We start from the raw sequence: 115343 nt of genomic DNA, 5'->3' as shown, positions 1-115343 counted from the left end.
TGTAACTTGTGCAACTTGTTCAACGGTTACTCCTTTTTTTATTAATTCTAATAATCTATCCGAAGCAACTTCCAATCCGCCAGAAACGGCTATACAACCGGATTCTTTTAGTAAAATACATAAATCGCGAGTGAAACTTTTTTCAAAACGAATATTTGTCCACCAAGTAACTATTAATTTTCGACGCAAAATTTCTAATGCAACTTCTCGCATTAAAGCTGGTGGCGCAGCTTCGTCCACAAAATGAAATCCATTTTCTCCAGTTTGAAAAATTAATTCTTCCATTCTATCCACCAAAATTTTGGCAGCAATCGGTTCATATAATTTTATATAATCTAACGAAATATCACAAAACGTACATTTTCCCCAATAACATCCATGCGCCATGGTGAGTTTGTTCCATCGTCCATCACTCCAAAGACTGTGCATTGGATTTGCAATTTCAATTACTGAAATATATTTATCCAATAACAAATCTGAATAATCAGGCGTTCCAACTTCGCTTTGTTTATAGTCTTTTCTTTGAGAATTATTTTTATAAATTACTAGGTTGTCTTCCAACAAAAATGTTCTTTTAAATTCATTTAAACTTAAATTATTAACATTTTCAAATAATAACTCTACAGGAAGTTCGCCATCATCTAATGTAATGAAATCAAAAAAATCGAAAACTCTTTCATCTTTCAAATCTCTTAATTCGGTATTTGGAAAACCTCCGCCCATTGCAATTTTTATCTCAGGATAATTTTCTTTAATCCATTTTGCGCTGCGAAAAGCACTGTATAAATTACCTGGAAAAGGAACTGAAATCAACACTAATTTAGGTTGGATATCTTCTACCCTATTCTTTAATATCTTTAAAGTAATATGGTCTATGAAAGTAGGTTTGGCAGTAAGTTTAGCATACAATTCATCAAAAGAATTGGCGCTTCTACCTAAACGCTCCGCATAACGACTAAATCCAAAATTTTCATCAACATTTTCAACTATAAAATCGGATAAATCTTCAATATACAACGTTGTAAAATGTTTGGCTTTGTCTTGCATTCCCATAGAGCCAAATGCCCATTCCATATCGTCTAATTGGTCAAATCTTGAAGCTTCAGGAAGAAAATTTCTGCTGCAAATTTGTCTTGCCAATGATGGTGTTTTTCCTTGAAGAAATGCAATGGAAGCATCAATTGTATTGATATAATCTTCATGCAAAGAAAAAATTCTTTGGGAGTTTTCAGAGCTTGAATCGAACCTAAAATTTGAGGTTTTAAATAAATTTTCTAATCCATTTCTCGAAAATAATTCTAATATAACCTCAATTCCTAAATCCATTTGAAATGAATCAATAGATTTAGTATTTAGAAAACCTTTTAAATAAGCCGTTGCTGGATATGGCGTATTAAGTTGTGTAAAAGGTGGCGTTATGAGTAGAATGTCTTTCATTGTCTATGATGAAAAACAAATGTAAGTTATTTAAAAAGGTAAAAAAATGAAACTATTATTATTTCTCTATTTTTTGACGCTCAGCGTAATATTCCATAAATTTTTTACCGTATAACGTTTTAGAAACTCTTGGTGACATATATTTTTTGATGGTATCAAGATATTTAAATTTAATATCTGAAATCTCTGCTAATGCTATATAAGGTGAAATTTCAGCATCAGGATTATTTTTAGCAAAATTAACCGAATACAAGTACTTTCTTTTCTTTAATGCATCTTGCTCTTCTTGAATTTTAGCTATTTCAGCATTGTCTTTTCTTTTGTAAGCTTCAAATCTCTTAGTGATTAAATCTAAATCTCTGTCAACATAACGAGAGACAACTTTTTTATATTCTTCATAAAGTTCTTGATTTTTTGAACCAGTAATTTTGGCATCTGAAGTGAAAAAATCTAATGAAGTTTCAATATTCATTTTTCCAGGTTCAGCAAAAAAAGGAATGTTATTGTCCAATGAATTAGTAACTCCACGATCTAGAAATAAATACAGCATTTCAGCAGATTCTAAATCAAATTCGCTTTTAAAATTAGAATCACCACTAATTATTATTGAATCAATTGGCACCAAAAGTGTATCATTAACTCTTTGAATATAAAGTTTACCTTCTTTCAAACCTTTAATATTTCCAGTCAAGACAAAGTTTTTAGTAGATTGCTCTTCTTTTTTACAAGAAACAATTGAAATTACTAATAGTAGTGATAAAATTAATTTGCGCATTTTAATAAATTTTGTGCAATAGTACTAAAAAAAATCCTCAATCAGGAATTCCTAATTGAGGATTTTAGATTTAATAATGAAGCTGATTAACCTTTTAACCAAGCATTATTTAATTTTTGTTTAGACTCATCTAATAATTTATAAGTTTCAACTTCTTCCATGGTTAGTTTCACTTTTCCATTAATAGTTTCTACATTTCCATCACGTTTCATTTTGATTGAAATAGCATCACCTTGATTCCAATTTTGGCTTTCCATAACCATATCATAAATATTATCAAGATTATAATCTACATTGTTTATCGCCAAAATAATATCGCCAGCTTTCATGTTCAGGTTTTTGAAAAAGTCATTCAACTCCATGTTTGAAACTAATGCAATTTCTTTAGTCGATGGATTTACCGTAATATATGGTGTTTGGTCTTTTAAAAATGGATTGGCTGGAACGCTAGATTTTCCTTTTCCAACTCCCATTTTTTCAAAATAATCATCATAATTTATTGGTGTTGTTCCTGCTACATGAGTATTTAAAAACGCTCCAACTTCAGGATAAGTAAGCGATGTAATTTTGGCAAAAAGTTCATCATCATTAAATGGTTTACTAACACCATATTCTTTTGATAATTTTTTCATCAAATCAAGAATTCCTCTTTCGCCATTACTTTTTTCACGGATAATAACATCAATACACATTCCAATCAAAGCGCCTTTTTCGTAAACATTTAAATATTGGTCTTTATATGGTTTTACCAAAACATTTTGACTCATTTCAGTAAAAGACATTGTATCATTCATTCTTGAAGCATTACTTATTTTACCCAACATTCTTTGATAAAACTCGTCTTCATCAATTAATCCTTGATTGATTTGGAATAAATTAGCAAAATATTCAGTTACACCTTCATACATCCATAAATGTTTAGACATTTTAGGATCATTGTAATCAAAATATTGAATTTCTTTTGAATGAATACTTAATGGCGTTACAATATGAAAAAACTCATGGGAAACCACGTCAATAATTTGTTTTCCTAACATATCACTTGGCATAGCTTCAGGAAAAACAACTGTTGTACAAGTGTGATGTTCTAAAGCACCAAATCCTTTTGCATCGCGTTTATTCGATTCTGAAAGGTATAATAAAACTGTATACTTTTTATTGTCATTGATTGAACCTAAAAAAGCTTTTTGAGCACGCATCATTTTTTCTAAATCTGGCAAAAGTGATTTAGCAGTATGAACTCCGTTTGGAGAATAAACACTAAATAAAATCTCCATTCCATCTACAGTAAACGTTTCAAAATTAGGTTTACAATACATAATTGGATTATCAGTCAAATCAAAATAGCGGTCAACATTAAATACATCAACGGTGTTACTTTTATCTGCATCAGTTAAAGAAGTTGTTCCAACCAAGTCTGCAGGATGATTTATTGTTACGCTATATTTTACATCAGGATTTCCATCAAAATAACCAATAAAACAGTGGTTATTCAGCATAAAATTTTTCCCTTTTAAAATATTTGAACCCGCAGGAGAAAACACTTCTTCTTTACCAAAACCTCTACCCGTTTCAGTATCATAAGTATCATTTACAAAATAAACAATTTGAGATAATGTTTTAGCATTGCTTATTTTCCATGTGTTTTCGTCTGTTTTTTCAACTTTCAACTCTTTTTTGTTTGAATCAAAAGCTTTTAGTTCGTCAATATATTTGCCATAATTATCGGCTGAATAAGTTCCTGGAACTGTTTTTGGGATTTGAAAAACAACTTCATCTTTGTTGATTTTTGTTGGCGACATAATCACTTTAACTCTATCATCTTCAATTGTATTTAAATCAATAGTTGCTTTTACAACTGATGCTGTCGTTTTATTTTGTGCGAAAACAATTGTATTCCAATTAACAACTACTAATAAAGCAGTTATAAAAAGTTTTTTCATTATTTAAAATTTTAATAATAAGTAGACAAATGTAATTATTAGTTACAACTGAAATAGATTTTAAGAAAGGATTAACTAAAAATTTATCGCTTTGAAATTTTATTGTGTGTGATTTGTCTTTGCAGATTGCATTTAAATCGGTTGATGCCATCAATTCGAAGTTTAGTATGTTTTGTAGTTCTACCTTGAACTCGTTTACGCCACAATTTGAAACTTGAAGATTTCATTTCACGGCGCATCATAGCAATAATTTCTTGCTCAGAAATTCCAAATTGAAACGTTATGGCTTCAAAAGGAGTTCTGTCTTCCCAAGCCATTTCAATTATTCTATCGATTTGAATTTCGCTAAAAACTTTGTCTTGCATGAAACAAAAATCGTTAATAAATAAAAAAACTCTTGTTGAACAAGAGTTAAATTTTTAATCGAATTTATTTTTAATATAATATTTGCTGTCTAAATCGTCATCATCAAAATCATTAGTAAGTGGTTTCGGTTTTGGTTTGCTGCCTTGTGCTTTTCTTTTCCAAGCTTCAAACTTGTCTTTCGGCAAGCGTTTTCTCATTATTTCGGTAACCTCATTTTCAGACAAACCGAACTCTTCTTTAATTACTTCATAAGGCTTTCTTTCCTCTTGAGCCATACTGACAACTCTTTCTATTTGTTCGTTGTCCAATTCTACACGTCTACTTTTTTTCATTTCTGTAAAAGCGATTTATATTTTAATGGTTGAATAATAATTCAATATTAAGAAAAAAATTAATTAGTTGAAAAAATCCTAAAGTATTTTTTTTACTCGGAATTTGTTGAATTTCTATATTTCTGAAATGGAATTAATAATAAATTTGATAGCCTATTATTTTCTTCTGGTTTCATGTGAGTATCAACGCCATATTTTAATTTTTCTCTGTCCAATGTCATAAAAGTGCCGAATAATCTATCCCAAACAGAAAAAATATTACCATAATTACTGTCTGTATAAGGTAAAACATAATGGTGATGAACTTTATGCATATCAGGTGAAACTATAAAATAACTCAGGAAAACATCTAACTTTTTTGGTAAAATAATATTAGCATGATTGAATTGAGTTGCAACTACAGATAAGGTTTGATATAAAAATACCATCCACATTGGTGCACCAACAATCAAAACACCTAGAGTAGTAAAAATAAAACGCAAAACACTTTCACCTGGATGATGACGATTAGCTGAAGTAGTATCAATCCAAGTATCGGTATGGTGAATCAAATGAAATCGCCATAGGAACTTAACTTTATGTTCGATTAAATGAACCAAATATGCTCCAATCAAATCTAAAAGTAGCAAGCCAAAAATTGCATAAAGCCAAATATTCATTTCTGGCAACCAATTCAGAATTCCAAAATGAGCATCAGTTGTCCAACTAGCAGCTTTTAATAGAAGTAATGCCAAGCTGAAATTGACAATTATAGTAGTAAGTGTAAAAAATATATTAATTCCAGCATGTTGCCACTTGTCATATTTGAATTTTATAAACGGAACAATTGATTCTATTAACCAAAAAAAAGTAATTCCGCCTGCTAGAATTAAAGCACGATGAGACGAAGGAATGGATGAAAAATAATTAATAATGTTTTCCATTTGAAATGTTTATTTCAAATATACTAATTTCGAATTATTTTAATATTCTAAAAGTTAAGTTAATCCTTGGACCAATAGGTTTATTAGTTTTAGGAATTTGATGTTTCCAAAAATGCTGAGTTTCTCCTTTCATAATAAGTAAACTTCCATGTTCTAGATTAATTTTCAGTTTCTGATCTTCTATGGAGTTGTGTTTTAAATGAAACATTCTTTCAGCTCCAAAACTTGCTGATGCAATTACTGGATTTTTGCCCAATTCTTTTTCATTATCAGCATGCCAACCGTTACTATCTTTACCATCTCGATAAAAATTAAGAAGAACTGTAGTGAAATTTTCTTGACAAACTGTTTCAATTTCATTTTTGATAAACATCAACAAAGGGTTCCAAGGATTTGGCTGCATAATTATATTAGAATAGGAATAAGGTTTTCCCTCATTTCCAAAAAGGGAAGTCAATCTGGGTTGCGGATATGTTTTTCCAAAAACTGTGATATCCTCATGTTGCCAAGGAATTTCAGCTTTTAGTTTTTCAAAAAGTTCATTTGCTTTTGATTTTTCAAAAAAATCAGCATAGTATTCTATGCTTGCATTTGGCAAATCAAACAGTAACTTTTCTTTAGCAAATAATGAATCCATTACACAAAAATAAAGAGAAAAAAAATGAAAACTACATTCTTTTCTCTTTATTAAAAAACACTTATTAATAATTTATTCTTCCTTTTGAAGTAAATTTTTATAAATCAATCCACCAACAATTGCACCTAAAATTGGAGCTAACCAAAATAACCAAAGTTGAGAAAGTGATTCACCTTGCGCAAAAATAGCTTGAGATGTAGAACGCGCAGGATTTACAGATGTATTAGTAATTGGAATACTAATCAAATGAATTAAGGTTAAAGCTAAACCTATTGCAACTCCAGCAAACTTTCCATTAGCCAGCTTATCTGTTGCGCCAAGAATAACCAACAAAAAAAACAATGTCAAAACAAATTCAGCTGTAAATGCCGCAATCATTGAATAACCATCTGGAGAAAATGCATCATAACCATTAGTGGCAAAAGCTCCAGCTTTGGTATTATCAATCGCAAAACCTTCTTTTCCAGAAAGAATAAAAAACAATGTTCCTGCTGCCGCTATAGCTCCAAGACATTGAGAAACAATGTAGGATAATAATTCTTTTGCTGAAAATCTTCCACCAGCCCAAAGCCCAAAAGAAACTGCTGGATTAAAATGTCCACCAGAAATGTGTCCAACAGCGTATGCCATTGTTAAAACCGTAAGTCCAAATGCTAATGCTACACCAGCAAATCCAATTCCTAAATCAGGAAATCCTGCTGCAAAAAGTGCACTACCACAACCTCCAAATACTAACCAGTAGGTTCCAAAAAATTCTGCAAATAGTTTTTTCATAAATATTGATTTTTAGTTGATTATCAAATTTAAGAAAATAACAATACAAATCTTAATATTTCTTGAATTTTAGATTCATCATTATGATAGCCAATATAATTAATGAAATACCAATCCATTGTGAAAATACTACTGACTCGTTCAAGAACACAAAAGCCATCATAACAGAAACGGGCAACTCTAATGCAGAAACTATGCTACCAAGACCAATTCCTGTAAGTGGAAAACCTGCATTAAGTAAAATTGGCGGAATAACTGTCCCGAAAAGTGCTATGATTATTCCCCATTTATAGAAAATATCGAAGTTAAATGGTGTTTTTTGGGTAATTATTGCAAAAATAAAAACAACCACTATTCCTCCCAAAAGCATGTACAGACTTCGCTGTGCTGAGGAAATATTTAATGCAACTTTATTTGCAGCAAACATGGTTGTCGTAAAAGAAGCTGCTGCCAAAAGTCCCAAAACAATTCCTCTCCAGTCTAACTCAATGGTATTGTTAAATAAATTTGTGGCTAAAGCTGTTCCAAAAAGAACAATCAAAACTGCAATAATTTTAATCTTTGATGGATATTTTTTTTCTAAAATCATTTCTAAAACTACTCCCATCCAAACGGTTTGCATCAACAAAACTATTCCAATTGAAACCGGAATGAATTTTACAGCTAAGTAATAAAATATACTTGTTAACCCAGTTGATGTTCCAACCAACATCAATTTCTTAATATCCATTGATGAAGCCTTAACTATATTCTTTGCTCCTTTTCTATTTTTCTGAAATGCATTAATCCCTAAAACAATCATAATCCCAATGACAAATTGAGCTGTAATTACTTCAGCAGGTGTATAATGAAGTCCTTGCGAACTTACATCGCTATAAGCAAGTTTTACAAAAGTGGCCAACATACCGTAGCTTGTAGCGCCAAGACCAACCAAGAAAACTCCTTTTAATACATTATTATTTGACATATGATTATTTTAAAAAAGCCGACAAAGATAATTATTAAAACGGTTTACAAATGTTATAAAACAAAAAACCACCACATTTCTGTGATGGTTTTATAATTGAGCCGATAGAGGGACTCGAACCCACGACCTGCTGATTACAAATCAGCTGCTCTAGCCAGCTGAGCTACACCGGCGTCTCAATTCGTTTGCAAATATATTTTTAGAAAATCAATTTCCAAAATATTTTTGCACTTTTTTGTTCTTTTTTTGCTTTATAAAGCGTTTATCTTTTCAACCAATTGATTAGCAACTTGTTCTAATTCTACATTGATTTGTTTGAAGTGTGCTTTTTTATTTTCAACATTTTTTGCGTTTACCTTAGTAATTAAAGCATCAAACGAAGAAATAGCCTCATCAATAATAGCGTTTGATTTGTCTGAAGGCTTTCCGTCAGTTGTCATTTCATGAATGTAAACTGCTTCAATAATATCTCCTAAAACAAAATTAATATCTTTTTTTAAATTCTTTACACTTGGCATTTTCTGTTGTTTTTAAATTTGGTGCAAAATTACACTAAAACTTTAGAATTCAAACTAAGAAATGTAAATTTCTAATAATGAAGCTTTACCACTAAAAGAATAATCATTAATAGAAGCTGGAATTAAAATTGAATCTCCTTTTTTATAATAATCCTTTTGATTTTCAAATTCTAACTCAAATTCTCCTTCTACGCACATGTAAACATAAAATGAATCCTTATTTTTTTTAACAGAATAATTTCCATTTAAAGGAACAAAATGAGTAGTAAAGTAATCACAATTCACAATTTCATTGGAAACATTAACTTCCTTTGAATATTCTTTTTCAGAAGCAACAACATCATAATTAATAGCATCTAAAGCTAAATCTATATGCAATTCTCTTTTATTTCCATTGGCATCTACTCTATCAAAATCATATAAACGATAGGTAATATCAGAAGTTTGCTGAATTTCAGCAATTAAAGTTCCTGCTCCAATAGCATGAACAGTACCTGTTGCTAAAAAGAAAACATCGCCTTTCTTTACTTCCTTAGTATCTAAAATTGTAACTAAAGTGTTTTCATTTAAATGTTTTAAATATTCTTCTCTGGATGATTTTTCTTTAAACCCAACAATCAGTTTTGCGCTATCATCAGCTTGCATTACATACCACATTTCGGTTTTACCAAAGGAATTATGACGTTTATTTGCTAATTTATCATTTGGATGTACTTGAATGGATAAATCTTCACGAGCATCAAGAAATTTAAAAAGTAATGGAAATTGCTTACCGAATTTAGAAATGACTTTTTCTCCTAAAATATCAAGAGGAAATTTATCAATAAGTTCATTTAGTGATTTTCCTTTAAAAATTCCATTAGAAACAATACTTACATCATTCTGAACTGTCGATATTTCCCAACTTTCACCAGTTATATCGGAAGTAATAGGTTTATTTAAAACATCTCTGAGTTTTGTTCCACCCCAAATTCTTTCTTTCAAAATGGGTTCAAATTGCAATGGATATAAAGAATTATTCATAGTGCAAACTTACATTCTTTTGATAATTTCAAGTGCTTTTTCGATATGAATTTCACCAGACATACTATTGAAAACCAATTGAACAATTCCATTTTTATCAATAATATAAGTAACTCTTCCCGGAATTAACCCCAATAAATCATTTGGAACTCCAAAAAGTTTTCAGAGCTTTTTATCTGAATCTGACAATAGAATAAAAGGTAAATTGTGTTTTTCAGCAAACCTTTGATGTGACTTTACAGAATCGCTGCTTACACCTATAACTTCTGCATCATGTTCTTTAAAGATTTCATAAAAATCCCTGAAACTACATGCTTGCTGAGTGCAAACTCTGGTGTCATCTTTTGGATAAAAGTAAATTACTAATGCTTTTTTTCCAACATAATCATCAGAATTAAAAGGCTTTCCATCATTATCAGTTGATGTAAAACTTGGAACTTTATCACCTTTTTGCAATGCCATTTAATTTCCTTTATAGCTTACAAAATTTCGTGGCGTTTCATATAAAGTAACCTCTAACTCTTTACGATTATCTATAAAACCTCTTAATTTATTCCAAATTACGACTGCAATATTTTCGGCAGTAGGATTCAAATCATGGAATTCTGGAACATCCAGATTCAAGTTTTTATGGTCAAATTCTTTTTCAATAAGTTCATAAATCAAGTGTGATAAAATCTTAACATCGATTACAAAACCCGTTTCCTGATCAATTTCACCAGTAACAGAGACGATTAATTCATAATTATGCCCGTGATAATTTGGATTATTACATTTACCAAAAACATCATCATTTTGCTCCATAGACCACTCTTTTCGATACAATCGATGGGCAGCATTGAAATGCGCTTTTCTTGAAACTGTTACTTTCATTTTTAGGTTTTGTTAAAATTTGTGATCTTCTAAATAATGATAAAACTCATCAAAAATAATCTTAAACCAAACTGTATAAATAGCCGGATTTTGAATCATATCTTCTTTGACATCTTCAATTTTCATCCATTTCCAACTTTCCACTTCTTCAGGATTTATTTGTGGCTCATCATTGTAATATCCAATCATCACATGGTCTAACTCATGTTCTGTCAATCCATTATCAAAAGGTGCTTTGTAAATAAAATGAAACAATTCTTTGAGTTCTGTTTTAAAACCCATTTCTTCAAATAATCTTCTGGTTCCTGCCTGAATATTAGTTTCACCATCGCGTTGATGACTGCAACAAGTATTAGTCCACAACAAAGGCGAATGATATTTATGATGAGCACGTTGCTGAAGCATTATCTCATTATTTTTATTCAAAATAAAAACAGAAAAAGCACGATGTAACACTGCTTTTTCATGCGCTTCAAGCTTATTCATTAACCCAATTGGCTCATCATTTTTATTAACCAATATAACTTGTTCTTCTTTCATAGACTTTATTGATGCTCAAAAATACGAAAAAAATCAAGCCTTACTAATTAGAGCGATTTAACAAGCGTTAAACTTTCCTTAAATCCCAATATTTTGTAAACTAGAAGACAATAATTCTAGTATATGAATAGTAAATTTGTATATAAATAAACGGCTATGAAAAAAATATTCAAAATAAAATACGCACTTTTACTTCTGATTATGTTCACCTTAAATGCATGTGGACAATCAACAAACAAAAAATCTACAAAGGAAAAATCTATGCAAAACGTAATCAACAAACCCGAAAACCCATACTACTCAAACACGGATACTAAAAAACTAAACGTATCAAACGAAGAATGGAAAAAAATTCTTCCTCCAAATTTATACGCAGTAGCTCGAGAAGCTGATACCGAAAGAGCTTTCACCGGAACCATGTGGAACGATGAAACCAAAGGGACTTATTATTGTTCCGTTTGTGGTTATAAGTTGTTCGAGTCCAACCAAAAGTTTACAAGTTCTTGTGGTTGGCCAAGCTTTTTTGAACAAGACAATAAAGAAAGTATCATTTTCAAACCTGATAATTCCTATGGTATGCGTCGAACAGAAGCACTTTGTGGAAGATGCAACAGTCATTTAGGTCATTTGTTTGACGATGGTCCAGAACCAACAGGAAAACGTTACTGTATGAATGCAGTTTCGCTAGATTTTGTTCCTTACAAAGTTTCAACTACTAACAATTCCAACCTTGACTCGAGCGATAGCGAACAGGCGAAGCAAAAGATTGTTTTGGCTGGTGGTTGTTTTTGGTGTGTGGAAGCAGTTTATGAAAACCTGCAAGGTGTAGAAAAAGTAGTTTCTGGTTATGCTGGCGGCAACGCCATAAACCCAAGTTATGAGGAAGTTTGCTCAGGAAGAACCGGTGCAGCCGAAGTAGTTGAGATTACTTATGATAAAACAAAAACCAACTTAGACGAAATCTTTCAAGTCTTTTTCACCGTTCATGATCCAACAACTTTAAACCGTCAAGGTGCCGATGTTGGCACACAATACCGGTCGGCAATATTTTATAAAAATGCTGAAGAGAAAAAAGCAGCCGAAAGCATCATCAAAGAATTAAATGAAAAGGTTTTTGATGGCAAAATTGTTACCTCTATTGAAAAGTTAGACGAATTTTATCCTGCCGAAAGCTATCATCAAAACTATTATGCGCAAAATCAAAACAAACCATATTGTCAAATGGTTATTCAACCTAAGGTTGAAAAGTTTGAAAAGGTTTTTAAAGATAGATTGAAAAAGAATTAATAGGATGTCCCAAGAAATTGGGACGTTTTATTTTAACACCTCAGCAATTTTCAAAGCACATTTTTCGCCATCGATGGCTGCTGAAATAATTCCTCCGGCAAAACCAGCGCCTTCGCCACATGGATACAATCCTTTGATTTGTGGATGTTCTAAAGTATAGTTATCCCTTGGAATTCTAACTGGTGACGATGTTCTGCTTTCGGGTGCGTGCAATATGGCTTCATTAGTGAAATAACCTTTCATTGATTTACCAAATTCCTGAAAACCTTCACGCATGATTTGGGTTAAAAACCCTGGAAATACTTCGCCTAGCTCTACTGAAGTTGTTCCTGGAACATAAGAAGTTTTAGGTATAGAGGTTGAAAGTTGCTTCTTTGAAAAATCAACCATGCGTTGGGCTGGTACTCTTTGGGTTTCCCCTGCTAAGTGCCATGCTTTTTGTTCTATTGCCTTTTGAAATTTCATTCCTGCTAAAGCGCCAAACTTGGCAAACGGTTTAAAATCTTCTACTTTCAGCTCTACTACTATTCCGGAGTTGGCTGTAACTTGGTCGCGCTTGGATGGCGACCAACCGTTGGTCACTACTTCGCCGGGACTTGTAGCACACGGTGCAATAACGCCGCCGGGACACATGCAGAACGAATACATACCGCGACCATTGACTTGTTTTACTATCGAGTATGGCGCTGGTGGTAAATAGTCTCCGCGAAAATCACAACTGTATTGTATCTTATCGATTAATTCCTGAGGATGCTCTGCACGAACGCCTAATGCAAAAGGTTTGGCTTCTATTAATATTTTCTTTCGGTCTAATAATTCAAAAATATCTCGTGCCGAATGTCCTGTTGCTAGAATTACTTTGTTGGCAGTTATAGTATCACCATTTTGAAGCACTACGCCATGAATCTCATTGGCTTTAATAATAAAATCAGTGACACGAGTTTCAAACATTACTTGTCCTCCACATTCAATGATTTTCTCTCTGATGTCTTGAATGATTTGCGGTAACTTATTAGTCCCAATATGTGGATGCGCTTCTACCAATATTTCTGGTGTTGCTCCGAAGGCTACTAACAACTGAAGGATTCTATCCACATCACCACGTTTTTTAGAACGTGTATAAAGCTTTCCATCCGAATACGTTCCGGCTCCGCCTTCGCCAAAACAATAATTAGAATCTTCATTTACAATATGATCAATATTGATTGCTTTTAAATCGCGTCTTCTGCCTCGAACATCTTTCCCGCGTTCAATAACTATTGGTTTTAATCCTAGTTCTATTAATTGTAAGGCTGCGAAAAGTCCTGCTGGTCCTGCGCCAATGATGATAACTTCTTGGGCATTAGACACGTTTGGATATTCGGGTAATGCTATTGGAGCTTCAGTGAAATCTTCTCCAGTAAAATAAACTTTAGCTTTGATGTTTATTTTAACTGCCTTTTGTCGGGCATCAATAGAGCGTTTTAAAACAATGGTCTTTTGAATCTCTTTGAGAGAAATTTGGAATTGTTTTGCCACGTGTTGGTTGAGCAAATGTTCACTGGCTGCAACTTCGGGTGAAACTTGAAACTGGTATTCGCGTGGCATAGTATATTTTTTTCTTCGAACTGTTCGACCTAAAGGTCTCGAGTGGCAAAAATAGTTATTTGAATTTACTTTTTCTCCTCAAAAGCACGCAAAGCAAACGAAGCCAACCAATGTTCGCCTTCATAGTTTCCATCAACTACGGATGCCAAAGAGAATTGTAAATGATAATCGGCAACTTTCTTTAGATGCGCAAACTCTTTTGGATATTGATTAGCAAGGTGATAAAAATTCCAGGCGCGGCTGAAATTCAAGCCATCAAGATGCACTAAATGTCCATCACTTCTATCAGATACTTTGGCTACTTCCCAATAGAATTTTTTAGAAAACAACTTCGGCGCAAAGTCTTTTAGCCATTTGATGAATTCTTTTTTAGGAAGTACGCGTTCCATGATGGCCATTTCTTCCAAACAAGGCGAAAGAAAATCGGTGCCGCTTGGCTCCCAGTTTAACGGGCAATCTTTATCAGTAAGAAACAATCGTTTTGCATTTACTTCAATGCTTTTTTGAAAAAGAGTGTTGTTAGAATACACCGCATAATCCCACGCCATGGTTAGCCCAAACGCAGTGCTCGAATGTGTTCCAACACGGATTGGATACAACAACTTGGGTAAAAACTCGATGTATCTTTCAATTAATAAGTTCGATAATGGTTTCAGGTTTTGCGCCAATTCCTTCGCGAAAGGTTCTTTTGAAGTTTCAAGTTCCAATTGCAGTTTTAGCAACCAGTTCCAACCGTAGGTTCTTTCGAATGACTTTTCGTGAGCTTTGTTGAGATAATCTATTTCGGCTTGAATGTTTGCTTTAGACAGGTTGATTTGAAGTTTTTTAATGATTTCCTCTTTGTTTTTCAAATTGGGGAAATGGTTTAAGAGGAAAACCAAACTCCAATGTCCGTGAACCGATGAATGCCAATCAAAACAACCATAAAAGGCAGGATGCAACACTTTTGGCGCTTGTATTTCGGTGCTGTCTATCAGCAGTTGGCTTAGTTTATTGGGATATTCTTGTTGCAAACATTTGATGGGCAAAGTAGCCAAGTGATTGGCTTGTTCTAAGGTTAGCTCTTGAGCAGAGAGTTCTAGTGAAAAAAACAATAAAAAGGCAACAACTATTTTCATAAAGTGGTTTTTACAAATTTAGTAAAACTTATCTTTGGAAAATAATTCAAAATTATGTCACGAAAAATAAAACTCATTTGGGATTTTAGAGGAGAAACGGCCGCCAAGATTGCCGAACATCACGAGAAACACCTGAAAGAATATATTGCAATGGAAAACTTTGAGGAAAAAACAACTGGTTTTGAGGTAGTCTCTGAGTTGTATGCCATAGCTTTTATGGTGGTTGATGAAAAAAACATGATACTGGTTCGCGATGCTTTGAAACCTCACAGAGGGGAGGTTTATTAGTTTCAAGTTTCAAGTTTCAGGTTTGCTTCGCCAGTCGCTACGCTCGTGTCAAGTTTATGGTTGTTTGTTGTTATTATTTTGATGTATGTTTGAGTTACTGTGATTTACGTTAGGATTACTAGCCTACAAGTTGGAATTACTGTGCTACAACATGGAATTACTAGAGAAGAAGTTGGAATTACGACGATTCAAGTTGCCATTACTAGCGTTTAAGTTTGCATTACGACGATGCAAGTTGCGATTACTAGCGTTTAACTTGCAATTACTACGGTTTAAATTGCGATTACTAGCGTTTAAGTTTGCATTACGACGATTCAACTTGCAATTACTGCACTTTAAATTGCCATTACTCGCGTTTAAGTTTGCATTACGACGATTCAACTTGCCATTACTGCACTTTAACTTGCAATTACTAGCGTTTAACTTGCAATTACTACGGTTTAAATTGCCATAACTCGTGTTTAAGTTTGCATTACGACGATGCAAGTTGCCATAACTCGTGTTGAAGTTTGCATTACGACGATGCAAGTTGCCATAACTCGCGTTTAAGTTTGCATTACGACGATTCAAGTTGCCATAACTCGCGTTTAAGTTTTGGTATCTGTACAAAAATATCTTACACTTTTTGATATTTTTTTGGTTTTTGAATTGCTTTATTTTTTATATTCGTGATTGTAGTTCTCTTTTTGTTAAGAAACTTTAAGTATTGATTTAAAAAAATTCATCAAATAAATAATGATTAACATACCTATTTCAAAAACTGATCCTTTTACCAAAGAGTTTAATCTTGAATGGGAAACCATAGCTGGAAATAAATTTTTTGAAAAAATTCTAAATGGAACAATTAACATGGTTTCAACAAAACCAGATACTAATCGACTTTTTCTAACCATAAATCATTTAGAAGGAAAAGACTACCTCATATTAAGACATCCAAGTAAAGACTACATGCTTGATATTGGTGATAAATTTTATATTTTATTTGAGGATGATGAAGTTTTAGAATTTGAGATAGAAAAAAAATCTTTTCACCTATATAATAGCTTGAGTGATACATACAAACAAGTTTTTGAAAATCGGATTATACTATTCAAAGAAGATTTGAATTATTTGGCAAATAGATTGATAAAAGATTGGTGTATTCATACATCTGGAAATAGAAAAATTGAAGGAATGAAGTCTTTTGGTAATAATAGATTTCATAATTATGAAAGCAAAGAAAATTTACAAATTGCTCTAAAAAATTTGTTTATTGATTATATCAAAATAGTCGGAAAAATTGAATCATATAAACCGTTATCTAAAAATGATTTAAAAGACAAAGTATATTTAACAGAGATTTGCTACTTATATTTAATGAAAGACCTTGCTAATGAGTATTACAAAATTGGGATATCCAATAGCCCAGAATATCGTGAAAAGACATTACAGAGTGAAAAACCAACTATAGAACTAATTATTTCAAAAGGTTTTTCAAGTAGAAAAATAGCTTTAGCTTTTGAAAATTCTTTGCACAAATCTTATAGTGAGAAAAGATTAAGAGGAGAATGGTTTCAATTAAGTGAAAAAGAAGTAATAGAGATTAGAGAAATACTAAAATAAGCAAAAGAATAAATGAATAAATATAAATTTCATCACAAACTATTAACGTTCTTAAAAGAAAAATATGAAACATACAATATGGAAGATGTTTCCAAATATTGTTTTACATCTGAGCAACTAGGAAAACAACTTAACATTAATGTAAATAAAATAGAAGAAGTTTTATTTAGTTTGAAAGAATTTGATTGTGTAGATTATAGTAAAAATAGTGGTTTTAAAATTTCTGATAACGGAATAAAAAAACAGTTAAATAGATTTTTTATATATAAGGGGAATGAAAATATAAAGTTAAACCTAAAAGACATTGTTCAAATAATAATACCCCTTTTATCTTTATTGATTGCAACATTAGCAATCTATTGCAAATTTGACAAATTCAATAAGGAGAATGAAAATGAAATTATAAAACTCAAAAATAAAATAGAGATTTTAGAAAATAAAAGTTTTCAAAATAAGGAAAAGAAATAGTTTTCTCAATAACTCATTTTAACAAATTATAGTATATTTTTGAGTTCAATAGTCATGTAATTCCTCATTGTTAACATTTTGATTTTAAGTCGTTTTCTCTTTTTTCAGAAGAAAATGACTTTTTTTTGTGTTGGAAATTGTAAAATTCTGGTTTTTAGGGTTTTGTTGTTTTCTGTATTTTCTTATATTATTCGTAATCAGGGTTTTATATTTCTTCATTTGGTTGCAAAAAATTTAATAAAAAATATCTTTCAATAAATTTTTCGTAAAAATGCAACGTGCTGTTGCACAGTATTTTAAAAGTGGTATAACTTTGTAGGCAGATACCCCAAGATATCTACTATTGAATTTTAACTAAATACTTTTATTATGAAAAAACATGATGAAAACAAGTACTACATGGAACAGTTGGTTCATGAGTATTTAAAAGGATTGGATTCGGCTATTGTTGAAGCTTCGCCAGAACTTGACACTGATATTGCTGAACTGGGCAGTGAGATTGACCTTATTGCTGAATTGAATGAGTATCAACAGATGAACCGCACGGGACATCAGCTTATTAAGAGTCAACTGAAACAAGATATGGCTATGAAGGCTATTGAGGTTGTTGATGCTTTGAGAGCGTATGCTAAAGTGACGAACAACATGGTGTTGTTTGCAGAAATGGGCATTACTTACTGGAGTATTTATAAGAAGCGTGATGCTGAGGCTAAGGATGAGTGTAGGTTTATACACGACCGCGGCGTGGAGCATCTGGCAGGAATTACTACGTATGGGATTACTGAGGCTTTTTTGCTTGAGTTGAAGGGATTGATTACTGATTATAATGCTAACATGACGAAGCCGAGGATGAGTATTACTGAGCGTATGCAGTTGACGAGAGGTATTGATGATGCTTTTGGGCGTATTGATGTGCTTTTGAAGGAACTGGATATTAAGGTTTTTGCGTTGCGCACGTTGTATCCTGCGGTGGTGAGTCATTATAAGGATTGTAGAAGGATTGTTGACTATCGAGGTAGTGTGCTGGCGATTAGTGGTACTGTTAAGAATGAGCTTGATGAACCTATTTTTGGTGCTACGGCTACGATTGAGGTACTGGATAGAAGTACTAAATCGACTTATAAGGGGAATTTTGAGTTTAGGAATTTGCCTGATGGGTTGTATACTGTTGTTGTTGAACGTCCTGGTTATGAGAAGCAGGCTGTTACTGTTGGGGTTGTTAAAGGTGAAACAACGAAGATTAATGTTGTTCTTAAATCGACCGAAGGGCAACTTAGGGTTGCTTAGTTTAACGGGGTATCGATATTGTATAAAAACACCTGCTGCTAGTGGGTGTTTTTTTTTGTGGTTAGAAGGTTATGAGGTTAAGAGTTTAGGAGTGATTGACTCAATTGAAACGATTGTTCTAAAGTAGACGTGGGAAGAGATTGACTTCGTCGAACCACTTCGTTAGGTTTCCTACGGAATGACAAACTTTAAGGTTAGATTTCCTGAGGAATAACAATAAAACTATAGAACAAAAAAATCCCAAACTCCATATTCTGGAACTTGGGATTTTTAGCTATATAACAGTTTATTAATTTGCTACTTCACTGATGAATTTAATGCGCATCAGGCGGAGTTCTTCGATGTCGTAATCGCCATCAAATTCTTTGAGTGCATCTTCTATTTTGTCGGTTTCTGATTCCATGAAATAATCGTGTATTTCCTCTTGCTGGTCTTCGTCTAGCAGTTCATTGATATGGTAATTGATGTTTAACTTGGTACCCGAATATACAATTTGCTCCATTTCTTTAAGCAAGGCTTCCATGGTCAATCCTTTGGCTTTGGCTATATCTTCGAGTGATAACTTTCTATCGATATTTTGAATGATATACAGCTTATTAGCCGAGTTAGCACCTGTAGATTTGACCACCAAATCATCCGGACGAACGATGTCGTTATCATCAACATAACGGGCAATCAATTCTACAAATTCTTTTCCGTATTTCTTAGCCTTTCCTTCGCCTACTCCATGAATATTGGTTAGTTCCTCAATAGAAATTGGATATTTCAACGCCATATCTTCTAGTGACGGATCTTGAAAGACCACAAAAGGTGGAACGCCTAATTTCTTGGCTACCTTTTTACGTAAATCGCGCAGCATGCCCATCAATAATTCATCGGCAGTTCCGCTTGATTTTGCCGCTGTTACGATAGCATCATCTTCTGCTTCGTTATACTCGTGGTCTTCTGACATCATGAAAGAAACTGGATTTTTAATAAAATCCAATCCTTTTGGCGATACTTTCAGAATACCATAGGTTTCTATATCTTTCTTTAAATAACCTTCTACCAAAACCTGACGAATGAGCGCCATCCAATAGCGTTCTTCCTGGTCGCTACCACAACCAAAAAAACTTTGTGCATCGGTTCTGTGGGCTTTTATGGTAGCATTGACGCGGCCAATTAATGTGAAAACAATTTCTTTTGATTTATAAAGATGCTTGGTGTCGCGAACCACTTCGAGTAGTTTTTTGACATTGTCCATGGCTTCAACCTTAACTTTTGGATTTCTAACATTGTCATCCATATCAGCGCCTTCGCCTGTTTCGCTATCAAATTCTTCACCAAAATAATGCAATAAAAATTTACGTCGCGACATCGATGTTTCAGCATAAGCCACAACTTCCTGAAGCAAAGCAAAACCAATTTCCTGCTCGGCAACGGGTTTGCCCGACATGAATTTTTCTAATTTTTCAACATCTTTATACGAATAGTAAGCCAAACAATGACCTTCGCCACCATCGCGACCAGCACGACCAGTTTCCTGATAATAACTTTCTAATGATTTTGGAATATCGTGGTGAATTACAAAACGTACATCGGGTTTGTCAATTCCCATACCGAAAGCAATGGTTGCCACCACTACATCTACATCTTCCATCAAAAACATATCCTGATGTTTGGCGCGGGTTTTAGCATCCAAACCTGCGTGATAAGGCACTGCTGAAATTCCATTTACCTGTAATACTTCGGCAATATCTTCTACTTTCTTTCTGCTTAGGCAATAGATAATTCCCGATTTACCTTTGTTTTGCTTGATAAAACGGATGATATCCGATTCGATATTTTTGGTTTTTGTTCGTACTTCGTAAAACAAATTCGGACGGTTAAATGATGCTTTGAATGTTTTTGCATCACTCATGTCCAAATTTTTAAGGATATCTTCCTGAACTTTTGGAGTAGCCGTAGCGGTTAATCCAATAACAGGAACATCGCCAAGATGTTTGATGATGGTTCTTAAGTTTCTGTATTCAGGCCTGAAATCGTGTCCCCATTCTGAGATACAATGTGCTTCATCAATAGCTACAAATGAAATTGGCACTGATTTTAAAAACTGAACGTATTCTTCTTTGGTTAATGATTCTGGAGCTACATACAGTAATTTAGTAATACCAGAAGTAATGTCTTTTTTTACTTGATTGATTTCTGTCTTGGTTAACGAGGAATTTAAAACGTGTGCAATTCCGTTTTCTGAAGACAAACTTCTAATTGCGTCAACTTGATTTTTCATCAAGGCAATTAGTGGCGAAACAACAATTGCTGTTCCGTCTTGTATTAATGCAGGTAATTGATAACAAAGTGATTTTCCTCCACCAGTAGGCATAATAACAAAAGTATTGTTCTTACCAACAATACTTTTTATAACATTTTCTTGTAATCCTTTAAATTGAGAGAAACCAAAATACTTTTTTAATTCTTTGTGTATGTCAATTTCGTTAGAATTCATTCTTATCGTACTAGTTATTTTATTTAAATTTGCATCCATAAAGATAGCACTTTCTTTTTTACATACAAATATAAAAACAACACAAAATTGATTGATTCTCAAAAAATACTCGCAACTGCCAAAAAAACAATAGTTTCAGAAAGTCAGGCTATACTAAAACTTTCTGATTTTTTAAATGAAGATTTCGTAAAGTCCGTTGAAATAATTTACAATTCCAAAGGTCGCCTTGTGATTACAGGAATTGGAAAAAGCGCCATTATTGCTCAAAAGATTGTTGCCTCCTTAAATTCAACCGGAACGCCATCGTTATTTCTTCATGCCTCTGAAGCCATTCACGGCGATTTGGGTATGGTTCAAAAAGATGATGTGGTAATTTGTATTTCAAAAAGTGGTAATAGCCCAGAGATAAAAGTGTTGGTTCCTTTATTAAAACGATTTGGGAACAAACTAATCGCCATTACCGGAAATACTACTTCGTTTTTAGGAAAAGAATCTGATTATGTTTTAAACACTTATGTAGAAACCGAAGCTTGCCCAAATAATTTAGCACCAACCAACAGTACAACGGCGCAGCTTGTTATTGGTGACGCTATTGCGGTTTGTTTGATGGAGTTGAGAAGTTTCACTGCTGAAGATTTTGCAAAATACCATCCTGGTGGTGCATTGGGTAAAAAGTTATTACTAAGAGTTGGAGAAATGCTAGACACAACCCACCGACCAATTGTTTCACCCGATTCGAGCATTAAAAATGTAATTGTTGAAATTTCAGAAAAAAGATTGGGTGTTACTGCCGTTGTTGAAAACGAAAAAGTAATAGGAATAATCACAGATGGCGACATCAGAAGAATGCTGAACAAAACCGAAAATATTTCGGGTTTAACGGCAAAAGATATCATGACCGTAAATCCAAAAATGATTAAATCAACCGATTTGGTTAGTGATGCTTTGAATATTTTAGAAGATTTTTCAATTACTCAATTGGTAGTTGTTGACGAGAATGATTATAAAGGTGTGCTTCACTTACACGACATTTTAAAAGAGGGAATTGTATAATGGCCAAGAAAAAGAAACCTGTTAATGAAATGTCATTCTTAGATCATTTAGAAGATTTGAGATGGTTGTTAGTTAGAAGTTCTGCGGTAATTGTCATCATGGCAATCGTTACCTATTTTTTTGCCGATTATATTTTTGATGAAATAATCTTTGGTCCAACAAGACCTGATTTTGTTACCTACCGTTTTTTTTGTGATGTAGCACAAAGACTTGGAATGACAGGTGATATTTGTATAAAAGAATTGCCATTCATCATTCAAAATACATCCATGGAAGGACAAGTAAATATCTTTATCTGGACTTGTATAACCGCCGGGTTTATTCTTTCTTTTCCTTATATTTTATATGAAACGTGGAAGTTTATTGGTCCTGCGTTGTATGAAAAAGAAAAGAAAAATGCCTCTATATTCATCATAGCTTCATCCTTATTGTTTTTCTTGGGTGTACTTTTTGGTTACTTTCTGATTGTGCCTTTATCTGTTAATTTTGTGGCAACATTCTCTATAAGTAACGTTGTTAAAAATGAGTTTAACTTAGAATCCTATATTGGAATGATAAAAACATCTGTCATTGCTGCAGGATTGTTTTTTGAATTACCAATAATCATCTATTTTCTATCCAAATTAGGCTTGGTTACACCAGCATTTTTAAGAAAATATAGAAAATATGCAATCGTAATTGTATTAATTGTTGCGGCTATAGTTACTCCGCCCGATGTGGTAAGTCAAGTTTCTGTATCCATTCCGATGTTGATTATCTATGAAGCAAGCATTTTCATTTCGGTTTTTGTACATAAAAATAAATTAAAAAATGGCTGATTTAGTAAAAGAGTTCAATGATTATCGTTCTAAGATGAATGATAAATTATTAGCAGATAACAATTTGGTTATCAAAAGGATTTTCAATCTGGATACGAATGCCTACGCTGAAGGCGCTTTGGATGTTAAAACCAAAGAACTTTTAGGATTAGTAGCTTCGGCTGTTTTGCGTTGCGATGATTGTATTAAATACCACTTAGAAACAAGTTATAAAGAAGGTATCACACGCGAGGAAATGATGGAAGCAATGGGAATTGCAACTCTAGTTGGTGGAACCATCGTTATTCCTCATTTAAGAAGAGCTTACGAGTTTTGGGAAGCGTTGGAAGACTCGAGGCCTTAAGCCGAACTGAGCATAAGCTAAAACAAATAATTGTTAAAAGAAGTATTTGGTTGTTCGTTTATTCGTTAATTTGTTCAAATATCAATAGTCTAATATGAAGTTAAGAGCTGAAAATCTGGTAAAAACCTATAAAAAAAGAAGTGTTGTAAAAGGTATTTCTGTCGAAGTAAATCAAGGCGAAATCGTAGGTTTACTTGGCCCGAATGGTGCCGGAAAAACTACTTCGTTCTACATGATTGTAGGTTTGGTTAAGCCAAATTCGGGAAATATTTATCTAGACGATATGAACATTACTGATTTTCCGATGTACAAACGTGCACAATACGGAATCGGGTATTTGGCACAAGAAGCTTCTGTTTTTAGAAAATTAAGTATTGAAGACAACATATTAAGTGTTTTGCAGTTAACCAAGCTTTCAAAAGAAGAACAAATTGCTAAAATGGAAAGTTTAATTGCCGAATTCAGTTTAGAACATATTCGAACCAATCGTGGTGATTTGCTTTCGGGTGGTGAACGAAGAAGAACCGAAATTGCTCGTGCTTTAGCAACTGACCCAAAATTTATTCTATTGGATGAGCCTTTTGCTGGTGTTGACCCAGTAGCAGTAGAAGACATTCAGCGCATTGTAGCCCAATTAAAAAATAAAAACATCGGAATCCTGATTACCGACCACAATGTTCAGGAAACGCTTGCCATTACTGATAAAACTTACTTGATGTTTGAAGGTGGAATTTTAAAAGCCGGTGTTCCAGAAGAATTGGTAGAGGATGAAATGGTTCGTAGAGTATATCTAGGTCAAAACTTTGAACTTCGAAAAAAGAAATTGGAATTTTAGAAATGGCTACCAATTATCAACAAGAAGAACTTTGGCGAAAGGATGCTAAAAATTGGAAATTAGGATTGTTTTATTACAACAAAGAAGACCAAAGAATCATTGTTGAAAAAAGAAATCCTGCTTTTGGAATCACTTTTAATTTTGCTCACGGTAAAACATATTTCTATTTAATCGGGATGTTTTTGTTCTTTGGATTTGTAGTATATATGATAACCAACTTCAAAAAATAACTACTTCGATTTGGTAAACTGCTTGAGCATTATTGGCGTTCCGTTAAAAATATTCAAATCAACATTTTCGTTAATTCCTTCCACTACTGCTTTCTCGGTGAATTGCCAAAATAGCCAATCATCTTTTATATTTTCTTCAAAGAAATTATAATTGGCAATCCAAAACGAGTATTCTGAAAATTCATCTCTCAAAAAATCGGTATAGTAACGCTCACCAGAATATATTATAGGCTTAATTTTATAATGCGCTTCTACTCTATCCAACCAACGCTTCAAACCAATTTTTAATTTTGCAATAGATTGACTTTCGGGCATTTGCTCAATATCCAAAATTGGTGGCAAATCACCTTTTTGCAATACTACCGTTTTAATGAAATTATCGGCTTGCTCAACAGAGTTTTCGTTCGGTCTATAATAATGATAAGCACCGCGAATCAGATGATGCTTTTTGGTGGCTTTCCAATTGGTTTTAAAACGTGAATCTACTTTGTTTTTCCCAGCTGTTGCTCTGATAAAAACAAAATGCAAGGGAAATTTATGCTCTACTGAATCAATTACTTCCCAGTCAATTTCTCCTTGATACTCGGATACATCAAATCCAAAAGTTTTATCATCATGTTTTTTCAATACCTGATGAATTCTGGCTTGGGCAACTTTATCAATGGTTGAACCTGAATCTCTTTTTGAATGAATATAAAAAGAAATAGCATCGCGATAATGATAAGCAAACAGCGATAACAGAAATAAAAGTAACGCCAAAATTGCTCTAACGAATGGAAACTTTGCTTTTTTTCTAACAGCGTTTTTACGTCTGAACGATGGCTTTTTGGTATACGCTTTTGCCATTGAATTAAAAAATTAAACGCTTTTTTTTGTGAAGAAATTGTTTAAAACCGATAACAAAACGTAGATAACTATTATCATCGGAACAGCAAGAACTTGGAAAATCAAAAGCAATACTATAGATAGTAACAAGAAGAAAATTTGAAGTTTGTATTTAGCAAAGCTGAAGTTCTTAATTTTCAAAGAGAATAACGGAATTTCAGCGTTCATTACATAAGCACTTAAAAAACAAAGTCCAACTAAAACCCAATTATTATAAATTACTCCGTTAAAATTATCATCAAAAAATGAGGCATTAACTAGAGGCAAACTTGTAAAAAACAAAGCATTTGCTGGAGTTGGCAATCCTATAAAACTATCCGATTGACGCGTATCAATATTGAATTTTGCCAAACGATAACAAGCGCCGAGTGTTATAATGAATCCTAAATAAGGAAACAAACTCATTGCTCCAAAAGAATCATTATCACGCATTAACTGAAACATCACAAAACCAGGAACGACTCCGCTTGTAACCATATCCGCAAGCGAATCCAGTTGAACGCCTAACGGACCAGCAACATTGAATTTACGCGCAAAAAAACCATCAAAAAAATCAAAGAAAATACCCAAACAAACAAAGTAGAATGCTAACTCGAAGTTAAAATCTGCTACAAAAACCAAAGCAACGCAACCACTAAACAAATTAAGCATCGTAAACATATTGGGAATCTGCGCTTTGATATTCATATTTTATTGGTATTTATTTTTAAAAAGTTTTACAAATTTAATACAATATGTTTACCGTTTCTGCGTTTTATATTAGAGATTTTTATATGATATTTGTAAAAACTAAAATTGCATTGAAAAAAACACTTCCTTTTTTGCTATTCTTCTTTAGCATTTTCACTCATGCTCAATCTGTTAGAAAGTATTCTAATGAATTTATGAACATTGGTGTTGATGCTGCTGCGCTGGGAATGTCAAATGCAGTTACTGCTTCAACTGGCGATGTAAATTCAGGATATTGGAATCCGGCTGGATTGTTTCGTATCGAAGATTCTGAAGCAGCTTTGATGCATGCTAGTTACTTTGCCAATATTGCTCAATACGATTATGCAGCTTACGCCAAGAAAATTGACGACCGAAGCGCTTGGGGAATTTCATTAATTCGTTTTGGTGTTGACGATATTTTAAACACCACGCAACTTATAGACAGTCAAGGAAACATTGATTACAACAGAATTTCTCTTTTTTCAACTGCCGATTATGGTTTAACTTTCTCCTACGCTCGAAAATCTCAGTTAAAAGAAATCACCTATGGAGTAAATGCCAAAGTTATTCGTAGAATTATTGGAGAATTTGCCAGCTCTTGGGGTTTTGGTTTTGATGCAGGATTGCAGTATGAAAAGAACGACTGGAAATTTGGTGTAATGGTTCGCGACATTACTACAACCTATAATATTTGGAACATCGACGAAGATAAATACAATGAAATCAAAGATGCTGTTGCAGGACAAAACCAAGAAGTTCCCGAAAGTACTGAAATTACTGCTCCAAAAGCTCAATTAGGAATTGCTAAAAAGTTTGAATTTCATTACGATTACACACTTTTAGCAGCAGTAAACCTCAACATGCAATTCGCAAGAACTAATGATATTTTTGCTTCCGATGCAGTAAGTATTGATCCTGCGGTTGGTTTTGAGTTTGGATATACCGAATTAGTTTTCCTTCGTGCAGGAGTTGGAAATTTTCAAAATGTAGAACAAATCGATGGTTCAACGAAAGTAAACTTTCAACCCAATATTGGATTAGGATTTAAATACAAAGGCATTCAGGTAGATTATGCACTCACTGATTTAGGTGATCAAAGTGCAGCTTTATATTCTAATATCTTTTCAGTAAAAGTTGATTTAAGTATTTTTAGATAAAATAATTATGGCAAAAAAATTACTTCTTGCTTTTTTCATACTATTTTCATTCTCTTCGTTTTCACAAAACCCTCAACTTTCTGAAAGTACCCAAATAAGCCTTTTAACTTGTGGTCGTGGTGAAGAATTGTATTCCACTTTTGGTCATACCGCTTTGCGAATAAAAGATGACAACAATCAATTAGATATAGTGTATAACTATGGAATGTTTGATTTTAGAACTGAAAATTTTTACATCAAATTTGTCAAAGGTGATTTGCAATATTTTATGAATGTAACTTCTTTTGATGATTTCATTCTTGAATATCAAATGGATAAAAGAGAAGTTGTTGAACAAGTGCTGATTTTACCTTTATCAAAAAAACAACAGCTTTTTGATTCTCTAAATGCCAATTTATTCTCCACTGAGAAATATTATACTTATAAATTTATTGACAGAAACTGCACCACAATGGTTGCCAATAAATTAAACGAAATATATAAGGAAATAAAATTTGAAAAAGTTGATGATAAATCCATTAGTTATCGAACTTTACTTTATCCTTATTTTGACAACTATTTTTGGTACAAACTTGGAATTAATATAGTTTTTGGTGCAAAAACAGACAAAGATGCAGAAAAGTTATTTTTACCTGTAGAGCTTTTAAACAGTATTGATAAAGCAAAAGTTGATGGTAAATCTGTTGTAGCTTCAAAAAATATAATCGTTACTGGTGAAAATATAAATCATGAATTTTCTTTTTTAAACAGTATTTATGTAATTATTCTTGGCTTGCTAATTATCCTGATTTTAAACTCAAAAATTGTATTTAAAACCTATTTGTTTTTCTCAGGAATATTAGGTTTAATGCTATGCTTAATTGGATTGTATTCAGAACATCAAGAAGTTCTTTGGAATTATAATGCCTTACTTTTCAATCCATTATTTATTCTTTTGCCGTTTTTAAAAGAATCGTCTTTGAAGAAAATAACACTTACATCTTTAGTCCTTCTTTTAATCTACTGCATAGTAATGCTCAACAAACCACATTTAGTGATTATATTGCCTTTTATTGTAACGAATGTGTATGTTTTGATAAAACTGAATGGAAGAAATCCAATTCAATTATTGACCACGATAAAAAAGAACCGTGCTTAAAGTTTTAAAAATGATATTAATATCAAGAAACAAACTTCGGTGCTTGATATAATATAAATCATATTGAAGTTTAATTAAACTGTCGTCAATGGTCGCGCCATAAGAATAATTAACTTGTGCCCAACCAGTCAATCCTGGTTTAATAACATGGCGGGTTTCATAAAAAGGCATTCTTTCGGCAATTTCTTTAACAAATACTGGTCGTTCAGGTCTTGGACCAATAACTGCCATATCGCCTTTTAAAATATTTATAAATTGAGGAAATTCATCAATTCTTGATTTTCTGAGTATTTTTCCAAAAGGAGTAATTCTACTATCATTTACAGTGGCAAAAACAGCTCCTTCTTTTTCGGCGTTTTTTATCATTGTTCTAAATTTCACAATGTTAAAAACTTCTCCGTTTTTGCCGACTCTTTCTTGTTTATAAAAAAGTTTGCCTCTGTTCCAAATTAAATTCCCAACTAGTATCAGAGGCGTTAAAATTAAACCAATAGACAATCCAATTACTGAAATGATGATTTCCAAAAAACGAACAATTAATAAATACAAATGATTTTGATTACTCCTACTAAAAGGGAAATATCTGTAAAAATCTCTTGAAACATATTGAACGGGAATACGCTGAGTAATACTTTCATATACTTGTGTATATTCTCTAATTATAAATCCATTTTCGAGTATACTAATTAATTGATTATAAAGCTCAACAGTAATTCCATCTGTTTTTTGTGAAGCCACTACCACTTCTGAAATAGAATATTTTAAAACAAATTTTTTGAGTTTGTCAATAGCTATATTTTTGATATATGGATTTTCTATTTTTTCAGATTTACTATCTGAGTTTACAAATCCTAAAACTCTATAATGTGGATCAACACTTTCGAGTCCATTTACAAGTTCTTCTACTTGGTCTTGATCACAAACCAAAATTACCTTTTTCACAAATCGATTAGATGCAAAAAATCGAACATACAACATTCTCCAGATAAACAAACCAGCAAAAATAGCCAGAAAGAACATTACAATCTGAATACGATTAGTAGGTAAAAAAGGAGTATAAAATGGTGTTAATAAATATAATAAAACGGTTGTAGATGTGGTAAGAATTATACTTTTCAGCACTTGAAACTGATTGCTTGCAACCTGTAGATTGTACATTTCAAATACTGAACCTAAGAACAGTAAATATATCCCTAAAACAATAGTCCAATAATAATTTGTTGCAGAAATATTGAAATAATCAAAATTAAAAATAATTCCAACAGTATATAAAGAAACAAAAACTGAAATTACATCAAAAATCCTCAAAAGAATTTTTCGTTCTGAAACTTCAAAGTGTATATCTTTATATTTATTCATTTTTTAATAAAAAAATTGAAGTCGCAAGTTAAAAAAATATATCGATTATTGAAGCAATTCCTTCCATTGGTTTTTGACTATTTCCCAGTCGAATTCGGATATTAAGTTCTTAGCATTATGTGTTAATTTAAGCGGCAAATCAGGTTCATTAAATAATCGTTTAATTTCATTTACCATTGCCTCCAAATCATTATCATCTACAAGTAAAGCATTTTTATCATGCTCTAATAAATAAGGAATTCCGCCAACATTAGTAGAAACAACTGGCAAACCCAAAGCCATGGCTTCAATAACACTTATAGGTGTATTATCGAAATGGGTTGTATTAATAAATATGTTATATTTTTTTGATAATTTTATCCAACTCTTTTTTGATAATCTACCAGTAAATAATATTTCTACATTATTTTTTTTTGCAAATTCTATGGTTTGTTCGTAACTCTCATCTTTTTTAGGACCAACCATACAAAGTTCAGCATTAGGATATATTACTTTTAATTCCATAAAAGTTTTAACTGCTAAAATCGGATTGTAAATTGTTGAAAATGAACGAACCCAAAGTAATCTTGGATAATCAAAACTTCGTTCTAAAAAATTATACTTATCAATCTCTATAGTATTTGGAATATATTTTACTATGTATTTATAATCATTGAATCTATTAAAAAGATAAGCTGATGGCGCAACATTTGCATAAGAATTATTGAAAATTAGATTACAAAAAAATGTGCTTTTTTTGAGTCTATTTGGCAAATCACCACCGTGTAATTTAGAAATGTATTTCACTCCTAATACTCTACATAATTGTGAAATAATAAAAGCAAACCAAAAATTATAAGTACTGTAAGTATCAATTAATACATAGTCAACCTTTGAAGCATGTTTAAAAGTTTTGTAAATCATATCCAGCATCCTAAAAACCTTTACTTTTTTGGATGATGCATAATATAAAACATAACCTTCTTTTTCCAGAAACTCTCCTAATGTTTCTATTGAAGTGGCTGTATTACCATGTTTAGAAAGTTTATTCCCTATGTAAAGAATTTTTTTCAACAATTTGTACTTTAAGCAATGATAATGAATAAATAAAAGCTGGCGCAGCAATCCTCATTGCAGCATGATTAATGGTTAATAACCAAAAGGTAATACAACAAAATACAAACATATTCTGATTATTTCCTAAAAATAAAAAAATAGGTGTTAAAAATAAAATTAACAAAGCTAGTATACCCAAAAACCCATGATCAGCTAATGTCCTTGAAATTTCATTGTGAGAGAGTACTATTAAACCTGTTATTTCACTTCTTTTTTCGACACTTTTAGCAACACCTACACCAAAAAAAGGGTTTTCTAAAAAAATATCTAACTCTTGACCCAAAATCTCCTCTCTTCCAGAAAGTTGACTTTCTTTTTCTCTACCTTTTACGTCTTGATTTGCATATCTCTTATTTATAAGACCATCTGTACTTGATGAAGTAAAAGTCCATACAGAAATTAGCAGTAGTGACAAAAAAAGAATTAAAAAATTAATCTTTATTTTACTTCTCTTCTTAGTATTCAAATATACCATTGACAACAGGATTATAATCATAATAAAACCAGTTATCATTCCTCCTCTTGAAAATGTGATTAATCCTCTATAAGTAATAAATAAAAATACTATAACATTAGTTATAAATATTAGTTTACTCCTAGAAACTAAAAGAAATCTTGAAAAAAAAATAAACATCCCTAGTCCTAAAATTGTAGCAACTTGATTGGGACCAAAACCACCCGAAGTCGAAAAATTTGAACTTGTATTTATTAATACTTCTTTTAAATCTGGTGTGTATAAAATTAAATAAGCTATAGTTGATATAATTGGCAATCCACAACATAAAAAAATATTATTAAAATCATCCATTGAAATATTCCTTTGATAAGTGTAGATTGAAGCAATCCCTAAAGAAACAGGTCCAGAAATATTGAAAGCAATTGTTGTCCTAATGTCAGTAGTTAAGTTTAATGTTTCAGTTGCAAGAATAACTCCAGGAATCAACAATAATAAATATATCCAATATGGAATAGCATTCTTTGAAAAACCAGAAAAATACATACCTAAAACAACAAAAATTATAATGGCGTATTTTGAGAACTCATATGAAATTGCTCCTCCTGTCATCCTCAAAAACGCTTCACTTCCCACAATGTAAGCAGCTACCATTAAAACTTGATTGTTACTATTCTTTGTAGTTACAACAATAATTAATCCAATTAACAATGAAAGAAAACCATAAATTTTAGCCAAAAATGGAAATACAAAAATGATAATCCCAATCAAAACATGAAGGATAATTAAATTTATATATTTGTTTCTTAAAAGAATCATTAATTTGAATTTAACCAACTAAGGTATTGATTTAAAACAGCTTCCTCGGAATTATTTTTTAAAATAGTATCATGCAAATTCATGCCAATTTGGTTTCTTAATTCTGAATTATTTATTAAAGAATTTAACGCAGAGTTAAAACCTTCAACATCATCAACATCTACTAAAAGTCCATTCTTATCATTTTTAATTATCAATGGAATTTCTCCAACTGAAGTTGAAACTACCGCTTTTGAATGAAGTCCAAATTCTAATAAAGCAACAGGTAATCCTTCTGAACTTGAGGTAAAAATACATATTTCAGATTGGTTAATGATGTTTGAGGTATCATTTTTTGAGCCATAAATAAAAACAGTATTTTGCAGATTTTCAAATTGAATTTTTTCCCTCAGAGTTAGTGAATAACTATCATTAAAATCTTTACCTACTAAATGAAAAGTCCAATCCGGATGAGTTTCTTTTATTTTTTTAGCTATTTCAATTAAAAAAAAATGATTTTTTTGAATTCTAAGATTTGCTAAACACAAAATCCTTTTCCCTTCTAAACCCGACAGCTTTGTGTTTTTTTCTTCTGATGTTTCAATAGACGTGAAATTGGGTAAATAAATAACATTTTTACAATACAATTCCTTTTCAGCCCATTCTTTTAATTGATAATTAACTGAAATAATACCTTGAAAAAATCTAGAAGCTATTTTAAGAACAAGAGACTTTCTTTTAGATAAAAACTCGCTCAATCCGTAATGATCATGCCATATAATCTTTACATCTCTTAAAAAAAAATGAAATAAAAAAATAAAAAAATAAGAAGTGCTGTGCGGATGTAAATGAGTTATTTTATTTTCTTTACAGTATTTTTTTAACTTTTTTAGCGCTCTAAAATCAACTATTTTTCTCTTATCTAAAAACAAATAGGAAACATTAGTATTCAATTTGGATTTCAATTCTCCTTCTTTTCTAGTAACAACTATTCCTGAAAATTCTATTTTATCAGCTAACCCATTTGCATAATTTATAGCCATTCTTTCAGCACCACCAATTTCTAATGAATCAATAACTTGAAGTATTCTCATGATTTTACTAATTTTTTGATTTCATCTTCAAACAATTCAATTGTAAATTGTCTTGACCATTCAACGCCTTTTTTTATTTTTTGCTGATACAAACCATCATTTTCAATCAAAGATTTAATCCTTTCAACATCTTCCTCTTTTTTCATTTCTAATAATATTCCTCTTTCTCCATTATCTAACATATTAGGTAAACAGGAAACTTTTGTTGCAATTGGCAAACAACCCAAAAACATTGCCTCTGCTACTACTTTTGGCCATCCTTCACTTTGTGAAGGCAATATAACAAAATGATTTTCTAGATAGGCTTTTTTTATTGTTTCTTGATTCTGATTTCCTTTTATAAAAACTCGATTCTCAATTTTTTTTTCAAAAATATATTTTTCCAATTTTATTTTTTCTGCTCCATCACCATACAAACTTAACTTTACATCTAAACCATTTTCAATAAGTTTTTCTATAAGTTGAATTGCATATAAAGGTTGTTTTCCTCTAGAAAGTGAGCCAACAAAAAGAAATGAGAGTTTGCCAGTTAATTTTTTTTGAACTAATTCAATTTTATCATTATCCGAATAGCTTGCTGTGAAGAATGGCTTAATGTTTTTTGAATTGTCATTCCAATTTCCATAAACCAGAACCTGAATATTTTTTGTTAAAAAAGTATTTTTTAATATCCACCGTTGCAGTCTGTAACTTAATGGTTGCCTAGAATTATAATCCCAATTTCCAGCATACTTTGCTGTTTTTTGTTTACTAGGAAATAAAATTTGAATGATACAACCTAGTAAACCCATATTACCAGGACAACGTAAATGAATATGATCCGATTTTTTCATTGCCTTAAAAATCTCAAAAGAAATTATTGGCAACATAAAAAAAGTTTTGAGAGATGATTTTATTGATAAAAAATTAAAAGATGGTACGGATATAAAATCTATATCTTGATGAGAATATTTTGAATCAATAGCTTTTTGATTGTTTAAATCTAATGGTGCTACAAGAATAATTTTATCTACATATTTTGACCAAATATTCATTTCCCTAACATACGGAGAATAAGCATAGTATTCACCATTATCCATTCCATGAGAAACATGTGTTATAATGCAAAATGTCATTATGATTTAAACTTCAATTTTTGGTCTGTTATAAAGTAAACTAATCCAACCTACAATTCTTCCACAAGATTCTGTAAGTGCTTCAAATTTTTTATTAGTGGTAAATATATTGCTAAATCTTATAACTGTCAACAATATTAAAATTGAATTCCATTTTATTCTTGCAATAAAAGATGGTTTGGGATATTTCAACCTCCATACATACCAACCATTTCTGGCTACCATTTTTCCATATTGATATTTATTAGGTCTTCCATCCTGATTGTGAAAATGACTAAGCTGAGCTTTTGTTGTTACAACATTTTTTCCAAATTTTTGAGCTCTAATACTATAATCAGCATCTTCATACAAACCATATCCTTCAAAATAAGTCGAAAACTTAATGTTATCAAAAACAATTCTTCTAAAACTGAATGACATTCCCATCAATAAATCAACTTCATATGTTTTTCCATTTAAAGGAAAACCACAATTTCTACCATTAGAGAATTCTGGCATTTGTCCTGAACCTAAACCAGATTGAAGTCCTACTATATTTCTAATTACGTTTCTTAATCCTTCTGGATAAACATAATCTTCAAAATGATAAAACTTAAATTTGCTATATTTTTTATTGGCTTCCTTTTTAATCCATTGATTTTCGTTGGTAGCAATTCCTGAAACACCAACTACGTTAGAGTCATTTTTAAAGGCATTAATAATTTCTTCAAAATAATTTAATTCCAAAATTGTATCATCATCCAGAAAACAAATTATCTCCGATTGATTTGAAGTTTTGGAAATACCAAAATTTCGTTGTTTCGTTAAACCTCTATTTTCCTTTTCAACTAAAAAATAGTTTAGCTTTTCAAAAGAATTTCTCTCTAGAATTTCTTTAGTCCTTTCATCAGTTGAACCATCAACAATAATAATTTCATCTGGATACAAAGTTTGTGTTTTTACTGAATGTAATAAATCCAGCAAGGCTTTTGGCCTCATGTATGTACAGATTATTAAAGTAAACTTCATTTGATTTTAATTATTAACGAGAACCAACCCGAAATTCTTCCAAAAAACTCACTAATGGCTTCTTTCCCTTTACCACTTTTAAAAACATTTTTTAACAATATAAAAGTTAATAATAAAACAATTGCATTCCATTTTATTCTAGCTTTTATAGATGGATTTGGAAATTTTACTCTCCAAACATACCAACCGTTTCTAACAACCATTTTCCCGTATCGGAATTTGTTTGGTCTTCCTGAAAAATCATGAAAATGAGACAATCTTGCTTTTGTATTAACGTATAAAGTTCCAGTTTTGGAAACTCTCAAAGTAAAATCAGCGTCTTCATATAAACCATAACCTTCAAAATAAGGAGAAAATTGAAAAGTATCAAAAACAATTCTTTTAAATGAAGAAACGCCGCCTTTTAATTGCTCAACTTGATAAATTTTATCTGATGGAGGTAAAAAACCAACACTTCTTCCATTAGAAAATTCAGGCAAATAGCCTGGTTTTAGGTTACTATCTAATCCTAATTTTTTTCGTAAAACAAATCTGCTACCTTCTTTTCTTTTCCAACCATCAAAAAAAAATTCATTAATATTGGGAACATAGTCTTCTGTAACTTTTTCCCAATTTACCTCATTAGTAATAAATCCACCAACTCCTAGTGCTTCAGGATAAATATCATAAGTTGAAATTAGCTCTTCAAAATAATTCTTTTCTAAAATAGTATCATCATCGAGAAAACAAATGATTTTTGAATTTTTTGAAGAATTTCTAATCCCATAATTTCGCTGTTTAGTTAGACCTCTATCATTTTCATCAACTAAGAAGTAGTTCAAATTTTCAAAATGATTAATTTCTAGTATTTCTTTAGTTTTCAAGTCTGTTGAACCATCAACTATAATAATTTCATTTGGATACAAAGTTTGTTCTTTTACTGAACTTAATAATTTCAGTAACGGATTAGGACGCATATAAGTACAAACTATTAAAGTGAAATTCATCATTCTAGCGGTTTAATTCATTAGCCCAAAAAAGACTTCTATTCCATTTTTCACTAAATAATTTAATATATCCAAATGGATTTTTCAAAAATTGACCATTTAAATTCTTAAAAAACAAAGTAACCTTATAACTATTTATTTGTTCTTTAGTATTATACAATAACCTAAACAACATAACGGTTGGTGACGGTTTTGGTTGAATTATATCGGAATGCCATTTCAGTATTGGCTTGGTTCTGAAACCACCAATTGGAGCCTTTAAATGGGTAATTCTCGAGGTTGAAATATACAATATATCATATCCTTTGTATCTCATTTGCATGCCAAAATCATCATCTTCGCCAAAACCAAATTCATAAGCTGTATTAAATTTTAAATCTGTAAAACAAGAAGACTTTACAAAAGCATGTCCAGCTCCAAAGTAGTTAAATTGTTTTGCTTCTTGAACTTGCAATGGTTGCTCTTTTAAAAGACATGCTACTAAAATAATTTCATTACCTGTTTCCTGTAATGAAAGCATTGCTTTCTCGATTAAATCGTTTTCAAAAACAATATCATCATCTGCAAAAAAAGTAAATTCACTTTCAACATATTGCAGTCCAATATTTCTAGCATTACAAGCGCCTGTTTGATTAGTGAAATGATGTTTTATTTGAAACGGCCAGCTTTTGTTTTTTAAAAAATCTAAACTTGAAACACCATTTTTTTCAGGATTTTGTTCGATAATTATAACATTTTTGGGTAAATAAGTTTGTGATGATAAATTATTTAAAACATTTAGTAAATATTCATCTCGTCCAATTGTTGGAATTAAAACATCAATCGTTCCAACATCTATTATCTTTTTATTTGAATTAATTAATATCTTATTCAAATTATCTGGATTAAAACTTCTTTGTCTGTAAAAAAGTGATTGTAAAAACGGATATAATGGAACCTTTTTTTCAAATAAAAATATATTTAAAAACAATAAAAAAATCCATCGCATTTTATAATGCTGTTTTGTAAATTTAAAAAGCTCACTAAGACTTGCTTCTTTAGTTAAGTTTAATTTGCTGATTTTTTTTAATAATTTCGGTTCTGAATAGCATAAAAGACCGAACTGCATTGCTCTTTTTGCAAAAGAATTAAGAAAATAATCAAAATTAGTTTCCTCCTTTAAATTGATTTTACAAGCTTTTAAAACTGAAGTGTGAATTGCTCCAACTTTACTACTCATTAACCATGTTGGATATTTTATCTTTTTTTTTACATTAACAAAATTTGAATCTTCTACATAACCTAGTCTTCTATCGAAATAATTATTTTCTGAATAATCATAACTTAACAGTAGCTTTTTGTGATGAAACAATGACTCTACTTCATCAATGTTCAAATTTTCTCTTTCATTTTCATGACACCAAACTATAATTTCATCATCAAATCTATCTGCAAAATCAAGTAAAACACTAATAATGTTTTTATTTATTTCATTAGAAGAATCTATTTCTACTTTGGAAACAATAGATATAATTTTTGATTTATTATGATAAAGAATAATCATTGAAGGTTATTTATTTCAAATTAAAACCTGCAAAAGTAATGATTTCTGTGCCTCTAAATTTCACAGTTTTGTATGGATAATTCATTGCAGAAAAAAATTGCTCAACCTTAATAAAAGTTTGTTCTCCATTAACAAAATGATACGAAGCGATTGCAAAATTAGGTCTAAGAGTTTTAATGGTTTCAATACAACCATCAAGAGCTTCAATTTCTGCTCCTTCAATATCCATTTTTATAAAATCTAGTTTTTGGATATTATTATTTTTTACCCAATCATCTATGCGAACTGCTTGTTTTTTTACACAAAGTTCGTCATCTGGCATCCAAACAGCTGATGAACCTACTGTGCCTGCTTCATAAAAACTAATTAATTCATTTTTATCCCAAAGTAATACATCTTCTATTTGAATATTGTTACTCAAATCATCATTTAAACTAATATTTTTTAATATTCGTTCTATGTTGAATTTATCAGGCTCGAAAGCAAAAATCTTACCATTGGAACCAACTATTTTTGAAAAGAAAATAGATAAATGACCACAATTAGCTCCAGCATCAATTACTATATCGTTTTGTTTAACTTTATAGAAATGTTGATAATAGTTGAAATCATCTACAATTGGATAAAGTGCTTCATTTGTTTTTATTGATATATTATCAAATTTTGTTATATAGATAATTTTATCTGACACAGTACCAACCTCAAATAAAACATTCTTTGGTTTAAAAAAACTATAATAATGGAGTTTAAATTTTTCTTTCACATTTCCCTTTGGGAAAATTTTACTCAAAATTTTTTTTATAGCTTTTTTCATTTGACTACTTTTTGATAAAATTCAAAACTCTGTTTTGCAACAACTTCAATACTGAATTTTTTAATGACTTTCTTTCTGGCTTCAACTCCAAATTGAGTTCTTAGATTTTTATCATGGATTAATTGCATAACTTTTTGAGCATATTGAAGATGATCTTTTGGATTTACTAAAAAACCTTCAACTCCATCATTGATGACTTCATTTGCCCAACCTATATCAGAAGCTACAATTGCTTTTTCCAAAGCCATAGCTTCTATCCATGAAACAGGTAAAGCCTCAGCAAATGTTGGAAAAACACATATTGTAGATTCGCATATATATTCTTTTATTTCGCTATAATCTTTACTTCCCAAATAATCTACATTTTTTTTTGCATTTTCATCAAATAAATCTTCCATCATTTTCCATGTTGATTTATTACCAGAAATAACATCAGAAGCATCTCGACCAATCAATATTAATTTTACTTGATTATTAATTTTATAAATTTCGTTAAAAATTAATGGTAACTCGAGTAATCCTTTTTTTCTAATTAATGTACCAAAATACAAAATTGTATTTTCATTTCTATCACTAAATGAAACATTTGAAAATTTCTCAACATCTATACTATTTGGAATAATTGTAAAATTTCTATTTAAGCTAAATAAATTATTAGTTATATCTGCAGTAAACTTACTCACTGATATTAAACCATTTGCATTTTGAAGTGCTTTTCTTTCACGATATTTATTAATAAACTTAACTGGCCGTTTTTCTAAATGACAAAAATAGGTGTCTGAACCATTTAATCGAATTACTACAGGACAATTTGGTTTAATATTTGATGAAATTCCAGTCCAATCAGGCGCTTCAATTAAATCAATTTTTTTTTCTTCGAATAATCTATTAATTAAATTTTGAATTTTTTTTTGGGTTAAAAGCCTTGAAAAACCTTTTAATTTAACATTCTTAATTCTGTAATATGAAATGGCGTTTTCTACAAAAAAATCATCTTCATTTTGGCCATAAATTAGAATTGATACTTCATGCCCAAGTTGAATTAATCCTTTTGATAAATTATAAATACTTGTTCCAATTCCGCCAGATGAACCTATTTTGGGATGAGGAAATTCAGATGTTAAAAAGGCTATCTTCATTAATTAGAATTTATTATTTCATCAATAGCTCTCCAAATTCGCTCAGATGCCAATTGAGGTGGATGATAATTGATTTTTTCAAACCATTTTTGGGCATTACTCATAACTTCATTTGAATCTGAATTTAATACCCGTTTTATCGTTTCTTCAATTTCAATTGGAGAATCCATCCAAAAAACAGGTGCATTATTTGGCATTGACCTGAAGTGAACAAATTTATAACAGGTATGTATATTCCATTTTTCATTAAGTTGTTCCTTCTGATTGTATCTAAAATACCCACATGGTTTTTTGTGCGCGATAAAGTCAAAAATCGTTGATGATCCTAAATTAACAACCATTTCGCTATACTCAGCAATACTTGATAACAAACTATCATCTTCTTTTTGAGGCAAAATAGTGTTCCAAGATTCAGTTAAAGGTGTCCATGCTGGATTAATTGAAGTGATTTCATCTTTAAATTTATCTAAAACATAATCATATCTATTAGAAAAATCTACAGGACATCTTCTAAAAAGAATACCTAAATTAAAACCTTTTAAATTTAATTGTTGAATTGCTATGGCTAAATCAGATAAATAACATGGATCATCAGGACTTGTTACAGTATCATCTCCAGTAAAGCAAATATATTTTTTATTAATATCTAATGAATGCTTATTAAAAAATATGGTTTTCTCCTCCAATTTCTCATTGTCAAAATGCATTTCAAATTGTGGTGTTCCTGATATTTTGATTTGTATTTCTTTAATATTTGGATAATAATAAAGTAATTCGTTTTTCATATACAAACTCCAAACAAAATAAAAATCAGCATCAATTATTTTTGTAGCCTTTGGTAAATTATCCCATGAAAAAATAAATGTTCCCGTTGGAATTCCTAAATCATTGGCAGCAAGTAACGGCGCTATCCCTAACATTACTCTTTGATTTGTACAAAAAACAAAATCAGGCTTTTCATTTTTTAAAGTTTCAAGACTATCATGATACAATTTTGTCTTTCTTTCTAATACTCCTATTTTTTTCCTTATTCTTTCTAAGCCATTATTTGAATTGTTCATCGCAATAATGATTCGCAAAATGATATACTTGATACCATTTTTTATCCCTTTTTTAGAAGCTGAAAATTTATAACTATCATAAATAGAATCATTTGCTCTTTTTTTATTTAAGTTTAATTCTATTTCAATTTTTGCTCTTTTATAAATATCGGTAAGTGGATGTGTTTTTGCATTTTCAATTTTAATTTCTGGAAAATTTAATTCAGAAAGTGAAAACATTGTATTATTCCAAAAAACTATTTCATTTCCATAATTCTTACCTAATTTATAAAAATTTGAAAAAGCAAAATTCCTTAAACCAATGCCATCTGGCAACAAAATAAATATTTTTTTGTTTCCCATAACTTATAGGATTAAACTACCTATTCTTCCATGATCTGAATATGATCTATTAACAATAAATTCATTATCTAAAGGTTTTTCTGAGAGAAAAGTTATATCACAAAAATAATCTTTCTGTATGGGATTAAGCCTCCATGGAACTACACTTTTTGAATCGAGCACCCAACTATTTTTTTCCAATTGATTCAATTTTAAATCATTCCATGATGTAATATAATCAATCCAATTATATCCTAATGACCAAGCAAAATCTTCAATTTGATCGACATCATTAATATCCACAACTCTTAAACCACCAACGTTTTGATTACAAATAGCGCTATTGTTCTCAAAAAGCAATCCATTTAAAGTAGGTTGTTGGAAGTAATGGGTATCATTATTTTTCCACTTGCTTATGTCTATATTTAGATTTTGACAAACATTTTCTACCAAAGGTTTTTCAATCTTTGGGTTAATTTTTACATATCGAATTAAATCATGATAACGATACCAACGCATTTTTTGATATAAACCAAGTCCAGCCTGATTAGCAGCTGTTGCTGCCAATGGATAATATTCTCTGGCCAAGCTATACAATTTCCCTAAAATGCCTTTGCCTCTACATTCTTCATCAAGATATACGTTAATTATCCAAGCTATATTACCTCCAAAATTAGCACCAACATGCCCAACTATTTCTTGTTTTTCATTTACGCAAATAAATGATCTCCCAAAGTTTTTATCTCCATATTGCCAAATCCAAAACTCTTTATTCTGTAATGGGTGATTATCTCTGTAAATTCTTTTAAAAAAAACATATAATTTATTCCAGTCTTCAATTGTTGCTTCTCTTGTTATCATAAACTATTTTTATAATTTTTACCAGTAACTAAATCGTTGCAGTCAAATCTTTTTAACAGTAATTTATCTTCACAACCGTTGTTTTTTCCTCTTTCCATTGTGAATCCTAATTTGTAACCAACTTTTTTTGCTATATCGGGTACAGGAAAAGCATATGACGCTTCATTCCCATATGGATAACTTAACATTTCAATTTTGGTTTGAGTGATTTTTTCTAAATATTCTTTTGTTTTTTTTAACTCAGTTCCAATAGTATCAACATCTAGCAATCCTAATGCCAAATGACTGTGTGTATGACTTCCTAATTGATTTTCTTGAGCTAATATTTTTAAATATTCCTCAGTCATATAAAGATTATTTACTGTTTCTTTAGAATCAAAATATACATTAAACAAATCATTCATCGCAATTGAAAGCTCATTTATCGTAAGCTTAAAATTCAAACAATATTTTAAATGGGCACTTGAAACATCATCAAAATTATAATGCTCGATTGCCTTTTTCTTATCAATTTCAGGTAGCTCAAATTTAGATTTAAATGTAGATTTCAAAAAATTACTCATTAAATCTTCAGGTGAAACTTGAGACCGAATTAAATGTATTTTGTGAACTAAAGAAACTTGCTTCTCGATAAAATTAATTGAATTAACAAAATACATTGCTTCAATTTTTAAATCATCAAGTATTGGTTTAGCAATTTCAAATTGTTCTCTCAATCCATCATCAAAAGTTACTAATAAATAGTTTTGCTTAGAATTTACTATTTCATCAGTATTTTCAAGTAATTCTTTAGGCGATATAAATTTTCCAATTTTCTGCAATTCAATTAATTGACGCTTAAAAGATTCTGGAGTTAAACCGAAAATACTTGGATACTGTGATGTAAAATCTTCTCTTATGTAATGATAATTACTTACAGTCAACATTTAATTAGATTACTTATTTGGTTTCAACAAATATCTTTTAATATGCTTTAAAATACTAATATTTTATCCAATATTTACAATCCCAACTTTGATAAAATATAAATTTAAAAATGAGTAATATATTATTCTAATAATTGAGCCGTATTTATCCATTGCCAAATATGAAAACTACTTTGATTATTTCCGTTAAAAAAAGAGTTTAATTCATTTTCTAGCTCAGATTTATTAAACCAATTGTTTTTATAAAGCTTTTCAACTTCTGTTCTAACCCATTCTTTTAAATCATCAGAAAGCCATTCTCTTTGAGGTGTTTGAAGCGGTCTTTTTGGAGCTAAAACTAAATCTTGTTGCAAAAACTTTTCAGCAATTTTTCTAAGCATCCATTTTTGAACTCCACCCTTAATTTTAAAATCGGTTGGACGACTAAAAACATATTCAACTAAATCATAATCTAAAAAAGGCTCTCTTAATTCAGTTCCATAAAGCATAGAAACTCTATCATTAAAACGAAGTGCTCGCGGTATTTTAGTATAAAATAAATCTCTGTATTGAAGATTCAATAAATTATCTTCAAAAGGCTTATCATAGATTGTTTTAGAAAATTGATTTGCAAAATCTGAATCTAAAACATTTGTTTTAAATGGAGAATTTGCAACACCTTGAATAACATTTTGATTGTTATTCAAATAATAATCATATCCAGCCCAAGCTTCATCAGATCCTTGTCCGTCTAGCAACACTTTAATACCTTTTTGGCTAGCTGTTTCAAATATTTTGGAATATGCCAATGTTGGAATTCCACCGTAAGGTTCCATTTGATAAAGAGCCATTTTTTGAGAAAGCTTTGGAATTTCACTTGAAGAAAGTGGGCAAATATTAAGATGAAATGGTCTGTCATTTAACATTGACTTCACCCACTGCAATTCATCATAACGTTCATCATTGCATACAAACGTGAAAGCTTCGACTGCTGATTTATCGATGTTTTGCTGATCTATTAAAGCTAATAAAGTACTTGAATCTAATCCGCCGCTAAGATTAAATCCGACGGGAACATCAGCTCTGAATCTTAAATTAATTGCTTTTAATAACAATTGAGTGATGTAATCTTCTTCATTTTTATCACTTCTATCAAATAATAATTGTACTCTATTTTCAAAAAAGTACCATTTTTTTATATCCAGTTTATTATTCTTAAATATCAAAAAATGTCCGCCAGGTAATTGATTAATGGATTCCCAGAAAGTTTCATTAGGCAAACCATAACTTCCTTCTGAGAAAAATTTCAACCAAACATTTTCATTCGATTTTTTTATAACATCTGCCTCAAAAATGGTATTAATTTCAGAAGCAAAATAAAAATTATTTTGATCAAAAAAATAATAAAACGGTTTTACTCCGAATCTATCTCGCGCTGCAAAAAAAGTTTGTTCTTTCTTGTTCCAAATAGCAAACGAAAACATTCCGTTTAATTTTTCTAAACAATTTTCACCCCATTCAATAAATGCATTAAGTAAAACTTCTGTATCCGATTGGGTTTTAAAACTATACTTAAATTTTAATTCATTTCGAATTTCAATATAGTTATAAATTTCTCCATTAAAAATTAAAACAAAATTTCCACAATCGCTGGTAAAAGGTTGATTTGCATTACTCGATAAATCTATAATACTAAGTCTGTTGTGACCTAAGGCAACATTTCTTTCCTCAATATAATAATCCATAAAATCTGGACCGCGATGCTTTTGCTTTTGAAGCATTTTAGAAATTACTTCAGGAGTTGCTTGGTTTCCAATGATTCCGGCTATTCCACACATTTTAAAATGAATAATGTGTTACAATTTTTTCAGCTTTTTCCCAGTCTTCAATGGTATCAATGTTTACATGGTATTTTGAATTGTTTTCTATGTAAGAAATTGATTTACCATACAAAGAACCTTCTTTTATAATATTTGTTTTTGTGATGTAAACAGAACCATCTCTGTGAAAACTCTTAGGCAAATCTTGACGTCTTGAAATTATTTTTTCTTCACCTGTTGCTATTGACAAAAAACCTTTTTTATTTTCTTCAAAAGCCCAATGTGGATTATATTCGTGAGGAATTGGAAGAACACTAATTAGACAATCTGCATTAGAAGAAATGAATCGTTCTAAGGCAGCATCAATAAATCCTTTTTCTCGAAATGGAGTTGTTGGCTGAAGCAAACAAACGGCATCAAAAAAAATATTTTGTCCTTCAAAATGTTGAATAGCATGTTGCACAACTTCTAAAGAAGTTGATGTATCTTGTGCAAATACTGAAGGTCTAATAAACGGTGGTTTAAAACCTGCAATTTCAGCGGCTATAGCAATTTCTTCATCATCTGTAGAAACAACAATTTGAGTAATTAACTCTGAGTCTTTAACTGCATTAATGGTATAATCTATCAAAGGTAATTTTCCTAAAAGTTTAATATTCTTTTTCGGAATACCTTTTGAACCACCACGAGCTGGAATAAGACCTAAAATTCTCATTGTATAGTTATTTTTTTTTTCTGTATTTCCTCTTTATATAGGTTGCTATTCTCTCTTTCCAATAAAAAAATTTCATTTTAAAATTTGGATTCGGAAATATTAATTGTCCACCGCCACACCAATCTTCCGAAGAAAAAGGTCCATAATTTGGGTTTTTATTATAACTAATCATTTGTGTATAAAAAGCTTTAAGAAAAAATGATCTTAAAATTTGCACTTGAATTGGTCTACCTCCTTCAAGAAAAATAATTGTTTCATTTTTACATAATCTTTTTAATTTTCCTAAAGATTCATCTGTTCCATCAATGATGATTAAATCAAAAAAAATGTCCTCTGGAATTTCAGCTAAATTGCTATATAATTCTACTCTTTTTATTTGTGAGACATTCTCTTTGATTGCATTTAAACAAAACTCATTTGCTTCGGTTGCAGTATATTTAATATTTTGTGAATATTCTAAAACAGTATCCGCTATACATCCAATTCCAATTCCAATTTCTAAAACATCTTTAACATTAAATGCTTCGATTATTCTTAAAATGCACTTAAGTGCATATTCATTAGCAATATGTTGATTTCCTTCGACAAAAGAAAATTTATAATAAGTCTTTTGAGCTAATTTATTAATGTTCATTAATTAATAAGTTATAGTTTTATGAAATTGAAGTGGTAAATCTTTTAACAATTTTGCAATTGTTTCTCCTGCATTTCCACCTCCATAAACATCTGATTTTTTTCTATTATAAGAATTTGAAATGGAATTTACAGCTGAAACTATTTCATTTTCATCATAGGTTACATCAATAACATTTTCACCTCTATCTCTTCTGTTTTGCCTTGAACCAATATTGACAACTGGAACACCAAGATAAGCACATTCTCTAATTCCAACACTTGAATTTCCAATCAAACAAATAGAATTATCTAATAAATTTAGAAAATCTTCGCCTTCCATATTTTTGAAAAAATGGACGTTTTCTAGTTTATATTTTTCCCTGAAAGAACGAATTCCTGTTGAAGTGCCATCTGCTCCGGCATCAACATTTGGCCAAAACCAAAGCGTTGGTTTATTGATTTGTTGAATAGCTCTAAGTGTCGATTCGATATGCTTTCTTGAATCCTGATATTCATTGGTCACAGGATGTTGCATAACTACTATATAACCATTTTCCAAATCAGGAAGTGAACCAACACCGCCATATTTTTCATAAGGATTAAAAGTCAATTGATTTTTTTTAGAAACTTGCTCTGCAATATCTATTGATGGACAACCCGTATTAAAAACCATTTCAGGATTCTCACCAAGCTGAATCACACGTTGTTTTGCGTTTTCAGATGCTACAAAATGATAATCTGCAAGTTTGGTTATCGAATGACGAACTTTCTCATCTATATTACCGGTAACTTCACCACCTTGAATGTGTGCCAAAGGAATATTCATATAAGAAGCCGCAATTGCAGTTGCCATAGTTTCAAATCGGTCGGCAACGGTAACTACAATGTCTGGTTTTAAATTATCAAAAACGGTTGAAAGTTCTAAAATTCCAATTCCGGTTGTTTTGGCTGCTGCTGTTAAATTTTCTCCTTCTAAAACATTAAATACTTTGGCAGCAATTTCAAAACCATCGTTTACGATATAATTTACTGCACTTCCATATCGATCAAGCAATGCCGATGCCGCGACAATTAATTGTAACTCCAATTCTGGATGACTATTAATTGCCGATAGAACAGTTTTAACTCTGCTATAAGATGGTCGAGCTGTAATAACAACAGCTATTTTTCGTTTAATACTCATTCTAAATCTTCTTCATTCAAAAAATCCCATTGAGATTTATTGGTTTTCAATTTTTTACCCAAAACATCTTTAAAATTTCTTGCATCAATTCCAAAACCTTTTGGCTTTTTGCTTTCTAGATCTTTAAAAGTCATTTGATGACCTTTGGGTAAATCTTTATTTATGGCTAATGATTTTTCAAAGATGGTTTTCAATTCTTTAAAGTTATCATTATTATTTTTATTAATTGGATTGTTTTTAGCGATGTGAATTTCATTAACTGCTTCAACCAATTGTTTTGTTTCCTCAATAGTTAGTGAAGCTTTAGCATCAGGACCAAAAAGTTCGCGATGAAAAACTACATGAAACTCTAAAATTTCTGCTCTTAAAACAACTGCTGCTATTCCTGTAGAAACTTTAGCAGAATGGTCTGAAAAACCAACTTTTACCTTGTATCTTTCCTTTAACTCTTGTATAACATTAAAACCATATTGTTCAGGTTGCGTCGGATAAGCTGTAGTACATTGAAGTATTGAAAAATCAACATTTTTCTCTTTCAAAAAATTGATTGCTTGGTCTAATTCTTCAAAACTGCTCATTCCAGAAGATAGAATAATTGGTTTTCTAGTTTGAGCAATTTTTTCTAATAGAAGAAAATTATTCACTTCTCCTGAACCAATTTTATACATCTTCACGCCTATTTCTTCCAGCCAATCAACCGCTAAATTACTGAATGGTGAACAAACAAAATCCAAACCTACTGCATCACAATGAGTTTTAATTTCTTTCCACTGTTCCAAAGAAAACTCCATTCTTTTCCAGTAATCATAGCGTGTTTTATCTTCTTTTGAAAATTGTACACGAAACGGTTCATGAATACTACTTTCAGCTTCAGCGATATGCATTTGAAATTTAATTGCCTGAACGCCTGTTTGAGCAACAGCATCAATATAGGAATGTAGGATTCCCAGACTTCCATCATGGGCTTGGGCAATTTCGGCTATTAAATAAGGCTTTGAATTCATATCAAAATCGAAAGTTAGTAAAAATAACTATTTTGGAAAATCTAAAAGTCTTTTAGTAAATTTAATTTGATAATATTTCATTTAAAGATTTTACAAAGTTCTCGTTGCTAAAATAATCTCCAAAAGGAAAAACAGATTCTTCAGATTCCAATCTATTCAAAATTAGATTTTCTAATTTTATTTTTATATCATTTTTATCATTACTATTCGCAATAAATCTATCATCAACGATAATGTTTCTTAATTCACTTCTTTCTGGTGATAGAGATAGAATAGGTTTTTTTAATTCTGCTAAAAAAGGAGCTTTGCCAACTAAAATATTGCAATACAATGGTCCATTTTCTAATATAATATTTATATCAGCAATATGTTTCTGTTCATAACATGAATTAGAAAAGTTTAAAGTTTCTAGTAATATAATGTTTGGGATTTCTTTATACTTATTTTCTAGTCTTTTCATATTGATTCCTTTCATTCGAAGTACAAATTCTGTGCTGTCTTTTAACAATGGATTTTTTTCCAATAATTCTACATAGGCATCAAGCAGAATTTCAATATCTCTTCCAAATTGAATTGCACCATGATAGGAAATCATCATTTTTTTACTTTTTTGATAACTATTTTTAGTATCACTTAAATCAAAAACTTCCTCACTATACTGATGTGGTAAAGTATAAAACTTTTTCCTTGTACCATACAAAAACTCTAAATCGTATGACATATAATGTGCTGAACTCATGCATGTTTTAGCTTGATTAACGATACTGAACATAGATTTCATCTGATACATTTCTAACTTAGTTAATTCTTTGTTTGAACCAACATACCAAAACAAAGGATAAGGATCATGAAAATTAACAATGGCTTTTTTTAATATTGGTAAATCTTTTGCGCCTAAAATTGTTTCATGAGCTAAACCAGCACTTCTAATGAAAATATGATCGTAATTTTGATAATTAATTTTACTGATATATTTTTTATAAACATTATTTACATGCCCAATTGCTAGTGAAACTCCAAATATTCTCCAATAAAACTTATTTATGATTTTGGTAAAAAAAGGTATTTTCAAATCTAAAACATGACTTTCTATTGAATCAACAGGTAATAAATCTAATTGGTCGTCACTAGAAATGCTTTTTAAGTATACAACATCAATTTTTGCATTAGGATAAGCCATTCTTAATTTAGATAAAAAAGAGCGAGAAATAATTCCTTGGCTGGTGCCTGAAACTCTTAAATCTTGTTCAATAATTAAAAACTTCATTTTGACACTAATTTAATTTTTTCAACAATTGTTTTTTTACCTTATAAAATGGCTTTTTAAATCTAATTGAAAGATAAAAACACATTAATTTAAAATTTTCATATTTTGAAAATTCTAACAAATCTATAATCTTCTCAAATAAATTAAAATTTCTAAAATTAGTTGAAATGTAAATAAAATATCGAATTATAGATTTTGTCAATAATTTTTTTTCAATTAAATTTTTAATAACTGCTAATATAGCTTGTATATATGATTCTTGCCTAATAGGATTATTACTATAGAATTCTCCTGTATTTGAATTTTCATGTTTTCTTCCATAAAACAAGCATTTATCTATCGAAATTCCATTAAACCCTGAAGATACAATTCTTGGATATAATTCCCATTCTTCTGCATACATTAATGTTTCAATAAATCTATTTTTCTGAAAGCATTCTTTTTTCCACATGACGGCACATGAATTAAATGGAAGTTCATTTTTAATCATCTTTTCTATATCTTTTTTATCTATAAAAAAAGAGGTGTAATTCTTTGAATAATCAAAATCATAATGAAAATTTCCAAAAAAAACATTTCTAATATATCTACAAAAATAGATCTCTTTTTTTGATAATTCATCGACACATAATTCTAAGTTTTGTGGATGTGGAATATCGTCATCGTCAAAAAAAATCATATAATCACCTTTAGCTAGGTCTAATCCATAATTACGACAACCAGGTAATCCTTTTAAATAATTTTCATTTCTTTTAAAATAATTAAATCGAGAATCTTTTTCAAGAATTGGATTAATAACTTCAATTGTGTTATCTGTTCCACCATCATCAATGATAATGCATTCCCAATCAGAGAAAGTTTGATTTTGAATTGAAATTAGCGACTCTACAATAAATTGAGCTCTATTGTAGGTTGCCATTATAATTGACACTTTAGGATTTTCCATGTTTTCGTTTCCCATTGAAAAGTTTATTCATTATTTTTTTAAAAAACTTTTGAATCCATCTTATGTTAATGTATTTTAAATAAAAATATAGTAAAACAAAAAAATCCGAAATTTTCAAGCTTCTAAATCTTCTTAATTCTGCTTGATATCTTCTCAATAATCTTAACTTTTGTTCATTGTTAAAGTAATTTAACTTATTAAAAACAATGAATTTATAAAATTGAATCTCTGATTTATTCTTTAATAGGATATTATCTTTTTTTCCTGAAATATTATAATCGGATATCCTAAAATAAACACAACTTTCATTTATTGTATATATAGGTTTGTTGTCTGAAAAATCTAACCAAGCTCTGTCATCTGAATTCCATGCTAAAGGATAGTTATAAAAACCATATTTTAAAAATGTCTCTTTTGAAAAAATATATTCTGAAAGTGAACTTCTTGAGGTTTTATTAAACTTTCTATAAAAAGCATCAGCTGCATCTTCCCAAATAGGATGAGTAAATGCATCATCTTCTTTTACTTTTGACCCAAATATTTTTTTTGTAGCAAATCGAATTACATTTGTTTTATTATAAAATATTTTTTCATTCTTGTAAAAAGAAGCAACAACTGTTTTATCTAAAACATCATCATCTCCCAATACCATTATCCAATCTTCATTATTTGTAAGCCCAATACAGCGTTCCCATTGTTTTGCTAATGAAGTTCCACCTAAATTTTCATTAAATCTATGGTATACAAATTCAAATTTATCTTTATAAATTTCCAGAAGCCTTTCTGGATTTTCTGGACTGGCATCATCTCCAATATAGACTTTAAATCGCTTATCAGATTGGTTAGACAATGATTCTAAAGTGTCATCAAAATAAGTTAATTTATAGTATGGAATTACAATGGCTAACTTAATCATTTTTGTTTTTTATATTTTCCAAAAATTGTAAATCCAAAAAATGTTTTTAAAAACAAATCAATAACAAATTTTTCACTTTGAAGCTTTCTTTTAAATTCATTTTTAGAGTTTTCAAATTCATCATTTAACTTTTTAAATGAACCAAATTGACTTATGTAAAAATCAGTATGCTTATAACTCATATATTGCAGCATCTCTTCTTTTTGATTTGAATTTAACTCTTTAACCATTGAAATATTTTTAACTCTATAGTTAAAACCAATATGGTCTAATCGTTTTACATTTCCTCCATTTTTTAGTAAAGCAATCCAAAACTCCCAATCTTCCCATCCATAAATCATATTTACATCATAACCTCCAGTTAATTTCCAATCTGATTTTTTATACATTGCACTACAAAAAATCATATTGTTTTTACTTAAATTGGACAGTGAGAAATCTGGTAATTCCCAAATGCAATTTTCACTTCCAAACTTATTTGCTTTACAATAAACAACTTTTAATGTATTATCTAATTGAAACTCATTAACCGCTAATTCTAAATATTCATTTGAAATTGTATCATCTGCATCAAGTGGTAAAATAAATTCTCCTGTTGCGATTGAAATCCCAGAGTTTCTAGCATCACTCAATCCTCCATTTTTTTTTTCAAAATAATGAAATCTTGAGTCTTTTTTTACCCATTCATTGGCTATATCCTTAGTATTATCAGTAGAGCCGTCATTTACTATTATACATTCCCAATTTAATAGTGTTTGATTATAGACCGATTGCAAACATTCATCTAAATATTCGGCTTGATTATAACAAGGTATAACTATTGAAACTTTATTATTCAATTCAATCATTTTTTAATATAATAATCTTTTATTAATATTTGCCTTTAACAAATACTTAAAAGTTTTAAAAATATTATAGAAATTATCTTTTAAATTTTTTCTATAAAATAGCATATGTCTTGGATTTGCAATTATTGCTTTACTAATCCAATATAAGGGTTTAGTTATACTTTTATTTTTATAAGTATTTGCATTTATTAGATAAAACAAGAATATCCTTTTTTTAATTTGAGTATCATATTTTTTTTCAAAATAATCGTTCATTAAATTTAACTGATTTATGTGCCTTTTGTTTTGATTAAGAGTTGAAAATGAATTAGCCGTAACACTTGATTGGTTAATTCTATAAACACTTAAAACATCATTAAACCCTTTAAATTTACCAAATTTACTCAAATATAACTGTAAGCCAAAATCACCATGAGTAGCATTATTGAAATAATCAGGATAAACATTACCAAAATTATTTCTATAAACCATACTAGCTGTTGGAATTATCCATCTTTCGAAAATATCTGTGATTTCAAATTTATCAACATCATAATTCTCTAAAAAAAGATATGTGTTATTTGTAAAGTTATTATGTACTTCTGCATTGTGAAAAGACAATACATATTCATTGTTATTTTCTAAAAATTCAACTTGTTTTTGAAGTTTTTTAGAATTTGTCCAAAAATCATCACCTTCACAAAGAGCAACATATTTTCCTTTACATTGCTTTAGTGCAAAAATAAAATTAGGCATCATTCCAATATTTTTTTCCTGCCTTATATATTTTATAATATACCCTTTTTGATGAGTTTCGATGATGTTTTTAACTATTTTATCTGTTGAATCAGGAGAACAATCATTTGAAATTATAAGTTCGATTTCAAATTTACATTCTTGCATTAATATGCTAAGAATAGCTTCTTCAATATACTTTTCATGACCATAAGTAATCATACAAACACTTACCATAGGATAATTATTCATCAATTTCTATTCTTTATTGATTAAAGATTTCACAGCAATTTTTATCCATTTAAAATTCAAATACTTAACAAAGTAATAAAAAATAAAAATATGTTCTTGTATAGTTAAGTTTCTAAAAACTTTAATTTTCTTTTTATAATTTTTAAGTAATCTAAGTTTTTGACTATTATTATAATAGGCTATTTTTTTAGAAATTATATATTTAAAAAAACTAATCTCAGACAAGTTTTTTAATTCAGTATTATCCTTTTTTCCAGATATATTTAGTGTTGATATTCTAACATATACTATACTTTCGTTTATTGTATAAATAGGTTTTCCATCTGAAAATTCTAACCATGCTCTATCATCACTACTCCAAGCTAATGGATAGTTATAAAAACCATATTTTAAAAAAATATCTTTTTTAAAAATATGCTCCGATAATGAACTTCTAGATGTAGCGTCGTATTTTCTAAAAAAAGAATCTGTTGCAATTTCCCAAATAGGATGAGTATATGTTTTGGAAGTCTCTTTATTATCTTCATCAATTAATTTTGAGGCAAATCTAATTAAATTCGTTTTTTCTTTAAATAAATTATAATTTTTATAAAAGGAAGAAACCACGGAATTATCTAACCTATCATCATCTCCTAATATCATAATCCATTCTTCATTTCCACATAAATCAACACACCTACTCCATTGTTTTGTTAAAGATATACTTCCTAAATTCTCATTAAATTTAAAATAATCGAACTCAAATTTATTTTTATAAAAACTTAATAATTTGGAAGGATTTTCATTACTAGCATCATCTCCTATGTAAACTTTAAATCTTTTATCTGTTTGATTTGCAAGTGATTTTAGTGTTTCTTCAAAAAAAGTGATTTTATAATATGGAATAACAATAGCTAGCATATTAATTTTTCATCAATTTATTTTTTATTTTTTTCCAAAATTTATTTGGATGTTTAACAGATTTAAGCGCCTTAAAAAAAACATTATTAGAGACAAATGATTCATCATATTCTCTTCTTATCAGCTTTTCAATAGTCTCTAAAGCATTTAATTGTCTATCAATAAGTATTTTATTTATATTAAAATTATTTGAGTAAGACAAAATTAACGTAAACAATTTAAAATTAGCCTCAGCTAATTTAATTTGATTATATGTCGAATGTATCCCAACACCATAACGATATACTGCCATTTCATCATCTAAATATTTTAATTTACCATATTCTGATAGAATGAAATATAAAAAATAATCGCCGATTGGTGACATTGAAAACTCATTGGGAAATTCCTCTATAATATTTCGGTAAACAACAGATGGTGTATGTATGTAATTCCCCAAACTTGCAAAAGTTTGTTGGGTTTCATAATTTTCTGGAACTTTGGTGATAAAATCTTCTACTAGGACATTGCCAGATTTTTTGACCTTTATCTTATGAAAGCACAATACATAATCTAAATTTGAATCTAAATAATCGACTTGTTTTTGAAGTTTAAATGGATCTGTCCAATAATCATCTCCTTCACAGAGTGCAATATACTGGCTTTTGCATCTTTTTAAATTAAAAATAAAATTAGGCATCATACCTATGTTATTTTCTTGCTTGAAGTAATTAATCCATGAAGCTCTTGAATGATTTTCTAAAATATCTTTGATTGTTTCATCTGTATTATCGGGAGAACAATCATTAGCAATTAGAAGTTCAACATCAAAATTACATTCTTGCATCAGTACACCTTCAATAGCTTCACGAATAAACTTTTCGTGACCATAAGTAATCATGCAAACACTAACTTTTGGTCTCATTACTTAAAATTCTAAAGGATTAAGCTTTTTAATTACTTTTGCTGGTACACCAACTACAACACAATTATCAGGTATATCTTTTGTAACAACAGAACCCGCCCCAATAGTTACGTTTATTCCAATTTTAATATCTGGTAAAATTGTTGCATTAGAGCCAATTTTAGAAAACGAGCCAATTTGACACCTACCCAGAATGGAAACAGCTGGAGATATTTCAACAAAATCTCCAATTACACAATCATGCGTAATTATAGAATTATAATATACTATACAACCTTTCCCTAAAATAGTACTGTTAGAAAAAACTGCAGCTGAAAGAATATTTGAACCTATTCCTATTTCTACTTCATATGACCCAATTATTGCCGTTGGTGAAATCGTTGAAGTATAAATTCCTCCTAAACTAGTAAATTTGTCGTATAATTTTTTTCTTAAAAAAGGATTACCAATTCCAATTGTAAATCTATTGTCTATACTTTTAAAATAATTTGTAGCTTCATCTGTAGAACTTAAAATAGGAAACTTACCAAATAATTTTTCAGGCATGCCGAAATTTACATCATCATAAAAAGCTAAATCATCCAGTTGATTTAAATGATGAACTATTTCTAATATTTCTTTAGCAAATCCTTTTGCTCCAATAATTAACATAAATTTTTATTTATTATATCACATATATTAATTAATTCATCTTTACTTAATCCAACATATAAAGGTAAACAAAGTATTCGAGATGCTATACTCTCAGAAACAGGCATTTGTTCTCCATTTATATATTTTATTGTATTCAACGAGGGATAAAAATATCTTCTGGGAATAATTTTTTCTTCAGTTAAAGCATTTTGAACTTTTAATAAAACAGACTCATCGTTAAAAATTACAGGATAATAACTATAATTCCATTTTGTGTTTTCTCTTAATTTTAAAAAATGAAGTTCATTGTTATTTAAATTATTATTGTAAAACTGGACTACTTTTTTTCTTTCTTCAATTATTGTCTCTATATAAGGAAAAACTGCTAATCCCATGGCAGCTTGAAGTTCAGAAATTTTACCATTAATACCTAAGCCAAAGAAATCTAATGGTCCGTTGTGTCCAAAATTATGACTGTAATACAATCGATGAAATAAATTAGCATCCTTTGAAAAAATCGCTCCTCCTTCTCCTGTATGAAACAACTTTGTAGCATGGAAACTACAAGTACTAACATCACCATAATTAAATATTGATTGTTCATTGTAGGTTACACCAAAAGCGTGTGCTGCATCATAAATAACTTTTAAATTGTATTTTTTTGCAATATTCTCTATAGCTCCAATATTACAAGGATTTCCAAAAACATGTGTTGCTAGAATTGCTGTAGTTTTGTCAGATATATTAGACTCAATTTTTGTTTCATCAATGGTTAGATATTCAGGATGAATGTCTACAAAAACAGGAGCACAATTTTCCCAAAAAATAGCAGCGCTCGTGGCTACGTACGAAAATGGAGTAGTTATAATTTCCCCTCCATTTCCCAACACTTTTAAAGCAATCTGTATTGGTATCGTACCATTATTCATCAATAAAATATTAGTACTATCGAGGTATTTTTTGATTTTTCCCTCTAGTTCTAAAACAAGTTCTCCTCTATTTGTCAACCATTTATTTTGCCAAATCCGTTCTAATTGCTTAGTATATTCTTCAATTGGAGGAAAAAAAGTTTTAGTTACTGTTATCATTTAGAAAGATATTTGATAGGAATCGATAATTCCATTTTTTTTAACAAAAGCTAACTCTACAAGCCATAGGACATTTAGTTCAAAAGGACGGTTTAAATCTGTAATTTCAAATAATCGATACCCATTTTCATCCATATAGTTAATTAATTTTAAAAAACTATTGTCGAAAGATTTATTTACTATTCCAGCTTCTACCATAAACATCTCTGTTTTTCCAAAAAAATCATTTGCTCCTTTTAAAACTTCAATATCTAATCCTTCCGCATCAATTTTAATAATATCAGGAATAGGTAAACCATTAGACTTTATTAACTCATTTAATGTAACAACCTGAACATCATATTGTTCAAAACCATTCTCAATTGCTTCTTTTTCTGAATAGCGAAAAGAACAACTATCATCTCTGTCTACAATAGTGAATTTAAAAGAACCATTTTCAGATCCTGCTCCTACAGGATGAAATGTTATTTTTGAATTAGAATCTAACAAATCTTGAAGAGAAGCTTTTAATCTTTCCTGTGGTTCAAGCAAAGTATATTGAGCATCAGGAAAATATGTTAACACTTCTCTAGTCCAAGTTCCATGGTTAGCTCCAATATCTACAATATGGTTTGGAAAAAAGCCCATGCTTTTTATGTTTGTAAATAAAGTTTGTAACAATAAATTCTTTCCATCAAGAATTTGATGAAAACTTAGAGTTTTTCTTTGGTAACCTAATTTATTAAAAATAGGTTTTGAAATTCTAAAATATAATTTTCTTGCTCTCTTTTTCATTTATTATTCAATTGTCCAATCAAAAATTGGTTTTATAAATCCTGGTTCTTTTCCCATCCAAGAACCAATTTCTCTTTGCCCTTCTTGTATATTAAATACCATTATATCTTTTTCTACAAATAATGTTGATTTTGAATTTTCAATCACATAAAAATTTAAATAATATGTTCCTATGTTAAGAAAACCCTTAGGAAATTTACACTTTATTTTATTCAAACCTTGTTTCAAATCTATACCTAAAGTTGAATGAGAAAAAGTAAACAATGACTCTCCAGATTCATTGTTTATTACAAAAGTTACATGAAGCTTACTCTTCACTTTTTTCAAGGTGAAATGTGTGTTTATTTCTATCTCCTGATATTCATCTAAAACTTCATCGGAATTCCCTCCTTTTGGGTTTAAAAAAATTTGATGTAATGTGAATTCTGGTTTATCATATTCATTTGAAAAAATCTTATGATTTTGAGATTCAGAATTACCACTCAAATAATAAGCTACTGCATTTTCTACATAATCATTTTTTGTAATCAATCCATTCTCTAAAACAATAGCTTTAGAACATAGACTTTTTACCGCCGCCATGTTATGACTAACAAATAAGACTGTTCTTCCTTGCCCTTTACTTACATCATTCATTTTTCCTAAACATTTCTTTTGAAAATCTGCATCGCCTACTGCAAGTACTTCATCTACAATCAAAATTTCGCTTTCTAAATGAGCCGCAACAGCAAAAGCCAAACGCACATACATTCCAGAGGAATATCTTTTTACAGGTGTATCAATATATCTTTCAACTCCGGAGAAAGCTACAATTTCATCAAACTTGCGAGTAATTTCATGTTTTCTCATGCCTAAAATAGCACCATTAAGATAAATATTTTCTCTACCTGTCATTTCAGGATGAAATCCTGTTCCAACTTCTAATAATGATGCTATGCGTCCTTTTGTGAATATTTGTCCAGAAGTAGGTTTAGTAACTTGACTTAAAATTTTTAATAATGTACTTTTACCAGCACCATTTCTTCCAATAATACCTACTGATTCACCTTGATTTATTTCAAAATTAATATCTTTCAATGACCATACATAATCACTAATTCCTTTAGTAGACCTATCATTTGATTCTCCTATTTTTAGAAAAGGATTTTCTTTTCCTTGAACATTAAACCACCAGCGTTTTAAATCATCTCTTAAAGTACCAGATCCAACTAATCCAAGTCGGTACTGCTTTGAAATATTTTCCGCTTTTATTACAACTCTACTCATTAATTTTTTTATTAAACGGTATCAATAAATGTCTTCTGTGTTTTATTAAAAATTAATATCCCAACAGCTACAATTGCTATTGAAAAAACAGCTGGAAATAACAATGATTCGATTGAAAACTTACCAATTCCCAAAAAGGCAAAACGCATGTAGTCAAATAAACTTACTAATGGATTTAAATCTACTATCCATTTATAATTATCAGGAATTGATGAACTTGGATAAATAACTGGTGTAACATACATAAACAACTGAACACCAAATGTTATTAATTGGTTTAAGTCTTTATATTTGGTTGTCATAGCAGTTAAAATTAAACCTATACCTAATGCAATTGCTGCCATCAAAAAAATAATTAAAGGCATCAGTATAATATAAAAATTAGGCTGTATTTTTCCTTGATAAAAAAAATAAAACACAAACCCAAGAAATAAAATAAATTGCACTCCAAATTTCATTAAATTTGAGATAACAACTGTCAACGGCATGATTAGTCTAGGAAAATACACTTTACCAAATATACTTGCATTTGTGTTGAAAACGCTAGAAACTGACATCAAACAACCTGAAAAATAGGTCCACAAAGTTATTCCTGCCAAATAAAAAATCATTTTTGGAGCGCCATCAGTTGATAATTGTGCAACCGTTCCAAATACTATTGTAAAAGTAATTGTTGTAAGCAATGGTTGGATAAAGAACCATAATGGTCCTAAAATTGTTTGTTTATAAACTGTAACAAAATCCCTTTTTACAAACAAAAACAATAAATCTCTGTAATTCCATACATCTTTAAAATTAATATCAAAAAGTGAAGTATGACCTTTGATTACTAAATCCCAATCTTTTGATTGGTTATTGAAATTTATTAAGTGCTTTTTTTTGATTACCATATAAAGTGTAATAACAGCAAATATATAAATAAGGCGCACTGTATAAAAGAAATAAATAGTTTTATTTGGCAATCTATTCTTTTTTAATTCTATTCCTTTTTTATTTTGTTAATTTTGTTTTCTAAAAATATATTCATTGATTCACTTTTTTAAACAAAAGCCTTATTTACAAGATTTTATTCCCGAAAATCATGTTGACATTCATTCCCATTTATTACCAAATATTGATGATGGTGCTAGAACAATTGAAGAAACAGAAACACTCCTTTTAGGCCTTGAAAAAATAGGAATTAAAAAATTCGTAACCACACCACATGTTATGGGTGAGATTTGGAAAAATAGTTCTGAAGATATTACAGAAAAAAAAGAGAATACACTTCAAAATTTATCAATAAATGGAATACGAAGTCGTTTTAAAGCTGCGGCTGAATACATGATTGATGCCGAATTTAATGAACTTTTTAAGAAAGAAAAATTGCTAACCGTAAAAGAAAATTACGTCTTAGTTGAGATATCCTATTTAAATCCTCCAATACAATTATTTGACATTTTATTTGAATTACAAGTCGCTGGTTATAAACCAATTTTGGCTCATCCTGAACGGTATAATTTTTATCACAACTCTATTGATAATTATAAAAAATTAAAAAATGCTGGATGCTATTTTCAAATGAACATGCTTTCTGCTAATGGATATTATGGAGAAAAAGTAGCAAAGTCTGCAGATGCTTTACTTAAAAATAATTTAATTGATTTTATTGGATCTGATGTACATCATACAAGACATTTGGATTTTCTAAATAAAAAAATTGTTCTGAAAAACTTTGACTATTTGCCACAAGTTTTTCAAAACAATTCTATTTTTGACTTTTAAGAAGTTACTATTTTCTTTTAAAAAGTGATAGTATTCTATCTAAAAATGTAGTTCGTTTTAATTCATCTTGTTCATAACCATAACCGTAACCATAGGCATAATTGTACTTGTAGCTATAACTGTATCCTTTGTAATTTGAACCTACATTATTAATTACATAGGCCATGTTTTTTAATTTCCCTTTTTCACTTAGTTGTAAAGAAAATTCAAGCACTTTTTTTGGCGTATAATCTGCTCTAACAACATATAATGTCGTTTCTACTAACTGTGAAATTACAAGTGTATCCGTTACTAAAAGTGTTGGTGCAGTATCGATAATAATGTAATCGTATTCATTTCTGGCTTCCTTAATCAATTTTTCAAGACGACCATTTGAAAGTAATTCTGCTGGATTCGGAGGAATTGCCCCAGATAAAATTACATTCAAATTCTTGTTATTTAGCTGATTCTTTTGAATCGTTGAATGCCAATCGACATCTGTATTATGTAGATAATCCTGTAATCCTAATGAAGTTTTATTGGTGTCTAAATAATTATGCAATTGAGGATTACGCATATCGGCGCCAATAAGCAATACTTTTTTGTCTAAGATTGAAAATGAAACCGATAAATTAAGTGCTGTGAATGTTTTTCCTTCTCCTTTAATGGTTGAAGTAACCATAATGGTTTGTCCTAACGGTTCACTTTGTAAAGGGAAAACATATGTTAAATTTGTTCTTAAAATTCTAAATGATTCACCTAATAAAGTTCTATCATTACTACTGGTAATTTTTACATCAGCATCAATATGCGGGATTTCTGAAAGTATAATTTTATTTTTGGTTAACTTTAAAATATCTTCTTTAGTGTGTAATTTGTCATCTAATAAAAAGAGAACGTATAAAATCAAAAAAGGTATTGCTAAACCAATAATTAAAGCACCAATATAGAAAGTGCCTTTTTTTGGAGCAATTGGGCTATTATCTGTTAAGGCATAATCAATAACCTTTATCGAAGAAGATGTGATTGCTAAATTAACTGCTGCTTCTTCTCTTTTTTGCAATAAAAGAATGTACAAAGACTCTTTAATGCTTCTTTGACGTTCAATTGAATTTAATATTTTCTCATTATTAGGTATGTTACTAAATTTATTAGTAGTGGTTTTTTTGTTAAGGTTGTTTTGTGACAAAGAAACTTGTAACTCTCTTTGATATGCTTTTATTGATTCTAGAATATTTTTTTGAAGTTCCAACAATTTATTGTTCAAAAATTTAATTCTTGGATTATTTTCGCCTGCACTTACTAACATTCTATCTCTCTCTAAAACGACAATATTAAATTCTGAAAGTAATCCATTTACATTTGAATTCATTACTCCTATATTCGTAGGTAACAGCCCTAGACTTTTATCTGATTTAACCGTTTGTTCTAAAATTTTTGAAAGCTCAATCTGGGTTTCTGTTTGGAACACATCGTTTTTAGCGCCAATTACTCCTGAAGAAGCTGTTGCTGCGTCATTTTCAATAAACGTTAATTCGTTTTCACGTTTATAGCTCGCTTTATTGGTTTCAATAGAATCTAGTTCTCGCTCTAAAGATTTAAATCTATTATTAACAAAGTCAATAGTTCTCTCGGAAACTAATCTTCTATCATTTAATCCATCAATATCATATTGCTTTATCACTTCATTCAAAACTGCTTCCGATTTATCACTATTGTTGGCGGCAATTGAAAGTGTTAATATATCTGTTCCTTCATTGGTATTTGCAATTTTTAATTTGTTGGATAAACCTATTACCGATGATTCTATCGAGCTGTGTTGTATCAGGTATTTTTTATCTATAAGATTATTTAGATTTGTTCCTATCTGTAGTATTGCTTTAAAAGGTATACCGTTAACAATTTGTTGTTCATTGAACTTATAAACTTTATCACTTTCTCTTTCATTTGTGTTTGTGATTTTAAAACCTCCTTTTACTATTTCTATTTCAAAAGAAAAAGACTTTGCATCAAAATCAACCGAGGAATTCAACCATTCCATTTTAAATGGTTTGTTTTTCCACAACTCAATTTTGTTTAAATATCCTACTGTGTAATATTGTGTATTCAGGTCTAAATTTTTTACCACTTGTTCTAAAAGTTTGTATGATTTCAAAACCCCTATTTCATTCTCTAAATTCACCCTTGATCTAGAAAAGTATGATCCTGCATTAGGTATAACAAAGTTACTTTTTGAATCATCTATAATTTTGATATTGGCTCTAGATTCATAAATTGATAGCGTATGGTCTAAATAATTTTTTGTTATGAAAAAACAGACTAAAACCGATAAAACAAACCAATACCAATATCTTAAGTACTTGAAAATTTGTTCAATTATATTGGTTTCGTTATGTGCTTCTTGATATTCTTTAGTATCTAATTGAAAGTTCTCCATCAAAATATTATTTTAACAACAAGTATAATGTTAATGCAAATGATACAATTCCTAAAGTGGTTCCAATACTATTTAAATAGCCTGAAGTCATTATTTTTGGCCCATTAGGTTTTACGATGATAATGTCATTTTGTTTCACGTAATAATACGGACTAGTAAACCAATCAGAAGATGTTAAATCGATGTTCACATAAGTCCTAATCCCGTTAACTTCTCTTATTACTAATACTTCTTTTCTAACTCCATTTATGGTCAAATCACCTGCAAGACCGATGGCTTGATTTAAAGTAAGATTTTGTTCATCGTAATTGTATGTTCCTGGCGCTTTTACCTCACCTAATACTGTAACTTTACTATTAATAACCCTAACACTAACTGTAGGTTCTTTAATGAAGCCACCATCATTTAGCATTTTGGCTATTAACACTTGAGCTTCTGTAGTACTCTTTCCTGCTAAATTAATGGTTCCTAATATTGGGAAAACTATATTTCCTTCTTGTGACACTAAATATCCCTGAATTCTATAAGATTCCATGTTGATATTTCCGTTTGAGCTGTATGCTTGTATATTAAAAGGTTCTGCAGACTCAGGAATCAATGCTGAAACTTTAATAAACAGAATATCATTTATCTGAATTGTACTGGACAAATAATTAATATAATCATTACCGTTTAATTTAATATCTTGGTAATAAAGAATGTCTTTCTTATTGGCACAAGAAGCAAAAAAAAGTATAATTAATAGAAAAACTGAATTCTTTAAGTTCTTAAGTTGTAAAACTTTCATAAGTGACAATTAAGTAATTTATTTTTTAATTCTAAATTTAAAGCCTGCAAAGCTACAATTTGATTTTTAATTTATTCCAAAAAAACATAACTAAACTAAGTTCTACCTGCTTCAATTACTCTACTATTGTTGAATATCTAAAACCTGAAAATCAGAATTCATACTTTTGTATTCGGGAACAATGTTTTTCATTAATGCCACTAAATCATTATTTGATACATTATTGGCATTTTCAATCAATTCTTGAATGTGTTTTGAAACTTCTTCAAAATTAGGAATTGTATCCTGGGCGATCATGATTTGTGTATTGTGTGTTGGTAATGTTTTTGTAGAGTCGTTTAGCAACTCTTCATATAGTTTTTCTCCTGGTCTTAATCCTATAACTTTTATTTGTATATCCTTATCAGGAATGTATCCTGCTAAACGAATCATTTTTTTGGCTAAGTCGATTATTTTTACTGGCTCACCCATATCAAAAATAAATATTTCTCCTCCTTTACCCATTGCACCTGCCTCCAACACTAACTGACAAGCTTCGGGTATGGTCATAAAATAACGAATGATTTCGGGATGCGTGATTGTCAAAGGTCCACCTTCCTGTATTTGTTTCTCAAACAATGGTACTATTGAACCGTTTGACCCTAAAACATTACCAAATCTAGTAGTTATGTACTTTGTACTTATCTTATTGTTTCCAAAAGCTAAATGTTGGTTTAAAGACTGCACGTAAATCTCAGCAATTCGTTTGCTTGCTCCCATTACACTACTAGGATTTACCGCTTTGTCAGTTGAAATTAATACAAATTTTTCTGCTTTAAATTTTCTAGCCAAATCTGCTACATTTTTAGTTCCCATCACATTTGTAAAAACTGCCTGCGCAGGATTTTCCTCCATCAAAGGAACGTGTTTGTAAGCAGCAGCATGATATACAAAATCGGGTCTGTACTTTTCAAATATTTTTTCTATTATAACTTTGTCTTTTATATCTGCAATAATGGTTCTTACCTTTATAGTCTTAGCTTTCGACTCAATTTCCAATTTCAATGAATTCAACGCTGATTCTGCCTGGTCTAAAATTATAATCTCTTCGGGTAAAAAATTAATAAGCTGGCGTACTATTTCGCTTCCTATTGAACCTGCTCCACCACTAATCAGTACTACTTTGTTTTTTATCTGGGACGAAATCGTTTTGTTGTCTAATACAATTGGTTTACGATGTAGTAAATCCTCGATATCAAAACTCTTAATCTGATTGGAAATTTGTTTATTGTCTTCCCAATCTGTAATTAATGGAACTGTGTATACTTTAAAGTTGTATTCTAAACACTCTTCCACTAATGCAATTGTTTCTTCTTTGGATAAACTTTTCTCTGCAATAATAAGTGCTTCAGCATGCAACGAACGCATGATGACATGAACATTTTTGGATTGATTTACAATTGGTAGGTTTAGTATACTTTTTGAGGTTTTTGCTTGTTGGTATTTGTCAATAAAGGCAATAAGATTAAATCTTGCTGGACTTTCTGTTTTTAATGCATTGGCTACGGAAATAGCATTAGCATCAGCACCGTAAATCACCGCCTTTATTAAGTTTTTTTGGTCACCAACTCTCAAATATTTCTCAAAAATATTTTTTACTAAAATACGGAACAAAAACAGCAATAAAAATGAGATTACAAAAGTCAGGAACAAAGCTGTTGAAAGGAATACTTTTTTATTTGAAAAATTTTGAACTGTATAATTAAAAAAAACAAGAAATATAAAAGAAGTTGATGTAGCAGTAAGCAATTTTACTCCATCAATAAATGTTGAGTGTCTAATGATTCCCGCATAGGTTCTAAAATAATAGAAACAAACTGCATTGACTATTACTACTCCTGAATATCTGTAAACGAAGGGAACAACTGGGTTGAATTTTACATTCAGACTATTAATTATGACATGCGTTACTATGCAAGCTACAGCCACTATAAAAACATCGATAACGAATATAATCCATCTTGGCAAGTAGCCAATATTGCTGTACTTTCTGTTTATTATTATCTCTTTTAATTCTTTAAAAATAGAATTCCCCATACTTCAATCCAATTGGAACAAATTTAGATTAATTTGATTTAAAATTTTTCTATTTTCTGTATTATTTAAAAAAATTATTTATCACCTTACTAATCCTTTCTTTATCCTCATTCGTTAGATTGGAACCTGAAGGCAAGCATAAACCTCTTGTAAATAAAGATTTCGCTGTGTTATTTCCATAATATGGATGGTCTTTGAAAACGGGTTGCAGGTGCATTGGTTTCCACAATGGTCGCGACTCAATCTGTTCATTTTCTAAGGTTACTCTTAAGCGTTCTCTTCTTGTTTCTGTAGTTTCGTTTTTGAAGAGTATGCAACTTAACCAATGGTTTGAGTAAAAATTGGAATTGGGTTCCTTAAAAACATTTATTTCTTCTATGTTTTGAAAAAGTTCTTGATAAAAAGTATGCATGCTTCTTCTTAATACAATGTGCTTGTCTAAGACTTCCATTTGACCTCTACCAATACCGGCTGAGATGTTGCTTAATCTGTAATTGTATCCAATTTCAGAATGCTGGTAATGTGGTGCTTGATCTCTTGCCTGTGTTGCCAGAAATACTGCTTTTTCTTTTATTTCTTTGGATTTGGCAACTAGTGCGCCTCCTCCAGAAGTCGTTATTATTTTATTTCCATTGAATGACAGTATGCCTATACTTCCAAAAGTACCACAATGCTTTCTTTTAAATGTACTACCTAGTGCTTCTGCGCTGTCTTCTAAAACTGGTATTTCGTATTGGTTTGCTATTTTTAAAACTTCGTCTATTTTACAAGGCATACCATATAAATGTACTGCTATGATTGCTTTTGGCTTTTTTCCTTTAGCAATTCTATCTAAAATTGCTTCTTCTAAAGCTACCGGACAAATGTTCCAAGTTTCTGATTCGCTATCCACAAATACTGGAGTTGCCCCTAAATAGACAATCGGATTTGCGGAAGCCGAAAAAGTAAAACTTTGACAAATTACTTCGTCACCTGCTTTAACTCCCAATAAAACTAATCCCAAATGAATTGCTGCAGTACCTGAACTTAAAGCAGCCACATGTGTTGATTCCCCTATGTATCTTTCTAAATCCTGTTCGAAACCCGTTACATTAGGTCCTAAAGGTGCTACCCAATTGGTATCAAATGCTTCCTGTACGTATTTTTGTTCGGTTCCACCCATGTGTGGTGAAGAAAGCCATATTTTTGAATTAGTCATTTTCTTGCTTGTATTTTATTATTTTTCCTGGGTTCCCTACTACCACTGCATAATCGGGAATGTCATTGATTATCACAGCACCCGCTCCAATCGTTACCCACTTTCCTATTTTAATTCCTTGTATTACTGAAGTACCAATTCCTACTTGAGTTCCTTCTCCTACTGATACATTACCTGCTAGAGCTACTCCAGGACAAATGTGCACAAAATCTTCAATATTTGCATCATGTTCAATGGTTGCATTTGTGTTTATTATGCAATGCTTCCCAATGTTTGCTTCCGGATTAATGACTGCACCAGCCATTACTACAGTTCCTTCTTCAATTGTAGCAAAAGGTGATACTGTAGCCGAAGGATGTATCGCAGTTGCAAAATCTGTTTTTAACATTTGACTCAGCCTCTTTCTCACTTTATTATTTCCAATACTAATGATTGTGTTTCCCAATGAATCTTCCTTAGCATCCTTTGTTTTTGTTACAAGGTGACCTAATAAAAGTTCTACTTTTGGGCTGTCGTCTATAATTGCTTTTATGTTGAAATCACAAGCCATTACTAGGTCGACTATTACTTTGCCGTGACCACTGGCACCATAAAGTGTAATGTTATTTTCCATTAAAAGGTTCTATAGTGGCTTCATTTGCCGAATTAATACCGTCACTTTTTAATACTTTGAGCACTGTTTTGAACAAAATCTTAAGGTCTACCCAAAATGAACAATGTTCTACATACCATACATCGTATTCGAATTTCTTATCCCAAGAAATTGCATTTCTGCCGTTAACCTGTGCCCAGCCTGTTATGCCTGGTTTTACTTCATGTCTTCGCTTTTGAAAATCATCGTACAGGTGCAGGTAATTGGTTAAAAGAGGTCTTGGTCCTACAATGCTCATCTCTCCCTTTAAGACATTGAATAGTTGTGGTAATTCGTCAATGGATGTTTTTCTGACCAGTTTTCCGATAGTCGTTAATCGCTGTGCATCGGGTAATAGATTGCCTTGACTGTCTTTCTTATCGTTCATGGTTTTGAACTTCATTATTTTGAATATTACCTCATCCTTTCCTGGACGCAGCTGGAAAAAGAATGGTTTCCCATTATTTGCAATTCCTAAAAATATTATAGTCAATAAAATCACAGGTGACAGCACTAAAAGTCCCATCAAAGCCACCGTAACATCGATTACTGGTTTCACCCAAGATTTGTACATTCTTTTTTTGACAAAAATAACTTTTATTTTTAAAGTAATTCAATTCTAAAATCAGAATCCTATTTCCCACAATTTACGCATTTGCTAAAATATTGGGTTTTGGATTTCAATCATCTTGATTCTTTCTATTTGACATAATGCATTTTTTCATACACTCTTCATATACTAGATAGGGAGTTCCTATATAGTTGCTATATAGTATTTATTTTATTGCCTGGTCCTTGACCCGTCCTAAAATAACTATACAGATTAGTAAATAAATTCTATTATTGTTATCTAATTACAATTTTTTATTCTAAAAAACTATACAACTCATTATTAATGATTAAAGTTCTATCGAAGTTATCATTGGGTTTGAAATAGTATTGCACTAAACTTAACTTATATTTTACTTTCCCGATTTGACTACTTTTTTTTCTGATTTGCATAGCATTATATTAAAAGATATTATTTATTTGAAATATGAATACTATAACCAAACCCCAACACATCGGCCGTAACATTAGTCGAATACGTGAGTTAAGAGGCATAAAGCAAGAAACACTAGCTATAGCTATAGGTGTGAGTCAACAAACGATTTCTAATATTGAAAACAGTAAAGATGTTGAAGAAATCAAGCTTGAACAAATCGCTAAAGAACTTGGTATCAAAGTAGAAGCAATAAAAAACTTCAGTGATGAGGCACTGTTTAATTATTTTAGCCATTTTTTTGACAATAGTACAGAACAAGTGAATTATAACAACTTCAGCTTCAATCCTCTAAACAAAATTATTGAGTTATATGAGCAATTATTACAAGCTGAGAAGAAAAAAAATGAATACTTAGAAAAGCTTCTTAACAAATATTTTAATAAAGGCCAAACTTTAGAAGACCTCTTATAACTGGAATTTTTTTATAGGATGAAAGATTCTTTAATAAAGTATGAGATTAATTTTGTTTTCGTTAAAAACTAATGGTTTCTTATGGCATTGGTTATTGAGTGAGTTGCTATGCTATCTCCATCAACATGAAAAGGTTGAGGTCAGTGTTTTATTGAAATGTAAAGCGAGTATAGTGACTTCGCATAGTTTTTTTTTAATTTATCTAAATAGATTAATGATCTTTTTCTTACTATTAAATTGAAAAAGAATCAAGCTATTGATTAAAGTTCTCGATATTTTTTTTGCTTTAAGGCAACAAAATCCACTCGAACAAATGTTAATAGTATACTAGTTGTTTAGGTTACGATTGTATTCTTCTAAAATGGCTTCCCAGACAACTTTTTGTTCGTAACGTTCTACGATTTTAGTTCTGGCGTTGGCTTTTAATTTTTCATAGTACTCACTATCTGTGTAGCATTTTTCCATTTTTTCAATGATGGCCTGTGTGTTTTTCACTGGAATGATGGTGCCGTTATCGCCTTCGATAATTATTTCGTTGCAGCCGTTGATATCCGACACGATGCAAGGTAACCCCATAGCACCCGCTTGCATTACTACATTAGGAAATCCTTCTCTGTAACTAGGGAAAACGAGCAAATTGGCTATTGCCAAATAAGGACGGATGTCGTTTTGAAAACCTGTGTTAATAATATTTGCATTGGTCTTTATCCTTTGAATGGTTTTTGATTGTAATGGATCCAAGTCGTTTTCAAAAGGACCTACTAGTAGGAGTTTGGTGTTGTTGTATTTGCTATTAATCTGTTCGAAGGCTACCACCAGTTCGTTGATTCCTTTGTCTGCTACTAGTCGGCCCACAAAAATGAATACAAAATCGGATTCTTTGATTTTTAATTTATTTTTTATTTCTGCTAATTCGTTTTTATCCATTTTTTCAGGATTAAAAAAGCTCGTGTCAATTCCATTGGAACTTCCCTGGGCTATCACTTTGAGTTTCTCTTTTGGGCAATAGTTATTTTGGATAATAATGTCAGCTAAACCTTTCGAATTTGGGTAAACTTTTGTAGCGCAACGGTAGGTTACTTTTTCCACCTGGTCGAGTACTTTTCTTTTTACTCCCTTTGTTTCCACTAAAGGCAAGCCTGCAACCGTGTGCAACCTGAATGGTACTCTTGCCAGTTTAGCCGCCAGCATCCCTACTATCCCTGCTTTTGGTGTGTGCGTGTGTACAATTTTGGGTTTTGCTTTTTTTAAATACTTAACTAGTTTAATAACTGCCATTATGTCTTTGAGTGGCGTTATTTTTCGTGTCATTTCCAGATGGAATGTATTTACCCCTTCTTTTTCTCCTACTTTTTCTAAATATTCTTTCTCAGCCGAAACGGCCGTTACTTCAAAAAAAGCACTCATGAACCGGAGTTGGCCCGAAAGTAACTTGTCCAGTGATAATGGTACTGTTGTTAATCGTATGAGCTTAGGTTTCTGCATTTGTTTTTTGTTTGCTTATTTCTATAGCCTGACTTATGATGAAGAGTACCGCTATCCAAAGAAAAGGTTGGTACATCATTTTTGTTCTCATAAAAATACCCAAATTCGCATATCTTTCTATGTAAATCATGCTTGTTATTATTGAAAATGCAAGTGCTATTTTGCTCCACTGAGGCCATTGTATTTTATTATACTGTTTTATTACATAATACAGTGTTCCTATGACTGTCAACAAAAATAACGCATTTTCGAGACTTGCCCCGTATCCTAATATTGTAGCTGTATCGAAAAAAAGTGGACGGAAATTGAATGAAAACAACTTGTACCCATAATTGTAATCCAACATTGGCACATAGGAACCTGAGTTTTTAAACGATAGGATTGAATATTCGTTGAAATAGTTTATTCGACTCCAATTCCAAATTTTTATCCCTGAAAGTTGTAGCATCATGTATACTAAACCTAACGTTCCTATCAACAAGAGGAAACCGTATTTTGCTCTTCTTTTAAAAGCAATTCTTTTATCAAAAATGAACACCATTCCTACTGCCACTAAGAGCATGAATGCCACATGCGGACGGATTATGACTGCTAAAAGCATTCCCATTATTGTTGCAAGTGTGAAAAATTTTTTGGTTGCTATTCCATAAAAAACATTTGCTAAACCCCAAAAAATCAATGCTTCTTTTCCTAGTGAAGCTGTCCAAAAATGCAGGTTAGGCAATAAAGCTACACACCAAACTGCATTTATTTTTCCATATCTCAACCTATTTTCCGTTACTATTTCTGCCCATTCTATCCATTTTAGAATTCCTAAAAAACCTATGGTTCCATATACTAGAAATCCAAACCAAAAAGGTAATCCCAACTTTACTAAGGGATAATTAAAAAACAAGATGGTATCCGTACCGTAATGGGCAAAATCTAACCAGGATTTATCTGTAGTGTAACTGCTATTTAACCAATACAGATTTGCATCACTACCGAACTTGTTTGCATACTGATAAGCCAACAGTATAAAAACTAAATGGTACAAAAAAAGAACACTACTAAACTTTTTTTGAGTCATTCTATTTTCTTTTTCTTTTAGCTGCTAGTTGTTGTTGTTTATATGAAAAAGACCAAAGCATGAAAATTAATAAACCAGGTAGAAACATATTACGCATTCGAATCATAATTCCAATATTTCCTAATGATTGTGAGAAAGCCAGCACTCCAATTATCAGGAAATAGACCATTCCCTGAATTACAAAAGGTGCTTTTCTGAAGGTTTCCAATGGTTTGTTTCTCAACACCCTTATCGATAATATCAACAATACTAAATTTTCAAATGATGCAATAATTGCTGGTATACTAGTGCCATCTATAAAAAAAGGTCTGTATAAAAAACTAAATACTTTTAATGGAAATGGATATGCGCTTATGTCGATTGCGGAACCCACATTAGACCTGCTCAACAAAGTAGATTTTTCTTTTGAGAATTCATCAAAACTTTGAATTGTATTATCTTCAATTTTCACAAACTCCATAACAATTGGTAGAATAGCAATACCTAAGCCTATTAAAATAATAGAATAAACAATTCTTTTTATTCCAATATCATTCCTATTAAAAAAGTAAGCTAATCCAAAACTAAAAACTAGAAAAAAAGTAATGTGAGGTCTAATTAAAAAAGAAAGAAAAAGAGAAAATATTAGTAATGGTAGTCTTTTTGAAATATGTTGAAAACCATAGCAAAACATACCTATACATAAAAACAATATTGCATCTTTACCAATACCTGATGACCAAAAGTGTAAACTTGGCATAAAAAACACTAATGGGAATAAGTAATATTTTTTTAATTTTGAGTTGTATGGCACTACTTTAAATGTTAGTAAATAAAAGAAAACCAATCCAAAAAATCCAATTAAACTAAAAAAAAGTGTATTAGTAAAAAAACTTAAATCTAATATTTTTGATGGAAAATAATTAATTGCATTCATAAATCCAGTTCCTTTTGACTCTAATAAATCAAACCAAAAGTCACTAGAATCCATAGCCTTTGCTCTTTTCCAATACCCCCAAGCATCACCTCCTCCATTTCTTGTGTATAAGTAAAACAAAATAGAAGATAATAAATGAAAAAACCATAATTTATTCAAAATGTATAGTTCCTGCTTTGGTATTTGATTTCTAAATAAATTGATGAAACTTAAACCCAACAAAACAATAAGGATTAATATAATCGTATCCATAAACTAAATTTATCAATTTTAAAAAAGAAATACAAATAATTAACTTATGCACAATGGAAGTAATTTTATTTTATAATTCTAATTAATAGACTAAAACTTGTAATTAATATAATTTTATGTTTTTTTAATAAAGAACTAATTTTTATGTGCAGAAGAGTTTGTTCTTTTATATAATCCTAGATTAATTGCAACAATATTTAATATTCTAAAAATAAAAAAATATCCAAAAGAAAATAGAAAAACTAACAAATTCTCATTGACTAACAAAAAAAACAAACTTATACTCAGTGCTAAACCAATAAAGTAATACTTTACCCTAAAAGCATCAATATTACCTACTAATTTAATTATTTTAGTAAATTTATATTTAACCTTAGCAGCATGTTCAATTGTTCTTAAAAAGGGAAAAGTAAAAAAAACAGCAAAATATAAATTAGGCAAGTAAACTATTGACTGAGAAAATAAATAGAAAAGACTTAAATATTTAGTGGTACTCAATACTATATAAGTTACAACATTCCATCGATTTCTTATGGAATTATGAAGGTGGAAAAAGAAACGAGCTAACACTATACATACTATAAAGCCAAAAACGTTTAAGTTGTTTATGTTTTTTTTTGAAAAATAAAACAATAATAACAAAATTAAACTTGCTATCAGTATGCGAATAATTTGAATTTTATTAAAATTATTTTGAACCCAATCTATCTCATTACTCTTCATTCTCAACGTAGGATTTGTTTCATTTTTTATAGTGATTGCATCATTTTCAAGATACCCAATTTCATAAACCGATAACCAAGCTATCCATGAGGTTATAAATGCTATAAGTAGTGCGGTGAAATTTATATCAGAGAAAATAAAAAGAGTGGTAAATATATATAAAGGATAAATTACTATAAGTGAAAACACTTCAGACTTTCTTTTTAAACGGGAATATAACAAATAGTATCCGGGTATATAAAATGATATCATTATTTTAAAATATATTTAGCTGAACTACTATTTATATGAGAATTCCAGTATTTTTTTTTGTCTTTCTCAAAACAAACAACTATAGGTTCATTCACTTGTAACAACAAGTTAATATCCTCTTTATTATCGGAGTAAAAGTAAACATAATTATCTTGGTAATTTCTGAAATTCTTTTCAAAAAAAGCTTTTTTTTGTCCTTCCATGTCAAACTCCAACTTACCATTATAAACTCCATTTGTTATGCCTAATTTTGTTGCATAAAATCCATCAACCTTTAAATTTCTCGCAATAGCACCAACCACTGAATCAATTGATGCAGAAATTAAAAAAATTTTATGCTTTTTTTGTAGGTGTAATTTAAGCTCATCGTGAATTACTTGATTTATTTTTAAATTCAGTATCTCTTTTACAAAAACATCAGCTTCTTTCTCTACAAAATTCACATTATAATTTTTCAAAAATGACAGGAACACTCTTCTGTTAAAATGATTATTTCCTTTCATGATTATCGATAATTTCCAAAAAGGTTTAAATAGTACTGATTTTAAAATTAAATATTTGTAATACCTTAAACGTGCATTTCGTTTTAGAAAAAAAGAAATGAAATCATACGTAGTATTAGAATGATATAATGTCCCACAAACATCAAATAGAGCAATTTCATTTTTCATTTTCATTCTATATTGTTTTTTAAAACTTTAACATATTGTTTAAAGATAGTTTCCATATTAAAAAGGACCTTAGCATCATTGGCAATATTTTTATTATCAAATTTATCTGATTCATTTATGCCTTTCTCCATTATTGAAGCTAAATCTTCAGCGTCATTTACATTACATAGAAATCCATTTTTGCCCTCTACAAGTACCTCGGCGTTTCCTCCCGGACAATTTGTGGCAATTACTGGTGTGCCTAAACATAAACTCTCAATAATAACATTGGAAAAACCTTCATAAAGTGAAGAAGAAACTAGATACTTAGCTTCTTTCATATAAGGATATGGATTTGGTAGGAAACCTATTAAGTGCACACAATCCTCTAAATTCAACACCTTTATTTTCTCCTGCAAATCTTTCTTTAAAGGTCCTTCTCCTATTATACCTAATTTGAACTTAATATTTCTTTCTTTTAAAATCACACAACTTTTTAGTAATGTTTCATAATCTTTTTGTGGATTTAGTCTGCCAACAGAGATAAAAGTATATGTTTCTTTTACTTCTTCAAAAATTAATTTTTCTATTCTATCAATTTGAACTGGATTATAGATATAATTGTATTTTTTTGGTTGCATACCCGTTTCAAAAATAAAGTCCTCTACCATGTATTTACATTGAAATAAAATGTGGTCTGAGTTTTTTGCGATTATTTTATTAGCCAACAAATATAATGCTCTCTTTATTCTATTATCGATTAACATTTTTTCAGCTCCAATCGTATTACCAATTCTATTGATAAAAATAATTTTTGAAGAAACAAAATTTTTAGCAATACTAGCTGCTAATGCAGAACCTAAAGTGCTGAAAACAACTTTAGGATGGTGTTTTTTACAAAATCTTATTAAAGGTCGGATTGATCTGGTTGCATTGGAAGCTTCCAAACTATATATTGGTATTGTAGATGGTATTTCAGCCAATAAAGGTCCTTCTTTTTTACCTAGCAAGAGGACAACACTTTCCTCTGGAAAAGCTAAATGGTATTTAAGTAATACATTCAGCATTACACGCTCAGCCCCACCAGCTCTTAAATCGGGTAGAAAAAAAACAATCATTAATTTATTTTTTATTTTTCGGTATACAAATCTGACTATTAAATCTATTTTGTTTAAACTAGTATTATAGTATGAATATTTATTAATTTCTCATGTTTTAAATAATTATTAATTCAAACGATAATAAAATTTTAACTAAACGATACCTTTTTACATTACTTGATAATATATATATGCTTTCTAAGCAATAATTTTAACTATTAAGAAATTTAGACTATAATTTTCAAACAACATTTCTTATTTTTTTATAAATTTTATCGCCTAATACAGCAAGTATGGCTTTAATTAAGATAGAAACTCGTTTAGGATTATTTATGTAAGCATTCAACAGGGTTTTAAATGCCTTTTGTCGCTTATTGTTAACTGCATATAATTCCCCTAATCGTTCTTGAATTTCACTCCAACGAGCTTTTGGTTTTTTTAATTCATCATTAAATTTGTCTATAAAACGAACCATATATAAAAGTTTATCAGCATGAATTTTACTCATCGTATTCGGATGAATATAATATTTCATAATTATATCAGAAACATATTCAACTTCATAATATTTTGCAATACGATAATAAAATTCGATATCTTCTCTTGAACGAAATGATCCATCAAATCCATTTACTTTTACAACTGCTTCTTTTCTACACATTACCATAGAAGGTGGACCAATGTGGTTTAAACCTAATACAGTTTGTAAATCTCCAGCATGTTTAGGGCGAATGATTCTCTCTGTATTTGAATCTGTTTCAAATCGGATAAAGCTGCCATAAACTAATCCTACATTAGAGTTATTGTTCAAAAAACAATCTACTTGTAATCTTGTCTTATCTGGCAAAAATTCATCATCATCATCTAAAAACGCAATAAATTCACCGTTAGCATGACTTATTCCTGTATTTCTGGCTGCTGGTAGTCCTTTATTAAAATCATGTTTATAATATTGTATAAGGTTTTTTTCAATGTAGGATTTTATATTTTCAGCAGTTGCCAATCTAAATTCATTATCTCCGTCATTATCATCTACAACAATAATTTCAATTGGGCTATACGTTTGTTTTAAAACTGACTCCAAAGCACGAATTAAAAAATCGGAGCGTTTGTATGTTGGAATAATTACAGAAACTAACGGATTATTCATTCTCAATTTGAATTAAATAAGGATTATGAATTTTAACTTCTACCTTTTTGTGTATTATTTTAGACACTAAATTGAATTTTTCTTCCACCTTTCTTTTATCAAATCCATAAAACTTTATTTTATGATATTCTATTTCTTTTCTTTTCGAAACTTTAAAAATAGTGTAGAGGAAAAACTTAATTTTTCTTGAAAAGAACGTTTTCCAAATATAAAATGCAGAAGGCGAGATTTGCTTTGTAAGCTCTTTTTTTGCTATTTCTATTTTAACTTCCTTCACAAAAGCATCATAACTATCATTTTCAAAGTTAAACATTAAATTTTTTACTACATCAGCTACGGAATCTGGATTATTGACTAATTTTCCTTCCCTGATGTCATCAATGTATTTAAATACCTGGTCGATAGTTACTGCTCTTACTCCCATTTGATTGGGTAACCAAATGTCAAATTCTTCTTTTAATTCTATTTTATAATTAATTACTGGTTTTGATGCTAACGTTGCCTCCAAAGCTGTAGTACAACCGTCATGAATAATAGCCATGGAAGCTAAAATCCAAGGCGTAACGGCACCCTGATGTTTAACAATAATGTTTGATACTCCCTTAAATACCTGTTTATAATACTCATGATTTTCTGAAGGATGTGGTCTGTAAACAAAATTAAGTTCTGGAAACTTCACTGCTAGCTCATGTGTTAATTCCACCATAGAAACCAATTGTTTGGAGTTATAAGTATAGTATTTAACTCTTTTCATCCTACTGTTAATGTCTTCTACTTTATAACCGCCATTATTTGAAAACAAGTATTTTTCACCTAAACCGTGATTGGCTAAATAATTTCCGTTAATTAATATAAAATCATTGAATTCGCTTTTTATTTTGTCTATTTCTTCTTTGAATAAAAGATTCCATTTGGGTTTGTACAAATCAAATCTAGGGTGACCTGTTGTAACCATCTTAAGAGAATTATTCCTCATTTCATCAAACTCTTTTTGAAAATCTCCCCATTGTAAAACAAGGTCATTTTTGTCAAAATATTTTAAAGAATATTGTTCTTGAATGATTCTTTTCCAGTCCTCTTCTTGTCCTGGAAACACTGCACCTTCCTCATGGATGTATATCACATCAATTTTATTGTCTTTTAATCTTTTGTAAATTTCACCATTTTCTAGCTCGGCTCTTTTATGAAAAATATTTTTACCAATATAGATGCCTCCTTGCATTTTTGGTAGTAAAGACATCAAAAAATCATGCTGCCCTATGTAAATTTTATTTTTTTTATCAGCCAATAATGAGGCTAAAACAATTTTAAAATCTAATTCTCTATTTATAGTTTCAATAGGTAAAAGTATATTCATTTTTTAATCTAATTGGTGTATTAAACCGGTTTTTCAAAACCCTTTACAGCTTCATTAATTACTATTTCTAACATATTGTTTTCTGCTAAAATATGCTCCACAAAATCTCGAAAGGCACCTTTACCTCCTTTTAATTTCGTTATGTAATGCACTCGTTTTTTTATGTATACTGCTGCGTTTTTTGGGGCTGCACTAAAACCCACTAATTCTAATAGTTTGACATCATTTATATCGTCGCCAATAAAAGCACAATCTTCAAAAGAAATTTGTAAATCTGTTGTTAGTTTTTGAACAATTGCTACCTTATCTTTTACTCCTTGAAAAAGATGCTCAATTTTTAGTTTATCCGCTCTTTTTTTTACAATTTGGGTATCTTCACCTGTAATAATCACCACTGGAATTTTTAGAATCTTTGCATATAAAACACCAGCGCTATCATAGGTGTTGAATTTTTTTAATTCATTTCCATGCTGGTCGTAATACATCCCTCCATCTGTCCAAACACCGTCAATATCTGTAATAATTAATTTTGGTAATTTCATTTCTTTTTATAAATTTTTCCTGGTATTCCTACCACAGAAGAGTTTTCAGGCACATCAATTAAACAAACGCTGTTGGCCCCAATTATTGAATTGTTACCACATACAATAGCTCCTAAGATTTTTGCTCCTGCATAAACAATTACATTATTCTTTAAAACAGGTCTGCCTCCAGCTTTATCGCCTAGTGTAACGTTCTGATGTATCAGTGCATTTTCACCAATAATTACCCTAGCTCCAATCACGGTTCCTAATCCATGATTCACTTTGAGTCCTTTGCCAATATCTGAAGAAAAATAAATTTCAAAACCTGAAATTAATCTTCCTAAATTACTGTAATGAATCGCTATGTTATCTTTCCCTATTTTGTGATATTGATTGGCTATTCTGTAAAGCAGAATACCAATCAGCTCAATTCTCAAAAAAATATTTTGAATTTTTAAATCATAATTATTATAATATCTAAAATAGTCGAATTTAAAAATCTCTATACATTTATTGTACAATTCAAAATCATCAAAAGTAAGCTCTGTTTCGATAGTAAAATAATATTTTTCAAATAATTCTTTTATTATTTTACCACATTCATTTTCATCAAATATCATAAACTACTCTATTAATTTGGGATAAATAAGCTCATTTACAGGTATATTCTTCTTCACTTTTTTTCCAATTATTTCATTTTTTTGACTCCATTTGAAACCATCTCCAGGGCTCAATAAGTGTAAGTGTTCTTCTTTTATAATATCGCCTTCTTTTAATTCAATATTAGTAGCTATTGAACGCTCCAGTTTATTTTTTGCGTTAATAACATTTTTTTCAATATAAATATCTTCTACACCTAGAGAACGCTCTGTAACTCTTATATCTCTTAACATACGGTATACTCCGTCTGGACCTAAAGAACCTGCTTGATCTGTTCCTTTCATATTTCGATCAATCGTAATGTGTTTTTCAATTATTTGGGCTCCCATACCCACAGCGACTACTGGTGCTGAAATACCAATAGTGTGGTCTGAAAATCCAATAACGTACTGGCTATAATTTTTTTTCAAATAGGTGATGGTATTTAAATTGACATTATCCGGATGGGTTGGGTATTCCGAAACACAATGTAAAATTCCTATGTTATTGTGGTAATGACCGATAGTGTTTAGCGCATCGTCCAATTCCTTTCTACCTGCCATCCCTGTAGAAACAATAATAGGAATTTTAGTTTCTGCCATTGCAGAAAGCAAAGGTAAATTTGTTAAATCTCTACTTGCCACTTTTAGATAGTCTGGAGTGAACAACTTTAAAAGCGACAAACATCCCTTTGAACACAATGTTTCCACAAAGTCTAATCCCTTTGACTTGGAATACTTATAAACCTCAAAATGTTCCTCATCATTTAGTTCAAGAAACTCTCTGTGTTCACCATATGTTTTCCCAAATGAGTTAGGGGAATCGTAAATTCTATTCATTTGCGAATCTGTAAGTTCCTCCTTCAAATCTCTTTTCGTCAATTTAACAGCATTCATTGGTTTTAGTTCCAAATTAAACTCCTTTTCAATGACTGGTCTTGAAACTAATTCAACTATTAATTTTGCAATATCCACTGAACCGTTATGATTTTGACCAATTTCTCCTATGATGTATACCCCATTTTTATTAATTCCATTCATTTCAAACATTTTATGAGTTTATTTTATATTTTAATTTCCACACTTCCTTTTTTCATCAAACAATAAAACCAGATTGGTTTTTCCTATCATTGGATTTAACCAAAGAATCATTTAGAGTTGTTATTTATTTCAGTAATCATTTTTTGTTTAAATATAGTGTTCTGATCTACATAACTAATAATTTTCTCCAAGGAAGGTATTCTTTTGTATTCAAAATATAATTGCTTGTACAATTCTTTTAGATTATTATAATCCTCCATAGTATCCATAGTCATTCTGATATCCTTTCTTTGATTCAAGCTTTCCATAGTATTAATCCATTTAATTTTAAATAAATTTGGGTTTTCATAAATGAAATTGGTTACGTGTTCATGATAAAACTTATCATTTGTAAGCGAAGCTACTTTTTTTAGTGCTTCAATTCTCGTAAATTCCACCCAAAACCCAAAATGCGTTTTTATACTTGGAATGCCATTAATTTGAAAACTTATATAATCATAATCTTCATGTTCGTTTACAAGTGTAAGTATACGCTCTAATTCATTTACATCTAAAAAAGGATTGTCTGCACAAACTCTTATTATTTTATCGACACCAAATGTTTCTGCTGCGCCAACAAAACGAGCTAATACGTCTTCTTCACTTCCTTTGTAAACAAGAAGTCCATTATTTTGAGCAATTTCTGCTAATTGATTGTCTCTATGATTTGTAGAAGTTGCTAAAATTATTTTATACCTATTTGAGTTGTTGAACTGATTTATTTTTTCAATTAAGAGCTCCAAAATCCCTTTGTTATCATAGAAGGGTAACATCATCTTATTTGGCAATCTGGAGGAGCCCATTCTTGCTTGAATTATAAACGCTGTAGATTTAACATTACTCATAATCAGAACTAAAAATACTTTATAAAGACTAAATATTACTTTAAAAATCAAACAAATTTTATCATTTTAATTAAATTGAATTCTTTTACTCTCAATCCAAATAAATAACCTGAAACTGAATACAAGACTATAAAAAAAATAATTTTAAAAACATTTTGTATTTCATACAAATATACTCTTGAAAATTCACTTATCATAAACCCCGTGATGTAATACCATACAAATAAAAAAAATATTAGTTTCATTTCTTTTTTAAATTGAAATTCAATTAGTTTACTGCAATAAAACAAATACACTATACCCATAATGCTATTTATGATTACCACCATCCAAAGTATTTGTTGGAAATGAGCGAAAGTGGCTAAAAATATTATTAGTGTCAACACTACAATTTTCCAAATCATTTCTAATTTTAATATGAATCCAGGTTTTCCCTTTGCCTTAAAAATACTAACAACTTGTGTGTTTATAGGAGAGAAAAGACTTCCGACTGCTGCTATCTTTACAAAAGGAACTGCTTCTATCCATTTTGGTCCCAACAAAATTGTTATTATTTCCAAACCGTTGAAAAAAAGTATTCCATTTATCAGTACCATTAAAAATGTCAATCTCCTCACATTAAATAAAAACATTTTTTTTAGAAGTCTATTGTGCTCCTGAATTTTTATCATTGTTGGATAAAGACCTTTAGAAAAAGTTGTATCAATCATTTCAATTGGTACCCCTTGCAAACTTTTTGTTTTAGTAAATAAACCTAACTCGCTTACCTTGAAATAATATCCATACACTAAATTAAGAGATTGTACATAAACTCTGCTAATATATGATACTGCCAATATTTTTAAACCAAAACTATATAAAACTCGAAGAGATGGAATACTAAATTTAAACTCAGGTTTGTATCGAATGGAATACATTAGTAATATTGCATAAATACCTACGTTAACCAATTGCTGAATTATTAATGACATGATTCCGTAACCCATAAATGCCATATAGATTCCAACAAAAAAACTTATTAAAGACGCTGGTATCCTAGCAACCGTAATTTTTTTCAAATTAAGTTCCTTAGTTGCTTTAACTATTTGAATAATACCAAATGATTCAATTATTAATGATAAGGCTTGTATTCTGATGTAAAAAGCTAAGTTCTGATAAGTATAAAATTCTTCAATAAACGGGGCAAGAAAAAACAAGAGTACATAAAAAAAGATTCCCTTGAAAATGTTCAACCAAAACATTGTCGAAAAATCAATATTTGTGGCGTCTTTTTTTTGAATTAAAGCTTCTTTAAGCCCTCCATCAATAAATAATACGGTTAATAAATAGAACACATTGATAATAGCTAGCAACCCGAAATCAGAAGGCGATAATAAACGTGCTAAAATAATACTTAATATAAAGCTGATTAACTTTAAACTAATTGTCTCAATAAAAGACCATTTAACATTTTTTTTTGTCGCGCTATTTAAACTCAAAATATTATGCTATTAAATTCATTTAGAAAATTTTAAAAAATTTGATGTTATAATATTCATTATAATAATTAAACATAAACATTAATGCCATTTATGGCTTTGATGATGAACTATTAACTATAACAAACTTCTTTTTTAAATTCATAAAGAATTTTTCAAAATATCTAAAAGACAAATCTGAAATGATAATTGTTAAAAGAAGAACCAAAAAATAAATTATAAAATAGTTTATTATTAATTTATTTTTAAAAAAAATAAATTTAGATAATAAAAAAATCAACAAAGGATGTATAATATAAATACCGTAAGAAATTTTTCCAAGATAATCAAAAAACTTATTTTCTAAATTAATAATTCTATTTGTAATTTTTATTTGCCCAATTATTAGAATTAAGGCAACAAAACTAATAATCTCTTGATCAATAACTGAGGCAATATGAAAACTATTTACTGCAGATAATAAAATCACAAGCCAAGCTAATGATTGAATTATTTTATTATTAAAAAGTTTTAGAAAATAATTATTTTTTTTAAAAAATAAAATAGCACCAAGACCACCTATAATCATTGATTGAAATCTTGTAATATGTAAAAATCTTTCTAATATAGAATTAGAAAAAAAAACATGAAGACAAAGTTTTAGACCAATTAAAAAAATTATTGATGTTGCACAAAAAATTACTAAATATTTATCCAATTTTTTTATAATCCAAGGCCAAAACAAATAAAACTGTTCTTCTACTCCCAAAGACCAATAATGAGTTAACAATAATAATCCAGGCCTAAAAAAAGCAACAATATTCGCAGAAAAAAACATATAAAATAATAATGAATTAATATCAACACTAAGCCCATAAATAATCATTACTAATATAACTATAAATATATATAAGTAGTATAGTGGCCAGATACGCAACAATCTTCTCATATAAAACTTTTTAATACTTATTGAACTTACTTTTTTTTCAGCTAATAATAAATAGGTAATCAAAAAACCACTTAAACAAAAAAACATACTTACTCCATAGGGTGCAAGACTTAAAACCATTGGTTTTCCAAAATTAGAAACACCTAAAATATAAGGATTTAAATTGAATGATTTAAGGGCTACTGTTGTATGGGATATAACCACAGCAATTGCTGCAATTGCTCTTAAACCATTAAGTCCCGAAAAATATATAGGTTTGTCACTCATACAATTGACCGTAATTACTGATTATAATATTTTCTATACCACATAACAAACTCCTTAATTCCCTCTTGAATATTTGTTTTTGGTCTGTAATCAAAATCATTCTTTAGTCCTTCAACATCAGCCCAAGTACTCCTTACGTCTCCGGGTTGCATTGGACACATCTTTTTGATTGCTTCTTTTCCAATGCCTTTTTCTATCTCTAAAATAAAATCTAATAGTTTTATGGGGTGACTATTTCCTATATTGTAGAGCGAATAGTTATTTTTTTCTTTTGTTTGGGTTAATGTTGCTATAATTCCATTTACAATATCCTCAATATATGTAAAATCTCGATATAATTCACCGTTGTTGAACACCTGAATTGGTTTATTATTAATAATTGCATCTGTAAACAAAAACATAGCCATATCTGGTCTTCCCCATGGCCCATAAACTGTAAAAAACCGCAGTCCAATGGTTTGAATTTTGAAAAGATGGCTGTAAGTATGTGCCATTAATTCATTAGTTTTTTTTGTAGCTGCATATAAACTGATGGGTGCATCAACATTGTCTGTTACCTCAAAAGGAACTTTGTCGCTATTGCCGTATACACTTGAACTGCTTGCATACACCAACTTCTTTACGTCGTTATGTCGCATACACTCCAATAAATTCATAAACCCAACAATATTACTTTCTACGTACACCATAGGATCTTCAATGCTGTAACGAACGCCTGCCTGTGCTGCTAAATTACAGACCACATCAAAACTGTATTGTTTGAATAGCAGTGGTAAATGTACCTGGTCTTCTAAATTTAACTTTATGAAATGAAAGTTATCTCCGTGAATTTTACTTTTTGAAATTTTGTGCTCGAAAATATCCGTTACCCCTAATTGGTTTAATCTGGCCATTTTCAGGTTTATATCGTAGTATCCATTTATATTGTCGAGTCCAACAATTTTGTGTCCTTGCTTTATCAATTTTTCACACAAATGGTATCCAATAAATCCAGCAGCACCCGTAACTAAAATAGTCATTGTAGTAATATTTAAATTAATTACTCTAAGATTTTTTAAAAAATGAGTAATTTTAATTCAAAGCAAATATAAAATAAATAAAAGTCTAATTTTAGAGAAATCATTAAAATTACAATTCCACTCTGACTAAAGACTGTTTTCTGAAAATTACTTTTATTCCCGTATTCATTATAAAAAAAAGACCTCTCAATTGTGAGAGGCCTTTTGTATATTAAAATCAATTTATCGCTTCACCACACGTAGGGTTTTCACTTCGTCTTGTTGTGCTACAATGACGTTGTAAACTCCACTTGGGTAGTTGTCTCCGATGGTGGTGGTTTCTAAGTCGTTTACACTTTCTTCTCTCTGTTCTATTAAACGACCCAACATGTCGTATACTTTTATCGATACTGCTGATGTATTGGTTGTTTTGATGTTCAACTGGAAGTTGTTCGCAAATGGATTTGGATAGGCTATTGCCTCTAATGGTTGTTCCATTACTCTTGATGGCATTGAGCCACTACTACTTCCTCCTGGAACGGTAACCTCACAATCTTTTCCTTCATAGTACACTCCATACAATTGTATCTGAATACGAATTCTATACGTGCCTCCTGCTTGTAATGGTGCCAACGCATTGAACTGACTCAGTCTTACATAACGCGTAATGGTTTCTATGGTTTGACTGTAACCACTTATTTCATTCTCTACTATGTAACGGTACATTGGTGAACCTGTATAAGGTGTAACATATAGTGGTGTGGTCATTGAACTTGGAGCCAAGCCTCCGTTTTGACAACTTTCGTATTGAAGTACTGGTTCTGCTGGTGAGGACATGTAACAGGTGCCTGGTGCTGAAAACGTCAATACTCCTCCTAACAACGATTCTGCCGATACGTTTACTTTATAGATGGCATTGTATAAAATTGGAACTGTTGTCAATTCTGTTAATCTCACAAAGTTCCCTGTACGGGTAAAGGTTTGTGATTCCAGCTCTACATCATTCATCTCGCCTCCCATACGGGTAATGGTATATCTATAGCGTGTAGCATTCGCTACTGATGTAGCATAAATTGGTGAATTTATCGCTGCCAATGTGCCACAGTTTGAAACTGTTGTCGTTGGAATGGATGGTGTGGTTACCGTACAATTCTCTGAATTATATGGTTGCCATTCTGCGTTTAGTTTGATGGCTACTTTTATGGAATAGCTACGTCCATAACTCGCTATATCTGTATCGGTGATGCGAATCATTCCATTGGCTTTTTCTACTTCTCTTACTTGATTTGTAGCCAAATCGGTGATCATGAATTTGTATCCTGTTACCAATACACCTACTGGCAAATTATTTGAAAATGTATAGTACGGTCTTATTGATGTGTTTAATGCCGCTAAGGTTTGTCCGCATACTGAAGTCCAGAACGTAGTGGTTACTGCTGGACAGCCGTTGGTTAAACTTCCGTCGCAATCATTATCTATCCCGTCATAACATATCTCTGCTGCACCTGGATGAATTAATGGGTCGTTGTCGTTACAATCGCCGCCTGGTAGTACTGTGGTGGTGTAACCTTCACCAGGTGAATCACATGATAGAACACCTGAACCTGTGTAATAGCCGTCATTGTCGGCATCTAAATACCATAATGGCTGTGGTGATACAGTTATTGAAGTACTAACAGATACATTTGTAAATTGATTAGTATCTGTTCTTTCTACTTTTGTAATTGTCAAACTGTTTCCATTATCTGCTGAAAAAGAAAGCGGTACACTTAAAAATTGAGCAAATCCTGATGCATTTGGATTAACAGATACAGTATGAGAACCAGTACTTGTTGAATAAGTTAATATTGCCTGAATGTTAGGTAATAATCCTGTTACGTTAAACACTCCTTCATTTCCATCGCACACAACATCAACTGTTTGACTAACACCAGTTATAGTTGGAGGTGTAGCTGCTGTGGTTACTTCAATTACATTTGAATTGACTGAAGTACTGTTTGTGCTTTCGGCTCTAACTCTGTAGTAGTATGTTGTTTGTGGATTTAGGCCCGAAACAACCTGACTTAAGCCAGCAACTGCTAAATTTTCATATCCACTTATATAGGATGGAAAAGCACCTGTTATAACAATATCATCTAGTCGCCATGGTGATGTTGTAGATGAAGATTTAACAAATCTAACGTAAACCTCTGAATTTGAGGAATAAGCTGATAAATCAACATTATATTGGTTATAGCTTCCTGATGGAACATTTGAATGGTCAAAAGTTGCAACAGTAGTGAAACCTGTGGTCTGTGAAGTTGTTGAAACTTCAACTGTAAGTGTTTTAGCTGTTGAATTAGTAGATCTTCCCAAATAAAAAGCCAAAGAAGAAGGGTTACTTAGTGCACCTGATGTTAGTGTTCCAGATTGACTTCCTGCTATCGCAGCAGCACTGCCACTATTTATATCTCCTGAACTTGTACTTCTTGACCATCCTGAATTTAGCCATCCTGTAGGTGGAAAAGTAGCTGATTCAAATCCTTGATTAAGAATTTCAGTAGGAGTAGAAAATGTTGGTGATGTGCTTACGTCTAATCGATATCCAGTAGCTCCCGGAACAGCACCCCAATTTGCCACGAATGAATTTGACTTGATGTTTGACGCCACAGCTGCTATTGGTGCGGTTAAATTAGCAGTAGTAAAAGTTACAACACTTCCATACGAAGTACCCTGACTACTCGTAGCATATGCTCTGAAAGAGTATTGTTTGTTATCTGTTAACACCATGCCTGTGTTTTCTGAGAAACTACCAATACCTGTATTTGGAGCAGCTGTTGCTAATTGAACAACATTTACACCACCTATAGTTGGTGTTGTATTTTGACTGGTCAAAGCATAAACTATTCCAGTTGCAGTAATGTTTGAGCCACCTGTATTGGTCACATTTCCGCTTAAAGTAGCTGAATTATAAGTTACTGTTGTTGCCGGAGAGGTAGTTGTTACCGATGGAACTACAAAAACTGTAGTTGGTGAAGAAGAATCACTAAAACATCCGTTTACACTTACCTGCACTGAATAACTTCCAGAAACAGTTGCTGTTATGCTTTGTGTTGTTGCATTGTTTGACCATAGGTAACTCGAACCAACACTTGATGTCAACAACACACTGCCTCCATTTTCAAAAGTTGTAGAACCTGACGGAGTAATAGTTGGTGTTGCAGGCGTAGCGTAAACCGTAACTTTAACTGGATTGGATGCCAAAGACTGCGCTGTTTTTGTTTGATTACATCCATTATCACTAGCATAACCAACACAGAAATAATATCTAGTTGTTCCAGCTTCTGAAGCTGAAGTTAATGGTGTATAATTAGCATTTGTTGCACCAACTATTTCAGTAGCGCCTGCTATCGTATTTGAGTCTGTAGTATTGTAATACCATTGGTAAGAAATTGTTGGTGTTCCAATACTTCCCGCTGTATTAACAGTAGCTGTCAATTCATTTGCACTAAATCCTTGACATACTGATTGTTCTGAATCAGGAGCTGTACTCGTTAAAACAGGACAATTAGGAGCTGAATTAGAAATCCATTGAGCGTATAAAACTGTATTATCCGTTATTGTAAAAGTGTCGCCAGGTGTATATGATGTTCCCGTACCGTTTGCATTAGTATCCCAAAAAGTAAAAGTAAAACCTGGTTTGGTAACTGAACCTATTCCTAAAACAGTCACTGTAGTATTGTAATTATAAGGACTGTTAGGATCAGACTGTGTACCTGTTCCTGAGTTGCTGTCGTAGGTTATAGTATAAGTATTTATTGTCCATTGAGCATATAATGTTGTGTCTGCACTTATAGCAAAAGTATTGCCTTGACTGTAAGTGGTTCCAGATCCATTGGCAGCTGTATTCCAATTCGCAAAAGTATATCCTGTTCTTGTAATTGTTCCTGCACCTAGTACAGTTACTATATCACCATTATTATATGGATTAGCATCTGTTTGCGTTCCTGTTCCACCATTAGCATTATACGTTACTGTGTAAGGCGCTCTTGGCACAACTTCTCCAGTACTCAATATGGTAGTACCATTTGAATATCCTTGAAAGACAATTTGATTCAATTGGCTTACTGTTAATCCTGCTGCAGACGTTCCTACAAAAAGTTTTCCTGCCGTTCCAGAAACACCTGCAGTGCCTGTCCAACCGGTGATTGTGATTGTTTTACCTGCTGTCCATGAAACTGCATTGCTAGCCGCAAATTTTAATGAGTGAGGATTAGAGCCTAAATCGATTCCTGAAGATTCTGTTAAACCTATAGTTGCAGAACTAGTCATTGTAGTTCCAGTTAGTATATTAAGAGTACTCAATATTCCTCCATTCATTACAATTGGAGATGCAAAAGTGGCTGGAGATGAACTAGGACTTAATCTTAGTCTTCCTTGAGTTATGGTCGTAGTACCAGAATAGGTATTGGCTGGATTGGATAAAATTAAAACTCCTGAGCCTGAGCCTGCTTTTGTTAGAGGATTAGAAGGTCCACCATTAATTACAGCACTGATAACAATATCTCCTGTATTTGATGTATTAATAAAATTATTTATTGTACCTCCTAAAGTGATTGACATTGGAGCTGAACTACTTACGTTAGGTTGAAGTGTTAAAACAGAAGTTGAGTTATTTCTAATAATAGTATTGCTAACTCCGTTTATTACTCCACCATTTAATGTTAATGTTCCTGAAGTAGATGCAGAACTACCAATAGTAAGATCCCTAGTTCTTAAGCTAGTTACTTCTATACCTAGAATAGTTGGAACACAATTTGAAAATGTTATACCAGAAATAGTAGCTGAACCCGTATCATTCCATGTTGCTACTTCAGTGATAGTTGGTACAGAACCTGTGCTCCAATTCCCAGCAGTACACCAAGCCGAAGATGCTCCAGTATTTGACCAAGAATTAGCAGTTGAATTAGGTAAAGTTATAACTATATTATTACTCGTAGCTGAATTAATTAAAGCACCAGAAGTAGCTGTAAGATTGTATGTACCAATAGCATCAAACTTAGCAGTACTAAAAGTAGCAACACCTGCAACAGCATTGGCTGTATTGCCAGTAAGATTAGCAGAACCACTGACGGTTCCCTTGGCTAAAGAAACAGAACTTGTATATTCTGTATCGGTTGTATTATCGGGCCTTTGAGCCAAAACCGTAAAAGCAGTTAAATTAACACCGATAGATCCAGTAGTAGGAGGAGCTACACCAAAAGATAATTTTGAAGCAACTTGCTTTGTGGTAAACGATTGTGGATTGCTATATATGTATGTTGTTCCATCGTAAACATATGCTTTAAATTGATACAAAGTGTTTGGTGTCAAACCTGACAATGCAGTTGTGTACGCTCCTGCAGCACCTAACGATGGAGCAACTACATTTGTAACTGAAGTTCCTCCAACAGTTGGATTACTGTTTTCACTGTCTTTTGAATAAACAAATCCTTTTAGTGTTGTATCTGGACAAACCCCAAAAGTGGCGTTTCCATTTAAAGTAGCCGTAGTATTCACCACAGCGGTAGCGCCCGATGAGGTTACTGATTGCGGTGTTGGATTGACACCAGTACCCGTTAATGAACTATTAGCACCAAGCGTAGTTGTGTCATAATACACAGAAATTGTTGCTGATTTAGCCCCATTTGAACTAGGCGTAAAAGTTACATTATAAGTAGCTGTACCACCCGAACCATTGACTGTTGTTGGTGCATTGGTTACTACAAACTCTGTTGGATTACTAGAAGTCACTACCACATTATTTGCAGTAGTTCCACTGTTTGTTATGGTATATTGTATTGTTGCATTAGGCGTTCCAGGACACGATGAGCCGTGTGCAGTATTTCCTGTTATTGCTAAAGAAGGTGCTGACGCCGCATTTATCGTAAATACTTGTGTATTTGAAGCTGCAGCTGCACCCGTTGTTGTTACCCCAACATTAGCACTTCCCACACTTGCAATGTCAGCGGCTAAAATAGTAGCTGTTAGCTGCGTAGAGCTAACAAATGTAGTTGCTCTAGAGGCACCATTCCAAGTAACCGCTGATAAACCATTTAAAAAATTAGTACCATTTACCGTTAAAGTAAATCCCGAACCTCCAGATACTGCCGAATTTGGTGAAATGGATGTTGTTGTAGGGTTTGGAGGTGTCATCTTATACAGTGTAATGTTTTGTTGAGAACCTGTATAACATGCAAATCGTGGAGAACCTGAATTATATTGCAATAAACGTGTTGAACTTCCTACATTCGTAATTGTAAATAATGAACTTGTATAAGCGAAAGTCCATTTTTCAGAATTACCTGTAACAGTACTAGTTGCAAAAGCAGCATTAGACGAACCTGTGTAAGATACAAATTTTGATGAATTTTCATTGTATATAGTTCTATCAGAGCCATTTGTCTGGATAAACCACACAATTGTTGCAGATGGATTAGTTAATGTCCCTGATGAAGGGGAAATAGCTGTATTCTGAAAATAATTTCCTGCATTTAAAGTATTATTCATAGCCTGAGTTGCCCCAAACGCAATTACATAATATCCATCCGTTAAAGATGAAAGAGATGAAATTTGAGTAAAAGTTCCCGAACCTGAATATTGAGCATATCCCTTTCCTTGAGATAGCAAAAACAACAAAGCAAAACTTAAAAACAAAAGCCTAGTAGGCTTTCTAAAAAGTAAAATATTTTTCATATAAAAAAGTTTAAAGCGGATACAAAACTAAACAATTAATACCTTCAACAAGAAAAAAAATATTAACTAATTGTTAACCAATTGTCAAGATGTCTTTTAACGAATTATTACGTAGTTAATCGATAAAATGCTGAATAAAAAAAGCCCCTGAAAATTTCAAGAGCTTTTTAACATAAGTTATTTTAACTTATCTTTTCACCACACGCAGTGTTTTTACTTCGTCTTGTTGTGCAACAATCACGTTGTATACTCCACTTGGGTAGTTGTCTCCGATAGTGGTGGTTTCTAAATCGTTTACGGTTTCTTCTCGTTGTTCGATTAGTCTTCCTAACATGTCGTATACTTTTATCGATACGGCTGATGTATTGGTCGTTTTGATGTTCAACTGGAAGTTGTTCGCAAATGGATTTGGATATGCTACTGCCTCTAATGGTTGTTCCATTACTCTTGATGGCATTGGGCTGCCTCCTGGAACGGTAACCTCACAATCCTGACCTTCATAGTACACTCCATACAATTGTATCTGAATACGGATTCTATACGTGCCTCCTGCTTGTAATGGTGCCAGTGCATTGAACTGACTCAGTCTTACATAACGCGTAATGGTTTCTATGGTTTGATTGTAACCACTTATTTCATTCTCTACTATGTAACGGTACATTGGTGAACCTGTATAAGGTGTAACATATAGTGGTGTGGTCATTGCACTTGGAACCAAGCCTCCGTTTTGACAACTTTCATATTGAAGTACTGGTTCTGCTGGTGAGGACATGTAACAGGTGCCTGGTGCTGAGAACGTCAATACGCCACCCAACAACGATTCTGCTGATACGTTTACTTTATAAGTTGTATTGTATACTATTGGAACGGTTGTCAATTCTGTTAATCTCACAAAATTTCCTGTACGGGTAAAGGTTTGTGATTCCATCTCTACATCATTCATCTCGCCTCCCATACGGGTAATGGTATATCTATAGCGTGTAGCATTGGCTACTGATGTAGCATAAATTGGTGAATTTATCGCTGCCAACGTGCCACAGTTTGAAACTGTTGTCGTTGGAATGGATGGTGTGGTTACCGTACAATTCTCTGAATTATATGGTTGCCATTCTGCGTTTAGTTTGATGGCTACTTTTATGGAATAGCTACGTCCATAACTCGCTATATCTGTATCGGTAATACGAATCATTCCATTGGCTTTTTCTACTTCTCTTACTTGATTTGTAATCAAATCGGTGATCATGAATTTGTATCCTGTTACCAATACACCTACTGGTAAATTGTTTGAAAATGTATAGTATGGTCTTATCGATGTGTTTAATCCTGCTAAGGTTTGTCCGCATACTGAAGTCCAGAATGTAGTGGTTACTGCTGGACAGCCGTTGGTTAAACTTCCGTCGCAATTGTTATCTATCCCGTCATAACATATCTCTGCTGCGCCTGGATGGATTAGTGGGTCTTCATCATTACAATCGCCGTCTAACAAAACATATCCATCGGGTTGTGTTTCTGCTACTACTGACACCTCTGTATTTCCATAACCATCATCATCTAAATCCTGATAATACGTTGTTGTTTCAGCCACAACCGGAATAATCGGGCTGAAATTTTGCCATATCGATGCTGACTCATAAGCTGTTACACTTCCGCTAGGCACATATAAAGGTACCGCACTTAAAACAATATCCTGAAAAACAGTACTGTTTATTACTATTGGTGTTGTTGTTAATGACGTTACTGATGTTAAACCAAAACACTGAAAAAAAGCATAATCCCCTATAGTAGTTACTGTACTTGGTATGTTTATAGTCGTCAATGATGGACAAGATGCAAAAGATCTACCACCAATACTTGTTACAAAATCAGGAATCGTTACTGATGCTAATAGGGTACACTGATAAAAAGCATAATCTCCAATGATAGTAACTGAATCAGGGATGTTTATTGAGGTTAAATGATTACAACCATAAAACGCGTAAATTTCAAGGCTTGTTACTGAGTTTGGGATGTTTACCGAAACTAGACTATTGCAATACAAGAATGTTTGTGCTCCTATACTGGAAATTGAATTAGGGAGAATCGCAGAAGTTAAAGCAAAGCATTCTCTAAATGCACCCTCTCCTAAATCGGTCACCGAAGAAGGAATAGTTGCCGACGTTATACTTGGACAATTATAAAAAGCATAATCTCCAAGACTAGTTACTGAATAATCAATAGACATGTCTGTTACCGTACTTGGCAAGACTAAATCACCCGTATAACATTGATAAGAGTCTACTTGTACTTCACCGGGAGCCGTCACTGTGTAACTTATACCATCAACTGTAAAAGTTTGAGCGTTTATACTACTAAACAGTAGCAACATAATAAATAAAAGTAAATTTTTCTTCATAGCGTTTATTATAGATTAAGTTAGAATATATTTTCTAAGGATAAGATTACAATCTCTTATTGCGAGCACTTTTACTTAAATATAAAAACATCGACACACTATCTAATTAATATATTTATTGGATTTCTTAAAAAACTAAATTAACAAAAAAATCCCCGCCATTAGGCAGGGATTTTTATTTACTATTAACTATTTAATTAACATTTATCTCTTCACCACACGTAGTGTTTTCACTTCATCTGCTTGCGATAGAATTATATTGTACACTCCACTTGGGTAGTTGTCTCCGATTGTGGTGGTTTCCAACTCATTTACGGTTTCCTCTCGTTGTTCAATTAGTCTTCCCAACATGTCGTATACTTTTATGGATACGGCTGATGTATTGGTTGTTTTGATGTTCAACTGGAAGTTGTTCGCAAATGGATTAGGATAGGCTACTGCCTCTAATGATTGTTCCATTACTCTTGATGGCATTGAGCCACTACTACTTCCTCCTGGAACGGTAACCTCACAATCTTTTCCTTCATAGTACACTCCATACAATTGTATCTGAATACGAATTCTATACGTGCCTCCTGCTTGTAATGGTGCCAATGCATTAAACTGACTTAGTCTTACATAACGCGTGATGGTTTCTATGGTTTGACTGTAACCACTTATTTCATTCTCTACTATGTAACGGTACATTGGTGAACCTGTATAAGGTGTAACATATAGTGGTGTGGTCATTGAACTTGGAGCCAAGCCTCCGTTTTGACAACTTTCGTATTGAAGTACTGGTTCTGCTGGTGAGGACATGTAACAGGTGCCTGGTGCTGAAAACGTCAATACTCCTCCTAACAACGATTCTGCCGATACGTTTACTTTATAGATGGCATTGTATAAAATTGGAACTGTTGTCAATTCTGTTAATCTCACAAAGTTCCCTGTACGGGTAAAGGTTTGTGATTCCAGCTCTACATCATTCATCTCGCCTCCCATAAGGGTAATGGTATATCTATAGCGTGTAGCATTCGCTACTGATGTAGCATAAATTGGTGAATTTATCGCTGCCAATGTGCCACAGTTTGAAACTGTTGTCGTTGGAATGGATGGTGTGGTTACCGTACAATTCTCTGAATTATATGGTTGCCATTCTGCGTTTAGTTTGATGGCTACTTTTATGGAATAGCTACGTCCATAACTCGCTATATCTGTATCGGTAATACGAATCATTCCATTGGCTTTTTCTACTTCTCTTACTTGATTTGTAATCAAATCGGTGATCATGAATTTGTATCCTGTTACCAATACACCTACTGGTAAATTGTTTGAAAATGTATAGTATGGTCTTATCGATGTGTTTAATCCTGCTAAGGTTTGTCCGCATACTGAAGTCCAGAATGTAGTGGTTACTGCTGGACAGCCGTTGGTTAAACTTCCGTCGCAATCATTATCTATCCCGTCATAACATATCTCTGCTGCACCTGGATGGATTAATGGGTCGTTGTCGTTGCAATCGCCGCCTGGCAATACTGTGGTGGTGTAACCTTCACCGGGTGAATCACATGATAGAACACCTGAACCTGTATAATAGCCATCATTGTCGGCATCTAAGTACCATGTTGGTTGTGGGGTGACTACTCCTGTAATTGTAGTTTGAGCAGTATTTGTACATCCATTAGCTCCTGTTACTGTTACCGTATAAGCTCCTGCGCTAGTAAAACTATTGACCGCAGTTGTTGGCGTAGCACCACCATTCCATGAATAACTTATACCTCCTGTGGCAGTAACACTGATACTAGTTTGAGAACAAGTCAATACTGTGGTTCCTGAATTATTAGTTATCCCTGCCGAAGGTGAGGCTGTATTTTGCGTCACTATGATTTGAGCTGTAGCTGTACATCCATTGGCTCCTGTTGCAGTTACTGTGTAGGTTCCTGGTGCAACAATACTTTTTGTCGCTCCTGCACCTAAAGCATTATCCCATGAATAACTTACACCACCCGTTGCGGTAACACTGATACTGGTTTGAGAACAAGTCAATACTGTGGTTCCTGAATTATTAGTTATTCCTGCTATGGGTGCTGGACCAACCGTAAAAATGGCTTTATAATTTGCACCACTGTTGTTGCTAAATATATCACCAAAGCCACAACCATCAAACTGAGCTCTTGAATAAATTTCAAGAGTATAAGTTCCTGGAAACAACCCGCTTATTATGTTGTTAGTCCCTGATTGTGATTCCCATCTTTGGTCACCAGGAGAGGGTAAATTTTCAGCAAAAGGTAAATTTATTTGTGTAAAACTACCTGAGCCTGTTCCTGTACCTGAATAAACACGATAAAACAAATCTCCATTTGTAATATTGCATCCAGAATTTTTATACGTTTTGTTTTGCCCTCCTTTAACCACTAAAGATTGATTACAACTAAAAGTTCCTAAATTTGCACCATTTAAATCTGGATTTGCAGTATTTGCCTGCATATCATAAAAAACATTGCTTCCCGAATTAATATTCAGAATTGCATAACTTTCAAAAATACCTCTCTGACCATTATTTTGATTTTGGGAAAAAGCGAAAGTAAAAGAAAGCAAATAAAATGTAATTAGTAATTGTTTTTTCATAAAGTATTAATTTAATTATACTAAATAGCTTAGTTTAAAGTATGGCTATTATTTCTTGATTATAAAGATAATTTTTTTTAGGAAATTGCAAAAAAATCTATAAAACCATCATGTCACGAAAACGTTTTCGTGTTGATAAATTATCAATTTTTAGTTAATAAAATATGCATTCTAAAATTATTCCTATCAAAAAATATAAATATTACAACTGCACAAAATTATTGAAGCAGAATTTTCTATGATTGTATTTATAATTCAACTATCAATGATTTCAAAAAAAGCTTACTAACTCTACCCTTTAAATTCATAAAATCATTTCTATTTAATACATAAAAAATCCCTGCCATAAGCAGGGACTTCTATATCAAAAATGTATTATTAATTTATCTTTTCACCACACGTAGTGTTTTCACTTCGTCTTGTTGTGCTATGATGACGTTGTACACTCCACTTGGGTAGTTGTCTCCAATGGTGGTGGTTTCTAAGTCGTTTACACTTTCTTCTCGTTGTTCGATTAGTCTACCCAACATGTCGTATACTTTTATGGATACGGCTGATGTATTGGTCGTTTTGATGTTCAACTGGAAGTTGTTCGCAAATGGATTTGGATAGGCCACTGCTTCCAATGGTTGTTCCATTACTCTTGATGGCATTGGGCTGCCTCCTGGAACGGTAACCTCACAATCTTTCCCTTCATAGTACACTCCATACAATTGTATCTGAATACGAATTCTATACGTGCCTCCTGCTTGTAATGGTGCCAATGCATTGAACTGACTTAGTCTTACATAACGCGTGATGGTTTCTATGGTTTGACTGTAACCACTTATTTCATTCTCTACTATGTAACGGTACATTGGTGAACCTGAAAAAGCAGTAACATAAAGTGGTGTGGTCATTGAACTTGGAACCAAGCCTCCGTTTTGACAACTTTCATACTGTAATGTTGGTTCTGCTGGTGAGGACATGTAACAGGTGCCTGGTGCTGAAAACGTCAATATGCCACCCAACAACGATTCTGCCGATACGTTTACTTTATAAGTAGTATTGTATACTATTGGAACGGTTGTCAATTCTGTCAATCTCACAAAATTCCCTGTACGGGTAAAGGTTTGTGATTCCATCTCTACATCATTCATCTCGCCTCCCATACGGGTAATGGTGTATCTATAACGTGTCGCATTGGCTACTGATGTAGCATAAATCGGTGAATTTATCGCTGCCAACGTACCACAGTTTGAAACTGTTGTCGTTGGAATGGATGGTGTGGTTATCGTACAATTCTCTGAATTATATGGTTGCCATTCTGCATTTAGTTTGATGGCTACTTTTATGGAATAGCTTCGTCCATAACTCGCTATATCTGTATCGGTGATACGAATCATTCCATTGGCTTTTTCTACTTCTCTTACTTGATTTGTAATCAAATCGGTAATCATAAATTTATATCCTGTTACCAATACGCCTACAGGCAAATTGTTTGAAAATGTATAGTACGGTCTTATTGATGTGTTTAATGCTGCTAAGATTTGTCCGCATACTGAAGTCCAGAATGTAGTGGTTACTGCTGGACAGCCGTTGGTTAAACTTCCGTCGCAATCATTATCTATCCCGTCATAACATATCTCTGCTGCACCTGGATGGATTAATGGGTCGTTGTCGTTGCAATCGCCGCCTGGAAATACTGTGGTGGTGTAACCTTCACCAGGTGAATCACATGATAGAACACCTGAACCTGTATAATAGCCGTCGTTGTCTGCGTCTAAATACCACACTGGTTGTGGGGTAATCGTTACCGTTACTATGGCACAAGTTGTTGTATTACATGTTCCAGAATATCTTATATAATAGGTAGTGGATGATGTTAAATTCCCAGTATTTAACGTATCGCCTGTACCTGCTAAGGTTCCTCCACATGAACTTGTATACCATTGGGTTACGGCTCCTGTACCTTTGCTTCCTCCCGATACTGTTAATGTAGTTCCTGTACCTGAACAAATTGTAGTTGTTCCTGTTGCTCCTGTTGGTGCTGTGGAATTTACACATGCTAAAGCAAATGAAGCTGAAATGGTATGATTATCGTCTACATTTGAAAAAGCATATGACGTAACTACTCCTACTGACATTCCATCAACTAAGACATCACTAATTAAATATCCATTATTTGGTGTAATGGTATAAGTTTTATTTCCAGTACCAAAACAAGACAATACAGAAACTCCAGGTGAAGAAATTGTACCATTAGCTCCAGCACTTGCTGTAATAGTAAAATTAGGGTTAATAGTAACTCCTATTTGATTGCTCTCAACATTTGACTGATTTACACATGTTCCTCCAGAAACTGACATTGTTACACTTACAATATCACCGTCTACTAATGCTGCACTTGCAAAAGTGTTAGAACTGGTATTTTGCACTGAAGCATCATTAACTTTAAAATTATACGTAGCTGATGCTCCACCCAAATTTCCTGAAGTTGCAGTAAACGTAACTAAAGTCCCTTCACAAAACTCGTCAGGGGTATCTGTATCTAAAATTACTGTTGGGTTGAAAGTAGGATTAACTGTAATACTTCTTGTTGCTGTTGCATCAGAGCAACCGTTCGTTCCGGCAACCGTATAGGTTATATTAGCCGTACCAGCACTCACTCCTGACACTAATCCTGTAGCTGCATTAACTGTAGCAAAACCATTATTTGAACTTGACCACGTTCCTCCATTATCCCCCGATGTTGAAAATTGTGAGGAACCATTCGAACAGATTGTTTGAGTACCGCTTAAAACTCCTGCATTTGGAGGTGTTTGTTCTGTTACTGTTACCGTTGCCGTTGCACTTCCTGTACATGGTGCGACAGCATTTACTGTATATGTATATGTTCCTGCACCTGCTAATACAGGTGTCCATGAGCCACCAGCTTGCGGAGAACCTCCTAACTGAGCAAATAATTGAGGTTCTGTCAGTGTGCTTCCAACACAAATGACTAATGAACCATTAGTTCCTGCATTTAATGCAGGGCAACTTTGTGCCACTATAAAATCGCCAAAACCTGAAGCTGATGTGATACTGTTTGTTGATGATAAAGATGTTGCAGTTGGTGTTCCTGAAACTGCAGGTAATGACCAAACACTACTTGAAAACTTCCCTAATTTAAAATTAGCCGCAGTAACTCCAGCATCATTATCCGTAACCTGCCAACCCAACGTTACTAGGTAATTGTTAAAAGCAATTCCTGAATTAGTCAGTGACCAAAAACGATTTACACTTAAATTACTATTTAATCCAGAAGTTGAAGTATTTGGATGATCCCCAGAAGTAGTCGATGCTATTAAATTTCCAGCCGTAGTTACACTTGCAAAGTTTACTGTTACTGGAGCGTACTTGTCTGTTCCGACATCAAATATTCTGCTTACATTAGACCCTGTACTGAAATTTCTTTGAAGATTACCCACTACATACCCAGTAGTATTAGAAGCTCCAGTAGTAGAAGCACCTGTGATTAAAATTACTTTGTTAGCTCCAGTATTTAATTTACCTAACGCAAATGTTAAAGTCCCTGACAAACTCATATCAAGTCCACTTAAAGTAACTCCGGATGTATTACTATTATTAACACTCAAGGATCCTAAGTTAGCCGTAGGTGATGAAGAAGCATTTCTAAATACCCCTAAACCACTAATTAATTGTGCAGTGGTAGTTGGTGCAATTGTTGTATTGCTTCCACCATTAACTAAACCAAGAACCAAAGCTGGCGTACCCAATTGCGTAAATGTTCCATTATTAGTAATATTACCTCCTATTATTATAGAAATACTTGATGTATTTAAATTAATATATTCACTATTACTGTTGATTGTTAAGTTACCTGCCAAAGCAATACCACCACCACCGCTTATGGCATTTGTTTGAACCTTTCTTGAAGTGGTACCCCCATTTCCATTGACAATAACATTTCCAAGTAATATTTGACTAGAATTTACATAAGTATCCACAAGAAATCCGTAAGTAGCCGTTGAAGAATTTGTTCCTGTACTACCTCCAAAAGTTATAGTGTGTCCAATTCCGAAACTTCTTGGTGTTGATGTAGCTGCTCTGAAACAAAAAGCTTCACCTCCTGAAGAAGTAGCTGTCCCACTAAAATGAGGATCAACAATAAGTATATTACCTCCAGTAGCATTGATTGTTCCTCCTGAATAATTAGTATTAGATGTTCCAAAAGCTAATAAGTCTGTAGTAATTGGAACACTACCTAAAGATGTTCCATCATTTCCATCTATATTTATATTACCTCCGCTCTGATTAAAGACTGAAGCTGAAGGAAACAATAGATTTCCATTTATGTTTAGTATCCCATTATTAACAGTTAATGTACCTGTTTCTGTAAATGTACGATTACCTCCTCCTGAAGGCCCTAAATTTACTATACCGCCATCAATAGAAAAAATTCCCGTATTATTAATTCCTGTTCCAGATGCTCCTGCAACATTTATAGTACCCCCATTAACAACTACCGAACCATTATTAATTAGGTTATTACTTAATGAAAGGGTACCTGTACTAGAAGTTAATGTTCCTCCATTCGCTATGGTAAGTTGATTACAAACATTATTAGCAGCTCCATCTGTATTTACGTTAATTCCATTTGGGATAACGGCGTTATCACCTGCACTTGGAGCCACTCCTAAATCCCATGTTGAGCCTAAACTCCAATTTGAAGAAGCAACAGCAGTATATGAAGGTAAAGGTTGACTAATAGTAATTGTATAATCTTCTGTCTCTCCTTCAGTTCCAGACATTGAACAAGACATAGTTGATGCAACTGTTACCCCATAGCCATATCGAACTCTCATTCTGATATTCCCAATAAATGCTCCAGAAGGAACTAAAATACTAATAGGCGCTGTTGTTGCACTTCCTGAAATAGAATTACTTATTAAAAAGAATTCTCCTGAGTCAGTAAAAAGTCCGTTATTATTAAAATCAAACCAAACCCCCGCACCATGTGATCCTGTACCAGTACCTGAAGTCAGTGTAAGATTATAAGATGTCCCTGCAGTTAGTGTTGTAGTTTGTGTTCCATTTGCTGGATAATTAATGTACGATCCTGACGCACAAGTTGAAGAGTTATTTAAAGTATTAATAGTAACATTAGCAATGTAATCATTGTAAGTAACACAATCAAGACTTCCACTTGGTGTACAATATATCACAGTAGGAGTTTGACTTACCTCAATTCCACTACTCCAAGTAGATCCAAAACGTGTAAATATCTTGAAAAAATATTGTGTTCCGTTAGTAAGTCCTGTTACGATTTTTGGTGAAGCGGTTCCTTTGTACACTACAAAACCACTCCCTAATGGTGTTCCTGTACCAAACGCTAAATTATCTGTGTAAGCTGTACCATCTCCTGTTGGTGTACCATCATTGGCTGAACCAGCTCGGGCTACTATCATTACTTGATCATAACATCCAACTGGATTAGTCCAAGAAACAGAAGATGAACCTGATAATACAGAAGCAGCTGGGTTAGTGACATTAACTGGTGTGGCACCTGTAACCGTGTGTGTATTCCCTGCAGCAGGCGTACCTGTAGCAGTGCCTAGAGTAAATGTCATGTTAGCACCTGTTACAGCATCAATAGCTATTGTTCTCGCAACTGTAGCACTACATGTTACATCCGCTGTGACAAAAATATAACCCGTAGCATCTTTTACTATATTTTGACTTACAAAAGGAGTAAATGTTTTGCTTCCTGCAGTTCCTGGTGTTACCAAAGTAGAAAGTAAAGTAGAACTTCCAGCTACAAATGTAGGAGAAGCCGAATACCAAGCTTTTAAATTAGTAATCCCAACCGCAGTATAATCACCTGTTGTAGTCACTGTTAAACCAGTAAGGTTAGCATTGCCTACAGTTGGTGAAATAGCAAAACTATAAATAGGATTGTTAGTTGTACCTTGTGTTTTATTACTTGCTGCAATATTGTTTGTAGCAAGAGTAATATTTGGTGTTGCAGCTGCAGTTACAATAAATGTATAATCTTCGGTTTCACTTGCCGATAATGCAGTATTACAACTACTTACAGAACCTGCACTATCTTTAATTACAATCCTCATTCTTGTACTTCCTACAAGTGCATCTATAGGCACGGTAAAACTACCCGAAGGATTTGTAGTAGGTTGTGGCGAAAATAAGGAAACTACTGACTCTCCTGGATCGGTAAATACCCCATTTTGATTCCAATCTACAAAGATACCAAAACTGGAACCATTACCAATACCTGGTGAAACTGCAGAATAATCAACACTACCACCCTGTGATTGAGTGACACTTTGTTCCGTAAAATTACCATATCCATTTGGAGAATATGTACTGGTGTTATTAATACCTACAGCACTTACTGTAGCTGTAAAATTAGTAAAATAATCTGAACCTTGAGATGCAGGTCCTGTTGAAAGACAATACAAAGTTGTAAACGAAATAGAAGATGAATTAGTACTATATCCTCCTAATGGACATACTTGTCTAACATAAACTTGATAGGTGGTAGACGAGGATAGTCCAGTCAATGCGAAAGGTGAAGTAGCAGAACTTGAAGCTAAAGTACCCCCAGCACCCGCAGAGGCTCCAGTTCCTGGAGTGAATCCTGTAAGACCATATTCAACTATATAATTACCAGAACCTGTCCATGTAATATTAGCTGAATTTAAAGTAACAGCATTGGAACCCAAAGAAGTTCCAGTAGTACAAGGTGTATTCTGAGAACCACTCAATGCCGAAACACTATAAAAAGGTTCTCCTGTACAATTATCATTATACGAAAACACATGATAGTAATATTGTGTGCCCGCTGTTAAGCCCGTATCAGTAAATGATGTAGCATTAGCCACTAATCTAACATTAGTACCTGCTCCTAAAGCAGTTGAACCAACTGTGTAAACCGTTCCATTTGAAGGAGTTGGAGGAGTTGCACTCGTGCTTCTTACTACTAAATATTTACTTGGTGCCGTCACTGCAGCCGTGAACGAACCATTCAAAGAGGTTGTTGTAACTGAACTGAACGTTAAATTTGAAGCTAAAGATGTTGGGGTAGTACAACCCGTCAAGACCAAAGAGGTAACATTTAAATTGTCTAAACCAATATCACTTGAAGTTGCAAAATCTGAAGTATATTCAAATCTAAGAACACAAGTTGCAGAAGTAGAACTTCCTAAAGCTACAGATTGATTTGTCCAAGTTGAAATACTTGTATTATAAGTTGCTAACGCTCCACCAAAATTAATACCGCCGTCTGTAGACAAATAAACTCTCAAATTCCTATTAGTTCCCGTATTTACCATGTCAAAAGTAGCTGTTTTAACTCCTGCGTCAGTAAAATTAAGGTAGAAATCCATATATCCTTTAAGTCCACTTCCAGCATCATAGCAATGGAATCTTGAACATTTTAAACCTCCCGAAGCACTTGGAACTGCAAGAGCTCCACCTGAAGTACTTCCCCATGCAGAATTAGCAACTGTTTCATCATGTGCACGTGGAGATTGATTACCAGTTGCAGGATTAGTAATTACACCATTTCCAGGAACGTCATTCACAGCTTGAAAATTTGACCAAGTCTCAAAATTTTGTGTATAAGGAAGTGACTGATAAAAACCTGAAGTCACAGGAGTATAGGTATAAGTCAAACCATTAGCTGGTAAATTAGTACTATTATATCTCATACAATTCGATCCTCCAGGTCCAGAGGTAGAAGTTGTATTAAGTGCTGTAGATCCATTATCCGCACCACCTCCAGATGTTGCCCATGTGTTATAGGGAGCTGAAGCAGAAACCATTCTATTCAAAAAAGCAGTATTAGCACTACCTCTCAAACCTACCTGACCGAAATTTGTCGCAGAAGTTGTTGTTTGTGTTGTTGCCCAATTATTATAAACAATCTTAATAACATTAGTAGTTTGAGTCAATCTAATTTGAAAACTCATTCTGTCACCAGTTAATCCTGTTCTTCCTAAATCGGTAAACTGAATTACAAAATCTGACCCTGCAGTTCCATAACTGATATCAGCAGCAGCACCACTAACAGGAGAGTTTACTAAGTTAAATCCATAACCTGCAATAGCACCTCCATAAGCTGTAGAAGCGGAAATAGGGTTATAAGTTGTTGTTGATGGAGCTGTAGTGCCAAAAGTGACAAACCCGTTATTTGAAATAATAAGTGATGTGTAATTAGCACCATTAAAATTAAACGTAAAAGGGATTGTTATTTGACCTGAAACCGCATTAGTTCCAATTGTAGCACCCGATTGGTATGAAGTTCCCCCAGTCAAAGCAGTATAAGTTCCAATTGATTGTGAAAAAGTATAAGGCAATGAGTTCTGCGCTAATGTCATAACTCCCGAAAAAAGCATCACTACAAAGAGTACTATTGTTTTAACAAAATTAGCTAGATTATTTCCAGTTTTGACCACTGGTTGTTCAAAAACTTCAACCGTTGAAGTCATATCATTTTTGAATGCAGTAACCCTACTGGAATTCAAATAAATGTAGTGTTTTTTCATAAAGGAAAAAGGTTGGTTTAAATATGGTGTGAAAGTAGCTAGATTGTTAACTAAATGTAAAATTTTTGTAAATAATATCGATGAAATACATTTATTAACGATAAGCAAAACTATAAAACAATCTTTTTCTTATATTTTTTATTTTTGAAGTTTATTTTAAATTATTTAGTGTTAAGTTTTTATAAAAAAAAGGCCTTCCAAATTGGAAAGCCTTTTTTATTATTAATAATCTTTACTTATCGTTTAACCACACGTAGTGTTTTCACTTCGTCTTGTTGTGCTATGATGACGTTGTATACTCCACTTGGGTAGTTGTCTCCGATTGTGGTGGTTTCTAAGTCGTTTACACTTTCTTCTCGTTGTTCAATTAGTCTTCCCAACATGTCGTATACTTTTATGGATACGGCTGATGTATTGGTCGTTTTGATGTTCAACTGGAAGTTGTTCGCAAATGGATTTGGATAGGCTACTGCCTCTAATGGTTGTTCCATTACTCTTGATGGCATTGGACTGCCGCCTGGAACGGTAACCTCACAATCTTTTCCTTCATAGTACACTCCATATAATTGTATCTGGATGCGGATTCTATACGTGCCTCCTAGTTGTAATGGTGCCAACGCATTGAACTGACTCAGTCTTACATAACGCGTGATGGTTTCTATGGTTTGACTGTAACCACTTATTTCATTCTCTACTATGTAACGGTACATTGGTGAACCTGAAAAAGCAGTAACATAAAGTGGTGTGGTCATTGAACTTGGAACCAAGCCTCCGTTTTGACAACTTTCATACTGTAATGTTGGTTCTGCTGGTGAGGACATGTAACAGGTGCCTGGTGCTGAAAACGTCAATACGCCACCCAACAACGATTCTGCCGATACGTTTACTTTATAAGTAGTATTGTATACTATTGGAACGGTTGTCAATTCTGTTAATCTCACAAAATTACCTGTACGGGTAAAGGTTTGTGATTCCATCTCTACATCATTCATCTCGCCTCCCATACGGGTAATGGTATATCTATAGCGTGTAGCATTCGCTACTGATGTAGCATAAATCGGTGAATTTATCGCTGCCAATGTGCCACAGTTTGAAACTGTTGTCGTTGGAATGGATGGTGTGGTTACCGTACAGTTCTCTGAATTATATGGTTGCCATTCTGCATTTAGTTTGATGGCTACTTTTATCGAATAGCTTCGTCCATAACTCGCTATATCTGTATCGGTGATACGAATCATTCCATTGGCTTTTTCTACTTCTCTTACTTGATTTGTAATCAAATCGGTGATCATGAATTTGTATCCTGTTACCAATACGCCTACTGGCAAATTGTTTGAAAATGTATAGTACGGTCTTATTGATGTGTTTAAAGCTGCTAAGGTTTGTCCGCATACTGAAGTCCAGAACGTAGTGGTTACTGCTGGACAGCCGTTGGTTAAACTTCCGTCGCAATCATTATCTATCCCGTCATAACATATCTCTGCTGCGCCTGGATGGATTAATGGGTCACTGTCGTTGCAATCGCCGCCTGGTAATACTGTGGTAGTGTAACCTTCACCGGGTGAATCACATGATAGAACACCTGAACCTGTATAATAGCCATCATTGTCGGCATCTAAATACCAGGTTGGTTGTACATCATTGGTAATCGTTGCGGGTTCACTTGTAGCAGAACAGCCGTTTGGTGCTGTATAGGTGTAGGTATACGTAGTGTCTGGTCCGGTATATGGATTGGCAACACTAAACGTACCTGTACCTCCTACTGGTGTTCCTGAACCTACTAGTGTTATTTCTGTTCCTGAACAACCGCTTACATCCGTTGCAGTCACAACTGGAGCAGTTCTTGGAGCAGCTGTACCACTTCCGGGAGCACTTGTCAGTCCGTCTACCGTTTGAGTTACAGTATAAGTTCCTGCAGCATTAACCGTAATACTTGAAGTTGTTTCTGAAGTACTCCATAATAAAGAACCTGTAGCGTCAGTAGAAAGAGTCGATGTACCATCACAGTTATTAACTACATTTACAACTGGAGTAGCCGGGTTTACCGTTAATTGCCCACTTAGTGATGTAGTACATTCATCACCGCTAATAGTATAAGTATAGATACCAACAGCAGTCGACATTCCGCTAATAGTAAGTTTATGTGCAGTATTATCCGTAGTTACATTGATACCAGCAGGATTACCACCACCCCATGCAATAGACGGCGTAACAGAATACCCTTTATAAACAATATTTGTGATAGTATCACCTGCACCAACAGTTTGAGCGTTTGTGCCTGCAGCTGAGTGTAATTTAAGTGGAATAATAGGTAATGTATACGTAGCATCTACAACAAAAGCATTACCACCACTTCCTGTATTAGTAATTGTAACTACAGTAGTAGAGGTTGTATTTAATGTAAGAGTAGTTGATGTCAAACAAGTTGTACTACCATTAGAACTTGGAAAATTTACTGTAGTAGATCCTGTACCAGCTCCAGATGCAACTATGGACACAACTCTACTATTACCTGAAGCTGCAAGACGAGTAGTAAATGCTCCTACACCATTAGGAAAGGTAAACACTAAATAACCAACACTATTTTGTGCAATAGTAACTTTATTAGCTGTTCCACATCCATTTGTATTATTGAGTGCATAAACCCCTGTACCAGACAACACCACATCTCCATCTAAAACCGTATTAGCATCAGGAATAGTGGTGTAATTGCCAAAATTAAGAGTACTGGAAAAATACCCACTTGCTTGAACCGTTCTAAATGTAAACGATTCATTTGCCCCTTGTGTCGCAGTTGGATTTCCTGCTATATCTTTGATAGCTCCCGCAGCAACGTTTACAACATAGCTTGTACAATTCAATAAACCACCGGTAACAGGAATAGTTAACACATTGGCACTAACGGTTGGAGTTCCATTTACATCCGTTCCGTTTACTTTCACAGTAATTCCTGAAATAGTATTTATCTCAATATCTTCATCATAAGTGATTGTTATAACAGCATTAGTTGCCACATCCGTTGTTGCAGTTGGCGTATGTGCAGTAGCTGTAGGCGGAGTAACATCCGGGGTAGTAGCCGTACCAGTTACTGGAACAACTACAGCAGCACTCAAGCCTCCACCATTGATGGTAATATTACCAGAATAAGTACTCGTAACTCCGTTAGGATTAAATGTAACTGACAAATCATACCCTCCACCAGCCGATGCCTGTGCTTGTGTGATGGAAGTTGCTGACGTAAAGGCTGGATTATCTGATGAAACCGTTAAATCGCCTGTAAGATTCACGCCTTGCACATTCAACATTAATGAGCTTGTTGTATTGTTTAAAATCGAACCGAAATCAAGACCTATTGTTTCTGTAGGATTCGTTATAACCGTAGGTACTGTAGCAGCATTAACAGTAACAACTGCACTACCCGTCATAGTAACATCTGGAGAAGTACAATAACCAGTTACGCCAGTTGCTTTTACGGTATAAGTGGTAGTACCAACCGATGCTGTACTAACAGCCCACGATAATCCTGAACCGGTACCAGATTGAGTTGTTGACGGAACTAGCGTACCACCAGCATATAAATTATAATCTACTCCTATTTGCGAGCTTGCTAGTGTAACGTTTGCAGCATCTCCTTGTGTAACCGTAGCACTACCGCCTACTGTATAAGCAGTTGGGGCGGTGCAAGAAGGACCCCAACTAACTGTCAAGTTATCAATACCTATTAAAACATAAGCCGATGATGACCCTGCATATTTATCTGCCCAAATCAAATTAATATACTGACCTGTAGGCACATTAATTCCAGTAATCGTATGAAGTTTTGTAGATGTATTAAATGTAGTAGTCCCTGCTGTACCAAGGGTTGACAATTGCGAAACCACAGTTCCTGATCCTCCAGCAGGAGCTGTAGTCACAAGTGATGATGTAATTAAATATTCAAAATTTAACCCATCAGCTTGCATTTGTGTATCTGTACCAGCTTTTGCAAACTCTTTGGTATCAAAACCTACGGTCAGAGAAGTTAACGCCGCTGCTGTATTATTTTGAAGCCTAAGAACAAATGCCCTCTGAGTAGATGATGTAGAATGAATTCCTAAATATCTATTAGTATCACTTGACGAGGCACCTAAAGAGTAGGTTTTTGAAGAAAGAGAAACACCTGGATATGATTGATAGTTATTATTATACACTATCCACCCAGCATCCAACACTGTACTTGTCCAACTTACATTACTGGTTGAGTTCGGAGATAATGAATTAAAGTTTTGAGAGTAACTAACAGGAGAGCTCGTCATACTTATCTGCCCATAAACATTCCCACAACCAAACACACCCAACAATAGGGCAACTTTTAAGCATAAAGTAGTAAACCATCGATGAACTATCCCATTGCCTTTACCTTGATAAAAATTTTGTGTAATTTTATTCATAAATTAATAATTAAGTTAAAAATTGACTTTGACAAAAACATTGCAATCGATTGCATTAATTGATCTATTTTTCAAAAAAAATTACATACTATTAAGTTTTTTATAAATAACTTTTATGTAATCGATTGCATTGTATTGACAATTTTACAACAAAATAGAATACAAAACAAAATATGTTGATAAAAAAGCATCCATTTTTAAGTCTTTTTTCTAAAAAAAACAGAAATATGACAATTAACTATGATAATTTTTACATTAACACTAAAAAAAAGCTGTTAAAATTTATAAATATGAAATTACGAAATCAATAATGGTTTTGTTTTTTAAAAAGCTTTACTTTTTTATAAATAAAAAAACCTCTTCAAAACTGAAGAGGTTTTTATAAATAAAAGCTTATTTAACTTATCTCTTAATCATTCTAATAGTAGACACATCTTCATCCTGAGTTACTATCACATTGTAAACTCCCGAAGGGTAGTTTTCTCCAATAGAATTTGTATTCAATTCATTAACATCTGCAGAACGAGTTTCAATTTGTCGTCCTAGCATATCATAAACGATTACATCTACCATTGATGAACTACTGGTTTTAACATTCAACTTAAAGCCATCTGCAAATGGGTTTGGATAGGCCACTACATCTAATGGTTGTTCCATTACTCTTGATGGCATTGGGCTGCCTCCTGGAACGGTAACCTCACAATCTTTCCCTTCATAGTACACTCCATACAATTGTATCTGAATGCGAATTCTATACGTGCCTCCTGCTTGTAATGGTGCCAACGCATTAAACTGACTTAGTCTTACATAACGCGTGATGGTTTCTATGGTTTGACTGTAACCACTTATTTCATTCTCTACTATGTAACGGTACATTGGTGAACCTGTATAAGGTGTAACATAAAGTGGTGTGGTCATTGAACTTGGAGCCAAGCCTCCGTTTTGACAACTTTCATACTGTAATGTTGGTTCTGCTGGTGAGGACATGTAACAGGTGCCTGGTGCTGAAAACGTCAATACGCCACCCAACAACGATTCTGCCGATACGTTTACTTTATAGACAGCATTGTATAAAATTGGAACGGTTGTCAATTCTGTCAATCTCACAAAATTCCCTGTACGAGTAAAGGTTTGTGATTCCAGCTCTACATCATTCATCTCGCCTCCCATACGGGTAATGGTGTATCTATAACGTGTCGCATTAGGTACTGATGTAGCATAAATAGGCGAATTTATCGCTGCCAACGTGCCACAGTTTGAAACTGTTGTCGTTGGAATGGATGGTGTGGTTACCGTACAATTCTCTGAATTATATGGTTGCCATTCTGCGTTTAGTTTGATGGCTACTTTTATGGAATAGCTTCGTCCATAACTCGCTATATCTGTATCGGTAATGCGAATCATTCCATTGGCTTTTTCTACTTCTCTTACTTGATTTGTAGCCAAATCGGTGATCATGAATTTGTATCCTGTTACCAATACACCTACTGGCAAATTATTTGAAAATGTATAGTACGGTCTTATTGATGTGTTTAATGCCGCTAAGGTTTGTCCGCATACTGAAGTCCAGAACGTAGTGGTTACTGCTGGACAGCCGTTGGTTAAACTTCCGTCGCAATCATTATCTATCCCGTCATAACATATCTCTGCTGCACCTGGATGAATTAATGGGTCGTTGTCATTGCAATCGCCGCCTGGTAATATTGTGGTGGTGTAACCCGCTCCTGGTGATACACATGATTGGGTGCTTATTGAATAATAGCCGTCGTTGTCTGCGTCTAAATACCAATTAACATTTGGTATAACGGTAATGTTAGCCAAACCACTTGTACTGAACAAATTACTTTCACCATTGAAATCGGTTACTGATACTAAAGTGTAAGTAGTATTGTTCAATGGTGTGACTATAATATCGGATCCGTTAGTATAGTTAGTCTGGGTTGCGTTGGATGTTCCATCATTATACACTACTGTGAATGGAGACACTCCTCCTTCAATGACCACTTTAATGTTTCCACTAGTATCCTGACAAATGGAAGAGCTACCAGAACCATTTGAAATAACTGCTGTTCCGCTTATAGAAGCAGTTAATCCTTGTGGTTGTGTTAAACTATAGTTAGATGTAGGTGGCAAGTAACCCGCTATCATAACTGGTTTATTGGCTCCAACATTAGCATTGTTAAAGTTTGCTACTGGTGTACCTGATACTGAAAATAGTTCGCCATTTTGTAAACCAACATACGATGGCGTTCCACTTAAAGTAGCTGTTGTATTTCCATCGTAAATTTTATCATTTGCGGCTATACCCGTTATGGTTAATGATGCTTGAGTTATATCTCTTGATTGTAAAAATGGTTGTACTAAAGTATAGGCACCTGCGTTAGCTCCATTAATAGAACAATTGGATGTAATGGCAATGTCCGTTCCTACATTAGGAGTACTAAAATTTCCTGATTGCACTAAATTGACAACATCAGGAGCAACCACTCCAATAAGTGCTCCACCTGTAACTGATGCTATTGTTAAACCATCGTAGACTTTGCTAGAAGTTGTGGCACCAGAAACTGTTAAAGGGATTGCTGTTTCAACAAGCATTACATCATTAGAGGTGTTTGTTGTTGAAAAATTTGTAACATTACTATAAAAAGAACTGTTAAAGATTGTGCTGTTCTGAGTTGTTGCTCCAGTTCCTTCCCTTCTTAACATCTGTACTGTACCTTGTGGGGTTATATTACCATCATTTAATTCAATTTTATAGGCAGTACCTGTAGCCGATTGATTAACATTCCAATACCTATCTCCAAAACGTGCTTTACTTACATTCGCGAATGAAAGAGGAGAACCAGATTCAAATTGTTCAAGCGTTACCGTTTTGGTGCCTGGAGCTGTTGCATATGTAAACAATGCAGGACGATAATTTCCTCCTTTTCCAACCGGAAATACTGTTGGTGTTGTAGTAGTGATTACTCGAGCTAATTTACCATCTACATAACTTGTTGAAGAACCTCCACTAATAGTCCCTGCACTATTAATTGTAATCGAAAAAGTTCCTGTTTGTATTACCCCGTTTATAAGATTTAAATTATTATCAACACTAAAGCCATTGTCAAAAATTGTTTTTACACCAGTGCCCGAAATGATTAAATTATAATAATTATCTATCAATGTTCCGCTGATTAACTGTGGTGAATTACCATTTAATTCAATAGTTCCTGTACTAGCAGTAAAAGTATCAACCCTATTTGCGTTTAAATCTCCTCCAACTTTTAAAACACTCCCTGAAGCCATTATTAATGACCCTTTTCGATTTCCTGCATCTCCAATGTTTAAATCATCTGTTATTGCTAAAACGGAATTAGAAGTAAAAGTAAGCGTAGCGAGAGAAGCTCCACCGGTTGTGTTGTTATTTATAATAACAGTGCCCGCAACTGCATTTGAAACATTTACTGTAACATTATGTCCATTTTGCAAAATAACAGTATCTGCTGCAGTAATTGTTGCTGTACTTGCTGCAGGAGAGCCATTTGCAGCAGTAGACCAAATAGCTGCATTCCAATTTCCAGAAGCTCTAGAGTAATAAGTAGTCTGAGCAAAAGAGCCTGATATGAGACTTATCATTAAAAGTAATGATAAAGTATAATTTTGAATTTTCTTTTTAGAAAAAAACCGAACCAATATTTCTGTTTTCTTCTTTTTTAACAGTAATGAATTTTTCATAAGCTACTCGTATTAATTTATAATTTGGTTTATTTAAATTCAAAAAACATATTAATGGCAATAAAGCGTAATAATTAATAACACTTTATTCAGCATTCTACTAATCTATTTCATCTTCCCATAAAAATCATTTATATGCTACACATTATGTTTTAATTTATGGTCATGAATTTACATGTTTTTTTTTTAACAGGTGTTTTAAATCGATTAAGTTAAAGTAAAACCCGACAAATAGCAAAATGTTAAAAAATTGCATTTTTTTGATGTTACATCAATAACAAAAAAGCCTTGTCCAACGACAAGGCTTTTTTGTTATAATACTATTTAATTTCAATCTTTATATTGTTTCTCGTAATACTCTTGATAAGCACCTGAAGTAACATGCTGTAGCCATGCTTCATTATTTAAATACCAATCAATAGTTTCAGATAAACCTTCCTCAAAAGTTACAGATGGCTTCCATCCCAATTCTTTATTTATTTTACTGGCATCAATTGCATAGCGCAAATCATGACCTGGCCTGTCTTTAACATAAGTAATCAATTGTTCAGATTCACCTGGTTCTCGACCTAACTTTTCATCCATTTTTTGACACAGTAATTTAACCAAATCTATATTTTGCCATTCATTGAATCCACCAATATTATAAGTATCGTGATTTTTTCCTTCATGAAAAACCAAATCAATAGCAACAGCATGGTCTAATACATACAACCAATCACGCGTATATTTTCCATCACCATAAACAGGTAAAGGTTTCTTGGTAATTATGTTGTTTATAAAAAGTGGAATCAATTTTTCTGGAAAATGATTTGGACCATAGTTGTTAGAACAATTACTAATCACATAAGGTAAACCATAAGTTTCACCATAAGCACGAACAAAATGATCCGAACTTGCTTTTGAAGCTGAATAAGGTGAATTGGGAGAATAAGGAGTAGTTTCTGTGAATAATCCCGTTGCTCCTAATGCACCATAAACCTCATCTGTGGAAACATGATAAAATCGTTTGCCCTCAAAATTATCTTTAGCTCCGCTCTGTTCGGTTCTACCTCGAGTCCAAATAGCTTTGGCTGCATTCAATAAGTTCATAGTACCGATAACATTGGTTTTCACAAAAGCCAATGGATCCGTTATAGAACGATCAACATGCGATTCAGCAGCTAAATGGATTACACCGTCAAATTGTTCCTTTAGAAACAAATCATTTATAAAATCAGCATCGGTGATGTCTCCTTTTACAAAAGTATAATTAGGATAAGACTCAATATCGGCAATATTTTCTAAATTTCCGGCATAGGTTAAAGCATCCAAATTATAAATTTGATACTCTGAATAGCGTGTTACAAACCTTCTTATTACGTGCGAACCTATAAAACCAGCACCACCTGTAATTACTATTTTTTTACTCACTTTAATTATTTTATTTTATTATTTGCAAACTTTAAAACTTACATTTATAATTTTGCATCTGCTTTTTCGTTTAAAACACCCTTAACATCAAAAACTACCGCTACTGGTTTCTTTAATGCTTCAAAATCAATAGTGACAAATTCTTTATGAGCAACTGCCAAAACTATTGCGTCGTATTTTTCGTTTGGTAATGTATTGACCGTTTTTAAATTGTATTCATGCTCCACTTCTAATGAATTTGCCCATGGATCATATATAGTAATTTCGGTTTCAAAATCATTTAATGCATTCACTACATCAACCACCTTAGTGTTTCGTACATCAGGACAGTTTTCTTTAAAAGCAATACCAAGCATCAGTATTTTAGAACCATTTACTTTAATATTCTTTTTAATCATCATTTTGACTACTTGCGTAGCAACATAATCACCCATACTGTCATTTAATCGTCTTCCTGCTAAAATTATTTCCGGATGATATCCTTTTTCCTGAGCTTTTTGGGCTAAATAATAAGGATCAACTCCTATACAATGTCCACCAACCAATCCTGGTTTAAATGGTAAAAAATTCCATTTCGTGCCAGCAGCTTCAAGAACAGCTTGTGTATCAATTTCTAAAAGATTGAAAATTTTAGCCAACTCATTAACAAAAGCGATATTAATATCTCGTTGTGAGTTTTCAAT

Annotated in this window: 91 protein-coding genes, 1 tRNA gene and 1 pseudogene (2 of these 93 cut by a window edge); 14 read left to right on the top strand and 79 right to left on the bottom strand. The window is 32.0% G+C overall.

Annotated elements, in window-relative coordinates; translation table 11 throughout:
• The 15 genes and pseudogenes from RN605_RS13540 to idi all read right to left on the bottom strand — a co-directional run.
• Window positions 1-1437 carry the 5' portion of a B12-binding domain-containing radical SAM protein gene (locus tag RN605_RS13540; RefSeq protein WP_313325607.1) on the bottom strand. Its footprint begins 750 nt before the window's first position, so only the first 1437 of its 2187 coding nucleotides appear in the window; it begins with the start codon at window positions 1435-1437; its stop codon lies beyond the left edge, outside the window.
• A gap of 58 nt (window positions 1438-1495) precedes the next feature.
• Entirely contained in the window at window positions 1496-2212 is a 717-nt protein-coding gene (locus tag RN605_RS13535) for a DUF4369 domain-containing protein (RefSeq protein ID WP_313325606.1), read from the bottom strand.
• 86 nt (window positions 2213-2298) lie between these two features.
• Window positions 2299-4155 (bottom strand): M61 family metallopeptidase, encoded by a 1857-nt coding sequence (locus RN605_RS13530; RefSeq protein ID WP_313325605.1) that lies wholly within the window; start codon window positions 4153-4155, stop codon window positions 2299-2301.
• Between the two features lie 83 nt (window positions 4156-4238).
• Entirely contained in the window at window positions 4239-4520 is a 282-nt protein-coding gene (locus RN605_RS13525) for a TIGR03643 family protein (protein WP_313325604.1), read from the bottom strand.
• Window positions 4521-4574: 54 nt separating this feature from the next.
• Window positions 4575-4853 carry a DUF2805 domain-containing protein gene (locus tag RN605_RS13520; protein WP_313325603.1) on the bottom strand — a complete coding sequence of 93 codons (279 nt, stop codon included), beginning with the start codon at window positions 4851-4853 and terminating at the stop codon, window positions 4575-4577.
• 92 nt (window positions 4854-4945) lie between these two features.
• A complete protein-coding gene (locus RN605_RS13515) occupies window positions 4946-5776 on the bottom strand; it encodes a sterol desaturase family protein (protein WP_313325602.1) in 831 nt (276 codons plus the stop codon).
• A gap of 34 nt (window positions 5777-5810) precedes the next feature.
• On the bottom strand, window positions 5811-6413 hold the full coding sequence (locus RN605_RS13510; protein ID WP_313325600.1) for an alpha-ketoglutarate-dependent dioxygenase AlkB family protein: 603 nt from the start codon (window positions 6411-6413) through the stop codon (window positions 5811-5813).
• 72 nt (window positions 6414-6485) lie between these two features.
• Window positions 6486-7187: an aquaporin Z gene (gene aqpZ, locus RN605_RS13505; protein WP_313325599.1), complete on the bottom strand. Its 702-nt coding sequence runs from the start codon at window positions 7185-7187 to the stop codon at window positions 6486-6488.
• Window positions 7188-7239: 52 nt separating this feature from the next.
• A complete protein-coding gene (locus tag RN605_RS13500) occupies window positions 7240-8154 on the bottom strand; it encodes an EamA family transporter (RefSeq protein ID WP_313325598.1) in 915 nt (304 codons plus the stop codon).
• Window positions 8155-8253: 99 nt separating this feature from the next.
• Window positions 8254-8327 (bottom strand) — tRNA-Thr (locus tag RN605_RS13495).
• A gap of 78 nt (window positions 8328-8405) precedes the next feature.
• The gene (locus tag RN605_RS13490) at window positions 8406-8672 is read right to left on the bottom strand and encodes a hypothetical protein (protein ID WP_313325595.1); all 267 of its coding nucleotides are present in this window, start codon (window positions 8670-8672) and stop codon (window positions 8406-8408) included.
• A gap of 54 nt (window positions 8673-8726) precedes the next feature.
• Window positions 8727-9695 carry a type I phosphomannose isomerase catalytic subunit gene (locus RN605_RS13485; protein ID WP_313325594.1) on the bottom strand — a complete coding sequence of 323 codons (969 nt, stop codon included), beginning with the start codon at window positions 9693-9695 and terminating at the stop codon, window positions 8727-8729.
• Window positions 9696-9704: 9 nt separating this feature from the next.
• Window positions 9705-10157 (bottom strand): annotated as a pseudogene (locus RN605_RS13480) (peroxiredoxin).
• On the bottom strand, window positions 10158-10568 hold the full coding sequence (locus RN605_RS13475; protein WP_313325593.1) for a 6-pyruvoyl trahydropterin synthase family protein: 411 nt from the start codon (window positions 10566-10568) through the stop codon (window positions 10158-10160). It lies immediately after the preceding pseudogene.
• Window positions 10569-10580: 12 nt separating this feature from the next.
• Complete coding sequence (gene idi, locus RN605_RS13470) at window positions 10581-11108, bottom strand: isopentenyl-diphosphate Delta-isomerase (protein WP_313325591.1); 528 nt, start codon at window positions 11106-11108, stop codon at window positions 10581-10583.
• A gap of 201 nt (window positions 11109-11309) precedes the next feature.
• Here idi and RN605_RS13465 point away from each other — a divergent pair, with 201 nt between their 5' ends.
• Window positions 11310-12395, top strand: a complete 1086-nt coding sequence (locus RN605_RS13465) for a bifunctional methionine sulfoxide reductase B/A protein (protein ID WP_313325769.1) — start codon at window positions 11310-11312, stop codon at window positions 12393-12395.
• A gap of 27 nt (window positions 12396-12422) precedes the next feature.
• On the opposite strand, the gene RN605_RS13460 is transcribed toward RN605_RS13465, so the two are convergent.
• Window positions 12423-13982 (bottom strand): NAD(P)/FAD-dependent oxidoreductase, encoded by a 1560-nt coding sequence (locus RN605_RS13460; RefSeq protein WP_313325589.1) that lies wholly within the window; start codon window positions 13980-13982, stop codon window positions 12423-12425.
• 65 nt (window positions 13983-14047) lie between these two features.
• On the bottom strand, window positions 14048-15100 hold the full coding sequence (locus tag RN605_RS13455; protein WP_313325588.1) for a DUF2891 domain-containing protein: 1053 nt from the start codon (window positions 15098-15100) through the stop codon (window positions 14048-14050).
• 54 nt (window positions 15101-15154) lie between these two features.
• On the opposite strand from RN605_RS13455, the gene RN605_RS13450 reads away from it, so the two are divergent.
• The 4 genes from RN605_RS13450 to RN605_RS13435 all read left to right on the top strand — a co-directional run bounded on the left by RN605_RS13450 (window position 15155) and on the right by RN605_RS13435 (window position 18745).
• The gene (locus RN605_RS13450) at window positions 15155-15388 is read left to right on the top strand and encodes a putative peptidoglycan binding domain-containing protein (RefSeq protein ID WP_313325586.1); all 234 of its coding nucleotides are present in this window, start codon (window positions 15155-15157) and stop codon (window positions 15386-15388) included.
• A 735-nt stretch (window positions 15389-16123) separates the two neighbouring features.
• Window positions 16124-16990, top strand: a complete 867-nt coding sequence (locus RN605_RS13445; protein WP_313325585.1) for a GIY-YIG nuclease family protein — start codon at window positions 16124-16126, stop codon at window positions 16988-16990.
• A gap of 12 nt (window positions 16991-17002) precedes the next feature.
• On the top strand, window positions 17003-17458 hold the full coding sequence (locus RN605_RS13440) for a hypothetical protein (RefSeq protein ID WP_313325584.1): 456 nt from the start codon (window positions 17003-17005) through the stop codon (window positions 17456-17458).
• Window positions 17459-17827: 369 nt separating this feature from the next.
• Entirely contained in the window at window positions 17828-18745 is a 918-nt protein-coding gene (locus RN605_RS13435; protein ID WP_313325583.1) for a carboxypeptidase-like regulatory domain-containing protein, read from the top strand.
• 289 nt (window positions 18746-19034) lie between these two features.
• On the opposite strand, the gene recQ is transcribed toward RN605_RS13435, so the two are convergent.
• Window positions 19035-21230 carry a DNA helicase RecQ gene (gene recQ, locus RN605_RS13430; RefSeq protein WP_313325581.1) on the bottom strand — a complete coding sequence of 732 codons (2196 nt, stop codon included), beginning with the start codon at window positions 21228-21230 and terminating at the stop codon, window positions 19035-19037.
• Between the two features lie 87 nt (window positions 21231-21317).
• Here recQ and RN605_RS13425 point away from each other — a divergent pair, with 87 nt between their 5' ends.
• The 5 genes from RN605_RS13425 to RN605_RS13405 all read left to right on the top strand — a co-directional run bounded on the left by RN605_RS13425 (window position 21318) and on the right by RN605_RS13405 (window position 24509).
• Window positions 21318-22283, top strand: coding sequence for a KpsF/GutQ family sugar-phosphate isomerase (locus RN605_RS13425; protein WP_313325580.1), 966 nt, complete (start codon window positions 21318-21320; stop codon window positions 22281-22283).
• Entirely contained in the window at window positions 22283-23101 is an 819-nt protein-coding gene (tatC, locus tag RN605_RS13420) for a twin-arginine translocase subunit TatC (protein ID WP_313325578.1), read from the top strand. The genes RN605_RS13425 and tatC overlap by 1 nt, the downstream gene beginning before the upstream one ends.
• Window positions 23094-23444: a carboxymuconolactone decarboxylase family protein gene (locus RN605_RS13415; protein ID WP_313325577.1), complete on the top strand. Its 351-nt coding sequence runs from the start codon at window positions 23094-23096 to the stop codon at window positions 23442-23444. Before tatC ends, RN605_RS13415 begins: the two co-directional genes overlap by 8 nt.
• Before the next feature lie 94 nt (window positions 23445-23538).
• Window positions 23539-24279, top strand: coding sequence for an LPS export ABC transporter ATP-binding protein (lptB, locus tag RN605_RS13410; RefSeq protein ID WP_313325574.1), 741 nt, complete (start codon window positions 23539-23541; stop codon window positions 24277-24279).
• Window positions 24280-24281: 2 nt separating this feature from the next.
• On the top strand, window positions 24282-24509 hold the full coding sequence (locus RN605_RS13405; RefSeq protein WP_313325573.1) for a hypothetical protein: 228 nt from the start codon (window positions 24282-24284) through the stop codon (window positions 24507-24509).
• Here RN605_RS13405 and RN605_RS13400 read toward each other — a convergent pair whose 3' ends face one another.
• Window positions 24510-25355, bottom strand: coding sequence for a glycoside hydrolase family 25 protein (locus RN605_RS13400; RefSeq protein ID WP_313325571.1), 846 nt, complete (start codon window positions 25353-25355; stop codon window positions 24510-24512).
• Between the two features lie 12 nt (window positions 25356-25367).
• On the bottom strand, window positions 25368-26081 hold the full coding sequence (locus RN605_RS13395; protein ID WP_313325569.1) for a CDP-alcohol phosphatidyltransferase family protein: 714 nt from the start codon (window positions 26079-26081) through the stop codon (window positions 25368-25370).
• Between the two features lie 113 nt (window positions 26082-26194).
• Between RN605_RS13395 and RN605_RS13390 the strand changes: the two genes are divergently transcribed.
• Both RN605_RS13390 and RN605_RS13385 read left to right on the top strand, forming a co-directional pair.
• Window positions 26195-27262, top strand: a complete 1068-nt coding sequence (locus tag RN605_RS13390; protein ID WP_449536219.1) for a putative type IX sorting system protein PorV2 — start codon at window positions 26195-26197, stop codon at window positions 27260-27262.
• A 7-nt stretch (window positions 27263-27269) separates the two neighbouring features.
• The gene (locus RN605_RS13385; RefSeq protein ID WP_313325568.1) at window positions 27270-28400 is read left to right on the top strand and encodes a lipoprotein N-acyltransferase Lnb domain-containing protein; all 1131 of its coding nucleotides are present in this window, start codon (window positions 27270-27272) and stop codon (window positions 28398-28400) included.
• Here RN605_RS13385 and RN605_RS13380 read toward each other — a convergent pair.
• The 30 genes from RN605_RS13380 to RN605_RS13235 all read right to left on the bottom strand — a co-directional run bounded on the left by RN605_RS13380 (window position 28368) and on the right by RN605_RS13235 (window position 59760).
• Window positions 28368-29759 carry a sugar transferase gene (locus RN605_RS13380; protein ID WP_313325567.1) on the bottom strand — a complete coding sequence of 464 codons (1392 nt, stop codon included), beginning with the start codon at window positions 29757-29759 and terminating at the stop codon, window positions 28368-28370. The two genes, RN605_RS13385 and RN605_RS13380, sit on opposite strands and share 33 nt — an antisense overlap.
• Window positions 29760-29804: 45 nt before the next feature.
• Window positions 29805-30812 (bottom strand): glycosyltransferase family 4 protein, encoded by a 1008-nt coding sequence (locus RN605_RS13375; protein ID WP_313325566.1) that lies wholly within the window; start codon window positions 30810-30812, stop codon window positions 29805-29807.
• Window positions 30784-32127, bottom strand: coding sequence for an O-antigen ligase family protein (locus RN605_RS13370; protein ID WP_313325565.1), 1344 nt, complete (start codon window positions 32125-32127; stop codon window positions 30784-30786). The genes RN605_RS13375 and RN605_RS13370 overlap by 29 nt, the downstream gene beginning before the upstream one ends.
• The gene (locus RN605_RS13365; RefSeq protein ID WP_313325564.1) at window positions 32127-33200 is read right to left on the bottom strand and encodes a glycosyltransferase; all 1074 of its coding nucleotides are present in this window, start codon (window positions 33198-33200) and stop codon (window positions 32127-32129) included. Before RN605_RS13365 ends, RN605_RS13370 begins: the two co-directional genes overlap by 1 nt.
• A complete protein-coding gene (locus RN605_RS13360; protein ID WP_313325563.1) occupies window positions 33197-34315 on the bottom strand; it encodes a glycosyltransferase in 1119 nt (372 codons plus the stop codon). The genes RN605_RS13365 and RN605_RS13360 overlap by 4 nt, the downstream gene beginning before the upstream one ends.
• A gap of 6 nt (window positions 34316-34321) precedes the next feature.
• Window positions 34322-35323 (bottom strand): glycosyltransferase family 2 protein, encoded by a 1002-nt coding sequence (locus RN605_RS13355; RefSeq protein ID WP_313325561.1) that lies wholly within the window; start codon window positions 35321-35323, stop codon window positions 34322-34324.
• A complete protein-coding gene (locus RN605_RS13350) occupies window positions 35320-36309 on the bottom strand; it encodes a glycosyltransferase family 2 protein (RefSeq protein WP_313325767.1) in 990 nt (329 codons plus the stop codon). The genes RN605_RS13355 and RN605_RS13350 overlap by 4 nt, the downstream gene beginning before the upstream one ends.
• 4 nt (window positions 36310-36313) lie before the next feature.
• On the bottom strand, window positions 36314-37852 hold the full coding sequence (locus RN605_RS13345; RefSeq protein ID WP_313325560.1) for a glycosyltransferase family 2 protein: 1539 nt from the start codon (window positions 37850-37852) through the stop codon (window positions 36314-36316).
• Between the two features lie 10 nt (window positions 37853-37862).
• Window positions 37863-38666, bottom strand: coding sequence for an FkbM family methyltransferase (locus RN605_RS13340; RefSeq protein ID WP_313325559.1), 804 nt, complete (start codon window positions 38664-38666; stop codon window positions 37863-37865).
• On the bottom strand, window positions 38663-39805 hold the full coding sequence (locus RN605_RS13335; RefSeq protein ID WP_313325558.1) for a glycosyltransferase family 4 protein: 1143 nt from the start codon (window positions 39803-39805) through the stop codon (window positions 38663-38665). Before RN605_RS13335 ends, RN605_RS13340 begins: the two co-directional genes overlap by 4 nt.
• Window positions 39805-41208 (bottom strand): UDP-glycosyltransferase, encoded by a 1404-nt coding sequence (locus RN605_RS13330; RefSeq protein ID WP_313325557.1) that lies wholly within the window; start codon window positions 41206-41208, stop codon window positions 39805-39807. Before RN605_RS13330 ends, RN605_RS13335 begins: the two co-directional genes overlap by 1 nt.
• 3 nt (window positions 41209-41211) lie before the next feature.
• Window positions 41212-42048, bottom strand: coding sequence for a GNAT family N-acetyltransferase (locus RN605_RS13325; RefSeq protein WP_313325556.1), 837 nt, complete (start codon window positions 42046-42048; stop codon window positions 41212-41214).
• The gene (locus RN605_RS13320; protein WP_313325554.1) at window positions 42045-42974 is read right to left on the bottom strand and encodes a polysaccharide deacetylase family protein; all 930 of its coding nucleotides are present in this window, start codon (window positions 42972-42974) and stop codon (window positions 42045-42047) included. The genes RN605_RS13325 and RN605_RS13320 overlap by 4 nt, the downstream gene beginning before the upstream one ends.
• 122 nt (window positions 42975-43096) lie before the next feature.
• The gene (gene asnB / locus RN605_RS13315; protein ID WP_313325551.1) at window positions 43097-44791 is read right to left on the bottom strand and encodes an asparagine synthase (glutamine-hydrolyzing); all 1695 of its coding nucleotides are present in this window, start codon (window positions 44789-44791) and stop codon (window positions 43097-43099) included.
• A 1-nt stretch (window position 44792) separates the two neighbouring features.
• On the bottom strand, window positions 44793-45488 hold the full coding sequence (locus RN605_RS13310; RefSeq protein ID WP_313325549.1) for an acylneuraminate cytidylyltransferase family protein: 696 nt from the start codon (window positions 45486-45488) through the stop codon (window positions 44793-44795).
• A 7-nt stretch (window positions 45489-45495) separates the two neighbouring features.
• A complete protein-coding gene (locus RN605_RS13305) occupies window positions 45496-46122 on the bottom strand; it encodes a class I SAM-dependent methyltransferase (RefSeq protein WP_313325547.1) in 627 nt (208 codons plus the stop codon).
• A gap of 3 nt (window positions 46123-46125) precedes the next feature.
• Window positions 46126-47286 carry a UDP-N-acetylglucosamine 2-epimerase gene (gene neuC, locus RN605_RS13300; RefSeq protein WP_313325546.1) on the bottom strand — a complete coding sequence of 387 codons (1161 nt, stop codon included), beginning with the start codon at window positions 47284-47286 and terminating at the stop codon, window positions 46126-46128.
• Window positions 47283-48290, bottom strand: a complete 1008-nt coding sequence (locus RN605_RS13295) for an N-acetylneuraminate synthase family protein (RefSeq protein WP_313325545.1) — start codon at window positions 48288-48290, stop codon at window positions 47283-47285. The genes neuC and RN605_RS13295 overlap by 4 nt, the downstream gene beginning before the upstream one ends.
• A 61-nt stretch (window positions 48291-48351) precedes the next feature.
• The gene (locus RN605_RS13290; RefSeq protein ID WP_313325544.1) at window positions 48352-49557 is read right to left on the bottom strand and encodes a glycosyltransferase family protein; all 1206 of its coding nucleotides are present in this window, start codon (window positions 49555-49557) and stop codon (window positions 48352-48354) included.
• A 7-nt stretch (window positions 49558-49564) separates the two neighbouring features.
• On the bottom strand, window positions 49565-50518 hold the full coding sequence (locus RN605_RS13285) for a glycosyltransferase family 2 protein (RefSeq protein WP_313325543.1): 954 nt from the start codon (window positions 50516-50518) through the stop codon (window positions 49565-49567).
• A complete protein-coding gene (locus RN605_RS13280; protein ID WP_313325542.1) occupies window positions 50490-51419 on the bottom strand; it encodes a glycosyltransferase family 2 protein in 930 nt (309 codons plus the stop codon). The genes RN605_RS13285 and RN605_RS13280 overlap by 29 nt, the downstream gene beginning before the upstream one ends.
• Window positions 51416-52267 carry a glycosyltransferase family 2 protein gene (locus RN605_RS13275; RefSeq protein WP_313325540.1) on the bottom strand — a complete coding sequence of 284 codons (852 nt, stop codon included), beginning with the start codon at window positions 52265-52267 and terminating at the stop codon, window positions 51416-51418. The genes RN605_RS13280 and RN605_RS13275 overlap by 4 nt, the downstream gene beginning before the upstream one ends.
• A gap of 3 nt (window positions 52268-52270) precedes the next feature.
• Window positions 52271-53233 (bottom strand): glycosyltransferase, encoded by a 963-nt coding sequence (locus RN605_RS13270; protein ID WP_313325537.1) that lies wholly within the window; start codon window positions 53231-53233, stop codon window positions 52271-52273.
• A gap of 6 nt (window positions 53234-53239) precedes the next feature.
• A complete protein-coding gene (locus RN605_RS13265; protein ID WP_313325536.1) occupies window positions 53240-54133 on the bottom strand; it encodes a glycosyltransferase family 2 protein in 894 nt (297 codons plus the stop codon).
• Window position 54134: 1 nt separating this feature from the next.
• Window positions 54135-55037 carry a glycosyltransferase family 2 protein gene (locus tag RN605_RS13260; protein WP_313325535.1) on the bottom strand — a complete coding sequence of 301 codons (903 nt, stop codon included), beginning with the start codon at window positions 55035-55037 and terminating at the stop codon, window positions 54135-54137.
• Window positions 55038-55040: 3 nt separating this feature from the next.
• Window positions 55041-55688: an acetyltransferase gene (locus tag RN605_RS13255; RefSeq protein WP_313325534.1), complete on the bottom strand. Its 648-nt coding sequence runs from the start codon at window positions 55686-55688 to the stop codon at window positions 55041-55043.
• On the bottom strand, window positions 55682-56758 hold the full coding sequence (locus RN605_RS13250; RefSeq protein WP_313325533.1) for a DegT/DnrJ/EryC1/StrS family aminotransferase: 1077 nt from the start codon (window positions 56756-56758) through the stop codon (window positions 55682-55684). Before RN605_RS13250 ends, RN605_RS13255 begins: the two co-directional genes overlap by 7 nt.
• Window positions 56759-57532: an FkbM family methyltransferase gene (locus RN605_RS13245; protein ID WP_313325532.1), complete on the bottom strand. Its 774-nt coding sequence runs from the start codon at window positions 57530-57532 to the stop codon at window positions 56759-56761.
• 3 nt (window positions 57533-57535) lie between these two features.
• Window positions 57536-58798 (bottom strand): ABC transporter ATP-binding protein, encoded by a 1263-nt coding sequence (locus tag RN605_RS13240; protein WP_313325530.1) that lies wholly within the window; start codon window positions 58796-58798, stop codon window positions 57536-57538.
• 11 nt (window positions 58799-58809) lie between these two features.
• Complete coding sequence (locus RN605_RS13235) at window positions 58810-59760, bottom strand: ABC transporter permease (protein WP_313325529.1); 951 nt, start codon at window positions 59758-59760, stop codon at window positions 58810-58812.
• A gap of 64 nt (window positions 59761-59824) precedes the next feature.
• Between RN605_RS13235 and RN605_RS13230 the strand changes: the two genes are divergently transcribed.
• Entirely contained in the window at window positions 59825-60562 is a 738-nt protein-coding gene (locus RN605_RS13230) for a tyrosine-protein phosphatase (RefSeq protein ID WP_313325528.1), read from the top strand.
• Window positions 60563-60569: 7 nt separating this feature from the next.
• Here RN605_RS13230 and RN605_RS13225 read toward each other — a convergent pair whose 3' ends face one another.
• The 6 genes from RN605_RS13225 to RN605_RS13200 all read right to left on the bottom strand — a co-directional run bounded on the left by RN605_RS13225 (window position 60570) and on the right by RN605_RS13200 (window position 68244).
• A complete protein-coding gene (locus RN605_RS13225; RefSeq protein WP_313325527.1) occupies window positions 60570-62978 on the bottom strand; it encodes a GumC family protein in 2409 nt (802 codons plus the stop codon).
• Window positions 62979-62985: 7 nt separating this feature from the next.
• On the bottom strand, window positions 62986-63765 hold the full coding sequence (locus RN605_RS13220; RefSeq protein ID WP_313325525.1) for a polysaccharide biosynthesis/export family protein: 780 nt from the start codon (window positions 63763-63765) through the stop codon (window positions 62986-62988).
• A gap of 123 nt (window positions 63766-63888) precedes the next feature.
• Entirely contained in the window at window positions 63889-65841 is a 1953-nt protein-coding gene (locus RN605_RS13215) for a polysaccharide biosynthesis protein (protein WP_313325523.1), read from the bottom strand.
• A gap of 61 nt (window positions 65842-65902) precedes the next feature.
• Complete coding sequence (locus tag RN605_RS13210) at window positions 65903-67039, bottom strand: aminotransferase class I/II-fold pyridoxal phosphate-dependent enzyme (RefSeq protein ID WP_313325522.1); 1137 nt, start codon at window positions 67037-67039, stop codon at window positions 65903-65905.
• Window positions 67032-67652: an acetyltransferase gene (locus RN605_RS13205; protein ID WP_313325521.1), complete on the bottom strand. Its 621-nt coding sequence runs from the start codon at window positions 67650-67652 to the stop codon at window positions 67032-67034. The genes RN605_RS13210 and RN605_RS13205 overlap by 8 nt, the downstream gene beginning before the upstream one ends.
• A complete protein-coding gene (locus RN605_RS13200) occupies window positions 67642-68244 on the bottom strand; it encodes a sugar transferase (RefSeq protein ID WP_313325518.1) in 603 nt (200 codons plus the stop codon). The genes RN605_RS13205 and RN605_RS13200 overlap by 11 nt, the downstream gene beginning before the upstream one ends.
• Window positions 68245-68706: 462 nt before the next feature.
• Between RN605_RS13200 and RN605_RS13195 the strand changes: the two genes are divergently transcribed.
• Window positions 68707-69126 (top strand): helix-turn-helix domain-containing protein, encoded by a 420-nt coding sequence (locus RN605_RS13195; protein WP_313325516.1) that lies wholly within the window; start codon window positions 68707-68709, stop codon window positions 69124-69126.
• 327 nt (window positions 69127-69453) lie between these two features.
• Here RN605_RS13195 and RN605_RS13190 read toward each other — a convergent pair whose 3' ends face one another.
• From RN605_RS13190 to RN605_RS13080, 23 genes are all read right to left on the bottom strand, one after another.
• Entirely contained in the window at window positions 69454-70611 is a 1158-nt protein-coding gene (locus RN605_RS13190; protein ID WP_313325514.1) for a glycosyltransferase family 4 protein, read from the bottom strand.
• Window positions 70598-71680, bottom strand: coding sequence for a hypothetical protein (locus tag RN605_RS13185; RefSeq protein WP_313325512.1), 1083 nt, complete (start codon window positions 71678-71680; stop codon window positions 70598-70600). Before RN605_RS13185 ends, RN605_RS13190 begins: the two co-directional genes overlap by 14 nt.
• Before the next feature lies 1 nt (window position 71681).
• Window positions 71682-72848, bottom strand: coding sequence for a hypothetical protein (locus tag RN605_RS13180; RefSeq protein ID WP_313325511.1), 1167 nt, complete (start codon window positions 72846-72848; stop codon window positions 71682-71684).
• 135 nt (window positions 72849-72983) lie between these two features.
• On the bottom strand, window positions 72984-73823 hold the full coding sequence (locus tag RN605_RS13175; protein WP_313325510.1) for a hypothetical protein: 840 nt from the start codon (window positions 73821-73823) through the stop codon (window positions 72984-72986).
• Window positions 73823-74500 carry an HAD-IB family phosphatase gene (locus tag RN605_RS13170; RefSeq protein ID WP_313325508.1) on the bottom strand — a complete coding sequence of 226 codons (678 nt, stop codon included), beginning with the start codon at window positions 74498-74500 and terminating at the stop codon, window positions 73823-73825. The genes RN605_RS13175 and RN605_RS13170 overlap by 1 nt, the downstream gene beginning before the upstream one ends.
• Window positions 74497-75591 carry a glycosyltransferase gene (locus RN605_RS13165; RefSeq protein WP_313325507.1) on the bottom strand — a complete coding sequence of 365 codons (1095 nt, stop codon included), beginning with the start codon at window positions 75589-75591 and terminating at the stop codon, window positions 74497-74499. Before RN605_RS13165 ends, RN605_RS13170 begins: the two co-directional genes overlap by 4 nt.
• Window positions 75592-75814: 223 nt before the next feature.
• The gene (locus RN605_RS13160) at window positions 75815-76723 is read right to left on the bottom strand and encodes a glycosyltransferase family 2 protein (RefSeq protein ID WP_313325505.1); all 909 of its coding nucleotides are present in this window, start codon (window positions 76721-76723) and stop codon (window positions 75815-75817) included.
• On the bottom strand, window positions 76716-78080 hold the full coding sequence (locus tag RN605_RS13155; RefSeq protein WP_313325502.1) for a surface carbohydrate biosynthesis protein: 1365 nt from the start codon (window positions 78078-78080) through the stop codon (window positions 76716-76718). The genes RN605_RS13160 and RN605_RS13155 overlap by 8 nt, the downstream gene beginning before the upstream one ends.
• Before the next feature lie 20 nt (window positions 78081-78100).
• Window positions 78101-78622, bottom strand: coding sequence for a KdsC family phosphatase (locus RN605_RS13150; protein ID WP_313325501.1), 522 nt, complete (start codon window positions 78620-78622; stop codon window positions 78101-78103).
• Entirely contained in the window at window positions 78619-79224 is a 606-nt protein-coding gene (locus RN605_RS13145; RefSeq protein WP_313325500.1) for a serine O-acetyltransferase, read from the bottom strand. The genes RN605_RS13150 and RN605_RS13145 overlap by 4 nt, the downstream gene beginning before the upstream one ends.
• 3 nt (window positions 79225-79227) lie before the next feature.
• A complete protein-coding gene (locus tag RN605_RS13140) occupies window positions 79228-80283 on the bottom strand; it encodes an N-acetylneuraminate synthase family protein (protein ID WP_313325498.1) in 1056 nt (351 codons plus the stop codon).
• Between the two features lie 107 nt (window positions 80284-80390).
• The gene (locus RN605_RS13135) at window positions 80391-81167 is read right to left on the bottom strand and encodes a cytidylyltransferase domain-containing protein (RefSeq protein WP_313325497.1); all 777 of its coding nucleotides are present in this window, start codon (window positions 81165-81167) and stop codon (window positions 80391-80393) included.
• A gap of 47 nt (window positions 81168-81214) precedes the next feature.
• Complete coding sequence (locus RN605_RS13130; RefSeq protein WP_313325495.1) at window positions 81215-82645, bottom strand: lipopolysaccharide biosynthesis protein; 1431 nt, start codon at window positions 82643-82645, stop codon at window positions 81215-81217.
• 91 nt (window positions 82646-82736) lie between these two features.
• Window positions 82737-83840 carry an acyltransferase family protein gene (locus tag RN605_RS13125; RefSeq protein WP_313325494.1) on the bottom strand — a complete coding sequence of 368 codons (1104 nt, stop codon included), beginning with the start codon at window positions 83838-83840 and terminating at the stop codon, window positions 82737-82739.
• Window positions 83841-83854: 14 nt separating this feature from the next.
• Window positions 83855-84859 carry an NAD-dependent epimerase/dehydratase family protein gene (locus RN605_RS13120; RefSeq protein ID WP_313325493.1) on the bottom strand — a complete coding sequence of 335 codons (1005 nt, stop codon included), beginning with the start codon at window positions 84857-84859 and terminating at the stop codon, window positions 83855-83857.
• A 222-nt stretch (window positions 84860-85081) separates the two neighbouring features.
• Window positions 85082-91552, bottom strand: a complete 6471-nt coding sequence (locus tag RN605_RS13115) for an InlB B-repeat-containing protein (RefSeq protein WP_313325492.1) — start codon at window positions 91550-91552, stop codon at window positions 85082-85084.
• A gap of 187 nt (window positions 91553-91739) precedes the next feature.
• Complete coding sequence (locus RN605_RS13110; protein ID WP_313325491.1) at window positions 91740-93944, bottom strand: leucine-rich repeat protein; 2205 nt, start codon at window positions 93942-93944, stop codon at window positions 91740-91742.
• Between the two features lie 204 nt (window positions 93945-94148).
• Window positions 94149-96551, bottom strand: coding sequence for a T9SS type A sorting domain-containing protein (locus tag RN605_RS13105; RefSeq protein WP_313325489.1), 2403 nt, complete (start codon window positions 96549-96551; stop codon window positions 94149-94151).
• 383 nt (window positions 96552-96934) lie between these two features.
• On the bottom strand, window positions 96935-105100 hold the full coding sequence (locus RN605_RS13100; protein ID WP_313325488.1) for a GEVED domain-containing protein: 8166 nt from the start codon (window positions 105098-105100) through the stop codon (window positions 96935-96937).
• Between the two features lie 236 nt (window positions 105101-105336).
• A complete protein-coding gene (locus RN605_RS13095; protein WP_313325487.1) occupies window positions 105337-109530 on the bottom strand; it encodes a MopE-related protein in 4194 nt (1397 codons plus the stop codon).
• Between the two features lie 402 nt (window positions 109531-109932).
• A complete protein-coding gene (locus RN605_RS13090; RefSeq protein WP_313325486.1) occupies window positions 109933-113247 on the bottom strand; it encodes a YDG domain-containing protein in 3315 nt (1104 codons plus the stop codon).
• Between the two features lie 330 nt (window positions 113248-113577).
• Window positions 113578-114660, bottom strand: a complete 1083-nt coding sequence (gene rfbB, locus RN605_RS13085; RefSeq protein ID WP_313325485.1) for a dTDP-glucose 4,6-dehydratase — start codon at window positions 114658-114660, stop codon at window positions 113578-113580.
• Window positions 114661-114704: 44 nt separating this feature from the next.
• Window positions 114705-115343 carry the final stretch of a nucleotide sugar dehydrogenase gene (locus RN605_RS13080; RefSeq protein WP_313325484.1) on the bottom strand. 639 nt of this gene lie beyond the right edge of the window, so the window shows 639 of its 1278 coding nt (coding positions 640-1278); its start codon lies beyond the right edge, outside the window — the gene reads right to left on this strand; it ends in the stop codon at window positions 114705-114707.

This window comes from Flavobacterium sp. PMTSA4 (assembly GCF_032098525.1).
Taxonomy (GTDB): Bacteria; Bacteroidota; Bacteroidia; order Flavobacteriales; family Flavobacteriaceae; genus Flavobacterium; species Flavobacterium capsici.
Note: the sequence above shows the minus strand (reverse complement) of the source record. Positions and strands in the feature narration are given on the sequence as shown.

What these genes read in the sequence shown, in the direction of transcription:
- RN605_RS13535 (WP_313325606.1), bottom strand. Translation starts at nt 2,212, where the DNA reads ATGCGCAAATTAATTTTATCACTACTATTAGTAATTTCAATTGTTTCT.
- RN605_RS13530 (WP_313325605.1), bottom strand. Translation starts at nt 4,155, where the DNA reads ATGAAAAAACTTTTTATAACTGCTTTATTAGTAGTTGTTAATTGGAAT.
- RN605_RS13525 (WP_313325604.1), bottom strand. Translation starts at nt 4,520, where the DNA reads ATGCAAGACAAAGTTTTTAGCGAAATTCAAATCGATAGAATAATTGAA.
- RN605_RS13520 (WP_313325603.1), bottom strand. Translation starts at nt 4,853, where the DNA reads ATGAAAAAAAGTAGACGTGTAGAATTGGACAACGAACAAATAGAAAGA.
- RN605_RS13515 (WP_313325602.1), bottom strand. Translation starts at nt 5,776, where the DNA reads ATGGAAAACATTATTAATTATTTTTCATCCATTCCTTCGTCTCATCGT.
- RN605_RS13510 (WP_313325600.1), bottom strand. Translation starts at nt 6,413, where the DNA reads ATGGATTCATTATTTGCTAAAGAAAAGTTACTGTTTGATTTGCCAAAT.
- aqpZ (WP_313325599.1), bottom strand. Translation starts at nt 7,187, where the DNA reads ATGAAAAAACTATTTGCAGAATTTTTTGGAACCTACTGGTTAGTATTT.
- RN605_RS13500 (WP_313325598.1), bottom strand. Translation starts at nt 8,154, where the DNA reads ATGTCAAATAATAATGTATTAAAAGGAGTTTTCTTGGTTGGTCTTGGC.
- RN605_RS13490 (WP_313325595.1), bottom strand. Translation starts at nt 8,672, where the DNA reads ATGCCAAGTGTAAAGAATTTAAAAAAAGATATTAATTTTGTTTTAGGA.
- RN605_RS13485 (WP_313325594.1), bottom strand. Translation starts at nt 9,695, where the DNA reads ATGAATAATTCTTTATATCCATTGCAATTTGAACCCATTTTGAAAGAA.
- RN605_RS13475 (WP_313325593.1), bottom strand. Translation starts at nt 10,568, where the DNA reads ATGAAAGTAACAGTTTCAAGAAAAGCGCATTTCAATGCTGCCCATCGA.
- idi (WP_313325591.1), bottom strand. Translation starts at nt 11,108, where the DNA reads ATGAAAGAAGAACAAGTTATATTGGTTAATAAAAATGATGAGCCAATT.
- RN605_RS13465 (WP_313325769.1), top strand. Translation starts at nt 11,310, where the DNA reads ATGTTCACCTTAAATGCATGTGGACAATCAACAAACAAAAAATCTACA.
- RN605_RS13460 (WP_313325589.1), bottom strand. Translation starts at nt 13,982, where the DNA reads ATGCCACGCGAATACCAGTTTCAAGTTTCACCCGAAGTTGCAGCCAGT.
- RN605_RS13455 (WP_313325588.1), bottom strand. Translation starts at nt 15,100, where the DNA reads ATGAAAATAGTTGTTGCCTTTTTATTGTTTTTTTCACTAGAACTCTCT.
- RN605_RS13450 (WP_313325586.1), top strand. Translation starts at nt 15,155, where the DNA reads ATGTCACGAAAAATAAAACTCATTTGGGATTTTAGAGGAGAAACGGCC.
- RN605_RS13445 (WP_313325585.1), top strand. Translation starts at nt 16,124, where the DNA reads ATGATTAACATACCTATTTCAAAAACTGATCCTTTTACCAAAGAGTTT.
- RN605_RS13440 (WP_313325584.1), top strand. Translation starts at nt 17,003, where the DNA reads ATGAATAAATATAAATTTCATCACAAACTATTAACGTTCTTAAAAGAA.
- RN605_RS13435 (WP_313325583.1), top strand. Translation starts at nt 17,828, where the DNA reads ATGAAAAAACATGATGAAAACAAGTACTACATGGAACAGTTGGTTCAT.
- recQ (WP_313325581.1), bottom strand. Translation starts at nt 21,230, where the DNA reads ATGAATTCTAACGAAATTGACATACACAAAGAATTAAAAAAGTATTTT.
- tatC (WP_313325578.1), top strand. Translation starts at nt 22,283, where the DNA reads ATGGCCAAGAAAAAGAAACCTGTTAATGAAATGTCATTCTTAGATCAT.
- RN605_RS13415 (WP_313325577.1), top strand. Translation starts at nt 23,094, where the DNA reads ATGGCTGATTTAGTAAAAGAGTTCAATGATTATCGTTCTAAGATGAAT.
- lptB (WP_313325574.1), top strand. Translation starts at nt 23,539, where the DNA reads ATGAAGTTAAGAGCTGAAAATCTGGTAAAAACCTATAAAAAAAGAAGT.
- RN605_RS13405 (WP_313325573.1), top strand. Translation starts at nt 24,282, where the DNA reads ATGGCTACCAATTATCAACAAGAAGAACTTTGGCGAAAGGATGCTAAA.
- RN605_RS13400 (WP_313325571.1), bottom strand. Translation starts at nt 25,355, where the DNA reads ATGGCAAAAGCGTATACCAAAAAGCCATCGTTCAGACGTAAAAACGCT.
- RN605_RS13395 (WP_313325569.1), bottom strand. Translation starts at nt 26,081, where the DNA reads ATGAATATCAAAGCGCAGATTCCCAATATGTTTACGATGCTTAATTTG.
- RN605_RS13385 (WP_313325568.1), top strand. Translation starts at nt 27,270, where the DNA reads ATGGCAAAAAAATTACTTCTTGCTTTTTTCATACTATTTTCATTCTCT.
- RN605_RS13380 (WP_313325567.1), bottom strand. Translation starts at nt 29,759, where the DNA reads ATGAATAAATATAAAGATATACACTTTGAAGTTTCAGAACGAAAAATT.
- RN605_RS13370 (WP_313325565.1), bottom strand. Translation starts at nt 32,127, where the DNA reads ATGATTCTTTTAAGAAACAAATATATAAATTTAATTATCCTTCATGTT.
- RN605_RS13365 (WP_313325564.1), bottom strand. Translation starts at nt 33,200, where the DNA reads ATGAGAATACTTCAAGTTATTGATTCATTAGAAATTGGTGGTGCTGAA.
- RN605_RS13360 (WP_313325563.1), bottom strand. Translation starts at nt 34,315, where the DNA reads ATGACATTTTGCATTATAACACATGTTTCTCATGGAATGGATAATGGT.
- RN605_RS13355 (WP_313325561.1), bottom strand. Translation starts at nt 35,323, where the DNA reads ATGAAGTTTACTTTAATAATCTGTACATACATGAGGCCAAAAGCCTTG.
- RN605_RS13350 (WP_313325767.1), bottom strand. Translation starts at nt 36,309, where the DNA reads ATGAATTTCACTTTAATAGTTTGTACTTATATGCGTCCTAATCCGTTA.
- RN605_RS13345 (WP_313325560.1), bottom strand. Translation starts at nt 37,852, where the DNA reads ATGATTATTCTTTATCATAATAAATCAAAAATTATATCTATTGTTTCC.
- RN605_RS13340 (WP_313325559.1), bottom strand. Translation starts at nt 38,666, where the DNA reads ATGAAAAAAGCTATAAAAAAAATTTTGAGTAAAATTTTCCCAAAGGGA.
- RN605_RS13335 (WP_313325558.1), bottom strand. Translation starts at nt 39,805, where the DNA reads ATGAAGATAGCCTTTTTAACATCTGAATTTCCTCATCCCAAAATAGGT.
- RN605_RS13330 (WP_313325557.1), bottom strand. Translation starts at nt 41,208, where the DNA reads ATGGGAAACAAAAAAATATTTATTTTGTTGCCAGATGGCATTGGTTTA.
- RN605_RS13325 (WP_313325556.1), bottom strand. Translation starts at nt 42,048, where the DNA reads ATGATAACAAGAGAAGCAACAATTGAAGACTGGAATAAATTATATGTT.
- RN605_RS13320 (WP_313325554.1), bottom strand. Translation starts at nt 42,974, where the DNA reads ATGTTGACTGTAAGTAATTATCATTACATAAGAGAAGATTTTACATCA.
- asnB (WP_313325551.1), bottom strand. Translation starts at nt 44,791, where the DNA reads ATGTGTGGAATAGCCGGAATCATTGGAAACCAAGCAACTCCTGAAGTA.
- RN605_RS13310 (WP_313325549.1), bottom strand. Translation starts at nt 45,488, where the DNA reads ATGAGAATTTTAGGTCTTATTCCAGCTCGTGGTGGTTCAAAAGGTATT.
- RN605_RS13305 (WP_313325547.1), bottom strand. Translation starts at nt 46,122, where the DNA reads ATGAACATTAATAAATTAGCTCAAAAGACTTATTATAAATTTTCTTTT.
- neuC (WP_313325546.1), bottom strand. Translation starts at nt 47,286, where the DNA reads ATGAGTATTAAACGAAAAATAGCTGTTGTTATTACAGCTCGACCATCT.
- RN605_RS13295 (WP_313325545.1), bottom strand. Translation starts at nt 48,290, where the DNA reads ATGAATTCAAAGCCTTATTTAATAGCCGAAATTGCCCAAGCCCATGAT.
- RN605_RS13290 (WP_313325544.1), bottom strand. Translation starts at nt 49,557, where the DNA reads ATGAAGTTTTTAATTATTGAACAAGATTTAAGAGTTTCAGGCACCAGC.
- RN605_RS13285 (WP_313325543.1), bottom strand. Translation starts at nt 50,518, where the DNA reads ATGGGAAACGAAAACATGGAAAATCCTAAAGTGTCAATTATAATGGCA.
- RN605_RS13280 (WP_313325542.1), bottom strand. Translation starts at nt 51,419, where the DNA reads ATGATTAAGTTAGCCATTGTAATTCCATACTATAAATTAACTTATTTT.
- RN605_RS13275 (WP_313325540.1), bottom strand. Translation starts at nt 52,267, where the DNA reads ATGATTGAATTGAATAATAAAGTTTCAATAGTTATACCTTGTTATAAT.
- RN605_RS13270 (WP_313325537.1), bottom strand. Translation starts at nt 53,233, where the DNA reads ATGAATAATTATCCTATGGTAAGTGTTTGTATGATTACTTATGGTCAT.
- RN605_RS13265 (WP_313325536.1), bottom strand. Translation starts at nt 54,133, where the DNA reads ATGCTAGCTATTGTTATTCCATATTATAAAATCACTTTTTTTGAAGAA.
- RN605_RS13260 (WP_313325535.1), bottom strand. Translation starts at nt 55,037, where the DNA reads ATGAGACCAAAAGTTAGTGTTTGCATGATTACTTATGGTCACGAAAAG.
- RN605_RS13255 (WP_313325534.1), bottom strand. Translation starts at nt 55,688, where the DNA reads ATGTTAATTATTGGAGCAAAAGGATTTGCTAAAGAAATATTAGAAATA.
- RN605_RS13250 (WP_313325533.1), bottom strand. Translation starts at nt 56,758, where the DNA reads ATGATAACAGTAACTAAAACTTTTTTTCCTCCAATTGAAGAATATACT.
- RN605_RS13245 (WP_313325532.1), bottom strand. Translation starts at nt 57,532, where the DNA reads ATGAAAAAGAGAGCAAGAAAATTATATTTTAGAATTTCAAAACCTATT.
- RN605_RS13240 (WP_313325530.1), bottom strand. Translation starts at nt 58,798, where the DNA reads ATGAGTAGAGTTGTAATAAAAGCGGAAAATATTTCAAAGCAGTACCGA.
- RN605_RS13225 (WP_313325527.1), bottom strand. Translation starts at nt 62,978, where the DNA reads ATGGAGAACTTTCAATTAGATACTAAAGAATATCAAGAAGCACATAAC.
- RN605_RS13220 (WP_313325525.1), bottom strand. Translation starts at nt 63,765, where the DNA reads ATGAAAGTTTTACAACTTAAGAACTTAAAGAATTCAGTTTTTCTATTA.
- RN605_RS13215 (WP_313325523.1), bottom strand. Translation starts at nt 65,841, where the DNA reads ATGGGGAATTCTATTTTTAAAGAATTAAAAGAGATAATAATAAACAGA.
- RN605_RS13210 (WP_313325522.1), bottom strand. Translation starts at nt 67,039, where the DNA reads ATGACTAATTCAAAAATATGGCTTTCTTCACCACACATGGGTGGAACC.
- RN605_RS13205 (WP_313325521.1), bottom strand. Translation starts at nt 67,652, where the DNA reads ATGGAAAATAACATTACACTTTATGGTGCCAGTGGTCACGGCAAAGTA.
- RN605_RS13200 (WP_313325518.1), bottom strand. Translation starts at nt 68,244, where the DNA reads ATGTACAAATCTTGGGTGAAACCAGTAATCGATGTTACGGTGGCTTTG.
- RN605_RS13195 (WP_313325516.1), top strand. Translation starts at nt 68,707, where the DNA reads ATGAATACTATAACCAAACCCCAACACATCGGCCGTAACATTAGTCGA.
- RN605_RS13190 (WP_313325514.1), bottom strand. Translation starts at nt 70,611, where the DNA reads ATGCAGAAACCTAAGCTCATACGATTAACAACAGTACCATTATCACTG.
- RN605_RS13185 (WP_313325512.1), bottom strand. Translation starts at nt 71,680, where the DNA reads ATGACTCAAAAAAAGTTTAGTAGTGTTCTTTTTTTGTACCATTTAGTT.
- RN605_RS13180 (WP_313325511.1), bottom strand. Translation starts at nt 72,848, where the DNA reads ATGGATACGATTATATTAATCCTTATTGTTTTGTTGGGTTTAAGTTTC.
- RN605_RS13175 (WP_313325510.1), bottom strand. Translation starts at nt 73,823, where the DNA reads ATGATATCATTTTATATACCCGGATACTATTTGTTATATTCCCGTTTA.
- RN605_RS13170 (WP_313325508.1), bottom strand. Translation starts at nt 74,500, where the DNA reads ATGAAAATGAAAAATGAAATTGCTCTATTTGATGTTTGTGGGACATTA.
- RN605_RS13165 (WP_313325507.1), bottom strand. Translation starts at nt 75,591, where the DNA reads ATGATTGTTTTTTTTCTACCCGATTTAAGAGCTGGTGGGGCTGAGCGT.
- RN605_RS13160 (WP_313325505.1), bottom strand. Translation starts at nt 76,723, where the DNA reads ATGAATAATCCGTTAGTTTCTGTAATTATTCCAACATACAAACGCTCC.
- RN605_RS13155 (WP_313325502.1), bottom strand. Translation starts at nt 78,080, where the DNA reads ATGAATATACTTTTACCTATTGAAACTATAAATAGAGAATTAGATTTT.
- RN605_RS13150 (WP_313325501.1), bottom strand. Translation starts at nt 78,622, where the DNA reads ATGAAATTACCAAAATTAATTATTACAGATATTGACGGTGTTTGGACA.
- RN605_RS13145 (WP_313325500.1), bottom strand. Translation starts at nt 79,224, where the DNA reads ATGATATTTGATGAAAATGAATGTGGTAAAATAATAAAAGAATTATTT.
- RN605_RS13140 (WP_313325498.1), bottom strand. Translation starts at nt 80,283, where the DNA reads ATGAATGGAATTAATAAAAATGGGGTATACATCATAGGAGAAATTGGT.
- RN605_RS13135 (WP_313325497.1), bottom strand. Translation starts at nt 81,167, where the DNA reads ATGAGTAATGTTAAATCTACAGCGTTTATAATTCAAGCAAGAATGGGC.
- RN605_RS13125 (WP_313325494.1), bottom strand. Translation starts at nt 83,840, where the DNA reads ATGAGTGACAAACCTATATATTTTTCGGGACTTAATGGTTTAAGAGCA.
- RN605_RS13120 (WP_313325493.1), bottom strand. Translation starts at nt 84,859, where the DNA reads ATGACTATTTTAGTTACGGGTGCTGCTGGATTTATTGGATACCATTTG.
- RN605_RS13115 (WP_313325492.1), bottom strand. Translation starts at nt 91,552, where the DNA reads ATGAAAAATATTTTACTTTTTAGAAAGCCTACTAGGCTTTTGTTTTTA.
- RN605_RS13110 (WP_313325491.1), bottom strand. Translation starts at nt 93,944, where the DNA reads ATGAAGAAAAATTTACTTTTATTTATTATGTTGCTACTGTTTAGTAGT.
- RN605_RS13105 (WP_313325489.1), bottom strand. Translation starts at nt 96,551, where the DNA reads ATGAAAAAACAATTACTAATTACATTTTATTTGCTTTCTTTTACTTTC.
- RN605_RS13100 (WP_313325488.1), bottom strand. Translation starts at nt 105,100, where the DNA reads ATGAAAAAACACTACATTTATTTGAATTCCAGTAGGGTTACTGCATTC.
- RN605_RS13095 (WP_313325487.1), bottom strand. Translation starts at nt 109,530, where the DNA reads ATGAATAAAATTACACAAAATTTTTATCAAGGTAAAGGCAATGGGATA.
- RN605_RS13090 (WP_313325486.1), bottom strand. Translation starts at nt 113,247, where the DNA reads ATGAAAAATTCATTACTGTTAAAAAAGAAGAAAACAGAAATATTGGTT.